The 115,343-nt window shown below is 64.0% G+C and carries 85 protein-coding genes and 7 pseudogenes (1 of these 92 only partly in view); 49 read left to right on the forward strand and 43 right to left on the reverse strand.

Translation table 11 applies throughout. The features are described 5' to 3' along the window. Positions 1-67: 67 nt before the first annotated feature. Positions 68-2,359, forward strand: a complete 2,292-nt coding sequence (locus JX552_RS33615; RefSeq protein ID WP_277396107.1) for a PE family protein — start codon at positions 68-70, stop codon at positions 2,357-2,359. Positions 2,360-2,680: 321 nt separating this feature from the next. Here JX552_RS33615 and JX552_RS30955 read toward each other — a convergent pair whose 3' ends face one another. Continuing rightward, the gene (locus JX552_RS30955) at positions 2,681-3,043 is read right to left on the reverse strand and encodes a hypothetical protein (protein WP_156452379.1); all 363 of its coding nucleotides are present in this window, start codon (positions 3,041-3,043) and stop codon (positions 2,681-2,683) included. Between the two features lie 253 nt (positions 3,044-3,296). On the opposite strand from JX552_RS30955, the gene JX552_RS30960 reads away from it, so the two are divergent. Both JX552_RS30960 and JX552_RS30965 read left to right on the forward strand, forming a co-directional pair. Next, entirely contained in the window at positions 3,297-5,144 is a 1,848-nt protein-coding gene (locus JX552_RS30960) for an AAA family ATPase (RefSeq protein WP_205878899.1), read from the forward strand. Next, positions 5,141-6,484 carry a 5-methylcytosine restriction system specificity protein McrC gene (locus tag JX552_RS30965; protein WP_205878900.1) on the forward strand — a complete coding sequence of 448 codons (1,344 nt, stop codon included), beginning with the start codon at positions 5,141-5,143 and terminating at the stop codon, positions 6,482-6,484. The genes JX552_RS30960 and JX552_RS30965 overlap by 4 nt, the downstream gene beginning before the upstream one ends. Positions 6,485-6,556: 72 nt before the next feature. On the opposite strand, the gene JX552_RS30970 is transcribed toward JX552_RS30965, so the two are convergent. Continuing rightward, on the reverse strand, positions 6,557-6,973 hold the full coding sequence (locus JX552_RS30970; RefSeq protein ID WP_205878901.1) for a hypothetical protein: 417 nt from the start codon (positions 6,971-6,973) through the stop codon (positions 6,557-6,559). A 491-nt stretch (positions 6,974-7,464) separates the two neighbouring features. Here JX552_RS30970 and JX552_RS30975 point away from each other — a divergent pair. Together JX552_RS30975 and JX552_RS30980 are read left to right on the forward strand one after the other, a co-directional pair. Beyond that, positions 7,465-8,609, forward strand: a protein-coding gene (locus JX552_RS30975; RefSeq protein WP_205878812.1) for an IS3 family transposase whose coding sequence is annotated in 2 segments (ribosomal slippage) — positions 7,465-7,732 and positions 7,732-8,609 — 1,146 coding nt in all. Because the reading frame shifts where the segments join, the coding sequence is not laid out codon by codon here. A 760-nt stretch (positions 8,610-9,369) separates the two neighbouring features. Further along, on the forward strand, positions 9,370-10,461 hold the full coding sequence (locus tag JX552_RS30980) for an ATP-binding protein (protein WP_241011303.1): 1,092 nt from the start codon (positions 9,370-9,372) through the stop codon (positions 10,459-10,461). Between the two features lie 152 nt (positions 10,462-10,613). On the opposite strand, the gene JX552_RS30985 is transcribed toward JX552_RS30980, so the two are convergent. Together JX552_RS30985 and JX552_RS30990 are read right to left on the reverse strand one after the other, a co-directional pair. Beyond that, positions 10,614-10,910, reverse strand: a complete 297-nt coding sequence (locus JX552_RS30985) for a DUF732 domain-containing protein (protein WP_205878903.1) — start codon at positions 10,908-10,910, stop codon at positions 10,614-10,616. Between the two features lie 1,164 nt (positions 10,911-12,074). Next, positions 12,075-12,422, reverse strand: a complete 348-nt coding sequence (locus tag JX552_RS30990; protein ID WP_156452378.1) for a hypothetical protein — start codon at positions 12,420-12,422, stop codon at positions 12,075-12,077. Between JX552_RS30990 and JX552_RS30995 the strand changes: the two genes are divergently transcribed. The 7 genes from JX552_RS30995 to JX552_RS31025 all read left to right on the forward strand — a co-directional run bounded on the left by JX552_RS30995 (position 12,409) and on the right by JX552_RS31025 (position 24,895). Beyond that, positions 12,409-12,840: a hypothetical protein gene (locus JX552_RS30995; protein WP_205878904.1), complete on the forward strand. Its 432-nt coding sequence runs from the start codon at positions 12,409-12,411 to the stop codon at positions 12,838-12,840. The genes JX552_RS30990 and JX552_RS30995 overlap by 14 nt on opposite strands. Before the next feature lie 361 nt (positions 12,841-13,201). Further along, on the forward strand, positions 13,202-13,846 hold the full coding sequence (locus JX552_RS31000) for a uracil-DNA glycosylase family protein (protein WP_241011304.1): 645 nt from the start codon (positions 13,202-13,204) through the stop codon (positions 13,844-13,846). Further along, positions 13,839-14,837, forward strand: coding sequence for a GmrSD restriction endonuclease domain-containing protein (locus tag JX552_RS31005; RefSeq protein WP_205878936.1), 999 nt, complete (start codon positions 13,839-13,841; stop codon positions 14,835-14,837). Before JX552_RS31000 ends, JX552_RS31005 begins: the two co-directional genes overlap by 8 nt. 521 nt (positions 14,838-15,358) lie before the next feature. Next, a complete protein-coding gene (locus JX552_RS34375) occupies positions 15,359-15,760 on the forward strand; it encodes a DUF732 domain-containing protein (RefSeq protein ID WP_205878905.1) in 402 nt (133 codons plus the stop codon). Positions 15,761-16,546: 786 nt separating this feature from the next. Next, positions 16,547-23,092: a PE family protein gene (locus JX552_RS31015; RefSeq protein ID WP_205878906.1), complete on the forward strand. Its 6,546-nt coding sequence runs from the start codon at positions 16,547-16,549 to the stop codon at positions 23,090-23,092. Between the two features lie 194 nt (positions 23,093-23,286). Next, the gene (locus JX552_RS34380) at positions 23,287-23,367 is read left to right on the forward strand and encodes an excalibur calcium-binding domain-containing protein (RefSeq protein ID WP_205878926.1); all 81 of its coding nucleotides are present in this window, start codon (positions 23,287-23,289) and stop codon (positions 23,365-23,367) included. Between the two features lie 403 nt (positions 23,368-23,770). After that, positions 23,771-24,895, forward strand: coding sequence for an IS110 family RNA-guided transposase (locus tag JX552_RS31025; protein ID WP_431196034.1), 1,125 nt, complete (start codon positions 23,771-23,773; stop codon positions 24,893-24,895). Between the two features lie 22 nt (positions 24,896-24,917). Here JX552_RS31025 and JX552_RS31030 read toward each other — a convergent pair whose 3' ends face one another. Then, on the reverse strand, positions 24,918-25,439 hold the full coding sequence (locus tag JX552_RS31030) for a hypothetical protein (protein WP_205878907.1): 522 nt from the start codon (positions 25,437-25,439) through the stop codon (positions 24,918-24,920). Positions 25,440-25,831: 392 nt separating this feature from the next. Between JX552_RS31030 and JX552_RS31035 the strand changes: the two genes are divergently transcribed. Both JX552_RS31035 and JX552_RS31040 read left to right on the forward strand, forming a co-directional pair. After that, positions 25,832-26,101: a hypothetical protein gene (locus JX552_RS31035; protein ID WP_205878908.1), complete on the forward strand. Its 270-nt coding sequence runs from the start codon at positions 25,832-25,834 to the stop codon at positions 26,099-26,101. A gap of 261 nt (positions 26,102-26,362) precedes the next feature. Beyond that, complete coding sequence (locus JX552_RS31040; RefSeq protein WP_205878909.1) at positions 26,363-28,162, forward strand: IS481 family transposase; 1,800 nt, start codon at positions 26,363-26,365, stop codon at positions 28,160-28,162. 330 nt (positions 28,163-28,492) lie between these two features. Here JX552_RS31040 and JX552_RS31045 read toward each other — a convergent pair. Both JX552_RS31045 and JX552_RS31050 read right to left on the reverse strand, forming a co-directional pair. Continuing rightward, positions 28,493-29,637 (reverse strand): IS3 family transposase gene (locus JX552_RS31045; protein ID WP_205878812.1). Its coding sequence is split into 2 segments (ribosomal slippage): positions 28,493-29,370 and positions 29,370-29,637, totalling 1,146 coding nucleotides; the frame shifts between segments, so codons are not numbered across the junction. A 572-nt stretch (positions 29,638-30,209) separates the two neighbouring features. After that, the gene (locus JX552_RS31050; RefSeq protein ID WP_205878910.1) at positions 30,210-33,260 is read right to left on the reverse strand and encodes a hypothetical protein; all 3,051 of its coding nucleotides are present in this window, start codon (positions 33,258-33,260) and stop codon (positions 30,210-30,212) included. Between the two features lie 347 nt (positions 33,261-33,607). Here JX552_RS31050 and JX552_RS31055 point away from each other — a divergent pair, with 347 nt between their 5' ends. Beyond that, entirely contained in the window at positions 33,608-34,684 is a 1,077-nt protein-coding gene (locus tag JX552_RS31055; RefSeq protein ID WP_241011306.1) for a Shedu immune nuclease family protein, read from the forward strand. Positions 34,685-35,229: 545 nt separating this feature from the next. Here the strand turns inward: JX552_RS31055 and JX552_RS31060 are convergent. The 3 genes from JX552_RS31060 to JX552_RS31070 form a co-directional block, all read right to left on the reverse strand. Beyond that, the gene (locus JX552_RS31060; RefSeq protein WP_205878912.1) at positions 35,230-36,063 is read right to left on the reverse strand and encodes a restriction endonuclease; all 834 of its coding nucleotides are present in this window, start codon (positions 36,061-36,063) and stop codon (positions 35,230-35,232) included. Between the two features lie 622 nt (positions 36,064-36,685). Continuing rightward, positions 36,686-37,051: a hypothetical protein gene (locus JX552_RS31065; RefSeq protein WP_205878913.1), complete on the reverse strand. Its 366-nt coding sequence runs from the start codon at positions 37,049-37,051 to the stop codon at positions 36,686-36,688. A gap of 328 nt (positions 37,052-37,379) precedes the next feature. After that, positions 37,380-37,868, reverse strand: coding sequence for a hypothetical protein (locus tag JX552_RS31070; RefSeq protein WP_205878914.1), 489 nt, complete (start codon positions 37,866-37,868; stop codon positions 37,380-37,382). Between the two features lie 322 nt (positions 37,869-38,190). Here JX552_RS31070 and JX552_RS33620 point away from each other — a divergent pair, with 322 nt between their 5' ends. Next, complete coding sequence (locus JX552_RS33620) at positions 38,191-38,325, forward strand: hypothetical protein (protein ID WP_277396108.1); 135 nt, start codon at positions 38,191-38,193, stop codon at positions 38,323-38,325. Continuing rightward, entirely contained in the window at positions 38,318-40,267 is a 1,950-nt protein-coding gene (locus JX552_RS31075) for a hypothetical protein (RefSeq protein WP_205878915.1), read from the forward strand. The genes JX552_RS33620 and JX552_RS31075 overlap by 8 nt, the downstream gene beginning before the upstream one ends. A gap of 646 nt (positions 40,268-40,913) precedes the next feature. Here the strand turns inward: JX552_RS31075 and JX552_RS31080 are convergent. After that, positions 40,914-41,552, reverse strand: a complete 639-nt coding sequence (locus JX552_RS31080; protein ID WP_205878916.1) for an HNH endonuclease — start codon at positions 41,550-41,552, stop codon at positions 40,914-40,916. Positions 41,553-41,629: 77 nt separating this feature from the next. On the opposite strand from JX552_RS31080, the gene JX552_RS31085 reads away from it, so the two are divergent. Both JX552_RS31085 and JX552_RS31090 read left to right on the forward strand, forming a co-directional pair. Then, positions 41,630-41,893: a hypothetical protein gene (locus tag JX552_RS31085; RefSeq protein WP_205878917.1), complete on the forward strand. Its 264-nt coding sequence runs from the start codon at positions 41,630-41,632 to the stop codon at positions 41,891-41,893. Positions 41,894-42,023: 130 nt separating this feature from the next. After that, positions 42,024-42,650 (forward strand): hypothetical protein, encoded by a 627-nt coding sequence (locus JX552_RS31090; protein ID WP_205878918.1) that lies wholly within the window; start codon positions 42,024-42,026, stop codon positions 42,648-42,650. 167 nt (positions 42,651-42,817) lie between these two features. Here the strand turns inward: JX552_RS31090 and JX552_RS31095 are convergent, their stop codons facing one another. Continuing rightward, positions 42,818-43,144 (reverse strand): hypothetical protein, encoded by a 327-nt coding sequence (locus JX552_RS31095; protein WP_205878919.1) that lies wholly within the window; start codon positions 43,142-43,144, stop codon positions 42,818-42,820. 398 nt (positions 43,145-43,542) lie between these two features. Here JX552_RS31095 and JX552_RS34385 point away from each other — a divergent pair, with 398 nt between their 5' ends. From JX552_RS34385 to JX552_RS31110, 3 genes are all read left to right on the forward strand, one after another. Beyond that, complete coding sequence (locus tag JX552_RS34385) at positions 43,543-44,709, forward strand: serine/threonine-protein kinase (RefSeq protein ID WP_431196035.1); 1,167 nt, start codon at positions 43,543-43,545, stop codon at positions 44,707-44,709. Between the two features lie 384 nt (positions 44,710-45,093). Continuing rightward, the gene (locus JX552_RS31105) at positions 45,094-45,933 is read left to right on the forward strand and encodes a type IV toxin-antitoxin system AbiEi family antitoxin domain-containing protein (RefSeq protein WP_205878920.1); all 840 of its coding nucleotides are present in this window, start codon (positions 45,094-45,096) and stop codon (positions 45,931-45,933) included. A gap of 92 nt (positions 45,934-46,025) precedes the next feature. Further along, complete coding sequence (locus JX552_RS31110) at positions 46,026-46,820, forward strand: nucleotidyl transferase AbiEii/AbiGii toxin family protein (RefSeq protein WP_205878921.1); 795 nt, start codon at positions 46,026-46,028, stop codon at positions 46,818-46,820. A 302-nt stretch (positions 46,821-47,122) separates the two neighbouring features. On the opposite strand, the gene JX552_RS31115 is transcribed toward JX552_RS31110, so the two are convergent. Next, complete coding sequence (locus JX552_RS31115) at positions 47,123-50,479, reverse strand: NACHT domain-containing protein (protein ID WP_205878922.1); 3,357 nt, start codon at positions 50,477-50,479, stop codon at positions 47,123-47,125. Positions 50,480-50,885: 406 nt separating this feature from the next. Here JX552_RS31115 and JX552_RS31120 point away from each other — a divergent pair, with 406 nt between their 5' ends. Both JX552_RS31120 and JX552_RS31125 read left to right on the forward strand, forming a co-directional pair. Then, positions 50,886-51,068 (forward strand): antitoxin VbhA family protein, encoded by a 183-nt coding sequence (locus JX552_RS31120; protein WP_205878789.1) that lies wholly within the window; start codon positions 50,886-50,888, stop codon positions 51,066-51,068. A 12-nt stretch (positions 51,069-51,080) separates the two neighbouring features. Further along, positions 51,081-51,691, forward strand: a pseudogene (locus JX552_RS31125) (Fic/DOC family protein); the annotation flags it as partial. A gap of 321 nt (positions 51,692-52,012) precedes the next feature. Here JX552_RS31125 and JX552_RS31130 read toward each other — a convergent pair. Beyond that, positions 52,013-52,594, reverse strand: coding sequence for a DUF2290 domain-containing protein (locus JX552_RS31130; RefSeq protein ID WP_241011308.1), 582 nt, complete (start codon positions 52,592-52,594; stop codon positions 52,013-52,015). A 73-nt stretch (positions 52,595-52,667) separates the two neighbouring features. Further along, positions 52,668-54,812 carry a DEAD/DEAH box helicase gene (locus tag JX552_RS31135; protein ID WP_205878791.1) on the reverse strand — a complete coding sequence of 715 codons (2,145 nt, stop codon included), beginning with the start codon at positions 54,810-54,812 and terminating at the stop codon, positions 52,668-52,670. A gap of 230 nt (positions 54,813-55,042) precedes the next feature. Between JX552_RS31135 and JX552_RS31140 the strand changes: the two genes are divergently transcribed. Both JX552_RS31140 and JX552_RS31145 read left to right on the forward strand, forming a co-directional pair. After that, on the forward strand, positions 55,043-56,089 hold the full coding sequence (locus tag JX552_RS31140) for a tyrosine-type recombinase/integrase (protein WP_205878792.1): 1,047 nt from the start codon (positions 55,043-55,045) through the stop codon (positions 56,087-56,089). A 69-nt stretch (positions 56,090-56,158) separates the two neighbouring features. Beyond that, entirely contained in the window at positions 56,159-56,713 is a 555-nt protein-coding gene (locus JX552_RS31145; RefSeq protein WP_205878793.1) for a MucR family transcriptional regulator, read from the forward strand. A 334-nt stretch (positions 56,714-57,047) separates the two neighbouring features. On the opposite strand, the pseudogene JX552_RS31150 reads toward JX552_RS31145, so the two are convergent. Continuing rightward, positions 57,048-57,420 (reverse strand): annotated as a pseudogene (locus JX552_RS31150) (transposase); the annotation flags it as partial. A gap of 693 nt (positions 57,421-58,113) precedes the next feature. Between JX552_RS31150 and JX552_RS31155 the strand changes: the two are divergent. Further along, a pseudogene (locus JX552_RS31155) lies at positions 58,114-58,950 on the forward strand (IS3 family transposase); the annotation flags it as partial. A 587-nt stretch (positions 58,951-59,537) separates the two neighbouring features. Here JX552_RS31155 and JX552_RS31160 read toward each other — a convergent pair. The 4 genes and pseudogenes from JX552_RS31160 to JX552_RS31175 all read right to left on the reverse strand — a co-directional run. Beyond that, on the reverse strand, positions 59,538-59,705 hold the full coding sequence (locus JX552_RS31160) for a hypothetical protein (protein WP_205878794.1): 168 nt from the start codon (positions 59,703-59,705) through the stop codon (positions 59,538-59,540). 894 nt (positions 59,706-60,599) lie between these two features. Then, positions 60,600-61,010, reverse strand: a complete 411-nt coding sequence (locus JX552_RS31165) for a DUF2510 domain-containing protein (RefSeq protein WP_205878795.1) — start codon at positions 61,008-61,010, stop codon at positions 60,600-60,602. Between the two features lie 322 nt (positions 61,011-61,332). Further along, on the reverse strand, positions 61,333-61,902 hold the full coding sequence (locus JX552_RS31170) for a hypothetical protein (protein ID WP_205878796.1): 570 nt from the start codon (positions 61,900-61,902) through the stop codon (positions 61,333-61,335). A 488-nt stretch (positions 61,903-62,390) separates the two neighbouring features. Continuing rightward, a pseudogene (locus JX552_RS31175) lies at positions 62,391-62,843 on the reverse strand (ATP-binding protein); the annotation flags it as partial. Between the two features lie 121 nt (positions 62,844-62,964). Between JX552_RS31175 and JX552_RS31180 the strand changes: the two are divergent. The 6 genes from JX552_RS31180 to JX552_RS31205 all read left to right on the forward strand — a co-directional run bounded on the left by JX552_RS31180 (position 62,965) and on the right by JX552_RS31205 (position 70,820). Then, entirely contained in the window at positions 62,965-64,122 is a 1,158-nt protein-coding gene (locus JX552_RS31180; RefSeq protein ID WP_205878797.1) for a tyrosine-type recombinase/integrase, read from the forward strand. 130 nt (positions 64,123-64,252) lie between these two features. Beyond that, positions 64,253-65,374: a tyrosine-type recombinase/integrase gene (locus JX552_RS31185; RefSeq protein ID WP_205878798.1), complete on the forward strand. Its 1,122-nt coding sequence runs from the start codon at positions 64,253-64,255 to the stop codon at positions 65,372-65,374. After that, positions 65,374-65,709 carry a helix-turn-helix domain-containing protein gene (locus JX552_RS31190; protein ID WP_205874833.1) on the forward strand — a complete coding sequence of 112 codons (336 nt, stop codon included), beginning with the start codon at positions 65,374-65,376 and terminating at the stop codon, positions 65,707-65,709. The genes JX552_RS31185 and JX552_RS31190 overlap by 1 nt, the downstream gene beginning before the upstream one ends. Continuing rightward, positions 65,706-68,108, forward strand: coding sequence for a hypothetical protein (locus JX552_RS31195; protein ID WP_241011292.1), 2,403 nt, complete (start codon positions 65,706-65,708; stop codon positions 68,106-68,108). The genes JX552_RS31190 and JX552_RS31195 overlap by 4 nt, the downstream gene beginning before the upstream one ends. A gap of 112 nt (positions 68,109-68,220) precedes the next feature. After that, positions 68,221-70,380, forward strand: coding sequence for a tyrosine-type recombinase/integrase (locus JX552_RS31200; RefSeq protein ID WP_205878799.1), 2,160 nt, complete (start codon positions 68,221-68,223; stop codon positions 70,378-70,380). Further along, entirely contained in the window at positions 70,377-70,820 is a 444-nt protein-coding gene (locus tag JX552_RS31205; RefSeq protein ID WP_205878800.1) for a DUF6262 family protein, read from the forward strand. Before JX552_RS31200 ends, JX552_RS31205 begins: the two co-directional genes overlap by 4 nt. A 45-nt stretch (positions 70,821-70,865) precedes the next feature. Here the strand turns inward: JX552_RS31205 and JX552_RS31210 are convergent. The 7 genes and pseudogenes from JX552_RS31210 to JX552_RS31240 form a co-directional block, all read right to left on the reverse strand. After that, positions 70,866-71,195 (reverse strand): annotated as a pseudogene (locus JX552_RS31210) (ATP-binding protein); the annotation flags it as partial. 2 nt (positions 71,196-71,197) lie between these two features. Further along, positions 71,198-72,439: an IS21 family transposase gene (istA, locus tag JX552_RS31215; protein ID WP_205873161.1), complete on the reverse strand. Its 1,242-nt coding sequence runs from the start codon at positions 72,437-72,439 to the stop codon at positions 71,198-71,200. Between the two features lie 588 nt (positions 72,440-73,027). After that, positions 73,028-73,741: a hypothetical protein gene (locus tag JX552_RS31220; RefSeq protein WP_205878801.1), complete on the reverse strand. Its 714-nt coding sequence runs from the start codon at positions 73,739-73,741 to the stop codon at positions 73,028-73,030. A 42-nt stretch (positions 73,742-73,783) separates the two neighbouring features. Then, positions 73,784-74,344, reverse strand: coding sequence for a hypothetical protein (locus tag JX552_RS31225; RefSeq protein WP_205878802.1), 561 nt, complete (start codon positions 74,342-74,344; stop codon positions 73,784-73,786). A gap of 845 nt (positions 74,345-75,189) precedes the next feature. Beyond that, entirely contained in the window at positions 75,190-75,603 is a 414-nt protein-coding gene (locus JX552_RS31230; protein WP_241011293.1) for a hypothetical protein, read from the reverse strand. 92 nt (positions 75,604-75,695) lie between these two features. Then, entirely contained in the window at positions 75,696-77,264 is a 1,569-nt protein-coding gene (locus tag JX552_RS31235; RefSeq protein ID WP_205878804.1) for a serine/threonine-protein kinase, read from the reverse strand. Positions 77,265-78,152: 888 nt separating this feature from the next. Further along, a complete protein-coding gene (locus JX552_RS31240; RefSeq protein WP_241011294.1) occupies positions 78,153-80,069 on the reverse strand; it encodes a serine/threonine-protein kinase in 1,917 nt (638 codons plus the stop codon). A 353-nt stretch (positions 80,070-80,422) separates the two neighbouring features. Between JX552_RS31240 and JX552_RS31245 the strand changes: the two genes are divergently transcribed. From JX552_RS31245 to JX552_RS31255, 3 genes and pseudogenes are all read left to right on the forward strand, one after another. Further along, on the forward strand, positions 80,423-80,824 hold the full coding sequence (locus JX552_RS31245; RefSeq protein ID WP_205878805.1) for a hypothetical protein: 402 nt from the start codon (positions 80,423-80,425) through the stop codon (positions 80,822-80,824). Positions 80,825-80,888: 64 nt separating this feature from the next. After that, positions 80,889-82,048 (forward strand): annotated as a pseudogene (locus JX552_RS31250) (IS3 family transposase). A gap of 121 nt (positions 82,049-82,169) precedes the next feature. After that, complete coding sequence (locus JX552_RS31255; protein WP_205878806.1) at positions 82,170-82,424, forward strand: site-specific integrase; 255 nt, start codon at positions 82,170-82,172, stop codon at positions 82,422-82,424. Positions 82,425-82,735: 311 nt separating this feature from the next. Here JX552_RS31255 and JX552_RS31260 read toward each other — a convergent pair whose 3' ends face one another. The 3 genes and pseudogenes from JX552_RS31260 to JX552_RS31270 form a co-directional block, all read right to left on the reverse strand. Further along, a complete protein-coding gene (locus JX552_RS31260) occupies positions 82,736-83,017 on the reverse strand; it encodes a hypothetical protein (RefSeq protein ID WP_205878934.1) in 282 nt (93 codons plus the stop codon). 210 nt (positions 83,018-83,227) lie between these two features. Further along, positions 83,228-83,388, reverse strand: a pseudogene (locus tag JX552_RS31265) (integrase core domain-containing protein); the annotation flags it as partial. Between the two features lie 565 nt (positions 83,389-83,953). Further along, positions 83,954-84,394: a DUF6308 family protein gene (locus JX552_RS31270; RefSeq protein ID WP_205878807.1), complete on the reverse strand. Its 441-nt coding sequence runs from the start codon at positions 84,392-84,394 to the stop codon at positions 83,954-83,956. A gap of 339 nt (positions 84,395-84,733) precedes the next feature. Here JX552_RS31270 and JX552_RS31275 point away from each other — a divergent pair, with 339 nt between their 5' ends. From JX552_RS31275 to JX552_RS31290, 4 genes are all read left to right on the forward strand, one after another. Then, a complete protein-coding gene (locus tag JX552_RS31275) occupies positions 84,734-85,522 on the forward strand; it encodes a hypothetical protein (RefSeq protein ID WP_205878808.1) in 789 nt (262 codons plus the stop codon). Between the two features lie 42 nt (positions 85,523-85,564). Next, on the forward strand, positions 85,565-85,870 hold the full coding sequence (locus JX552_RS31280; RefSeq protein WP_205878809.1) for a helix-turn-helix domain-containing protein: 306 nt from the start codon (positions 85,565-85,567) through the stop codon (positions 85,868-85,870). Between the two features lie 157 nt (positions 85,871-86,027). Then, positions 86,028-86,399, forward strand: a complete 372-nt coding sequence (locus JX552_RS31285; protein ID WP_205878810.1) for a site-specific integrase — start codon at positions 86,028-86,030, stop codon at positions 86,397-86,399. A gap of 720 nt (positions 86,400-87,119) precedes the next feature. Beyond that, positions 87,120-88,961: a serine/threonine-protein kinase PknD gene (locus tag JX552_RS31290; protein ID WP_205878811.1), complete on the forward strand. Its 1,842-nt coding sequence runs from the start codon at positions 87,120-87,122 to the stop codon at positions 88,959-88,961. 1,308 nt (positions 88,962-90,269) lie between these two features. Here the strand turns inward: JX552_RS31290 and JX552_RS31295 are convergent. Beyond that, a protein-coding gene (locus JX552_RS31295; RefSeq protein WP_205878812.1) for an IS3 family transposase occupies positions 90,270-91,414 on the reverse strand; the annotation gives its coding sequence in 2 pieces (ribosomal slippage) (positions 90,270-91,147 and positions 91,147-91,414; 1,146 coding nt in all). Positions 91,415-91,798: 384 nt separating this feature from the next. Here JX552_RS31295 and JX552_RS31300 point away from each other — a divergent pair. After that, positions 91,799-92,158: a hypothetical protein gene (locus tag JX552_RS31300; RefSeq protein ID WP_205878813.1), complete on the forward strand. Its 360-nt coding sequence runs from the start codon at positions 91,799-91,801 to the stop codon at positions 92,156-92,158. 46 nt (positions 92,159-92,204) lie between these two features. Here JX552_RS31300 and JX552_RS31305 read toward each other — a convergent pair whose 3' ends face one another. The 6 genes from JX552_RS31305 to JX552_RS31330 all read right to left on the reverse strand — a co-directional run bounded on the left by JX552_RS31305 (position 92,205) and on the right by JX552_RS31330 (position 98,606). Further along, positions 92,205-92,690, reverse strand: a complete 486-nt coding sequence (locus JX552_RS31305) for a hypothetical protein (protein WP_205878814.1) — start codon at positions 92,688-92,690, stop codon at positions 92,205-92,207. Between the two features lie 90 nt (positions 92,691-92,780). Next, a complete protein-coding gene (locus tag JX552_RS31310) occupies positions 92,781-93,866 on the reverse strand; it encodes an AAA family ATPase (protein WP_241011295.1) in 1,086 nt (361 codons plus the stop codon). Positions 93,867-93,937: 71 nt separating this feature from the next. Continuing rightward, positions 93,938-95,116, reverse strand: a complete 1,179-nt coding sequence (locus tag JX552_RS31315; RefSeq protein ID WP_205878816.1) for a DUF4878 domain-containing protein — start codon at positions 95,114-95,116, stop codon at positions 93,938-93,940. A gap of 25 nt (positions 95,117-95,141) precedes the next feature. Then, positions 95,142-95,873: a sensor domain-containing protein gene (locus tag JX552_RS31320; RefSeq protein WP_205878817.1), complete on the reverse strand. Its 732-nt coding sequence runs from the start codon at positions 95,871-95,873 to the stop codon at positions 95,142-95,144. After that, positions 95,874-96,569, reverse strand: a complete 696-nt coding sequence (locus JX552_RS31325; protein WP_205878818.1) for a sensor domain-containing protein — start codon at positions 96,567-96,569, stop codon at positions 95,874-95,876. It lies immediately after the preceding gene. Positions 96,570-96,755: 186 nt separating this feature from the next. Next, complete coding sequence (locus JX552_RS31330) at positions 96,756-98,606, reverse strand: PE domain-containing protein (protein ID WP_205878819.1); 1,851 nt, start codon at positions 98,604-98,606, stop codon at positions 96,756-96,758. Between the two features lie 525 nt (positions 98,607-99,131). Here JX552_RS31330 and JX552_RS31335 point away from each other — a divergent pair. Then, on the forward strand, positions 99,132-99,506 hold the full coding sequence (locus JX552_RS31335; protein ID WP_205878820.1) for a hypothetical protein: 375 nt from the start codon (positions 99,132-99,134) through the stop codon (positions 99,504-99,506). Continuing rightward, on the forward strand, positions 99,491-99,901 hold the full coding sequence (locus tag JX552_RS31340) for a helix-turn-helix domain-containing protein (protein ID WP_205878821.1): 411 nt from the start codon (positions 99,491-99,493) through the stop codon (positions 99,899-99,901). Before JX552_RS31335 ends, JX552_RS31340 begins: the two co-directional genes overlap by 16 nt. Before the next feature lie 796 nt (positions 99,902-100,697). Here the strand turns inward: JX552_RS31340 and JX552_RS31345 are convergent. After that, on the reverse strand, positions 100,698-101,423 hold the full coding sequence (locus JX552_RS31345; protein WP_065137472.1) for an ATP-binding protein: 726 nt from the start codon (positions 101,421-101,423) through the stop codon (positions 100,698-100,700). A gap of 47 nt (positions 101,424-101,470) precedes the next feature. Continuing rightward, a complete protein-coding gene (istA, locus tag JX552_RS31350) occupies positions 101,471-102,988 on the reverse strand; it encodes an IS21 family transposase (protein WP_065137463.1) in 1,518 nt (505 codons plus the stop codon). A 435-nt stretch (positions 102,989-103,423) separates the two neighbouring features. Here istA (JX552_RS31350) and JX552_RS31355 point away from each other — a divergent pair, with 435 nt between their 5' ends. Together JX552_RS31355 and JX552_RS31360 are read left to right on the forward strand one after the other, a co-directional pair. After that, positions 103,424-104,371: a hypothetical protein gene (locus JX552_RS31355; protein ID WP_205878822.1), complete on the forward strand. Its 948-nt coding sequence runs from the start codon at positions 103,424-103,426 to the stop codon at positions 104,369-104,371. Then, positions 104,368-107,193 (forward strand): hypothetical protein, encoded by a 2,826-nt coding sequence (locus JX552_RS31360; protein ID WP_205878823.1) that lies wholly within the window; start codon positions 104,368-104,370, stop codon positions 107,191-107,193. The genes JX552_RS31355 and JX552_RS31360 overlap by 4 nt, the downstream gene beginning before the upstream one ends. On the opposite strand, the gene JX552_RS31365 is transcribed toward JX552_RS31360, so the two are convergent. From JX552_RS31365 to JX552_RS31380, 4 genes are all read right to left on the reverse strand, one after another. After that, positions 107,190-107,558 carry a hypothetical protein gene (locus JX552_RS31365; protein WP_205878824.1) on the reverse strand — a complete coding sequence of 123 codons (369 nt, stop codon included), beginning with the start codon at positions 107,556-107,558 and terminating at the stop codon, positions 107,190-107,192. The two genes, JX552_RS31360 and JX552_RS31365, sit on opposite strands and share 4 nt — an antisense overlap. Positions 107,559-107,709: 151 nt before the next feature. Further along, entirely contained in the window at positions 107,710-108,873 is a 1,164-nt protein-coding gene (locus JX552_RS33065) for a hypothetical protein (RefSeq protein WP_241011296.1), read from the reverse strand. A 1,055-nt stretch (positions 108,874-109,928) separates the two neighbouring features. Further along, entirely contained in the window at positions 109,929-110,255 is a 327-nt protein-coding gene (locus JX552_RS31375) for a helix-turn-helix domain-containing protein (protein ID WP_205878826.1), read from the reverse strand. After that, positions 110,252-111,367, reverse strand: coding sequence for a tyrosine-type recombinase/integrase (locus JX552_RS31380; RefSeq protein WP_205878827.1), 1,116 nt, complete (start codon positions 111,365-111,367; stop codon positions 110,252-110,254). Before JX552_RS31380 ends, JX552_RS31375 begins: the two co-directional genes overlap by 4 nt. Positions 111,368-111,982: 615 nt before the next feature. On the opposite strand from JX552_RS31380, the gene JX552_RS31385 reads away from it, so the two are divergent. The 4 genes from JX552_RS31385 to JX552_RS31400 form a co-directional block, all read left to right on the forward strand. Continuing rightward, positions 111,983-113,635: a ParB/RepB/Spo0J family partition protein gene (locus JX552_RS31385; protein ID WP_205878828.1), complete on the forward strand. Its 1,653-nt coding sequence runs from the start codon at positions 111,983-111,985 to the stop codon at positions 113,633-113,635. Between the two features lie 546 nt (positions 113,636-114,181). Next, a complete protein-coding gene (nrdH, locus tag JX552_RS31390; RefSeq protein WP_205878829.1) occupies positions 114,182-114,409 on the forward strand; it encodes a glutaredoxin-like protein NrdH in 228 nt (75 codons plus the stop codon). A 37-nt stretch (positions 114,410-114,446) separates the two neighbouring features. After that, a complete protein-coding gene (locus JX552_RS31395) occupies positions 114,447-114,731 on the forward strand; it encodes a hypothetical protein (protein ID WP_205878830.1) in 285 nt (94 codons plus the stop codon). Then, positions 114,731-115,343, forward strand: the 5' end (the start) of a protein-coding gene (locus tag JX552_RS31400) for a toprim domain-containing protein (RefSeq protein WP_205878831.1). The gene runs 659 nt beyond the window's last position; the window shows 613 of its 1,272 coding nt (coding positions 1-613); its start codon is at positions 114,731-114,733; its stop codon lies off the right edge, out of view. Before JX552_RS31395 ends, JX552_RS31400 begins: the two co-directional genes overlap by 1 nt.

The raw sequence follows: 115,343 nt of genomic DNA on the forward strand, positions 1-115,343 counted from the left end.
GCGTACGCCGCAGGAAAAGGGACCGATTCGTGGTCTGACCCGACTCGGCCTAGTTCGGGGGAACTCAATGTCTTATGTTCACGCATTCCCAGATTCCTTTGCTGCCGCGGCAGCCAACGTATCGAGAATCGGCTCCTCGTTGAGCACCGCAAACCAAGCAGCCGCAAACACCACCGCCCAGGTGGTTTCCGCGGCAGCTGATGAAGTGTCTGAGGCGGTCGCCGCGCTTTTTTCTCGGCATGGCCAGGCATATCAGTCGTTGTCTAACGACGCGGCAGCGTTTCATGAACGTTTCCTGCAGACGCTGAACAGCAGCGCATCGGCGTACGCCGGTGCCGAGGCCGCTAGCGTCGAGCAGATCCTTCTCGACGTGATCAACGCGCCGACCAACGCACTGTTAGGCCGTCCGCTGATCGGCGACGGTGTCAACGGAGCACCCGGTTCGGGCGCCAACGGCGGCGCGGGTGGAATCCTGTGGGGCAATGGCGGCAATGGCGGGTCCGGGGCGCCTGGTCAGGCGGGAGGTCGCGGTGGCGATGCCGGCCTTTTCGGCAATGGTGGCAACGGGGGAGTGGGCGGCACGGGCGTGACGGGTGCGTCAGGTATGCGCGGCGGCGACGGCGGGACCGGGGGTGTCGGCGGCAAGGGCGGGTGGTTGCTCGGTAGCGGTGGGGCAGGGGGAGTTGGCGGGTCCGGTGGCATCGGGGGCGTGGGGGTGGCCGATGTCGGCGCGGGCGCCGGTTCTGGTGGAAACGGCGGCGACGGCGGTAGAGGGGGCAGCGGCGGGCTTGGTTCTCCGTTCGGTCAAGTGGGGGCCACCGGGGCCGGTGGCGCCGGTGGTGCCGGCGGAATGGGTGGGGCGAGCCCCATCGGTGTTGGTGGCACCGGAGGTACTGGCGGCAATGGTTACGCCGGCGGCAACGGGTTCACCAGCGGTGCCGGCGGTGTGGGCGGCGATGGAGGCATGGGGTTGACCGGCGGCACTGGAGGCGATGGAGGTGCGGCCCTCGAGGCTGGACCCGGCAACGCTGTCGCCGGCAATGGCGGTGCCGGCGGCAGAGGTGTGATCGGCGGCGTCGGAGGGGCTGGCGGCACGGCGGTGACCCAGGGCGGCGGGACAGCTTACGGAGGTGCCGGCGGAGCTGGCGGGCTTGGCAGCGGCCAGAGCATTCCCGGCTACGGCGGTATCGGGGGCGACGCCTACGCCTACGGAAGCGGAGACGCCCTTGGCGGTGCCGGAGGACTAGGGAAGACCGGTGGTATCGGCGGGGCTGGTTATACCTACGGAAGCGGGAACGCATCAGGTGGAACGGGAGGGTCGGGTAACGGCGAACTCGTCGGGGGTGCGAACTCGGGTGTCGGCGGCAAGGGCGGCGCCGCCTACGCCCATGGCAGTGGAAACGCAGGCGGCGGCCAGGGCGGTACCGGCGGAGGCACAGGTGGTATGGGCGGGACCGGCTCGACCTTTGGGCAGGGAACCGCGACTGGCGGGATCGGCGGTACCGGCAACAATTTCGCTAACGGCGACGGGGGGGATGCCATCGCATACGGCAGCGGAACTGCCCGCGGCGGCAACGCCACTGGCGGTGCGGACGGCGGAGATGCCTATAACTACGGAACCGGTAATGCCACGGGTGGCAATGGCGGTGACGGTGGCGGCAGGGGCGGCGGTGATGGCGGAAATGCGTTCGTCGCTAAAGACAGCTCAATGACCTCTGGTGGTCCGGGCAACGCCATCGGAGGAAGCGGCGGCAGCGGCTCCTTTAACGGCGGGAAGGGTGGCAGCGGGTACGCCGCCGGTGCTGGTGACGCGACCGGCGGCAACGGCGGCAACGCTAGAGTCGCGGGCGCCGGCGGTGAGGCACGCAACTTCGGAACGGGCAACGCCACCGGTGGGACCGGCGGTAACGGCACCACCGTTTTCAGCGCTGGCAATGGCGGCAACGGAGGGAATGCCTACGTCGCTACGGACGGATCATTCACCTCCGGCGGTCCCGGCAACGCCATCGGCGGTGCGGGCGGTACGGGCACCAATATCGGCGGCAACGGGGGTGACGCAATCACCGCAGGCACCGGCAACGCCCACGGGGGCGCAGGCGGCGCGGGTGTCGATGGCCTGACAGGCAGCAACGGAGGGTCCGGCGGTACGGGGACTGCCTTCGGAGGGGGAAAGGGTGTCGGTGGCGACGGCGGCAACGGCGGCAACGGCGCGACCGGCAGAGGCGGCGATGGTGGCGACGGCGGCAACGCCGCTGCCCTTGACCTGCTCAATGCCACTGCCGGTAAGGGCGGTACCCGCGGCATCGGCGCACCAGATGGGCTGCCCGGCGCTGACGGGACAGCATCGACAGTCCCCTGACGACTATCGGCACCCAGCCACGTGGCCGATCCAGCAAATCGGACGGGTGCCATCGCATATAGAAACGGCACCATGCGCACTCGCGCAACGCGATAGAGGGAGGGAACGGTGCTCGGCGAGCCGCCAGCGCCGAGGCCGACGACGTGCCGGCCGCCGAACGCATCACGAATGCCGAGGCTTCGTTTCCGGCGCGGGCGAAAGGTTTGCCCCCCGACCCTTCCCCTCGGACTCGTTGGTCAGCCGCCACCCAAGCCATCAAATCCAGACCAGTGTCGCGGAATGATGCGAACCCTCGCTCGTACAGAGAAGCGGTGGTTCGTGTCACGTCTTGGGCACGCGGATCGTCTTGTGCTGGTACCGCTTCAGGGAGGGCAATTCGTAGTTCAGGTCTGCGGCGCCTTTGGGAGTGAAGGGCTTAGTGCCATCAAGTCTTTGCGCGAGCTTCTCCGCCTGAGAACGACCTCCCGTGATTCCGCGCTCATGGCTGACTTCACGCAACACCGAGCCGTCTCGGCGTATCAGCCAGAAGCGACCCTCGTCGGAAGCAATCACCGCGACCTTCCGCGTGCCCTTCCAATCGTTGTTAGTGACTGCCCACAACCGCAGGGCGTCGAAATCATCGGACTCCGCGAATGCCGGGCATGTGGCAACTGCTCCGTGATCCTCGTATAACCGGTATGTCACCAACGCGTACTTTCCTTCGCATCGTCTGTGGTGTCTGTCAACTCGTGCCTACACGAGTCAATTTGTGGCAGCAAGCAATCCGACGAAAGGCGCCAGGATGACCAGAAGCCGGCCCCGGCGCACTGCGCTCGCGCGCGCCGACCCCAAGCCGCCGGTGCAGCTCATGTGCGGGCGCACGTAGCGCGTCGCAATGCCCAGCGCCAGGGCCGATCATCGGATCTCGGAGTCGGGCGGCGCGATTACACTTCAGGCTGTGGCGCGGTTTATCGGTTCGGGGTTCAGTCGCGTCAAAACCGATGCCCTGATCGATGAGTGGAAAAACGCGTGCCTCCTGGAATCGGGGTCGCTGATCTTTCCCGATCGCAGCGTTTGGACAATCGAGAACCTGCAGGACTTCCGGGAGCGCTTGATTGAGAACCCGCTGCAGGGTGCTGATCAGAGCTTCGGTCAGAAGTTGGCGCTGCAACTGGAAACCGCTGATGAAGAAATCCGTTGGCTGGTCGTTGAACTCGTCGCCATCTATTTGCTGTTCGTGCGCGAAGCCATCGGCACCCCGGCAAAGCGCGCCATGCTCAAGTCGATAGTTGCGCCGCTGGGTGAGGAGCTGCCGCCAGGGTGGCAGAAGATCTCGGAGGCGATGAGCGAGGGCATCGGCAATCCCGGACCGGGCTACAACCTCACCCGCGACCGCCAGATCGGCTACCTGATCGATTTCTGTCTGCGCTTCAAAGCCATCGGCGAACCGCACGAGCAGCAGCAGCTCCTGACAGACCCGTGGCGGATGCGTGACTTCGCTGACGCTGCGAGCGCGGGGATCGCAGTACGCGAAATGCGACACATCCTGCTGCACCTGTTGTTTCCCGACGAGTTCGAGCGAATATCCAGTCGCACCCATAAGCGCGTGATTGTCGATGCGTTCGCCAACGAATTCTTGACTGGTGACGCTGTCTCCGACGATGTTGATGAGCGGCTGTATGAGATTCGGCAGCGATTGGCGGCCACGGGTGCCCAGCCCAGTGGCGGCGATTCGATGTTCGACTTTTATCGGCCGCCGCTGCAATCGATCTGGGATCCCGGTTCGACTCAGTCTGAAGGTGCCAGCGACATTGACCTTCTGGCGTACAAGAAGCAGCTCGTCGTCTTCGGTGCTCCCGGCACGGGCAAGACACACCGGACACGTCAACTGGCTGAACAGATCATTCGGCGGGCAGCCTTGGAAAAGTGGGGTGCAGCAAGGTTTTTCACCGAACAAGCAGCACTTGACGGCTATATTGCGGCGAATGTGCACTGGCTACAACTGCATCCCGGTTACGGCTATGAGGAGTTCATCCGGGGGCTGCGTCTGACACCGGACGGCAGTACAACCTACGTTCCCGGCTACCTGCCGTTGTTGGTCAAGGCGATCAATGCTGTTCCTGCGAAGGACCGGTTGCCAGTGGTTCTTGTTCTCGATGAGATCAACCGCACCGACCTGAGCCGGATGTTCGGTGAAGCATTCAGCCTGCTGGAGAATCGCGACTCAGTTGCGATCCTTCCCGGTGTCAACAGCGACAACGGAGACGATCAGGTAGCGACGCTGGCGCTGCCGTCCAACCTGTTCGTGATCGGCACGATGAACCTGATCGACCAGTCCGTCGAGGAGCTCGACTTCGCGTTACGGCGTCGATTCTTCTGGCGCCCAGCAGAATTCGATGCATCAGCAATCATTGCGGTCAACGCGAACCGCTGGCGCAAACACTCACCCACAAAGTGGGGCTGGGATCGGGCAGTCGACGACATGACTCTCCTCGCTGAACGAGCGGGGTTGCTTAACCAGGCCATATCGGCCTCGCCGCACCTCGGATCGCAGTACGAGCTCGGCCACACGTACTACTTCGACGCATCATTTTTCGTCGGCAACTGGCTGCGCGGTCGCAAAACCCTCTCAGGAGGAGGGGTTTTATGGGCCACGAATGGAAAGCCGCGGCCCGGTCTGAACGATCTGTGGACCTACTCATTGGAACCGCTGTTGATGCAGTATCTCGGTGGACTCGAGGCGGATGTCGCTGCCAGTGAGCGTGCGCGGTTGAAAGCGGTGCTGTTCAGCGGAACCCTCCCGTGAGTGAACCGGTCATCTTCCAGGACCTCTCACTGCGGACCGCAGCGAATCCCTCCGAAGATGCATGGCTGGCACGTCTAGCCACTCGCCTACGCGAGCAGGATCACGTCCTGCGGCTCGCCGGGCGTGGGACGCGTGTCGATGACGAGGACGAGGCCGCACTCAGCCGCGGCTCTGACGGAAATTGGTGGGCGGGGCGCTATATCGGCGAGTTGCGATTCGAAGACCGAGAGATCCGCATCGAACCGCGCCTGGGCATCGAAGTGATCGGTGCTTGGCTCGCCCTGGCGCTCAATGTCACAGTGGTGCCCCGTTCAGCAACGTCCGGGACGCGGGCGCCGCTTATCGTGGAAGTGATCGACCGAGTGTGGTCAGCGGCAGTGGCCGACGCTGCTCGGCACGGCACACCCCGATTGCGTCGACTCACCCGCCACGACGAACTATTTGTGCGGGGCCGCCTCGATGTCGCTGGCACGTCAAAGCATCGCAGAGCGGGCAGTCCCCTCGTGACGACCGTGCGCCATGACCGCGATCTCGACAACCCGGTCGCACGGGTGATCGTTCTGGCAGATCGAGCGCTGCGGTCGTTGCAGCCGTTCAAACCGACCTGGCGGCCGGCCACGACGGGTAGCGTCTTGGCGCAGCTGCGCGGTGTGGTCGGCGCTCTACCTGACCTACCGACCTCCGCGGCGTTGCGCCGCGTGCGATATACCCCCATCAGCCGACGGTTCGAAGGCGTCGCGCACCTGTCGTACGAAATTGCAAAGCGGCGAGGATATTTGACGTCGGCGAGCGCCGCTGACCTATCCGGCGTCCTGATCGACGTGGCTGAACTCTGGGAGCTGTTCCTGCTACACGCTGCGCGACGTGCCTTTGGCGCTACCCGCGTGGCTCACGGCACGGCAGAACAACAAGGAATGCACTTGTTGCGGTCGCACGCCAAGCCCGAAATTCACATGGGGCGGCTCAAACCCGACATCGTGGTGCATGACTCTGGTGGGCGAGTATGTGCAGTCATCGACGCCAAGTACAAGCGGCTGCGCTCGTGGTCGGGTAACCCGAGCGGCGTCGACCGGGGCGATCTCTACCAGCTCGCTGCTTACCTCGCCGGACACGACGCCGAGCTTGGTGTGCTGGCCTACCCGGCCCACGACCAGGATGACGCCTTGGCCCACTCGGCTGGGCCCTGGGTGACGACCGCTGGGCAAACCGCACGGTTCGAGCGCATCCCTGTAGTCGCAGAACACGCTGCCCAAGCGCTATCAGCTGTCGCCGCCGGCCGCCTGTCGGCGCGCGACGACCAGACACCGGTGGGAGTACCAACACGTGTGGGTTCGTGGTAGACCTCAACGGAAGTGCGAGGGCCGTTCGGCTCGCTGGAAGTCAGGCACCCGCAACGTCCGGACTTGCGCCGATCAGCTGACGCAGTGACCGAGAGCTTTGTCGGCGGCGACGAGTTCCGGACCTGATTTGCCGAGGTTTGTTAGGAGAAAATAGTCGGGCTCCTGGTACCAAGCGCCGTCCTCGAATGACATCATTCGGGTCTTGCTGAAGACGCCCAATATTTCAGTTCGCACGATCGCGCGGCCATCCACGTCGATCCAGAGACCGGTCGCTGTTATCGGGCCGAGCCCTGTGGGCGTGCACTGGTCGGCATAATAGGCATAGTTGTATTGAGATATTCCGTTACGCAACGCTTTTGTGTAAAGGAGCCATTCGCCAGCGAAGTCGCGCGCGACGCGGCGATCCATCTTGCGCTGTTCTGCGGCGGTGGCAGCAGACAGTTTGTCTGCGGTGGTGGCGGGATTCGTCGATGGCGTTTGAGATGGCACATCGACTCGGCGGGGTGGCGGCGTAGAGCTAGGAGGCGATGGCGGCATCGTGACACTAGGGAACAACAATTGCTCATGTGCCGACGATTGTTCGGTGTCGGCTGAGAGGTCCCATTGGAATGTGAAATAGGTGACGCTGCAAAGCAGGACCGTGGCTGCGCATACACCGGCGGTCACTCGCCAGCGGCTGGTCCATCCATGGTGAGATTCTCCGACCAGAGTCAATCGGTCGACACAATTGGTCAAATGAACAGCGACGACTGCCGCTGCCCCTAACTGCAGGATCGCAGCGAAAACCAAGAGCCACAGACCCCACCCGGTGGTCGGGCCAATGCTGGCTCCAAAGATGCTGGCGCGGGGAGCGGTAAGGATCCGTATTACGAACGGTGTTGCGATAGCACCTGATGCGATTGGCGTGTTCCCCGTGAATGAGTCCAGCTTGTTTTAGAGTCCTGTGGCCCGAGGTCGGGCTGGAAGGGACGATGAAACACATGGCTGGTCGTAAGCGGCATTCCGCGGAGGACATCGTGCGCAAGTTGCGCCGCGCGGACGAGCTGGCTGCTGAAGGCAAGACCGGTGACGAGATCGCTGCCGAGTTGGGTGTCTCAGCCGCCACGCTGTACAACTGGCGCCGCGCCTACGGCGGCATGGACACCGACGCCGCCAAAGAGCTACGGGAGTTGCGCGAGCAGAACACGCGCTTGAAGAGGCTGCTGGCCGAGGCCGAACTGGAGAAGGACGCGCTGCGGGAGGTCGCGAAGGGAAAATTCTGAGCCCAGCTGCCAAGCGGCGCGCCGTGGACATGCTCAAGGACACGCTGAGTATGTCGGAACGACTGGCGTGCAAGGCCGTTGGGCTGGCCCGCTCCACCTACCGCCGCTTGCCCGCGGCGCAGACTCCGGATGATCCAGACGCCCAGATGCGAGCCTGGCTGCGCTCCTACGCCACCAAACACCCCTGCCACGGGTTCCGGCGCGCCTGGGCGGCCTTGCGCTACGACGTGGGTCGTGAGGTCAACCAGAAGAAAGTCCATCGGCTGTGGCGCGAGGAGGGCCTGCAGGTCAAGATCCGCTCGCCGCGTAAGCGGTCTGGGGTGTCCTCGGTCCCGCCGGTGGTAGCCGATGCACCGAACGTGGTGTGGGCGATCGATTTCCAGTTCGACTCCACCACCGACGGCAAGGCCATCAAGATCGCCTCGATGCTCGACGAGCACACCCGCGAGTCGCTGCTGAACATCGTGGAGCGCTCCATCACCGCCGAACGTCTCGTGACCGAACTCGAGACGGCGTTCGCGGTGGCCGGCGGACCGCCGAAGGTGCTGCGCATGGACAACGGCCCGGAGCTGGTTTCCCAAGCGCTGCAACGATTCTGCGAGAACAAAACCGGCCTGCTCTACATCCCACCAGGATGCCCGTGGATCAATGGGCATATCGAGTCGTTCAACAACCGGCTACGTAAGGAGTGCCTCAACCGCAACCACTGGAACACCCTGTTCGAGGCCCGCGTGGTGATCGGCGATTTCAAGCACGAACATAATCACCGACACCGCCATTCGGCGCTGGGCTATCGAACCCCCGCCGAGTACGCTGCGGCTTGCCGGCACACCCACACCCCGGTGGCCTGCGAGATCAACTGAATCCGGATCAAACAAACCCGACTCCAAAACGGGGTGGACTCAGTAACGGGGACTCGCCACGATCGCTAGTACAACGACCAACCAAGCCAACGGAACTGAGAAGCGGGGTTCGAGTGGTGTCCTGTCCCAGAGAAAGATGGTGATTAACGCTAGCGCCGATATCATGCTCATGGTGAGTGTCGCTACGCCCCACCATGAAGCATCGAGGCCATTGATAGTGAACACCATGACTTGCATCCACGGCCCGAGGCTGCCGATTATCCCGAGCAGACATGCTGCCATCGCGGTTAGCAACGTCGGGCGGTAGAAAGGTACTGCGCCTGGCGCCCATTCGATCGACGAGGTTGGTGATGACACAGTGATCCCCTCGGCGTAGCCCCCAAGTTCGTGCCACGATAGCTTCTTTCTTAGAAGCGGTAACCAGTACGGCCTGGAGCGAAACCTGGAACTGGACGTGGGGCCCGCCGGCTGCCAACAGCCGGCCCTGGGATTGACCGCCGGTTCCGCCGGTACCGCCTTGGGTGGTGCCCTACCCGCCGGCACCGCCGGACCTGCTAATCGGCAGTCACTCAAATTCAGAGGATTCGCCAAACGCTGATCGGCGGCCCGATATAAGGGCGTCTAATCCCGTATAACAGATTACCTTATACGGTCTGATAGAGTCTTAGAAATGGATCCGGTCACCAATCCTTTCAGACCTGGCGCCGGTCGGCGACCGCCGGCACTGGCCGGTCGCGATCCTCTACTTACAGGATTCGATGTGGCGGTGCGCCGGGCCGAGGAGCTGGGCGAGGGCGAGCGCAGCTGGATCCTGAACGGTCTACGGGGTGTGGGAAAGACCGTACTGCTAAACGAATTGCTCCGCAGGGCCGGGGACAGGGCATGGATCACCGCAAAAGTTGAAGCGGGCATCGGTGAGTCGTTGTCGGTGTCGTTGTCGCGATCGCTGGTGAGGGGGATGCGTACGGCCACGGGCCGCCACCCCGAGCCGCGGCTACGGCGGCTGGCGGGTGTACTCAAGGCGTTCAGCATCAAAGCCGACGCCGCCGGCTCGGTGTCGCTGGGAGTGGAGGTCGATCCGATCCGCGGGATAGCAGACTCGGGTCGTTTCGCCGACGACTTTGCAGCGCTGCTCGAAGTGATGGGGGAGACGGCACGCGACCTGGGCATCGGCGTGCTGATCCTCGTTGATGAGCTGCAAGAGGCGACTGCTGACGAACTATCGGCGGTCAACGCAGCGATGCACCACCTGGGCCAAGGCGAGACACCGTTGCCCGTCATGTTCGTAGGTGCCGGCCTGCCGTCACTGCCCGCGCAGCTGGCTGACGCCACCAGCTACGCCGAGCGGCTCTACGACTACCGGTCTGTGGGCCTGCTCGAGCAAGCGGCCGCCCTGGATGCGTTGAGAATTCCCACCCACACACTCAACGTGCAGTGGAACGCTGACGGCTTGTCGATGGCCGCCGATGTTGCCAAGGGCTACCCATACTTCCTACAAGCCATCGGAAAACACGTGTGGGATAACGCAATTGGCTCCCCGATCACGGCCGACGATGTACGCGTGGGACTTCGTGACGCGAGCCGCGAGGTCGACGACGGCCTCTACCGATCCCGCTGGGAACGCGCCACGCCCGCACAGCGGGAACTGCTGCGCTCACTGGCCGAGCTGGCCGGCAATGGACCAACAACCGTTTCCAGTTTGACGACGCACATGCGCAAATCTCGGGCCAGTGCTCTGTCGGTAGCACGCAACGAACTGATCAAAAAGGGTCTCGTGTACGCGCCCGAGCGAGGCATGCTCGCATTCACCGTCCCCGGTATGCACGAGTTCGTCTTAAGGCAGGAGCAATGAACATGTCTGGACCGGTCGCGATCGGTAAACGGAGTTACCTAGGGCGGGGTACACGGTGTAGTTGTTCCACTCGGTGAACTCGCGCACGATCACCGGCTCGCGGTTGCGGCGGGGTAAAACACCAGCCCGTGGAACAAGGACTGTTACTAATTCTACGAATCGCCGCCGCTGCCAGGCCAGCGATACATTGCGTCCGAGCAAAAATGCCATTCGGCGTGCGTCACCATCGTCATGGCCCGCTGAAATGTCATGCCGGGGGTCGCCGCCTCAACCTCATGGACCACATCTAGTACGCGCGTACCTTGAGCCCGCCGAACACAAACCTGTCTCGCCGTTTCGGTGATGCGCTCAGGAACGCCGGTCACTCCCGCCTCCCTTAGCTCTGCGAGGTAGGCAGACACGTTGTTATCGTCCTGGCTGCCGTAATAGCGGCTGCCATCGGGGGCCACCGTGACACCGGTCGGCGCGCGCCGTTACCAGCGACCCGCCGATCTGCGATCCAGCGGCAATGAGGGCAGCTACCACCATTGCCCTCGCCTTCATCTACTTTTCCTACCGCCAATCGAAGCCGAGCGGTAGCGGCGAAAAAGGTAGGCCCCGTTAGGCAGGGTATTGGCCGCGGCGATCACGCTATCTACGGCACTGTCGCCGGCAGCGGCGGTAACGGCGGCGCGGGAGACCTTAACGGCACCTCCGGTACTTCCGCCACCTCGGGCCAAGCCACCCCATAACCGCTTCGACCCAGTCCGCAACTAGAGCCCAGGGGAAAGGACTCCGGGGAAGCCATCCACCGTCCGCGCGCTTCCGAAACGGGGTGAAAACCCGGGGGCGCTACCAACGTCGATCGAAACCCGTGGCGCCGCGGACGTAGCACCGGGTGATATGGCGCCACCGGAGGCCACGCCGCCGGAGGCGCCGCCGGCGCCGGCGGCCTTGGAGGCGAAAACAGCAAAGGCGGCGAAGGCGGCAAAGGAATATGGGCCGGCGCCCACGGCACGAACTACATCGGCAGAGGCCCCGACGGCAACGACGGCCAACCCGGCTAAGCCCCAAATCCGCGCATCACCGCCTCGCCCGTCATGCGGGAGGCATACGACAGGATCGAATAATCGCGGGTCACCGGTGCCCGCCGTCGGAAGTGACCTTCGATCGGAAATTATCAGCGGGCAGCAGTTGGCCGTGACTGCGGCGATGGGAGCAGTTGCATTTTCTTCGCGTGTGGACGAATCAGTGCCTACCGTGGGACATTCCGCAACTCATCGACCATCCGCTGTGTCCCTGGAATCGGCGTACTCGACGGCCAACAAGATCCATGCGCTCAGTTGGGATCACCCACGGTAGGCGAGTGCCGAAGTCGTTGGGCTTCCACCCAAGGACGCGGCGCCGGTCGGCCCTGACATGATGCGGCATTCGAGCGGCGTCACCGTGCTGATTGCCCCTAGCGCCTAGCAGACCACGCAGCACTGGCAACGAATCAAGTGGACGCGGCCTACTGGAGAGGCTGCGTGTTGTAGTGCCTACGCCAGGCGGTGAACGCGGCGGCCCGCTTGGCGTTGGTGATGGCGAACGCGGAACACCTGGCGGGCGCCCATCTCAGTGCGCGCCTCTCGGCGCTACTCGGTGAAGGCGTTGCCAGTGTTGCTACACATCAACCGTGCAGCCGCGACACTAGCCGGTGTGCCGTCACTGTAAATGGACACGATCGCCGCCTTTTGCTTGATTTGCTCATCCCTGTCGAGGATGCACCGGCGTTTCAAGCCGTCGACGTTCTGGAAATCTTTTTGGCTGTAATCAGCGTCGGCGCCCGAACACATGCCCTTGCCAGGCACTCTGAGGTTGTAAACCTGCACGTAGTAGGGCCCGCCCTGGTAGGTGGTGAACCGGCAGTAATAGGTGTTAGCGGGGTCGGCCGAGGCGATACCGCCGCAACTCGTGAACATCAACGCCGTGAGGACTGACATCAGAAACCGCATAGGCGGCCGGTTACCCCAACAGTGCCCTTTTCAAAATCGGGGCGCTGAGAACGCTGATGCTGATCAACGCCGCAACCAATCCGTTGCTGAGGCACCCCTGATCGGCGGCGGCTTCAACGGAGCAGCAGGGACCGGAGCTAACCGCAGTGCCGGCGGAATCGTCTGGGGCAACACTGGTTCCGGCGCCCCGGGCCAAGCGGGCGGTCGCGGCAGGCACGGAATATTCGGCAATGGAGGCATGGGAGCAGCAGGCGGAACCGGAACCGGGGCGACCCCGCACTTGTCGGCGTTCGTTTGGGGCACTGCGGGGGCGGCGGCACCGGTGGGCTGCTATTCGGCAGCGGAGGGGGTAGGACGGGCGGTCGAGGAGACGTTGGCTGGGTCGGCATCACCAGCAATGGGGTGATGGTGGCACCAGTGGCGCGGGTGGATCCCGCAGCCAAATCGCGAAGATATGGATATTCGGTCGGTGCGCCGACAACGGTGGTCACGGGGGAGCTGGCGGCGATGGCGGATCTGGCTCATTCCACAGATCAGGAGGCAACTGTGGTCACGGTGGCAACGGCGGCGACGGCGCCGCTATAGGCAGCGGCGGCGCTGGCGGAGCGCGGCGCTGGGGCTCTCGTAGCAAAGTCTTTTCAACGCACAGACCTGTTTGGAGTTTCGCACTAGGGACATTGAGGCCCGCAGCTCCCATCCCGTGCGCCGCCTCAAATCAGCAGCGCTCACTCTGTCGGTAGCAAGGCGGATCTACCTACACTTCGTTTGTGAATCCCGATGTTACGCAGGATGACACATCAGCTGCCCGGCTCATGCGCAAGCTCGCCCTCGACGAGGACATCAGAAGTTGCCGGCGCTGCGAGGGCATGAATATCCCACGACTCACTGCATCCGCACCCGGCTACGGCAGTTTGAGCTCACCGGTGGCGCTGGTCGGACAGAGCCTGTGCGAGAAGTGCATGGAAAGCCAGATCCCGTTCACCGGCGGCAGCGGCGATTTGATTGATGAAGGCATTGAGCGCGCCGGCCAGCGCAAGAGCAACATTTTCATCAGCAACGCGGTGCACTGTCATCCGCCGAAAAATCGCGCCTCCCGTGAGTACGAGATCGTCAACTGCGCTCCGCACCTCCACCGGGAGCTCGAGATAGTGCGGCCACTGCTAGTGATCACCCTGGGCCGCGACGCGCAAAGGGTGTTGCTTTTCTTATATCCACGGGCGCGAATAGTGAATCTGCCCTTCGTGATTCCCTGTAGAGGAAGTCGAAATGGCGTACCGCACGTATTTCATGCGAAGCACCCGTCGTGGATCCGGCGGCAGCACAACAAAGAGCTCGAAGACGAATACATGTCTTCACTTGCAGCCGCCATCCGCTGGAGCTTCGACTGCGCAGGCACGACCGAACGTGACTGAAAGTGGCAGCACGGCCAAGGGATTGAAAACGCGCCGGTTGATACTAGTTTCAGCGAGCCTGATCGGTGTGGCGTTGTTGATCGGCTTGTGCAGCCATGACGATGGCACCCATGTGCCCCCTCCGGGGGCTGCTCTGGCGACGCTGCCCGCGCCAACGTCAATCGACCCGCCGCCACACATCCAGCCTGGCGACGCTTCCTCAGCTCTGGCGAAACTAGCCACACTGCCGATCAAGGGGCGCGCACCGAAGACGGGGTATGACCGCAGCTTATTCGGTCCTGCGTGGAGCGACGACGTGACTGTGGCCGGCGGGCACAATGGATGCGACACCCGTAACGACATCCTGCGGCGTGACCTCGAGGAGGTCGAGATCAAAGCAGGGTCAAACGGCTGCACCGTGCTCGCCGGCGTGTTACACGATCCCTACAGCGGCGCCACCACTGCGTTCCAACGCGGCCAGGACACGTCCTCGGAAATCCACGTCGACCACATCGTCGCGTTAGCGGACGCATGGCAGAAAGGGGCGCAACAATGGGACCCGATTCAACGCCGAAACTTCGCTAACGATCCAATCAATCTGCAGGCAACCACCGCGTCCATCAATGAGCAGAAGAGCGATGGAGACGCCGCAACATGGTTGCCGCCCAACAAGTCCTATCGGTGCACCTACGTTTCCCGCATCATCGACGTGAAGGCCACGTATGCGCTCTGGGTCACTCAGGCCGAGCACGACGCAATCGCCGGGATACTCATCACCTGCGGTCGGCCCGCCGCAGCCCCGAAGCCCCCACCGGCCCCGGCGACGCTGCCTTCATCCCCAACCAACCCGGAGCCTGTTCCTACGCCGGTGCCGGTGCCCACAAGCGGGTCGGCTGTGTACTACCCGGACTGCAAGGCGGCGAGAAACGCTGGTGCTGCACCGCTCTATGCCGGCCAACCCGGCTACCGCCCTGGGCTGGACCGCGACGGTGACGGCGTCGCCTGCGAATGAGCCCGCGATGATTTGGCAGGGATCGCGGCGGCGCAAATCTGTTGGATGTGAATTGTGGGTGTCTGTTGGCTGTAGTTTCGGGGGATTCGGCGGTGGTTCCGACATGTGTGCGGCGATCTGTCGCTCCAGACTGGAAGCCGGAAACGGTTGGCGGCCAATAAGGCACTCGAAGAAACCTCGCACTTTCAGCGGAGGGTCAGGTGCACTGTCACGTGACAGTTTTGACCTGCCCTTGCATTTGGGGTTCCAGCTTCGGTGGCTAACCGACAGCCCGTCCGAAAGGCTGACTGCCACGCCCTTATGCAGTTGAGTTCCGTGGCTGTATGGTCGCGCTCGTGCGTGCCGGCAAGCCGCAAAATCCAGACCGTCCATGATTTGGGCATTCACCCGGCCATGTTGTCGACGTGGCTTAAGCGAGATGACATCGACCCCGGCGTACGCGCGGTGTGGGGCCCCCATCGAGATGTGTCGTTCTTCATGATTGTGGGAAACCGCGAGTTGGAACACTGGAGGAGGCGATCATGGCGTCGCGAAAGAAGTCCAACTTCAGAGCCGTGGGTGCGGCTCTTCTCGCAGCCGTAGCTGTCGGTGGTGGCCCATGTCTGGCCAGCCCAGCCTGGGCCGATCCGGATTTCTGTGGTGCCCGTGAAGATCCGTTCGTCTGCACGGCCCGCCTCCAAAATGGTCCTCCAAATGCCGGGGAGTCGACATTTGTAAACCTGGTGCGCGGACATGTTCCAGGCAACGACCAGCGGCTGTTAAATGCGGGCAGGACCATTTGCAATCAGGTCAGCGGTGGCCTCAGTGGTCGTTATGTGGTCAGCGAGACGTCCGACTACCTTGGGACGAGCATGGCGAGCGCTGGTCAGGTGCTAGACGCGGCGCTGGAGTACATCTGTCCCGGAGTGCAGGTCGCTGGGTGAGCGGCTGGCGACCAGTGCGCCATGGAAGAACCCTGAAATTCACTTGCGTGCCGATGTAGTGGCGCTGATTACCGCTACCAGCCTTTATCCCCCCTAGGAGCGGATGTCATCTATCTCCGCTGACAAATCGCCATCGATCTGTCCTTCAGGTGTGACGGGATGAGTACGAATTCCTCTGGTGAGGAGTGGTTTCGGGGTTCAGTAGCAAAAACAAGCTCTTAAACCCGGCGAAGTCGGTGGTGCGTACCCGTCAACACCGTCGTCTTCGAGATGCGTTTCCTCGAAGACCCGCCATCGTCGGATGAATTCTTCAAAGTCGTTGCGGCAGAGGATCATCAGGGCGTTTCGGTGCAGTCAGCAGCTCAGGCCAACGACGACGGGTGGGCGGTGCGCCTGCGGGAGAGGCAAATCGCAGCGGCTTGAGCGACTTCGCCGAAACGCAGACATTGCTCGGAGGGCGACGTTACGATCCGATGGGCCAGGGGGATGGCTGATCACATCCGATCTGTTGGGGGCACACGTGTCTTATGTCTTAGGCGATCAGCTTGATGCGCCGGCGCCCGCGCGGCACCGGGGTCCGGCGACTTCAAGCAATTACGAATACCGTGACCGCAAGGTCAATTTTGCGATCCCGGTCCGTGGCGTCGCCGCGTTTTCATCAACGCCGTGAGGCGTGCGCAAATCGTCAAACCCCAGATCCTCTCGCCGACGCGGGGCTAAGCTGCAGCTGGTCGGATAGATCTGAGACGTGTCGTTGACGATAGCTGCAGAGCGGGTGACCCCGAGATGTCGTATGTGCTTGCAACTCCGGCTTTTATCGACGCAGTAGCCGCTGATTTGGCGAGCATCGGTTCGGCGGTCAGCGCAGCAAACAACGCGGCGGTGGCGACGACAACGCAGGTGGCGGCTGCCGCTGGCGATGAGGTGTCGGCAGCTGTCGCGGCGTTGTTTGGCGCCTATGGCGAGCAGTATCGGCAGCTCAGTGTTCAAGCTGAGAGCTTTCATGAGCAATTTCAGCGGACCATAGCAAGCAGCGCTGAGGCTTACGCGTCCGCCGAAGCGCTCAGTGTCGATCAACTCGTACTCGGCGTCATTAACGCGCCCACTCAAGCGCTTTTGGGACGTCCACTGATCGGCAATGGCACCAACGGTGCGCCAGGCACCGGAGCAAATGGTGGGGCCGGCGGAATTTTGTGGGGCAATGGGGGCAACGGCGGATCGGGGGCACCCGGACAGTCCGGAGGCAGGGGCGGCGACGCGGGTTTGTTCGGTAACGGGGGAGTGGGCGGGGCCGGCGGAGCCGGGGTTACTGGTACGGATGGCCCGACGGGTATCCAGGGCGGTGCGGGTGGCTTAGGAGGCAACGGCGGAGCGGGTGGAGCGGGCGGACTTCTGTCCGGGAACGGCGGTGCGGGAGGCGGAGGAGGGCTTGGCGGAGGTGGTGGCGCGGGCGGCAACGGCGGCGCCGGTACGCCGGGCGCGTCCGGCGTCAACGGCGGGACAGGTGGAGCCGGCGGCGCGGGCGGTGCGGGCGGGTCGGGTGGACGGGGCGGCGAGGGCGGCGCAGGCGGGCAGGCCGCCGGGCTCTTCGGCGGCGCCGCCGGCGCTCACGGCGCCTCGGGAAGCGGCGGTTCCGGCGGTTCCGGCGGTACCGGCGGCACCGGCGGGGTTGGCGCTGCCGACTCCGGTGCCGGAGCGGGCATGGGCGGCCAAGGCGGCGCGGGTGGTGCGGCCGGTCTGGGCGGTAGTGGTGGCCCCGGCGCCAGCGATGGCGCCGGGGGCACTGGCGGCCAGGGCGGCACCGGCGGCGACGGCGGTGCTGGAATGCACGGCGCGTCGGGCGGCGGAGTTGCGGGTGCTGGCGGCCAAGGCACCCAAGGCGGCGCGGGCGGGGCAGGAGGTGCCGGCGGAGCTGGTATCGGCGGCGCCAACGGTGCCGGCGGCACCGGCGGCAACGGCGGCCGGGGCGGTCAAGGCGGCACAGGGCTAATTGACTCAGGCTCGGGTGCGGGCAGCGGTGGCACCGGGGGCAACGGTGGTTCCGCCGGTCTCGGCGGTGGCGCCGGTACCGGAGGATCCGGTGGCACAGCGGGTGCGGCGGGCATCGGCGGGGATGGCGGGACCGGGGGACAGGGCGGGCAGGGCGCGGCGGGGGTGAACGCGACCGGCGCCGGGGCGGCGGGGACGGCCGGGACGGCCGGCGGGAGTGGGGGGCAGGGCGGCCAGGGCGGCAGCGCCGCCGGTGCGGGTGGTCACGCCGGCAACGGCGGTGTCGGCGGGACCGGGGGCAGCGGTGGCCTGGGCGGTAACGGAGCCACCGGCACGGCGGACACCGGCACCGGCGCCGGAACTGGCGGTGCGGGCGGCAATGGGGGCAACGCCGGAGCGGGCGGCAGCGGCGGGGCTGCGGGTACGGCCACCGGCGGAGCCACGACCGGCAAGGCGGGCGTTGCGGGTGCGGCGGGCATCGGCGGGGATGGCGGGACCGGGGGACAGGGCGGGCAGGGCGCGGCGGGGGTGAACGCGACCGGCGCCGGGGCGGCGGGGACGGCCGGGACGGCCGGCGGGAGTGGGGGGCAGGGCGGCCAGGGCGGCAGCGCCGCCGGTGCGGGTGGTCACGCCGGCAACGGCGGTGTCGGCGGGACCGGGGGCAGCGGTGGCCTGGGCGGTAACGGAGCCACCGGCACGGCGGACACCGGCACCGGCGCCGGAACTGGCGGTGCGGGCGGCAATGGGGGCAACGCCGGAGCGGGCGGCAGCGGCGGGGCTGCGGGTACGGCCACCGGCGGAGCCACGACCGGCAAGGCGGGCGTTGCGGGTGCGGCGGGCACCGGCGGGGATGGCGGGACCGGGGGACAGGGCGGGCAGGGCGCGGCGGGGGTGAACGCGACCGGCGCCGGGGCGGCGGGGACGGCCGGGACGGCCGGCGGGAGTGGGGGGCAGGGCGGCCAGGGCGGCAGCGCCGCCGGTGCGGGTGGTCACGCCGGCAACGGCGGTGTCGGCGGGACCGGGGGCAGCGGTGGCCTGGGCGGTAACGGAGCCACCGGCACGGCGGACACCGGCACCGGCGCCGGAACTGGCGGTGCGGGCGGCAATGGGGGCAACGCCGGAGCGGGCGGCAGCGGCGGGGCTGCGGGTACGGCCACCGGCGGAGCCACGACCGGCAAGGCGGGCGTTGCGGGTGCGGCGGGCATCGGCGGGGATGGCGGGACCGGGGGACAGGGCGGGCAGGGCGCGGCGGGGGTGAACGCGACCGGCGCCGGGGCGGCGGGGACGGCCGGGACGGCCGGCGGGAGTGGGGGGCAGGGCGGCCAGGGCGGCAGCGCCGCCGGTGCGGGTGGTCACGCCGGCAACGGCGGTGTCGGCGGGACCGGGGGCAGCGGTGGCCTGGGCGGTAACGGAGCCACCGGCACGGCGGACACCGGCACCGGCGCCGGAACTGGCGGTGCGGGCGGCAATGGGGGCAACGCCGGAGCGGGCGGCAGCGGCGGGGCTGCGGGTACGGCCACCGGCGGAGCCACGACCGGCAAGGCGGGCGTTGCGGGTGCGGCGGGCATCGGCGGGGATGGCGGGACCGGGGGACAGGGCGGGCAGGGCGCGGCGGGGGTGAACGCGACCGGCGCCGGGGCGGCGGGGACGGCCGGGACGGCCGGCGGGAGTGGGGGGCAGGGCGGCCAGGGCGGCAGCGCCGCCGGTGCGGGTGGTCACGCCGGCAACGGCGGTGTCGGCGGGACCGGGGGCAGCGGTGGCCTGGGCGGTAACGGAGCCACCGGCACGGCGGACACCGGCACCGGCGCCGGAACTGGCGGTGCGGGCGGCAATGGGGGCAACGCCGGAGCGGGCGGCAGCGGCGGGGCTGCGGGTACGGCCACCGGCGGAGCCACGACCGGCAAGGCGGGCGTTGCGGGTGCGGCGGGCATCGGCGGGGATGGCGGGACCGGGGGACAGGGCGGGCAGGGCGCGGCGGGGGTGAACGCGACCGGCGCCGGGGCGGCGGGGACGGCCGGGACGGCCGGCGGGAGTGGGGGGCAGGGCGGCCAGGGCGGCAGCGCCGCCGGTGCGGGTGGTCACGCCGGCAACGGCGGTGTCGGCGGGACCGGGGGCAGCGGTGGCCTGGGCGGTAACGGAGCCACCGGCACGGCGGACACCGGCACCGGCGCCGGAACTGGCGGTGCGGGCGGCAATGGGGGCAACGCCGGAGCGGGCGGCAGCGGCGGGGCTGCGGGTACGGCCACCGGCGGAGCCACGACCGGCAAGGCGGGCGTTGCGGGTGCGGCGGGCATCGGCGGGGATGGCGGGACCGGGGGACAGGGCGGGCAGGGCGCGGCGGGGGTGAACGCGACCGGCGCCGGGGCGGCGGGGACGGCCGGGACGGCCGGCGGGAGTGGGGGGCAGGGCGGCCAGGGCGGCAGCGCCGCCGGTGCGGGTGGTCACGCCGGCAACGGCGGTGTCGGCGGGACCGGGGGCAGCGGTGGCCTGGGCGGTAACGGAGCCACCGGCACGGCGGACACCGGCACCGGCGCCGGAACTGGCGGTGCGGGCGGCAATGGGGGCAACGCCGGAGCGGGCGGCAGCGGCGGGGCTGCGGGTACGGCCACCGGCGGAGCCACGACCGGCAAGGCGGGCGTTGCGGGTGCGGCGGGCATCGGCGGGGATGGCGGGACCGGGGGACAGGGCGGGCAGGGCGCGGCGGGGGTGAACGCGACCGGCGCCGGGGCGGCGGGGACGGCCGGGACGGCCGGCGGGAGTGGGGGGCAGGGCGGCCAGGGCGGCAGCGCCGCCGGTGCGGGTGGTCACGCCGGCAACGGCGGTGTCGGCGGGACCGGGGGCAGCGGTGGCCTGGGCGGTAACGGAGCCACCGGCACGGCGGACACCGGCACCGGCGCCGGAACTGGCGGTGCGGGCGGCAATGGGGGCAACGCCGGAGCGGGCGGCAGCGGCGGGGCTGCGGGTACGGCCACCGGCGGAGCCACGACCGGCAAGGCGGGCGTTGCGGGTGCGGCGGGCACCGGCGGGGATGGCGGGACCGGGGGACAGGGCGGCCGGGGTGCGGACGGTATTACCCCGGTCGGTAGCACCGGGGCGGCGGGGACGGCCGGGACGGCCGGCGGGAGTGGGGGGCAGGGCGGCCAGGGCGGCAGCGCCGCCGGTGCGGGTGGTCACGCCGGCAACGGCGGTGTCGGCGGGACCGGGGGCAGCGGTGGCCTGGGCGGTAACGGAGCCACCGGCACGGCGGACACCGGCACCGGCGCCGGAACTGGCGGTGCGGGCGGCAATGGGGGCAACGCCGGAGCGGGCGGCAGCGGCGGGGCTGCGGGTACGGCCACCGGCGGAGCCACGACCGGCAAGGCGGGCGTTGCGGGTGCGGCGGGCATCGGCGGGGATGGCGGGACCGGGGGACAGGGCGGGCAGGGCGCGGCGGGGGTGAACGCGACCGGCGCCGGGGCGGCGGGGACGGCCGGGACGGCCGGCGGGAGTGGGGGGCAGGGCGGCCAGGGCGGCAGCGCCGCCGGTGCGGGTGGTCACGCCGGCAACGGCGGTGTCGGCGGGACCGGGGGCAGCGGTGGCCTGGGCGGTAACGGAGCCACCGGCACGGCGGACACCGGCACCGGCGCCGGAACTGGCGGTGCGGGCGGCAATGGGGGCAACGCCGGAGCGGGCGGCAGCGGCGGGGCTGCGGGTACGGCCACCGGCGGAGCCACGACCGGCAAGGCGGGCGTTGCGGGTGCGGCGGGCACCGGCGGCAACGGCGGGACCGGAGGCGACGGCGGAGCCGGTATGCAAGGCGCCCCAGGCAAGAGCACCGGCCCGGGCACAGGCCCGGCGGGTATAGGCGACAAGGGAAGCGACGGCGGCAACGGCGGTGAAGGCGGGGCTGGCGGCAGCGCTGGCAGCGGGGGCACAAATGGCAACGGCGGCACCGGCGGCACCGGCGGCACCGGCGGCACCGGCGGCATCGGCGGCACCGACGACGGATACAACCCCGCCAACGGCGGCAACGGCGGCACCGGCGGCACCGGCGGCAACGGCGGGACCGCCGGCGGCGGCTTGGGCACAGCCGGCCAAGCGGGCGGTGCCGGCACCGGCGGCGCGGGCGGCATTGGCGGCCAAGGAGGTAGCACCTCGTTTGCTGGTCACATCGGCGGAACTGGCGGTCAAGGCGGTCAAGGCGGTCAAGGCGGTCAAGGCGGTCAAGGCGGAACCAATCTGGCCAACGGCGCCGGCGGAGACGGGGGCCTCGGCGGTAAAGGTGGCCTCGGTGGCGCCGGGGGCGTCGCTACCACGAAAGCAATTAACGGCACCGGCGGCCAAGGCGGTACTGGCGGCCAAGGCGGTGCCGGCGGTGCCGGCGGTGACGCGACCGGCGCGGACCGTAGCGGAGGTACCGGCGGCAAGGGCGGTGGCGGCGGGGCGGCGGGTTCCGGCGGCGCGGTGGGCACCGGCGGTGTAGGCGGTAACCCGGGTGCCGGCGGAAATGGCGGTGCCGCCGGCGCCGGTGGATCTGGCGGCAACGGTATCGGCAAAGGCAATGGAGGAGCAGGCGGCAGAGGCGGAATCGGCGGAAGCGGCGCCGACGCTCTCACCGGTGACAACGCGCTTGCGGGCACAGGAGGCGATGGCGGAGACGGCGGGCAAGGCGGCGCCGGCGGTACGACGGGTAACGGCGGCGCAGGCGGTGCCGGCGGCTCCGGCGGCCGAGGCGGCAACGCTGACGGGGACCTTCAAGCCAAAGGCGGTGGCGGTGGCGGTGGTGGAGCTGGCGGGGACGGCGGCGCTGCAGGGGCTGGTGGAGGCATCGGCGGTACCGGGGGTAACGGCGGCGCGGGTGGACTAGGTGGATCTGCCTCATCCACATCCACGCTCGGCACCCAAGGCTCGGTCGGAACCGGCGGGACCGGCAGCGCCAACTCTGGCGCAGTTGGCGGCACCGGCGGCGCAGGAGGAGGCGGAGGAGGGGGCGGCTACGCCAACGGGCAGTCCGGCGCAGCGGCTGGTGGTGGTGGTGGTGGCGGCGGCGGTGCCGGTTCTACCACAGCCCTTGGCGGCCGCGGCGGCCAAGGAGGCTCCGCCAATAGCTCCTCTTACGGCACATACACAGGTGGTCTCGATGACGGCCCGCTACCGCAATTAGGTAGAGGCCTCGGTGGTGGCGGCGGCGGCAGCTCCACCAGCTTCTATCAGGGCAATGGCTGGACTGGGCTCAATTCCACCGGCGGCAACGGCGGGGATCTAAATCCTTCAAACAACGGTGGCAACGGCGGTAACGTCGGTATTGGCGGCAGCGGCGGCAATAGCATGGGCTTTGCTGGCCGCGCCGGTCGCTCTAGTTAAAACTCCGCACACCGATAACCACAGTCGTCCCGGCCCAGGGATTGGCATGGTGGTTGGTGATCCGGTGATCCGGTGATCCGGTGATCCGGTGATCCGGTGATCCGGTGGCTGGTGCTGACCATCGCCCGGCACCTCTAAGAGGCGTCATTCGTCCGTTCTTGGCCCCCGGACTGTCAAGGCGGTGAGAAACAGCGGTGCCCGTTCCGCTATATGCCGGGCAACCCGGCTACCGCCCAGGGCTCGACCGCAACGCTGACGGCGGCGCCTGCGAATGATCTGCGGGGCCCCTCGGCATCTGCGCGTCAGCTGACTGTTTCCGCGAAAAATGTGGGCGGTGGTCTATCGCCACGAGGCTTAGGATGAAGTGGTCCGCGCACCGTTCGCCTGGCTATCCGAACCAATGCACTGGTCCAGCTCAACGCCGTGTTGCCGGCGCTCGGTGTCAAGGACGAGCCGACTGGCTTCGAATTCGACGTCATCGGCCCGTCGGTCATTCGGTCGCACGCCATGGCCGTGGATCGACGCCCCAAGACCTGGGGTCTGGCTTAGAGGAGTGGTGCCGCCGCTTGGCTGGCTTCAACGAAGTAGTGCTGTCGCGTTTGCCGGTCCCAGGTTTGTCGGAATAGCGGCAACGCGTCCGACCTGTCGGTCGGTATGCGGGGAGCTTGTGAGGCGCTCATGGTTGTTATCGGGGTCGACACGCACAAGAAGACTCATACATTGGTGGGTGTCGATCCCGGTGGCCGAAAACTTGGCGAACTGACGGTGCCCGCGACGACGGCCGGACACCGCAAGGCGTTCGGCTGGGCCCGAGAGAGTTTCGAGATCGAGCTGACCTGGGGTATCGAGGATTGCCGAAATCTGTCGCGGCGGCTTGAACAGGATCTGCTGGACGCCGGCCAACGGGTAGTTCGAGTTCCGCCGCACCTGATGGCTCGCACTCGCGCCTCAGCGCGGACCCGCGGAAAGTCAGATCCCATCGATGCGCTGGCCGTGGCACGCGCGGTACTGCGAGAACCTGATCTACCGATGGCAACCCATGATGAGGTTTCCCGCGAGCTAAAACTACTGGTGGACCGTCGCGAGGACCTGGTCTCACAGCGGTCCGCTACGACCAACCGATTCTTATGGCGGGTACATGAACTCGACCCTTCTCACGCGCCCAAATCCCGCTCGTTGGATCGGACGAAAACAGTGAAGGCGCTTCACGGATGGCTGACTACACAGCCTGGGCTGGTCGCCGAACTGGCCCGCCAAGAGCTAAGTGACATCACACGCCTCACGCTCGAGATTGAAGCTCTCGAAAGTCGCATCGGCATTCGGGTGCGAACGCACGCACCCTCACTACTAGGGATCTACGGCTGCGCAGAACTGACCGCGGCAAAGATCGTCGGCGAGACCGCCGATGTCTCCCGGTTCCGAAGCGAGGCCGCATTCGCCTCCTACGCCGGATTGGCGCCGACTCCGCGGTGGTCAGGGCAGGCGCGGATCTACATGGTGGGCTCCCGGTCGGGAAATCGGCAGCTGAACACCGCTTTGTATCGGATAGCCCTGGTGCAAATCAGTCATCCCAGCGCCGGCCGCTCGTACTACGAGAAGCGTTGCGATGCACATCAGGACTCACCTACTGAGGCCATCCGCCGCCTGAAACGGCGGATAGCCCGAACGGTGTTCGCCCGTTTGCGCGCTGATCGTGAGAACCGACCGACGACGCGTCGTCCCCTGACATCTTTTCCTGAGCTCGAGCAGGTCAACGCGCAGTGGGCCGATGCCCTGGCAGGCTTTGGAGTGCACGCGCCTTGATAGCGCGCACGGATCCAGAGCATCAGCCGTCACGGCGCCGTAACCGATGTTTGGCCGCGTCTTCGGACAGCCCTACTTGATCTATGCCGTCTGGCTGCTGTTGCTTGTACTGGTCGTCGAACGCCGGCACCGAATCGGTGGTCGCAGGTTGTACATCCTCGACCGCAGGAAGGACCTGTGTGCAGTCCAGATCAACCGGTCGTGTCGCTCCTTGGGTAGCGGATTGAGCTTGGGCGGGCGGGCGATCAGCGGGGCTGTTGGCTCCCGAGGGTGCAGAGCCCGCGCTGGGCAGGTGCTCGCCCATCTGCCGGAGCTGACGCAGAGTCGATTCAACACGGCGTACCGCGAGGTCTCGGGCCTCATCGATCACTCGGGCCTCGGCGTCGCGGCGGGCCGCATAGTCCATATCGACGCGGCGAACGGCTCGAAGATCGTCGTTTGCCGAGCTTGCGATTCGCTGCAGATCAACCTTGAGGTACCTCGCGAGCGTCGCAGTCTCAGGTTTGCCATTCGACAATTCCTCAGGCCACAAACCGCCGATCACCCAGGGAGTGCAATCGATCGGAGCGCTGAAAGTAGGCACCGACAGCGATTCCTGGGTCGCTCGACGAAGCCGCTGACGTGCCGAAATCCGACGGAACATCCCCACCGGGTAAGAGTAGCGGTATCGGCCCCCGCGCCTCGGCGGTGCACATTTCCAGCCGAGGTTTCCTGTTTTGAGGAGCGCTCGTTCTGGCGCATCTTTAGGGTCAGCCCGATTGACCACTTAGAGAGTGATCATTGTCCGCCGGGCGACTGAATACCGGTAACCCTGCTTTCGATTCCCGCAAATTCCTCCGCTGGCGCGAGGGGTTACGCGAGTCACGACGTCCAGGGGATGCGTATGCCGAGGAGGGAGAACAACTCATTTACCTGTGCGGGGAACCCTGTCGTTTCGTGGCTGTACTGGATGCGCGACAAAATCATTTGGTCGTTGAGAACTCGGAGCTCCCGCCGCCGTCGCTGTTCGGTACCTGGTTCAAGGATGCCAAGGGCGGATTCCAAACCGGTCTCGACGATTACGACTTTGGCTTTGATTGCGCGGTCGGCGAGGTCTCGCTGAATTCGCGCTTTTACCCCGGTCTGATCGCCGTCCGCGACGACGACGAATTTTGGGACCGTGTCGGATTGCGCCCACAGCGCTTCGGCGATCGGCCCGAAGTTTGACGGCCCTCCCACGGGACTTGCGGATGGGAAGCCTAGATTAAGCATCGGTCCATGCAGGCGGTTGCTAGGGGTGCCTACATCGTCGGACCAACGGATTCACATCAATCCGTGGTGTAAAACACTTGAACTCGCGGCGATGCGAAACAGGCTGCAGCACAACGCCTGTCAATGTGAAGGTTCAAGACATGTTGGACGGCAAGGGTTCTGGACATCCTTGACGGGTTCAGCAGATGGTTGACGGTCTGGTTTGATGCTCGTTCTGTGAGTGATGAGACGGCCAGCGGTTCCGCTGATTGGGTGACCGAGCACAGGTATCGCGCGGTCCTTCAGGTACGAGATGGGGTTTCAAAGAGCCAGGTGGCACGGGAATGTGGTGCGTCGCGGCAGTCCGTGCATTCATGGGTCGTCCGCTATGAGACCCTAGGCTTGCCGGGCTTGGCCGATCGATCGCGTCGGCCGTTGACGTCGCCGAATGAGCTGCCGGCGACGGTGGTGGCGATGGTCTGCGAATTGCGCCGAACCTATCCCCGTTGGGGCGCTCAACGCATCGTTCACGAGTTGGCAGTGCGCGGTGTGGAGGCGCCTCCGTCGCGGTCGAGCGTGTACCGAATCCTGGTGCGGCACGGGCTGGTGGCTGCGCAGGCGCAAAACCACAAACGCAAGTACCGACGCTGGCAGCGCGACGCCCCGATGCAGCTGTGGCAGATCGACATCATGGGCGGGGTGTTTCTGGCCGATGGCCGTGAGTGCAAGTTGGTCACTGGTATCGATGACCATGCCCGGTTCGTGGTGATGGCTACCGTCGTCGCTGAGCCCTCGGCACGCGCAGTCTGCGCAGCCTTCACCGCAGCAATGTCCGCTTACGGTGTGCCGTCAGAAGTGCTGACCGACAACGGGAAACAATTCACAGGACGGTTCACCAAGCCGTATCCAGCCGAGGTTTTGTTCGAGCGGATCTGTCGCGAGAACGGCATCACAACGCGCTTGACCAAACCCCGATCGCCGACGACGACTGGCAAGATCGAACGCTTTCATAAGACGCTGCGCCGCGAGCTCCTGGATGCCGCTGGCCCCTTTGTGAGCGTTGAAGCGGCCCAGGGGGCGATCGATGCCTGGGTGCACGGCTACAACTACAGTCGCCCGCACCAGTCTTTGGGGATGGCAACACCGGCGACGGTATTTCGACCGGCGCCCATCGAGGTGGTTCCGCCGATGCCGGTGGTGACCGGCCCACTGGTTCCCGACATCGTCGAGGTCATCGTTCCGCGGCGACCCAAGAAGCAACTCGCGCTCGCAGAGCAGTCCTTCAACAGCACCATCCACGCCGTCGAGTGGGAGACCGTCCTGACGCCGCGAGCGCGCCTTCTGCTCCCAGGTGATCAGCAGTTCAAGTTCACCACCGCGCTAGCCCGACGCGAGGTCACGGTATGGGCCAGCGACCGCAGCATCCACGTCGTGCTCGACGGTGCGGTGATACGCACGCGACCGTCACGGCTGTCCGAACACGATCTGCGCGATCTGCTGCGGCGCGGTGCACGGATAGCGGGACCAGAGCCAGCGCGCGGCGCGGTCACCGTTGACATGCTGACTAAAAGCGCGGTGATCGAAGTCGCGCGCACCGTCTCCCGCGACGGGTGCATCGGCCTGGGTGGTCACAAGGTGCTGCTGGAGTCGACATTGGTAGGCCAGCGCGTCACCGCACGCTTCGAGGGCACTCTGATGCACATCGTGGTCAACGGCAGACTGGTCAAGACGCTGCCCGCGCCGCTGCCGGCGGATCATCGCGCGGCCCTGCGCGGAGCACGGCCCACCTCGGACCCCTTGCCACCGCCGGCGCCCCCGCACCGGGCTATGCGACGTGTCGCGGCTAACGGCACGGTCACTGTCGCCGGCCAACGGCTACGCGTTGGACGCAGCTACCAAGGGCAAACGGTCGCAATAACCATTGAAGACACAGTCTTTCGCGTCTTCATCGACGGAAATGAGATCTGCACCCACGCGAGAAGAACTGACAGCGACATCACCATCTTCAAGGCTTACCCTCGCCGCCGTAGCATCTAGCCGCAGCCGACATACACGCAGACCGAATCCGTCAACAATGTCCTGAAGCAGGACCGTCAAGCATGTCCTGAAACCGCACACGGACAACGCCAACTGGTAACGGTGCGTGCCCAGCAGGTGCGAGTTGCCGCGGTGAGGGAGCGCCCTCCGTGTGGCGTTAGAGTCGAAGTGTTTGCGGAGCTGCTGCGAGGTGAGCGAGAAGAGCAAGTAGCTCACTAGACACAACACGCACGACAAGACGGCCTGAGAGGGCCGGCTTTGCTGGTCATGGTGGCGAGTCCCCGTTACTGAGTCCACCCCGTTTTGGAGTCGGGTTTGTTTGATCCGGATTCAGTTGATCTCGCAGGCCACCGGGGTGTGGGTGTGCCGGCAAGCCGCAGCGTACTCGGCGGGGGTTCGATAGCCCAGCGCCGAATGGCGGTGTCGGTGATTATGTTCGTGCTTGAAATCGCCGATCACCACGCGGGCCTCGAACAGGGTGTTCCAGTGGTTGCGGTTGAGGCACTCCTTACGTAGCCGGTTGTTGAACGACTCGATATGCCCATTGATCCACGGGCATCCTGGTGGGATGTAGAGCAGGCCGGTTTTGTTCTCGCAGAATCGTTGCAGCGCTTGGGAAACCAGCTCCGGGCCGTTGTCCATGCGCAGCACCTTCGGCGGTCCGCCGGCCACCGCGAACGCCGTCTCGAGTTCGGTCACGAGACGTTCGGCGGTGATGGAGCGCTCCACGATGTTCAGCAGCGACTCGCGGGTGTGCTCGTCGAGCATCGAGGCGATCTTGATGGCCTTGCCGTCGGTGGTGGAGTCGAACTGGAAATCGATCGCCCACACCACGTTCGGTGCATCGGCTACCACCGGCGGGACCGAGGACACCCCAGACCGCTTACGCGGCGAGCGGATCTTGACCTGCAGGCCCTCCTCGCGCCACAGCCGATGGACTTTCTTCTGGTTGACCTCACGACCCACGTCGTAGCGCAAGGCCGCCCAGGCGCGCCGGAACCCGTGGCAGGGGTGTTTGGTGGCGTAGGAGCGCAGCCAGGCTCGCATCTGGGCGTCTGGATCATCCGGAGTCTGCGCCGCGGGCAAGCGGCGGTAGGTGGAGCGGGCCAGCCCAACGGCCTTGCACGCCAGTCGTTCCGACATACTCAGCGTGTCCTTGAGCATGTCCACGGCGCGCCGCTTGGCAGCTGGGCTCAGAATTTTCCCTTCGCGACCTCCCGCAGCGCGTCCTTCTCCAGTTCGGCCTCGGCCAGCAGCCTCTTCAAGCGCGTGTTCTGCTCGCGCAACTCCCGTAGCTCTTTGGCGGCGTCGGTGTCCATGCCGCCGTAGGCGCGGCGCCAGTTGTACAGCGTGGCGGCTGAGACACCCAACTCGGCAGCGATCTCGTCACCGGTCTTGCCTTCAGCAGCCAGCTCGTCCGCGCGGCGCAACTTGCGCACGATGTCCTCCGCGGAATGCCGCTTACGACCAGCCATGTGTTTCATCGTCCCTTCCAGCCCGACCTCGGGCCACAGGACTCTAAAACAAGCTGGACTCATTCACGGGGAACACGCCAATGGCATGGCAGCAGGTTCGTTGGTAATATGGGCTACATGTCGTTAGCCAGATTGGTGCTTCACCGAAACTAGACGAGTCTTGTCGTCCCGTCACAGAGCGGCAGGGGCAGGACTCGCGAGGGAAGTGACCACACCTTCTCTCGTTTCATCATCGCGTGCGTATTGCTACCGCCTCATGCGGTTCGATGTTGATTTCGGGTTGAAAGCAGGCATCTGTGGTTGCCACCTCTGTAGTTCTTCTGTTCGTGCTGCTTCTTGTCGGCCTAGTCCTGGTGGGCTTCAAATATGGGCCTATCCAATCCTGGCGAATGAATGTGAAGGTTTGCTTCCTTCGTTTCGAAATGGATGTCCAATCCCACCACGAGCGTAAAGAGGCTGAAAACAATAGCCGCCGCCGAAGTTAGTGAATTCGCTTGTAGTGCAATACAACTCGGCGTAGTTAACTGGTAACGGTGCGCGTTCGATAGGTGTTAGTTACCACTACTACTTACCTAGTTCCGGTCGAATATCGGATCGTGTGCGACGTCGTCGGTCCAGTAGTTGAAACGGGCGCCGAGTACGCGGAAGAGGTCATCTGGGTCGATGTTGGCCACGTGCAGTTCAAGGTCGAACCGGTGGAGCGCAGCCACTGCGGCGACGAACAGGTGAAACCGGAGATTCTCGGCGTTAAACAGTTCGGGGCCCAGTTGTTGGTCAGTGGTGGTTTCCTCGGCGGTCGTCAGGTCCCAGAATCGTTCGCGATCCGCTTGATTCATATCGCTGGACATGTTGAGTCCGAGGTGGCGGGCGCGGTCGTTGACGACGATGTTGGCGATGGCGGTGAGCAGGTGCCAGTCTTTCCAGCCCTCGGATCTCAGAAGGGAAGCGAGCTGTCGGAATGATGCATCGTTGCTAAGCCGCGTGAGGGTAAGCCGCACGGGCGGGCGCAGGTTGGCGTAGGCGTCTTCGATCGCTTGGAGGGCGTTGGCCTGCCGGTAGCGCGTCGATACCCAGGGGTCTGCAGCCATGATTGCTTCCATATCCACGTCTTTGTCGCGATCGCCGACCGCCGCGAATGATGCAGCGGAGAACTGTTGATACATCTCTGCTGGGTAAATATCGGCCAGTTCGTCGTAGGGGCGCACGGCGTTGAGTTGGTGCCACAGTCCGCGCTGGAAGGACCTGTCAATGATTTCGGTGAAAGAGTCTCTGGGAAGCATGGATTGAGTGAAGAGCACACGCAACAGCGCGGTAGCGGTCTCTAGCTCAGCCCGCTCGGGGGTCAAGGCATGTAGGGGGGTCAGTGTGACAGCGAAGCGCCCCGATTCGGAGTCGGTGAGATCGGCGAAGCCGTCCTGGATGTCGGGGTCGGCGTTTTCGGCGACGTCGATGTCGACAGTGATGGGCCCCGGAAGAATGAGTAGCTCGCGTGCTGTCTGTTCGTCAGCCAGAAGGATCTGCGCGGCGGCGATGAATCGCTCCGCGGCCAGCACGGCGTAGCGCTCGTTCTTCGCGCGGATGCGCCAATGATTGTTCAGCGCAACCCATTCGTAGGTCCGTGTAGGGCCAGCGTCCGAGAACGGTCGCCCCATTCCGCCTCGTTGAGCGGCCTCGTCAACGTCGGCCTCGGTCGGCGTAGGGAGGTGCGTGGCGCTGGCGATCATCGGATCGAGGAATTGGTTCACGTTCGTGGACTCCACGATGGGCCGCAGGATCTCCATAGCAGCTGGTCGGATTGCTTCGGCTGTTCGCAGGATGAATGCCTGATCGATCAGCATGTTGTTGAAGTAGGGGTAACGGCTCAGACTCCATGGATCGTCGGCGTATTGGGCTTGTGCCCAGATCCCGACGCGGAAACAGTACGTCGCCGAGAGCCATTGGCCCGCCAAGTGATCGCACGTCGCTGCGACCATGATTCCGCGCGCCATGATGAGTTCAAGGGCGGGGTCACTGGACTGCTTAGCCAGTGTGGCGGCGGCGAGTGCGTATTGCTTGGCGGCCAACGGCAGTTTGAGGTCGTAGTACGTTTTCGATGCCAGCAGCATCATCAACGCGGCTCCCATCGAAGTGTCTCCGGTGAGCCAATTGATTTTTGCCTCGTGAATTTCGCTGAGTGCTGCTCGTGTGTCGCCTGCTCTGAGCAGCGCGACGGCTCGGGCCTGGGCTCGATCACCTTGGGCCGCTTGTCCTTCTACGCGTCCGGTCGCAGCATCGAGCGCGTCGCGCACATCGATGTAGTCGGCGTGTTTGCGCAGGATTGGTGCGTGCAGGTCGAAGCTGGTCGTCAGAAAATGTATGGGGACAAGCGGGGTTGTCGGAAGCAGGTCCACCAAATGCTTGAGCGCCGACATCCCCAGCTCCAGATCGACCAGCTCGCCGCTTTCGGGGACAGCAACAGGAAATGGTCCCGTCGCCGCGGTGTCCCGTACGCGCTCGATGAGGTCGATCATTGTTGGCTGCGTAGCTGGGTCCACGGTGACGTCGTGCGGCGCGGGGCTGTGCGCGAGGAACGCTTGGGCCACCAGCAATTGAGCCTGCTGGTTTGGGCCGGCAGCCTCGGTAAGCATCACGCTGATTTGGCTGGCCAACTGGTCGTGCCAGTCTTGGATGGTCACGAGGTGCAGTTCGGTGGCGCGTCGGCCGTGCATGGCGCTAACAAGGCGTAGTAGCAAGATTGCTTCCATCAGCACGGTCGGCTCCGGTGCGGTACCGAGTAGGCCGGTGAAGTACTCGATCACGAGCGCGTCAGCGGGTTTCAGCGTGTCTTGTCCGTATACGGTCGCGTGGATGATCTCGTAGTCGAGGCGCCTCTTTGTTTCGCTATCACTGATAGCACCTCGAAGCTGGTAGGCGATGCTGAGCCAGTCCGCGACGTCGGAATGGGTTTCACTGTGTGTGGAGGCGTAGCGCAGCGGCTCGCGCAGCGCGACGACTTCACCAGCGAATCCTGCGAATCTGGTTCGGCCATGCCATTCGGACAGCTCGTCGAAGTACCACTGCGGTCTGTCTGGTTCGGTGATGGGCGGCTCTGGGGCCAGTTCGGTAGGAAGGTGCAGATGGTCGACGGCCAGGTAGAACAGGTCGTGGTCGGCGAGGTGCTGGGCAATCGCTTGTGCGTCCCAGATGTCGAGTTCGATGCCGTGGGTGTCGCGTGCATCGTTTTGTAGCTGGTGGCGCTGCGCCACGGGGACAGCGGTGATGGTGAAGTAGATAACGCGGCGTACCTGATTACCGGACTCGGAGATGGCGGACAGATCGCGGCGGATCTTGGCGACCACGTCGCTCCTCTGGATCGTGCACGCGAGGGCGATAGGCTCGGTTGAGGCCAACAGCGAAAACCACGACGTCGCCCCTTCGTTGGGCAGATCCGTCCAGTACGACTCAGCGTCTCGTCCCTGGTCGCCGCCGGCGCTCACCGGCCCTGTGGCAGGCAGTAGATTGCTCACAATCCGCCGCCGAGCCAATCCTGCGCAGATGCGCTCGAATGTGTGGTGGTCGTTCGTCTCGGCCAGCGTCTCAAGGGCAAAGCGGATCTGCGCAGCTAACTGCGTCGGACTCGCCATGGTTGCACCTCATCTCAACGCTTCCAGTCTGACATCCGCCACCGACGAGGCGGCGATCAGCGCCGGCCCGTCATGTTTCCGGCGATCTGGTCCTTAACGGCCAGGTCGTTCCATGAAGTCCTCAAATTCACGCTAGGATTTCAGTGCTTTCGGTTGAGCAAAGAGCGAGAAATCACTTGTAACCTCTGTTGAACGGGGCGATGGTGAAGTTCGGATTTGAAGTGCCTCCTGAGCCTAATGAGGTGACATACGCTGCAGGCCGTTTGCCGACCCGAACGTATGCAACTCGGAGTTTCGAAGCGCAGTTCGGCCGCGACGCGGGACACCCTACTCGCTACCTCTACCGCGTGTTCGACGAAGTTCCATTGGATGACGAAGATCAATGGGAGTGGACAAGCGAAGTGGTCTATACAACGCCAGGTGGTCGAAAGCAACTGCAATTGCAGATCGCCCGCGAGCAAGGCGCAGTGCGAAAGTTGCGCATCCAGAAGGTGCCTACTAACGGCGATGCAACGAAGCTGGAACACATTCTCGAGCTCCATCGCGAGCAGGCCACCCGTCTCATCGATATGCTCCGTGCGATCGACGCGATTCCCGTGGAGGGTGAAAACTCGGTCTACGTCGATGATCAACTTCTCCGCGACGTCTTCGCAGACCCCGCTGCCGTGAACAACATTTACTCTCGCGATCCCGAACGGTTCCGGGCCCTCATCGAATCCGATGTCGAGGCGGACGACGTTATCGCGGTACAACGGCGCAAGAGTGTGGCTGAACGGATGCGTCGCTGGCTGACTGAAGATGATGAGTTCAACGCTGCCGCAACCGAAGCTGGAGGACCGGAGCGTGCATGGCAACATCTTCTCGAGGAGAATCCATGGGTGCTTGGCATCGGTCTGGGCGGGCAACTGTTCACGGCGTGGGATCAAGAGAAGCTAGAACAGACGGTGGTCGGCCGTAGCGTCGCAGGTGTAGGCAAGAGGGTCGACGCATTGTTGCGTACGGCAGGCGTCATACGATCTCTCGCTTTTGCCGAAATCAAGCACCATCGCACCGAGCTGATCGATGGTGAGTACCGCGCCGGCTGTTGGTCCCCGTCGAGGGAACTGTCTGGTGCGGTTGTGCAACTCCAGCAATCCGTTCATCTAGCGTGTCGCGACATCGGTGAGTACTTGCAGGACACATCGGATGACGGTGAGTTGCTGCCTTCGGGGACGTTCCTACTCCGCCCGCGATCATTTGTTGTGGTGGGTACGCTTGGGCAACTCACTGGTCAGACTGGAGGGGCAATCACCGACAAGTTCCGCAGTTTCGAGCTTTTCCGACGCAACCTCCATGAACCAGAAGTCATCACATTCGATGAACTTGTAGCTCGCGCAGAGTGGCACGCCGAGGTCGCCGCTCGATCGGCATCATTCATTAAGTGATTGAAACCTAGATTGCCCGGCACCTCGAAGAGGCGACATTTTTTCCGTTCGGGGCCTTCTCCAATCCCGAATTTTCGTCACAGTGACGTATCGACGAAAATGCCGACTTCATCCGACACTGGCGGGAAGTGATAGCGCGGAGGGTTCGTTACGTCGCGGCGCGACAATGCGCGACGCCCACCTCGTGGTCTGCTACACAATCCGAAAGCGGGCGGTTGCGCCGGCCCCTGCATGGCGGACACGCATCACATCATTCCGAGGTATAGAAACCCATGCATTCGCGGCGATGTGAAACATTCTGCAGCACATCACATTTGCCTCATAACGGATATTATGTCAACCTAACGCCGCCTTATTCTCTAACATGTTGCACCACAAAGTATTTCGACACTGACTCACGTGCCGATAACCTGCGGTCTGTATTGCGCTCGTATGGAGCGCTTTTGGCCCGCGGTCGATTGGAGCGAGTGCAAAGCGATTGATTCGTCAGATGAATCAGCCTAAGCGCTCTGGCGGCAAATGGGTGTGTCGCTCGCTTGGTCCACTCATTCAATTGCGCTACTCCCCCACCGGGGGACTGGGCCAGTAGGGTGCGCAACAGCGGTGGCCGGCGCGGTGCTTGTGGCGCGGCGCGCAAGCAGGTTCCTGAAGGACTGGCCCGGCAGCGGAGAGCCTTGTTCATCGGGAGCCGTTAGGCCGGCATCCCGAAGGATCCCTTTAGCCCGTGCGAGCCGGGCCTGTTCAACGTCGCTGAGCTTTTCGCCGGCGGCAAGCTTTTTCTCACACTCGTCTTTCAATGCGGCCATCCGTTGAAGCTGCAGCGGAGAGCCTTGTTCATCGCGAGCCGGGAAGCCGAGCAGGGCCTGTTCAATGTCGCTGAGCTTTGCGCCGGCCGCCAGCTTTTTGTCACACTCGTCTTTTAATGCGGCTCTCCGGGCCTGACGCTTGGCTTCGGCGGCTTCCAATCGCGCATTGTGTTCTGCTAATTCCTTCGCCTCAAGTTCGGCCAAATGCGCCCTATACCGTGCGGCGTGTTCCGTGGAGCGCTCAGGGTTCTCGGCCAACCACTGCAACTCATCGCCGGCTATAAGCCGCACTCCGTTGGCCTTGGCAAGCGTCACAGCGGCCGGGGTGAATGTGCTGTTGGTGACTACCCATGCCTCGGAGCAGCCGTAGACGGCGCGGCCAGCGACCACTTCTTGAACCGCGCTGGGGCCGACGACACTGCCATAGAACTTCGCCTGCACAGCGATTTCGCCGTTCAGCACCAGATCGACGCCGTAGTCGCCGGAATTCTTGGTTACCGTCGCGTGGTGGCCGTTCGCGGCAAACACCTGTGCGACGAACTTCTCAAACTCTGTCCCCGACTTCACGAACATTCGCCAATTGAAACATCGGCAGCAGACACCCGATGCGGCCTCCGCCGCACGAAGGAGGGTGACCTCCAGTGGCCGGCCGCGACTCGGGCCCGTCGGGGCGCGGCGTTGTCGGCCCAGCTAGCCGATCACGACGAATTCACGCGGCCTCTTCGGCGGTAGTTGACCGACCGCGGGGCTCGCATCGGCGACTGCGATAAAGAACGTCCGTTTCGGCGGTAGTTACTTGAGTCCATGCACCTCAGGGGCAATGGACTAGGGCGTCCTAGAACTTCGTACGATTTCCCTCCGGCTACGGCGGATCCTGCTGTCTAGCGAACGCAGTGGCTTCGTCGTACGTGTTGTGCCACAGTGTATTTCGGTATCACCGTCCATACCGATAACTTTCGCAGTTCGTGCTTTTCGACACAGCCGATTGGGGCGACTGCAGTGCGATTAATTCATCAGATGAATCAGCCTGAGCGCTCCGGCACCAAATCACGGTGTTCGCTTGCTAAGTATTCAATTGCACTACTCCCTCGCGGGGCGACCGGCCCTGCAGAGTGCGCAACGGCAGCGGGCTGGCGCCAGTGGTCCTCTGCGCAATCCACGAATTCTTAACTGCCACACGTGACCATCCGCCGGGTCAGCACTCGAGGTCAGGCGGATAGCGCCAGATGAGTTCGCCTTCGTCGGTGATCACGGTGTGCCCGTTGTCGCGGATGATCAGGTCGTCATCCTCGATGGTGCGGGTCCGGTAAATGAAGCCGGGCCGTTCGTCGATCCCATCAGGGGCGGTGATGTTGGGGTCGTATTCGACAACCCAATCGTGCTCACGCAGTTGAGCGTGGAACTCGTGCACCGCGGCGACGTCGTCGACGGGCATGTCCCGGCCTCCGGTCGCCATGTAGTCGCCGTGTAGGCGCATCAAGAGGTAGACGGGGTGGTCCTGCAGATTGACAGGGACGTCCCACGGAAAGTGCAGTCGGACGATCTCGCGGGGTGTGGGCACGGTGCGACGCCTTCCTCAATGCTCATCGGACCGGCCAGGCGGCCGATGGGGGCGATGTATTCGCTGGCTACACGATTATCAGACTGTTAGGCGCTGGCGGCATGGGCCATGTCGACGTTGATTCTTCCTTGCCCGCAGACCGGGCAACAGAGTCCCACAACGACTGGACCATTACAGCGGGCTCACCTCAGTTGGATGACGGTGCGATCTTGATTGACACTTACCAAACCGAAGCTGTTCTTCAGGGGGATGTTGGTCGCCTGGGTGCATACGCCCCGGGTAGTGACGGGAACCAGTGCGTCGCCTTCGGCCCCAAATTATCGAAACGCTACTTCGCGGCTACGCGGTTGACAATGCCTGCAATCAAGGTAAAGGCATTTCGAAGTGATTGGGCTATCTCGAAGCATGGGGGCTGAGTGGGATCCATTGCGAGACACATGGTGTTTGCATAATTCTGGTATGTAGCGCTGTACAGGACAGTTGCGGTTAATAAATCAGTTTTGGATTCGCTTTGCGGCAACGCTGTTACATCGTGCCGAAAATCCTCGAGTTTTGCATTTTGCAGGCCGATACATGCGCTGTAATTGCCGCCCGTAGGTTGCTGGGGGTCGCATGTGAGCGAGAGATACCCGCTGTAGTGGCTCTGAAGGTAGTCCCAGCTACCCGGCTGCAGCGCGATGGGCGCGGCCGTAGATGCGGTCACCGTGACCGTCTTCGTGTCGCTGCTCTCGGTTTGGTTGCTGTGGTCGACACACGCGGCCAGGCCGCAAACGACGGCAGGAACCACTAGGCCGCCTACAAGCACCTTCCAAGACACAACACAACGATAAGGGACGCCTCTGCGTGGAGGCTACAGGCTGAGTTGCCTGCGCGACGGTGGTTGTTTCATCCCCCTCGCGGGCTCGTTTTGCGCCGCTGCGGACCTGGCGCGCCCAATGTTTGGAACAATGCTAAGCAGGAGTCCACCCCACCAGGAGGGGCTGCAAGTTCCCGAACAAGGACACCGCTCGACCAGACACCGAGCCTGCGGGCGGACCGCTCAACAATCAGGCGTTACCACGTGTCCCGGTCGGACGTTCGGCCCGCCCGCGCACCCACTCAAAAGCCAAATGTCGGACGGCACTTCTACCCTGGATTGCATGCAGACCCGCAGAGACATCGACGCCGAGCTGACGTTGCCCGTCGCCCTGCGCCGATCAATCCGCGAACAGGACGCTCGACCCGCCTATTCGACGAGCTCCTCGAACGAGAGCGGTATTGCCACCGATGGGTAAAGGCGCCCGGATCCGGAAGGAGCGGGCCGAGAAGCGCGACCAAAAAGCCGCCCAATTGAAGTGTGGGAAGGCCAACCCAAAGGCGACGGCAAATCAGCCGCCATGGCCGCCGCCAGCAAACATGCCGCAGTTCGGCTTGTCTGGGGTTTCGCCGTCCGATGATCCGATCTCGAAGGTCATGTCGTTCCTGAATTCACAACCGCAGCTGATCGTCTGCGGCCTGTTCGGGCTGGACCCGCTGCCATACGAGGGGCGTCGCGAGCTGCTCGGCGGCGCCAGCCTGTACGACGCCCTCGAAACCGTCGCGCGGGTGCAGACGCAATGGGACGTGGCCTACTCGACCACCCGGGGCGTGCGTGACGTAGAGGGCGACTTCCTCGCCTTCGGTCGCGAGGGTGGCCTGTGCGAGAAGGTTCTCAACCGAATCATCACCTACGGCGACATGCTCATCTCGCCCCGTGCAATGGCACAGCTGCAGCGCGAGATCATCGAGTACGCGTCGGCGGATCACGCAGCGCCGGCGATCGATCGCGACACGCTGATACACCTGCTGCTGTCGATCACGACGGAGCAGAATCTCAACTCTGAGTTCGCGGGCGACGTGCCCACCGCGGATGAAATTGCGAAACTTCAGCACAAGCTGCCGAAGATGGGCCTCGAAGAGATGCACGAATACACGAAACCGCTCATCCAAGGCGAAATCGCCTCGGCACTCTTCAACTCGCCACTGAGGCTCGAGATCGTACTTTCAAACACTTACGACCTGTGGTTCACCGAGTGGGCACCGAGATCCAAGACCACAGGTCTGGGCGCGACGCCCGCCGAAGCCTTCAAGATCGCCACCGACGTCGAGCTGATCGACGTCATGCGGCTGGGGCACCGCATTATCGAGCGCAGTACCACGAATCAACAGGTTCGGTTCACCTGCGATGAACTGCTCGCCGACGGCGCCTCCGAGGCGGCGATCGACTATCTCCTCGCTAACATGGCGCTCAAGCTGGACGATTTCAAGGCCAAGCTGCAGGAGGATCGCAACTCCGGGGAAATCGGCCACCAGCGATACACCCTCACGCGGTACCCGTTCCTCGCCGTTGACGACAACACATTCGTCACAATCCGCCATCAGTGGGCCCTCGACCGCCTCTGCGGCGGCCAGCTCTACTTCGAAGCGTGGGCCAGCCTCTCGGGATCGGCCCGAAATCGGTTCAAGTCCGCGATGAACGACGCCTTCGAACAGTTCGTCGGCGTGATACTCCACCGCATCGTCGACAAGTGCCCTCATCTACTCGCGATTGCCGACGAGCCCGACCTGCAGACCGCATGGACGCAGAAGAAGGGCGAAAAGCCGTCGGTTTGCGACTGGATTATTCTCGGCAAGGATCACTGCGTAGTGATCGACGCGACTAACCACGCGGTGAAAGAGGATGCAGCACAAGGGCTGGCGAGTTGGGAAGCCTACAGCGCCGACGTCGAGAAGATATTCATGGACACCGACCAAGGCAAGTACAGTCAGCTGCTGTCCACCATCGACCTCGTCCAGAAGCACGGCGGCTGGAAAGGCCAAAAGGTCGACAACAAAACGATGTACGCCCCACTGGTGATCGTGCCCGATGCCGGCGTTACCAACGGACTGTTGGCTCAGTTCGACATCAATATCCGAAGTATCAAGGCGTTCAAGCATCTTCAGCCGCAGGTGTACGCCGCCGGCATCGTTCCGCTGTCAGACCTCCAACTGCTGGAGGGTATGGCCGACATCGGGGCGAAGGGCGGTAAGAACCCCGACATGATGGATTTGATCGCGAAATGGCGCACCGGAGCTTCGAAATACGGCATGGCGTCTTTGCAGCTCTACCTACTCAGCTATGGCGCGCCGATACTGCCGTTGAGCGACCACATCGTGAAGAACAGCCGAATGGTGATGAACCTGCTCAGCGGCATCTAGGCCAGGGGCAGACCGTGGCAACGGGGAGCACGAACTCGCCCCTATGGTCGCCGGCAGGCTCTCGGCGTGCCACGGCGGTAGATCACTGCGCCGCAAGGGGTGATGTTGGCAACCGCTGGCGAGGCCATATCAAACCTATTGACGGTAGCGCGACGAGTAACAGCACCCCGGTGTAGTGGGAGTCGTCGCTCGAATCGACCGAACCGAGGGAACGCTGATGCACCACGCCCATTGCACGCTTCAGCAAAATTAACCTGCCTTGAAACCTCTGCAGGGACTTTCCGGTTAATCCGGCTGCAGCACTCCGGCAATCAGTGCGTCTCCCCCGCCGCGCCTTGAGTGATGCACTGCGGTGCATGGAAGGAATCCGACGGAATCGAATATGGCGGGTTACCGGCAAACGCCGCTGTGCCGGGTTGCCGGGTCGAGCGGTTCGACGGTGCTCCTACTCCCCCGCCGGGGGATAAACGAACCCGCACGTGTGCTTCACACTTCGAGCTTGGCGGAACCTGTCAACCTGATGAGGCATGACATGCGCGGCGGAACCGCTGCTGAAACGTGGCGTGGTCCGAGTAGTGAGCGGGCGGGGTCTTGGTGGCTACGACGCGGTCGGTCACCGTGTCGTGCGCCCTCCATACCTCGCCCATCAGTTTTCGGCTTCCGTCGACAAGGCTATCTGCCTGCGCTCTGCTAGCACCGCTTTCGTCGCAGCCAGCCATCGGCGGATGTAATCGTTGGCACCGATTTCCGGGTTGCGGTCGACGTAGCGGACGAACCATCCGGTTAGGCCGTCCCATTCGGTGCAGTCGCCACAAGGTTTCCGCAGCGTCCAGTTCAGCTCCTCTAAGGTCCAATGCGCCTTTGCGGAGTTCCGCAGCATCGACGTCGTCACCCAGTTCGTGTCGTTATCGACGCCACGTCGCGAGACCGGGACAACGTGGTCAATCGAGGGAAAGAGCTCCCAGAAGGCAATATGGGTTTGAGACATCGCCCAGTTCGGATGGGCAGGAAAATCGTCTGGCAGAGCGAGCGAAAGCGCCCGAAGTGCACCCGGGTGAACCAGCCGGGCGCCGGAATAGCGGTCGGTGAAGCCGTCTCGGAAAAATATCCGAAGGCACTGCCGCTCGCTATATCGACGATTCACTTTGTCGACAGCAACGAATCGATACTCTGCCCGAAGAATTTCGCGACCCGCTGCGAGAGAGTCGCCTTCTAGGGCCGCGCAAACGCGCTCGAGAATTGTGGCCTTGTCCACTGTTCCCCCGTCGTACACCTTGATGGTCACCCTGCAACATACCGCCGCGCCGGCAAGGCTGTGGCTCACCACAAGTAAACAAGGATCACGCCTGCCATTCTCAGCGAATGGATTATCTCCAGCTGGCGATAGCCCGCGCGCGCATCGAGATCCCGCCCAACGTCGTGGGTTGGGCCCTCGATTCAGTTACTCCAATGCTCCGAGCATGGACGGCACTGCTGACCCGACGCGAGGTGACCGACGCGCAGGCCTGGACGCTGCTATGGCGGGACGGCAGGCTGGAGAGATCCGTCGAGAAAGTGCCTCAGGGAGAGGCGGGCTATTACGTCTGCAACGCATCATCGGACAGGCTGGCCGGGCATGTCGCTTAGTACTTGGCGCGACCCGACGTCCCACCAGGCGCTATCGCACAGATACGTGAACACTTCGACGGGACCGTCCTTGCCCGACTGGATCTCTTACGCGCCGTGACACGCCGCGATGGCAGCGACACCGTCTCCCATGAGTTGGCAGCAGAACCACCTGTCAACTCTTCCCGCGGCCACCAACTGGGCCCACGTGAGCTTGCGCTCGTCGAACGGTATCGAAACGATGTCGCGCACCGAGGCCCGCGAGAGAGCCCAAAGCATCGCGGCGCAGACATCGGCAATTCTCTCGGAAGACGACCTAATTGGTCGCGTGGAATATGCACGCCGCGATGGTGTGCGGGGCTTCGAGGGCCTCGAAGCGTGTCTCTTCGGCCGCGGAACGATAGCCCCGCTGCCCGAGTCCGCCGATGCGGCCAGCGCCAAATGGCTCGAGGAAATCGCGGCCAGCGAGCTGGTCTACTCGACCGACTCCTTCCGCCTCGGCCCAAGCTTGTCTGCACTTCGCCCCATTGTCCGTATGCATCGAGATCCCTCCGACCGGTCTGCCCAAAGGTGGGGGCCCCGCCGGATCCGAGACTTCGGTCCAGCCGGGACTGTCCCTCTGACGTTCTCTCTCCCGTCCGAGGAAGGAGAGTTCGTCATCCGCGAACTCGGCAATGACGTACGCCGCTACGAGAAACTCGTCGACCTAATTGAGGAACGGCCGAACGTCCCTTTAGTTCGCCTATGCCAGACCACAGGAGGCAGAGCACCAGCTTGAAGACCTCATGGCTCAGCAGCGCAAGGTGAAGGTGAAAATAACGAGTGGGCGGGCCAGTCCTATCGCATGAAAGACACCCAACACCGAAAGGAGACCACCCTGAGGGGGACCCGGTTGGTGGTCCCCCGGAATCGACCGCCTTGCTGTACTCGCTGCTGTACGACGGTCTACGTGTTGCGGATCTGCAGCTTGTTCCGGTACCGGCAACCCAACGACGCCGATTCAGCTGAGTCCAACGTTCTGGGAAACTGCGCCCCATTAGCGTGGCCAGCAAAGTCGTGGAGCCCAGCACCAGGTGCGCCCGGGGCGCCTTTCTCGCCGTCGGGTGCCGCGTCGTAGTCAGCCAGGACCTCCCGCTTGTACTTCGCGGTGAGCGTCCGTCGCCGAGCGCGTTCGGGCACCTCCGGATCAGGACGTCGCGTTGCATCGTCAGCCACCCGAACAGGATCTTCCATCCCGGCCGCGCAGACCATCGTCGTCACCTTGCTTGTCATTTTGGGGAGTCTCTCCCATCCCCGCCCACAGGTCACTAATTGTCGGGGGCGAGTGCCTCAACCCAGGTTGGCAGAGAGGGCCGCGTACTTACCCGCTGGGGGATTCAATCCGGAGGCGCCCCGGAACCCACAGGATTCCGCTGTGACCGCTCTTCGTGGCGCATGGCCGGGGCCAGGTCAATGTCCGTGGCGATGACGAGGCCGGACCCAAGTGGCGAGCCCCGGGCGGTGACGGTGCCAGCCCCCATCGGTGCTAGTTTTTGAACCGCATAACGGCCTACCGTCGAGGAGTCGAAAGATTCTTTTTAGGGCTGCCAGGGGGCGCTTCAGTGCATACGGAGTCTGAGGGGACACCGTTCGGTCGCTACCGCTTACTGAGCATGCTCGGCCGGGGTGGCATGGGAGAGGTATGGCGCGCCTTCGACACCGACACCCAGCGTGTCGTTGCGATCAAAGTACTGCCAACCCATCTCGCCGACGACCCACAATTCGCCCAGCGGTTTCGCCGTGAAGCGTTCGCCGCGGCCGGGCTAGCTAATCCGCACGTAGTACCCATTCACCACTATGGGGAAATCAACAACAGGCTTTACGTCGATATGCGCCTGATTGAGGGTCGCGATCTACACCAGATCGTCGCCGAAGGCCCGCTAAACCTCAATCGGGCCACGTCGATCGTCGAGCAAATCGCTTCAGCGCTGCATGCCGCGCACAAGATTGGTTTGGTGCATCGTGACGTCAAACCCTCCAACATCTTAATCGACGATGAAGACTTCGCCTACCTGATCGATTTCGGGATCGCCCGCGCGGTCGGTCAAACAAGCCTGACCGGAACGAGCGGAGTGATCGGCACTTGGGCGTATATGGCCCCCGAGCGATTCTCCAGGGACCAGAACGATTCCCGCGCTGATGTATACGCCCTGGCCTGCGTGTTACATGAGTGTTTAACCGGCAAGCAACCGTTTCCCGCGAGCAGCGTAGAGCGACAAATCGCCGCACATGTTTCCGAGCCGCCACCACGGCCTTCCATGTTGCAACCGACGGTGCCCGCATCAATGGACGCAGTAGTGGCCCGGGGCATGGCCAAAGATCCAGACGAGCGGTTCCAAACAGCGAAGGACCTCGCAAACGCCGCACGCGCAGCCGCTTCGACCTACTCGGGGTCTGCGCCGACGCAGGCAGCAAAGCCGCCCGTAACACCGAAAAAACAACCACGTCGACAGTCATCATTGAGAGCTACGGCTGCCGCCGCGGCTAACAGCAAGGCAGCCAAAGCCGGTGCCGCGGACGGCGCACCCGAGGGCATGCAGCGCCCATCCGGCAGCCCGAAGCAGCCTGCCGCAGCGACTGTCGCAAAGCCACCCGCTGCAGCACCTGTCGGCAAACGACCCGCCATAGCGCCAGTCGGCAAACGACCGGCCTCAGCGCGCGTCGCGAAGCGGCAGCTGGTGAACGCTCAGCCAGAGCACAAACCGGGTGTAGTCACCATTATCGGCGTCGTTTTTGTGCTTGTGCTGATCGTGGTCGCCTTAGTTGTCGGCCTGGCGTTGATTGGCGGCGTTCTCTAGTCGAGCACGGTTCGCCAGGGATCTGCACCGATTGCTTAGACGGGATCGAATGGCGAATCCGCGCGCGTGGTGGAAGTTGGACTTTCGGTCAGGTTTACCCAACTAGCGGCGTCTGACCCTGACATGCATAACTGATATTATGCATGAAATATGACGATGATCTCTACGCCGCCTCTCTCCTTCAGAATTCTGATAAAAACATCGCCGCCGGCGAGAAACTATTTGACGCGCTCGCTGCCTGGTTCGATGAAGGCGCGACGCCGACGAGCGCGAATGAGCACGCGCCGAGAGGTTCGCGACCTGGTTGCACCCAGCTAGTCCCGACACTGCACAATACTGACATCATTTCATCCAATACATGGCATCAGTATGTAGTATCGTGTCATGGCGGCAACGGAACGGTACCTTCAGCTCGCGGATATTGCCGCTGGGCAGTGGGGTCTGGTCACCGCCGCCCAAGCCCGTCATGTCGGGCTTACCCATCAACAGCTGACCCGGATGGCCCGCAGCGGCATCCTGCACCGCCTTCACCACGGCGTCTACCGCCTCGCCGGCGTGCCCCCCGACCCCTTCACCGAGCTCAAAGTGAGCTGGCTGGCCCTCGACCCGGCGGCCACCGCCGCCGAACGTCTCGAACGATCTGACCCGGTCGGAGTGGTATCTCACCGTTCGGCAGCGCGTGTGCATCAGCTCGGAGATCTCGATGCCGACCTCAACGAATTCACGTTGACCGCCGGCAAGCGCACGCGTGATCCTGACACCCGTATCTACAAGCGGGCCCTCGACCGGTCGGACTGGCAGGTGATTGGTGGCCTGCCGACCACCACTGTCGGCGTCACTCTGGCTGATCTGGCGGCGGCCACCACCGACGGAGGGCACCTCGGCAGTGTGTTGCGGGATGCGATCCTGCACGCCAAGATCACCTACCTCGATGCTGCAGCGGTGCTGCGGCCCTACGCCCATGAATACGGCGCCCCGCTTGGCAACGGTCGCACGCTGGTTAAGACATTGCTCGCTCAGACCGGCCTGTCCAAAACCATTGCTGCAGCGGCACAATTCGACGACCCCGACGACACCTGGCTGACAGATCAACTCAACACCGCGGCATCGCGGTACCTCGGCGGCACCGCTTTCCGGCGAGCCGCCGACCAGGTTCTCGTCGACCAGGAACTCATGGGCGCGACCGACTTCTACGGGCTCCGTCGACAGCCGGGCACAGCGTGACTCCGCGATACGCGACGCCGGCAGCGTTTCACGCGGCCGTTGAAACACGACTCAAGGCGGCAGCCAACGCATCGGGCCGGCCCGTCAACGAGTTGCGCCGCCACTACCTGACTCAGCGCTTCCTGGCCCGCATCTACACCGCTCCGAACCCCGCATGGGTACTTCTAGGCGGCTCAGCACTGCTGGCTCGTATCCCGGGTGCGCGCCACTCCCGCGATGTCGACTTCGCCTACTCGCACACCCTGTCTGCCGTAGCCAGCGAGCTCGCGGAGCTCGTCAGTGCCGTCCCCGCGCCGGACCCGTTCGCTTTCGACGTCGCCGCAACGCCATCCCGCGACGACGACCACCTCACACTGAAAATCACTGCACGACTGGGTGTTACCGTCATTGATACCTTCCCCGTCGACATCACGCGAAGGCCCAGGTTCGCGACCGTCGATATCGTGCGGCCCGATCCGGTCATCACTGTCGACGACGTTGGCGACCTCCCGGCGTTTCTCGCCATCCCGCTCGCCCACCAGGTCGCCGACAAGATCTGCGCAATGTATGAAACCCACGGCGCCGGAAAGCTACCGTCCACACGCTTCCATGACTTGGTCGACCTGATGATCATCGTCGACGAACGTATCGGCGCTGAACTGGCCGCGGACACCGTGACAGCAGCGCTCACCGTAGAACAGATCCGCCGCGGCATCACCATTCCCGCCGACCTGCCCGCCCCCGGCCCGCAATGGGTCAGCGGTTACAACCGTCTCGCCACACCACTACGCCCCCGAAGCCTGAGCCGCCTCGATGAGGCGATGGCACTCCTACGAGCCTTCACCACTCCCATCCTGGCAGCAACTGCCAACGGCAGCTGGCATCCAGCCATCCGCCACTGGAAGTAACCACCGCCCTTCGCACGGTCACGGAAATGACACCGTCACTGAAAACGACCGGCACCGAGGCTATTTCAGTGAACGTGGCACCATCGCAGGTCGCGAACGACAACATGACTGAGACGACACCCGTATTGCGTCGAGCAATTCTCCCGAATGACCCTTGCCCACCCGTGCCAGGCTGCGTTGATTGAAAGCGCCTCGCCGCCAACGGTTGTGACGGATTTCGGAGCTGCTGGGCTTCTGCGACCACGTCGAAGACTAGGTGTACTGACCACGGACGTTAGGTACGGCGTGGGTTGCTATCTCGATCAGCGGTAGGCAGCCGCCGTGTCGACCTTGAGCCACCCTTCTGAGCGGGCGACGCTGAGCAGCGAAGGCGCAGTCGTCTGACTACCCGTGCTTGAACTCTCCCCTGTCCTGGTCTGTGGTGCCAGCACGCGGAGGCGATTGAGTGCGGCCAATTCGGCGTCGGTGGTGTCGCCGGTGACCGGGCGCTTCGTCAGCCAGCCGAAGTGCGCAATCTGCTCCGCGGCGCGCATGGTCGTCCGCCGCCGCGAGTTCGGGAGCTGTGCAAGAACGTCCGTGAGCTCGGGCAGAAGCTCGGATACGACCGATCCGGACGCGACGCACCACAGCGCCAAAGCCCACTCCGCTCGGCCGAGGTCATCGTCGAGGGTGTCCAGCTGCTCGCGCCACCAGCTGGCATTGCCGCTATTGGCTCGTGTCTGAGCAAGGAGTTCGGACGGGTGACCAGTGGACCCGAATGCTGTTGCGCCCGCGCGCTTGCTGTACGCGAGCCCAAACGGCGAGCCTGCGCCGATGATCGCGATCTCCGAGGCAATCCAGCAGCGTCCGACCTGCTCATGGACTGCCGCTGCGGTGTCCGCCCACGGGAACGTACTGCTCTTGTAGCCGGACTTGAACGCGCGCTTCTTGGCGACCTTTTCCCACGGCGAACGGGCGCTCCTGAGCTGGTTTATCGCATCAGAACGCCGACGCTTCGCTCGATCGTCGCCGGAGATGAACCCTGTTGTCGAACTGGTCAGGAACTCCCCGGGCGCGAGACCCGCAGCGACTTGCGCGGGCATGGAGCAGATCGAGGTGACGCGCGGGCACTCGCCGTTCAGCACCGCACTGAGCAGCGCCGCTTCGAACGAACTCCCTGGTTCTGGGCAGAGCCCCGTGCTGAGGACGAGTTCAGCGGCGCCATCGGACAGGTCAATGTTCTCGAAGGCCGCGGTGATCCCGGCACCGGCTTCGCAGAAAGCTCCGATCGCGAGCCACGCGTTCTGCTGCTCCGTGCCGATCGCTCTGGTGAGCTGGTCGTACCACCATGCCGAGAACTCGCTGCGCTGGTTGAGCAGTTCTCGAAGCACTCGCACACGCCGCGGGTTGGCGCTGTCACACGGGTCTTTTGCAATCGTCGTCGTCAGGCGGGTCCAGGTCGGATCGGCACCGCCGTCAGTGGGGTTGGGGAGCTCGGGCAGGGCCACGATGTCGCGTCGGTCGAACGCAGACAACAGGATCGCGGTCCCCACGTCGGAGCAGAGTGCCGTCAGCACCTTGCGCGCCTCGTGCGGCCGACGTTGGAAAACGCCGTCGGCGAGGAGCGCCCACGCGGCGAGGTAAGACGCGGATGCCGATGTCTCTGCCAGTTCCCGCTCGATCCCGGCGGCCAGGACATAGACATCGCTGCCCTTCGCGTTGCCGCCGTAGAACCTGGCGGTGTTCAGCCAGTACGGGCGGCGGAGGAGCTCCCGAAGCACGGTGGTGTTGTCGAAGTGCGGGTTGTCTTCACCGGCGTTGCGGTACAGAAATCGCGCGGCGAAGTACTCACGGAGTGAGAGAACCTCGAACTCGTAGGTTCCATCCACCTGGCTGGTCAGGGCCCACAGCCGGTCGCTGATGCCCACGAAAAGCTCGTCCACGATCGACTCTTGGTTGCCGTAGGTGCGCTGGAAGTGGCGCATCGCCGCCTTCAAGTTGCCGATGCTCATGCGGCCGTCGATCTGCGACTCCTCGGTGTGCGCATGTAGGTACCAGCCGAGGAACGGGATGATCTCGAGGAGTTCCTCCTTGTGATTACGAACGGCTTCGGGGTGCTTGTTCGCCTCGCGCGCGAGGAGGAGGTCGACGTAGGTGTCGTAGAGGTCGGTCCGCTGCGCGGGTGTGGCTGCTCCCTGCCGATGGAGGAGGTCGAGCAGAATCGTCAGCTGCATTGGGTTGCCAGCGAGTTCGTGGATGTATGGCTCGCGACTCTTGTCGTTGAAGCTTCTCCTCAGCGCGCGGCCGTCCTTGCTCCGGATCCCCCGGACGGCGCACCACTTGCGCAAGTAGTCGGCCCGCTGCTCGCCGGTCAGCTGGTTGAGCGCGATGATCTCGAACTTGTCCGCCGCCGGCTCCGGAAGCTCACCCGCACTGGGGCGCGTGGTGACGACCACCTTGAGCGGTTCGGTGTACGTCTTCCCCCGGCCGGCAAATGCGTTGATCTCGTTGACGACCCGACGCCGGATGCTGGCGCTTCCGACCTCATCCAGTCCGTCGAGCACGACGAAACTGGGAACCCGATCGAAAATGCTCTGTACGGTGTCGGCAGTAGCGGTGATGCCACCGCTCTCGTGCGTCATCAGGTCGGCGAGGAAGCACTCGATGGTTGCCTTCTCGCCCTTGCGCGCCTTCTCTTTCCGCGGCTGGCGGTTGTCAGAGTGGTCCCACACGTCGTTGCCGGTAAGCCACAACGCGTAGTCACTCAAGTCCAACCTGATCGGGAACCGCGGTTTCGCCAGCACGGGTAGCGTTTTGGGCCGCTCCGACGCGGGCATGAACGCGCCGCGGTGCACCTGGCAGATGTACTGGCTGAGGGTGGACTTGCCTTGCCCAGGAGCACCCCGCACCAGGGTGAAGGGCGCCGGCGTTTGCAGCAGGTGATGCGCAGCGCCACCAAGGTCGCTCGAGGAAAGCGATCGCACTTGGGTTCTCTCTGTGGAGTGAACCAGCTCCGCGGTGACGTCGACGAAGAGGTCCACCATCCGCTTCCGGTCCACGTCAGCCTGGCTGAACTTGACCCGCTGGTCGTCATCCCATTGCGACGCGGCGACCTGTCGGATCAGCTTGCGGTCTGCCTGGTTCTTGGTCGCTCCGACTTGCTCGGCCACCAGGAATCGGATGAGATCCCAGCCGGCGAGCATGTCGGCGTAGGCCCACTTGATCGAGTCCTCGGAGTTGTCGAGCCACGAGTTCAGCGCCTCGCGCCACAAGCACGTCATCTCCTCGAAGCCGAGTTCCTTGGCGTACGCGTGGAGCTTCTTGTTCAGCTGGGCGAAGGTGCCAGTTCTGGGCTTGGCTGTGCTCGGCACGTTCGTCACCAGGACGTAGTGGCGTACACCTTCCTTCGCCAGCCGCCGGAGGTTGTCCAGCTCCTTCTTCACGACGGCGTCCAGCCAACTGACGGGGTTCTTTTCCCAGCCGGCCACAGACCATTTGACTTGGTAGATCAACAATGTCGATGGATCGATCTTGCGCTGGCCATCAATGCCGCCGTCTGCCTGGCGCAGCGCCATGGGGGTGAAGTTGGGGAACTGGGCGGCAAGTAGGGCGTTAACGAGCTGCTGGAAGTCGTGGTCGCCCAGGCGCTCGTAAAGGTAACGGTGTCGACTCTCGGGCACGGGCCTGACTCCTCTGCTCCAACCCGATCGCACCAGGTACTGCCGTCGGGAACTTCGAGTGCTGAGTGTCTATTCAACCCGGAGATGCCGACGCGATTGGCGTTAGCGCGCGTTAATGTCGCACAGGCGGATCGGTGACGCTGCCGGCCGTCAGGAAGCCGATAGCCGCCGACTATGTCAGGCCCGACGAGTAGTCTCGGACGCGAGGGAGATCTTGAGTGTCGGCTTCGGTCGAATCGTCGGCAGTTTCTTTCGGAGAAAGCAGTCAAGAACCTCGGCGCATCAGCGCACGACTCCGTCGATGGCTTGGCGAGGAGGGCCAACTACAGGCCACGTATTCGCGCTTCCGCTCAACGTCAGCCCCGTCGATTATCCTGGTAGAACCTAAGCGAAGGTGGTGTTCCGGGTGACCGAGCTGCAGAAGGCCAAGCGCCGTATCAAAGCCGTGCGCGCTATCCGCCGCAGCACTGAACTAGAGGGTTTCCGCAGCACCAACGCAACGCGCGCCGACCAGGTGGCCTATGCCCGCGGAACCATCACCGCCGCCGAGCTGCGCGACCGCGTCCGGCGCCGATACAACCTGCAGTAACTGGGCCTGGAAGTGCCGCACCCCTGGGAGACCGAAGATCTTGAACGGAACTGGCAGGGCTACTTCATCCCCGGCACGAGCATTTTGCGGAACCGGGTGGGCGCCCGAACGGCGGAAGCGCTTCGCGACGCTGAGAACGATCTTGTTGAGGCACGTGTCATCGAGCTTCGTGAGGCCCCCGAACTTGCGGGTGAGCGCACTTACGATCTCACGCATTTGCGAGCGATCCACCGCCACCTTTTTCAGGACGTGTATGTGTGGGCCGGTGATGTGCGGACCGTCGGCATCGAAAAAGGTGGCGAATCCTTTTGTCCGCCAGGCAGCATCAGCCAGCCGATGACCCATATCGCCGCCGAGATCCCCACCGGCTAAACCAACTCAAAGCTGAGGCTGACCTCGCACCCACCGTCGCCTACCTGTACGACTACGTGAACTTCGCCCATCCCTTCCGCGAGGGAAATGGCCGCTGCACCCGTGAGTTCTTCGATCTGCTCTTGTCCGAAAGGGGCGCCGGACTCGACTGGCAGAAGACAGACCTCACCGAGTTGCACAGTGCATGCCACATAGCGCGCGCCGAATCCGACCTCGGAGGGCTAACGGCGATGTTCGCGGCAATCCTCGACGATGACCTTCTCGATGCTCACTCGCTCCTCGAAACTCGCCCCCTTCCGAGATGGGAACGTCGCACAGCGGACATGCTCCTGCGCCATCAGGGTAAGCGCAGACACCGACAAGACTGCGGAGACGACACGGGGCATGCGAATCATTCGCCGGTCCCACCGCCGTCGGTTCCAAGACCAGCCACGCCCACGCCCTATCGCGCGTGTGTTGTCACACCCAAGCGAGTTAACGCCGATACGTACACGACGCCGGTCACCCTTGGACAACCACTCCCCCTGCAGGGATCTGGACTCGAGTGTCGTTACGGACTGTCGATCGCCCGATCATCCACGCCGGCGCCACGCCACGTGCGGCTCATAACGCTCATCCTCGGTAACGGTGCTATCACGGTCGCTTTTCGGAAGGGCCTCGAAGAAGTCGACGTTGGCCGCGTACTGATCCTTATAGAAGTTGCGAAACACGAACCGCACGAAGTCTTCTGCGGCCATGGGTGCCTCGCACGCGATGCGGCACGTCGAGACGTTGAGGGTCAGGTGTGACGTCGGGTGGCCAACTGCTGCCGAGCCGGGATCGAAGTCGAGGCGGATCGCACTCTGCATGGTGATGTCGTCCTGCGGTTCGGCGGCGTGCAGGTCGAGAACGTCACCGATCGCTTCGGTGAGCAGGAAGTCCTGGTCGACGCGATAGGGACACGGCACATAGGCGAGGCGATGCCCTGCGATCTCGCCGTGAGCCACGTCGTAGGTCAGTTGCAGCAGTGCAGCATCGGGCAAAAGCGCGGAGTACTCGCCGGCCTGCGCCCACCGCCGGTAGGTACGGATAGTCGGGTAATCCACGAAGTCCACGAACTTCCCCGCCGGCGCCGGCGACCGCCACGTCACCCTCGCACCGTCGACGACGATCACCGCGTTGGGTAGCAGAATCAAGTTCCTGGCGAGGAGTCCGTTGAGGAGGTCCTTGATACCGCGACTGAGGGCATTAGCGGTTGTCATCGAATCCGGGAAGCTGGTTGAGGTAGTTCGACAGTTGTCGAAGCAACTTGGGCGGCAGTTGATCCGGCGACACCTCGCCTCGTTCGAAGGCTTCCGCCAACTGCTCCAGCGCGACGATCTGCGAAGCGGGCGCGTTGCGGTTCAGGTCTGCGTTCACTCGGCGCATCTCAGCGAGCTGCTCGGCAGTGGGAATGGTGAATTTAAGTCTGAAGTCCGCGGCCCGCACCGCTTCCACTTCGTCCGCGATGCCGGCCATCGTGGTCCCGAAACCACACACCCGAACCCAGGCCTTGCTGCGGGTGATGGCGGTGAAGATCGTGTTGCGTCGGCTGACCTCGTTGAAGGCTGCACCGGCGTACTGAGCATCGAGCACGTACACCATCGGGGCCTCGTTCCCCTTGGCGCGGTAGATGTGGGCCACGGCGACCGAACCGCGGACGAAGACGATGTCCTGGCTGCTGTTGACGCCGACCAGATGGCTCGGGATCCCGTGATCCTCGAGGATGCTCGCGAGCCTGGCGTAGCGCCGCTTCGACGTGTACGCGCTCGGGATGACGATGAGGATGTCATCGTGCTCGAGTTCGGCAGGCCCAACGTCGTTGAGGATCTGCTGCGCAACCCACCGATCCTGAGACGGCTCGTCGGCGAAATCGCTTCGGAACATCACCGCGTCCTCGCTGCGCAGCAGTTCCACGAAGTAGGCGGGAGAACTCAGACCGGAGCGGGAGAGTTCGACGTAGGAACCCAACTGAAGGCTGCCGGCGTCTCGCTGATACCCAATCTCCTCCCACAGCTGCGGATCTTCGAAGTGTTGAACAAGACCGTCGGGCCGGTAGATCCCGAAGCCGATCGAATGTGCGGTCGCCAGTGCCCAGGGGGTGTTGCGATAGCAGATCGGCAGCACGACATCGCGGCGAGGTTCGCCCTCTCGGTTGGTGATGTTGACCACCGGATCACCGGTTGCCGTGGTACCGAACAGCTCACCGAGGCTGGCCATCTCGCGCTCGTCGAGTTTCTGAAGTTCGTCGTAGGCCCACACGACGCGCTTGGGATCCTTCGTGAACAGGTAGAGCAGACGAAAGAAGCTCGGCGGCAGGTCCTGGGCCTCGTCGATGAGGATCGCGTCGAATAAGGGCTCGATGTCACTTGTCTCGGCGACCGCGAGCAGTTCCTGGCACACCCCTTCGAAAGCCCGGTCGCGACCGTACTTCCGTTCGGCCATGCCGAAATTGACGGGCTGCACGCCCAGAGCGTCAGCCAAGCGCGTATAGAGACCTTCACGGGAACGCGTACCCCACGCATGGAGGATCGCCAGCCGCTCGGGATCGGGCAGATCGTCCATATGGGCGAAGGAGAACCGCTTGATGAGGTCTTCGAACTGCTGATACAACGACTGCGACCAGAAAGTCACCGCGATCTTCCACGACTCGTTCTGCGCGTGCAGCAGAGCGGCCTTGAGTGCCAGAACGATGGTCTTGCCAGAGCCTGCCAGGCCTCGGATGCGTTGGGGCCCAGCGGGAGTCTCGATCGCCGCCTTCTTCTGCCAGAAGTCCAGGTTCGCAATGCCCCGCTCGATGACCTTCATCGCGGCACCGCGACTGTCGGCGCTCTTGACCTCCGCTCGGCGTTTCGCGGGCCTGATGGTGCTGACCCGCTGCAGGGCCGCCTGCAGACTGCGATATAGGTCCGCGTCGAGCCCCTGCTGCTCGCCGATGAACGCGGGAAGCTCCTCGAAGCTGCGGAAGGCCGCTTCAGTCGGAACCGGCGGGTTGCCCACGGGTGCCGCGAAGACGGTGACCGTGACAATGCCGATGGCGAACTTGCGGCCCCGTCTTAGGGTGTCGTAGCGCGACAGATGGCTTTCGAGGGCGTTGAAGATCCGGTCCTGCTCGGCGCCGAGGCGCATCCAGTCGTCATCGGTGGTCGGTATGCTATCGGCGAATCTGTACGCGATGAGCCCCCGCTCCTCGGACACCAGGAGAGCGTCGATCTCGACTCGATCATCGGCTGTCGCCAGCACGGGGTATCCGAGGTAGATCGTGCCTTCATCGAGTTCCCGGTCGAGAAGGTCGGCGAGTTCGTGTGCCGCTTCGATGTTGCCGGATGGCCCGTGTACGACCTCAAGCGCCATCTGACCTCCCAAATCACACGCCAATCCGCCGCCGCCAAGACCGTGACCGACGGAGCCCGCCGCGATGCATGTTACTGACACCCATAACGGGTGTTCTTCGCCGACAGGTGCAGGGGTGCACCAATGACGTCAGGGAGCTTCCTCGGATCACAGTGCTGGCTCGTTTTGAGCGGCTGTAGCCTTGCCGCCGCGGCGCACAGTACATGGATAACCGCTATTATGCATGAGTTATGTCACCCGCTGACGCACGCTCGCCAAGTGCGCCACCCCGCACCGACGCCGAGCGGCCCGAATGGTTTCGCGCGTTTCTGGCCGACCGAAGCACCCGCAAACCCTCCCCGCACACCGTGGACGCGTATCGGTGTGACTTTGACGCGATCGCCGTCGTGCTGGCCGGCTGCCCCCAACAGCTGGCTGCGCTGGACTGCGTCGCGATCACCAAGGACACGATGCGCCAGGCCTTCGCGGTGTTCGCCGCCTCCCGCGAACCAGCATCCATCCGGCGCTGCTGGTCGACGTGGAACACGTTGTGCAGCTATCTGTTTACCGCTGAGCTGCTCGAGGCCAACCCGATGCAATTCGTGGGCAGACCGAAGGTCGCCAAGAGCCTTCCGAAGGCACTTCCCGCCGCGGCCGCTAAGGCCCTCGTCGACGCCGTCACAGACCACAGCGATGCGAAACTGCGCAACCAATGGCCCGAACGCGACCGCGCCATTATTCTGACCATCTTGCTCGCTGGCCTGCGCGCCGGCGAATTGCGCGCCGCCAACGTCGGGGATGTCCGCCTCACCGAGGCCGGTGGGGTGATCCACGTGCGCGGCAAGGGCAATAAGGACCGCGCCATCCCGATCGAGGCGGCCCTGATTGACGTTCTGAGTGACTACCTGGCCAGTCGCGGCACTCGCTTCCCCGCGGCCAGCCGGCGCCGGCAGGGCAGCGACGTTCCGGTGCTGCGCCGCTGGCCCACCACAGCGCCGCTGTTCGTCGGTGTCGACGGGCAGCGCATCACCCGCGGGGCATTGCAATACCGAATCCTGCGTGCGTTCAAACTGGCCGGGCCGGACGCTCACCGCAATCCGGGGGCCCTGGTGCACGCGCTGCGACACACCTACGCCACCGAGCTAGCGAACACCAACATCAGCGTCTACACCCTCATGAAACTCCTTGGCCACGAATCCATGGCGACCTCCCAGCGGTACGTCAACGCTGCCGGGGCCGAAACCCGTTCCGCCGCGGCGCAAAACCCGCTCTACCGCCTCACCAAAGACCGCCACTAGTGCCGCTCTGACGGCTGCGGTAGCCAAGTGATCAACCTCGCGGTTCGCGCCTGGCTACAGTAATCAGACATGCGGGTCGGAGATCGTGATGGCCACGGCGCCTACGGCCAGCTCAGCACCGACGACAACGGCCATCTCGTCTGCCACGAATGTGGCCGCGCGTTTCTGCATCTGGCGACTCACGCGATGCGCACCCATGGCCTGTCCGGTGCCCAGTATCGCGAACGCCACGGTTTGGAGCTGACCGCGGTTCTGGTTGCCGGCGAGATCCGTCAGAAGATGTCGCAGGCGTGGGAGCTGCACCGCGACAAGCACGTCGCGAACCTGGACCGGTCACGCAATCCGGATCGCGCGCGCGCACAGATGCGGCCGAGGTCGCAGTGGCCGGCCGCGACTCGGGTCCGTCGGAGCGCGGCGTTGTCGGCGAAGCGAGGGCGGCTGCTGACCGATGATGAGATGCGACAGCTAGGTGATGATCTGCCGCTGCAACAGTGGTGCGACCAGGTGCGCGCCCTGCTGGCCGCCGACCCGACGATCACCGCCATGTCAATCAGCCGCAGCTTCGAGCGCTCAGAGTCTTGGATCTATCAGCGGCTGTACAGATACCCCGGACACGGCGAATGAGCCGCCACGGTCGATCGCTTGGCTGCCATCCAGCCTTAGCGGGCGGGACCGGCAGACCGCTGGAGATTCAGTTGTTCGAATGGGCATCGCAGACTGCGATGGACGGCTACATGAGCGATCCGCGTCGGACGACGCTGGCGGGCGATCGTGATCGCGCGATCGCCCGGACCGAAATCGTCCCGGTGCAATTCACCTGACGTTCGCCGGCCCAGGAGTCGCCGTGGGTTACATGTGCACCACGCAAGTGGGCTGGCGCTATGGACTTCTACATGACGAACACGATCTGAACTGCCTATACAAAACATTCCATCGATCGGGTTACAGATAAGCGGTCCCACGTGACGATCGCGATACGCAGTTGCTCGCGGGTGCCCCGGCGGCGGCGGTCCAGGACATTTTTCGGGAGCAGGCTGAAGAAGCTCTCGATGGCCGCGTTGTCACCGGCTGCCGCGACGCGGCCCATGGAGCCAACCATCTCGTAGCGGCCCAGGGCGAGGACAAATTTCTGGCTACGAAATTGGGCCCACGGTCGCTGTGAACCACACAGCCGGCGGCTTGACCACGGCGGGCCACGGCACTGGCCAACGCTGTGGTGGCCGCTGTAACTTCATCCGGGAATCAATGGAGTATCCGACGATCCGGTTCGAGAACGCGTCCTTGATCGCGCACAGATAGAGCTTGCCTTCACCAGTGCGGTGTTCGGTGACGAAGTGTCGTCAACAGATTTTAGGCAACGTTCTAATACGTTGCTGCACAGATCGATTCGAAGCCAGTGGAGCCTAGCGGCAATTCTTCGTGACGACCGACTCACTTTCGCATGCCCAACAATTCCGACCAGGCAGCGATCAGAACCGCCGGCAAGTCAAAGCCCTACTTCGGCGGGCTGGCCGTGGTTGATACTCGGAGTTAATGGCTCGCCGGCGACGAGCCCAATCGGCACCCCAGAGCTGGCCGCCTCCTAGTGCTAAAACTGATCTGGGCCGATCGCCGGGGAGGGCGGACGGGTCATTTCAGCGTTTAAAGAGTTGCAGGAGGCCGGGCACCTAGGTGAAAGATGTCTGGCCATCGTCGAAGAGCTTTTACGGGAGGAACTGCGCCGGTTCCTCCCATTGGCGCACTTGGAGTTCGAGGAGCCGGAGCCCAAGAAACCCCGGGTGCGCCCGGGACTAACGGAACACCGAGTCGCTGTTTCGGGCCCCAAAAGCACTCGCCGCGGATGCGGGAGGTGAACGATTCGACGTAGCCGGCGTTCAAATATTCGCTGTCCCCGAACCTTTTGGTCTCCGCCAGTCGCATGCCGCGTCCGCGGCGTGGTCATTGTGTCGTTGCGAGCGCAGTAGGCCACGCTGGCGGGTCTAGGCGCTCACCGTGACCGCCGTCGCACGGGCCGTGCGGACCCCCGCGCAGCCACAGTGCTGCGCGAGCGGTTCGGGGTCTCCCAGCGTCGCGCCTGCACGGTCGTGGGCATCCACCGGTCCACGATGCGACTGTAGCCGCCGCCGATCACCACCGAGGAGGCCCGAGTTGCGGGCCTGGCTGCGCCGGTTCTCCACCGACCGGCCCCGCTGGGGATGGCGACGGGCCGCGAAGTTGGCCCGCCGCGCGGGTTGGGCGGTCAACAACAAGCGCATCCGCCGGCTGTGGCGTGAGGAGGGCCTGCGAGTCCCGCAGCGCCGCAGGAAGAAGCGGTTGACCGGCATCGGTCTCGCCGTCGGCACGATGTCACCGATTCGACCGAACGTAATCTGGGCGATGGACTTCCAATTCGACACCACCGCTGATGGCCGCACCCTCAAGATGCTCAACGTGATCGACGAGTTCACCCGCGAGGCAATCGCGATCGAGGTTGATCGCGCGATTGACGCCGACGGCGTGGTCAATGTCTTGGATCGCCTGGCCCTGCAGCGAGGAGCGCCGCATTATGTGCGCTTCGATAACGGCCCGGAGTTCGTGGCACACGCCGTCAGTGATTGGTGCCGATTCAACAGTGCCGGTTCGCTTTTCATCGACCCCGGCTCGCCGTGGCAGAACGCCTGGATCGAATCATTTAACGGCCGGCTACGCGATGAACTGCTCAACTCCTGGCGCTTCGACTCGCTGCTGGAAGCCCAGGTCATCATCGAAGACTGGCGCGCCGCGACTACAACGCCAACAGGCCCCATTCCGCCCACGGCGCGCTCACCCTATCCGAGTTCGCTCTACAGTGGACCACGACCCACCAACCCCGAGTCGCATAGCGACTGGACCACCAAACGGGTCCCCCTCACGCCCACCGCGGCCCCCGCCTCTCCCCTGGCGACTGGCCCGTAGCTACCGTCAGGCAGGAATACGGCGGGAACAAGTATGGCGGGTTACCAGTAAACCTCGCCGTATTCTCTACCATGTAGCACCGCAACGTATTTCGACACTAACTTCTGTGCCGATAACCTGCGCAGTCTGTATTGCGCTCGTATGGAGCGCTTTTGGCCGCAATCGATTGGAGCGAGTACAAAGCGATTGATTCATCAGATGAATCAGCCTGAGCGCTCTGGCGCCAAATGACGGTGCTCGCTTTGCTCAGCATTCAATTGCGCTACTCCCCCGCCGGGGGACCGGGTCTGTGGAGTGCGCAAGGGCAGCTGGCGGGCGCCAGTGGTCCTTCGGGTAATCCACGAATTCTTAACTGGCCGGGCGGCCATCCCGCACGGCGGAATCGGCTCACGCACGTGATCGGTCGCCCATTGTTCGAGGTCGGTCAAGGCGTGAACGGGGCGGCGCCTTGCGTTGACGAACCCGCGGTAGCTCGTCGACGGCCGAACCGGGTCCTGGCCGCGCGGAGGCATCGCTATTCGCATCCGGTCGCGAGCGCGCCGCCGTCGAGGCCGGTCATGATGGAGACGCGCGTCTCGTCGCCGTAGGCACCCTTATAGACGGCGATCGAGAGCCCGTTGTCCTGCGACCCCCACAGCCACCGCGTTTCGTTTGGCTTGGTGATCGTCTTGCACCAAGCCATACCTTCGTAGGATCGTGAGATTGGCAGCTGAGGCTCCAGATACGACTGCACGCCCGACTCTGACTGAGACAACCTCCACATTTCCCAGCCGTGTCCGCTGTCACCGGCAAGGAGTTCTGCGCCTGCTGGCAGTGTCAGTTGCTTGACGACTTGCGAGCGCGGACCTTGGGGCGCTGTGGCCGCTGGCGCCTCATTGCCCGACGAGTTAAGAGACGGGGACGTTTGCGCACTACAGCTTGCTAGCAGAAATGTGGCTGTAAGAGCAGTGGCGGATACCGAGCGTCTCACGAGAAACACGGTAGCCGTACAAAGAAGGCTTTTCGATCGCTCTTCCGGCAACACACCTGGTGATGCACTGACCCGGGCGCAGCCCCTAGAAGCTGGCGGAGGTCCTGGCCGACAACGACGTCGCAGGCGTTCGATGGTGCTGCTATCTAGATGAACCGGTAGCTACTTCGACGCCGTAGTCGCCGAGGCGTCGGCGATCGGGTTGGCCAGCCAGCGATAGTAGGGCTGGCGGGCGAGCTTGAGGACCCGGTACCTGCAACTGTTGGTTGATCGGACCATTGCCATATCCAGTCGAGGTGCACTTTTCAGGACCCGCGGCTTCGACGGACCCGAGTTGCCCCCGGGAATTCGCTTGTACACACCACTCATCGTCGCCTGCCCGACATCACCGCCGCCACCGTTTCTTGAGTATGACGGTGGTCCAGTAGCGGAGAAGTACGACGGTGTGCCGTCGCTACGTTCGAATGCTCTCAGGCCATATTGCTTCTGATCATTTCTGATCCCTACCGTGCAGCGAGGCTCGCAGCCAGTCGCTGCCAAAGGGATTGATCCAGTCATAAGGTGTTGTCGTTCAACATAATTCGCGCACCACGGCTATCTTGGCACTCAATTGCGGCGCGCCTTGAGCGTGTGATTGATTGCGAACGCAGCCCAGATCAGAGTCCACATTCCGCCCCAGAGCAGCCAACCAAATCCGAACAACGACAGGACACCTGACGCGGCATTCGAGGCGTCGATGTCCGATTGAGTTGCGTTGGGGTCAGTAGGGACGCTCGCGGCAGAGCCAAACCAGAAGAAGCAAGGGATGGCGGTGCCGAGGAATGCGAAGACTGCGAGCAGGACAAACCCGTAGTGAATGGTGACACGACCCGGTTCCGCTGGCGGCGTAGCGGCAAAATGCGCGGGGGGTGGCTGAAAGCGGTTGGTCCATTCAGTGCCGTCAAACCAACGAGTGTTCGGGCTGCCGTCAGGGTCGGGATACCAACCGGCCGGCGTCGGAGGCGGTGCAGCACTCATAACGACGCCAATCCGACGCGGCACGACGCGAAAAATCTCACCATGATCCCCCCGAAATCATTTCCACCCCTCAACGAGAAGGTAGTTGCGAGGCCTGTCAAGGGACAACCCCAGCCATTCACACCACGAATAAGTTAACGCACCACCGCCCATGAACCCAGCGTGTTCGCGCTGATTGAGTCCAACCAGTTCTGGAATCCCGTGGCCCGGGGGCGAGACAGAAGGGCCGCTGAAACGCATGGCTGAAGCCGGAAACGGCACTCCGCGAAGGGCATCGGAGGAACAAATTATGACTGGCGAGTTCGCCAAGCAGTCGTCGGGGCTAGGCGAAGGGCGCGAAGCGATACCCGCAGCGCTTGCATTTCCTTTCGTCGACCGGCATGGGTTGCGAGCAACCCGCGCACGCTTTGGTCTGTGCCTGATCCGAGGCGGCGCCCGCGACCACCTCCGAGCGATTCCGCCTAGTCAGGCGCAGCAGTACCGAGCCAATGAGGGCCGTGACCACCCCGATTCCCGCCACATGCAGAGCCATGCCGAGACGGGCCTGCGTGACACCCGGCTCGCCGCTATTCACTGGTCCGCCGGTACCTGGTGGAACCAACAGGTGGTCCCCCGCGGCGGAAGTTGCGACTCCAACCGAAACCAGGAGACATAGGACAAGCGAAATGCGCCAGGACTGATCTTGGCGTCGGTAGGCCTGGATGCCGCCCACCGCGATGAAAACCGCGCCGAGTAGATACTTCCAGCCACCCTGTTCCATCCACATGTTGTTTACAACCGTCTGGGATGCGTCCAGCGGCTCGAGAAATGGCAGAAACGTTGCGATTGCCAGGGTGGAGGCGCCGATGATGACCAGCGCCAGAGCGAGCAGATTTCCGATCCGCCTGTTCATATCGATCGACATTAGTCCAGGTCGCTATCCCGTACTGCAAAACGTCAAGTGGCTACGACCTTCAGCGTCACCCCGACACAGATGGCGTTGTTCTCTCTGTCGGCGGCCCATTGGTCCTGGTAGATGCGGGTACCGACTTTGTCGACGACGCGGGTGTAGATCCGTGTCCTGTTGCGCCAATACGCCTTGGCTGCAACGGCTTTACCATCTCTTCGCCGGCACACCGGTGTCCCCTAACGCCAGCTACGTTGCGGCGCGAAGCGCACATTGCCGTTCGGCCTAGCCAGTGATGTCTCACTTCGAAGGCCGAGTGGAGGAAGCAGGCCGAGTGGAGGAAGCAGTACGTGAACATTCCCCGAGTGACGGCTTTAGATCCGTTTCCTGCTCGACATTGAGCCTTGCGGCCGGCGGGCAGTGAAACACTCTGTTGACGACGGTCGAAAACTAGGCCACAGACGACGGTGAAAAGTAGGCCACGTGGTCGGTGGTTATTGTGCCGTGTTGTCGGCTCTGGCGGAGGGCAGGGTGTCGATTCCGGTGTCTTTGAGCCGGTAGCTGGAGCCTTTGAGGGTCAGGACGTCGGCGTGGTGGACGATGCGGTCGATCATCGCCGCGGCGACGACTTGATCTCCGAACACGTCGCCCCAGCGGGCGAAGGGCAGGTTCGAGGTCAGAATCAGCGAGGCGTGTTCGTAGCGGCTGGAGACCAGTTGGAAGAACAAGTTCGCGGCGTCCTGTTCGAAGGGGATGTATCCGACCTCGTCGACGACGAGAAGGCCGATGCGGCGCAACTTGGCCAACTCGACGGGCAGTCGCCCCGCGGTGTGGGCGGCCTTGAGGCGAGCGACCCAGTCCACCGCGGTGGCGAACGCGATGCGATGCCCGGTCTGGGCGGCTTTGATGGCCAATCCGATGGCGAGGTGAGTCTTGCCGGTTCCCGGTGTTATCAGCGGGTAGCAACACGCTCGAATCTATGTATGCGACAAGGGGGTTGATACTGAACAAGTCATCGTTGTTGCCGATTTATCGGCGGGTGTTCTTCGACGTGAAGGAACGGCAACGATGGCGTATCCGGTGGCTGTGTCTCCCTCGGGTGGGCAGCGGACCTGGACCGTGCTGGGTGAGGACTATGCAACGGTCGGTCCCGTCGAGGAGTGGATAGAAGCCCACCGGCACCTGTGGTCGCCGAACACGGTGCGCGGGTATGCGACCTCGTTGGCGCAGTGGTGGACCTTCCTGGAGCAGCGCGGGCAGACCGGCGCCTGGTGTGATGTCGGTGTCCCGGCTTTCACGGCGTTCCTGTCCTGGCAACGCAACGGGCGCACTATTGAGCACCGGCTGGCTGAGTCTGACCAGGCACCGAGTGCGGCAACGCTGGAAGTCCGCTTTGCAGCGTTGATTTCGTTCTACCGCTGGCATGACGCGGTGTCCGGTGTGGTGGTGGCGGGACGGCTGCTTGGAGGAACACCGCGGCGTCGTCCGGCCCGGGGCTTGTTGGCGCATCTGGATGCGCGGTCGGCCCCGGCGGCGTCATCGCTGGTGCGGGTGCGCCGCGACCGCCGACGCCGCGATAGACCACCGTTGCTGCTGCCCGAGCAGATCCAGGCGATCCTGGATGGCTGCGCGGTCTTCGATGCCGAGTCCGGGTCGTGGCGAGGAAATCTGCGGGACCGGTTCGTGTTCGCCCTGCTTGCCGAAACCGGCATGCGACTCGGGGAGGCCCTGGGCCTGCGGATCGGCGAGTTCGTGCTTGGCCGCGGCGAGACCGCGTATGTGCAGATCGTGCCGCGGGCCGATAATCCCAACGGGGCGCGGGTGAAGATGATGCGACCGCGACGAATCTATGTCGGTGCTGACCTCGAGCGGCTGTTCGCCGACTATCTCACCGATATCGCCTGCCGGGCAGCCGAATCGGGCATCGCTGTGGCAGATACGTCGCCGCTCCTGGTGAACGTGTCCCGACCACCGTTATTGGCCGCCTTGCGGGAGACGACGGTCCGGGAGAAAGTGGTCACGCTGCGACGGCGCTGTATCGGGCCGCCGGGGTGGACGCCGCATTGGTTCCGCCACACCCATGCCACCGCCTTGTTGCTCGCCGGAACACCGGAATGGGTGGTCTCCCGGCGTCTTGGTCACGCTCATGTGCAGACCACTCTGGATCTCTACGGCAAAGCTCGGGAATTGCATCAGATGGGCGCGTTTGCGCAGGTCGCCAGCTGAGCGGGGTGCGGGAATGGTTCCGCGTCGCGAGTTCGACACGCCGCATCACCTGCATTGCTTGAGTCGCTAACCCGTTTGATGCACGATCCGTGCGTCAAAGGGTCGCATCGATTCTGGGTTGGAGGCAGGTGTGGGACGAGCGGATCTGGCCGGTGCGGCGCATCTGGAGCTGGTCTCCGGGGTGGTACAACTGCGCCCGGAGGACGCCATGGTGGAGGCGATGTTGCGTGGCTGGCGGGCCCAGCAGACCGCGCGCGGGCTGCAGGAAGAGACCGTCACGCCACGCGAGCGGCTGGTGCGCCGGTTCGTCGAATTCACCAACGAGTATCCGTGGCACTGGCTGCCCGGCCACGTCGACGAGTGGACCCAATCGTTGACAGCTGAGGCGCATCTGGCGCCGTCGACGATCCGCGGCTACCAGACCGAACTGCGGTTGTTCACAGAGTATCTCTGCGACGCCCGTTACGGGTGGGTTGCCTTGTGCGAGAAACAGTTCGGGCCGGGGAAACATCCTGTGCCGATCTGCCACGAGTGGAATACGATCGCGCACCTCAACGATTATGAGGGCCGCCCGGAGGCCCGGGCGTTCACGCGTGCGGAGATCCAGCGGTTCCTCGACTACGCCGACGATCAGGTCGAGCGCGCTGTGCGGGTGAAACGCAAAGGGGCCCTTGCTGCCTATCGCGACGCGACAATCTTCAAAGTCATCTACGGCTGGGGTTTGCGGCGCACGGAAACTGCGAAGCTTGACCTGGTTGATTTCGGTCGGAATCCCAGGGCTCCGCAGTTCGGGCGCTACGGGATGCTCAACGTCCGTTACGGCAAGGCCAAGAGGGGCCAGCCACCGCGGCGTCGGAATGTGTTGTCGGTGATGGATTGGGCGGTGGAGGCGGTCGCGGACTACGTCGAGAATGCCCGGCCGAAGTTCGGCTGTGAGGACCACCCGGCCCTGTGGGTGACCGAGCGGGGTGGGCGGATCAAGTCCGTGGAGATCAACGCTCGGTTCGTGGCCTACCGTGACGCGTTGAAGTTGCCGAAAGCGCTTGTGCTGCATTCAATTCGCCACTCGTACGTCACACATCTCACCGAGGATGGTGTCGACCGGCGATTTATTCAATCCCAGGTTGGGCACGAATGCGACAGCTCGACGGCGATCTACACCCACGTCAGCACCGACTACATGAACACGATGCTGCAACGAGCGCTCGCGCCCGCGCTCGATGCGGGCGTCCCGGCAGACAAGGACAGCTGATGTCGGCCAAGCTCGATTATCAATGGCACTTGCGCAAGGTCATGGCTGAGCGCGGAATGTTCGCCACCACCGACCTGATCGTCCCGCTGCACGAGCGTGGCATCGTTTTGTCCTCGAGCCAGGTCTACCGGCTGGTCGTCGATCGTCCCGAACGGCTGAGCCTGAAGGTTCTGATGGCGCTGCTCGATATCCTGGACTGCGCCTTGGATGACCTGATCGAGCCGGTTGCGCCCGCTACGGCCGGAACATCGCGGAAGAAAGCCGCGGGAGCTGAAGTCGGCATCGGGAGTTTGCGGCCCAAGCGGGCACGCGTTCGCGGCGCCGAGCTGCCGTGACCCACATCGATCACGGCCGCGCGGTGACCGATCCGGTCGAGTTCATCACCGAGCTGGTGGTGGCGGTCGATGATCGGCTTGCTCCCGAAGAGATCCGCGCCATCGTCTCCACGATCGCCGGCGGTCGGGCAAAGTCGCGGCGTCTGGCAGCTTTTCTCGCCGACCATCCGGCGGTGTTGCGCGACGGGAGGTCTCCGGCACCCAGGGTGATCGGTGATCTATTGATCGCGCTGCGCTCTGCTGGTGCGTCGGTGTCGGCGCCGGTCTGTGCGGACTGCGACAAGCAGTTGCGGGCTCTGCAGCGGATGGGCCAGGACTGGTATTGCGGGTCGTGCAGCCTGCGCACGGTTGCATGTGCGGCCTGCGGGCAACGCCAACGCGTGGCCACCCGTGATCGCGCCGGAGGGCCGCGATGCGCGCAATGTCCCGATCGCGATGAACGCGATCCGATCTCGGTCATCTACGACGTGATCGCCCAACTGGATCCGGCCGCCGACCGCGACGTGATCGCAACAGCGGTCCGCACGCTGGCATCCCGGCCGGCACACCAACGAAAGATCGGCTGGTCGTTAGAAGCGCAACCCGAATTACTCACCGGAGCTGGCTATCTCGCTCCCGTGCGCGCGATCGTTCCGCTGATCGATGCGCTTCGCGCCGCGGGTATCGGTGGCATCGTGGCACCGGCGTGTCCGCGGTGTCATCGCGTCGTCAAGGTCGACAAACCCCTCGATGGGCAGCGGGTCTGCCGCACCTGCATCGCCCACAGCCGCATCCAGGAATGCGCACGCTGTGGGGCGCACCGCGAACCAGCCACTCGCGACCGCAACGGTCGGCCGTTGTGTTCGAACTGCTTGATCACCGACCCCGACAACCTCGAAATCTGCCTCAACTGCGGTCGACGACGCCCGGTCAGCCTCCGAACGCCGGACGGGCCGATCTGCGGATGCTGCCCGCCCCTGCCGATCACGACTTGCTCGATCTGCGGTGAAGAAAGACCTTGCGGCACATCCCGAATCACCGGGCGGCCGTGGTGCCCAGACTGCCAGCACCACACAGCACGATGCTGTTCTTGCCGACAGACCGCACCCATCATCTCGGGCACCCGCACCCAGCCACGCTGCCAGGACTGCACCACCGGCGAAGTCTGGCACGACTGCCCAACCTGCAACGACCCCTCCTACCCCCATCCCGGCCAATGCGGCCGTTGCCTGATCAACAGCTCACTCAACGAGATCCTCGGCCCGCCGTCGGCATCGCTTCATCCCGGTCTGCAAGCGCTACGGCACAACATCGCCACCGCCGAACACCCCATCACCGCCATACGATGGCTAAAGAAGAAACCCGTCGCTGTGGTCCTGGCCGACCTCGCCGCCGGTCGCCGCGATGTGACACACGACGCGCTCGACGAACTGCCCCAAAGCCAGCCGCTGGCGCACCTGCGCGAGGTCCTCATCGGCGTCGGCGCCCTGCCCGCCCGCGATGAACAAATGATCCGGATCGAACGATTCGTCAGCCAGACACTAGCTGCCCATGCCGACCCCGAACTGCGGAAAGTGTTGCACCACTACACAACTTGGCACCTTGTTCGTCGACTGCGGCAACGCAACAACGGCCGCCCGACCACCATCCAGCAGTTCGCGTGCATCCGTCAGCGCACCTACGGAGCTGTCGCTTTCCTGGACTGGCTCACCGTCAACGGGCTCACCCTCAGCAGTTGCGGGCAAGCCGACCTCGATCGCTGGCTGACCGACCACACCACGACATATCGCGATCCAGCCGGGCACTTCATCCGTTGGGCCCACAACAGCAAGCTGACCAGCGTCCGAGCCCGGACGCACCGATGGACAGGCCCCACCCAATCCCTCGATGAACAGCACCGCTGGAACACCGCGCGACGCCTCCTGCACGACACCAACCTCAAACCCGAAGACCGCCTCGCTGGCCTACTCGTCCTTCTCTACGCCCAGAACCCGGCCAGCATCTGCCGAATGGTCGTCACCAACATCGACACCACCAGCGACCCGGTCAGCCTGCACCTAGGCCGCGCACCCATCCATCTCCCCGAGCCCGTCGCCGAGATCGCCCGATCCGTCGTCGCCAACCGCAAGGGCCACGCCACAATCGGCGCTCTATCGCCTTCGCCCTGGCTTCTTCCCGGCGGCCAACCCGGACGACCGATCAGCACCGGCCAGCTGACCCATCGACTCAACCGACTCGGAATCCGCCCCGGCCCCGCTCGCAGCACCGCCCTGTTCCAACTCGCCACCGAGATCCCCGCCGCGATCTTGGCACGCACCCTGGGCATCCACACCGACGTCGCCGTGGCCTGGCAACGCCTGTCCGCAGGAGACTGGACCACCTACGCCGCCGAGGTCAGCCAGCGCCCGACCAGAGCGTAGGGGCATTCGGACAGTTCCAATACCCGACGTCACCATTTTGGGTCCGCGACGACGAAGCCCTGCGAGCAGCCGCAAACTGGGCGTCCTACGCCAGCAGCTGGCGGATGGCTGAATGATCGACGAGCATGGCCACCTGCGGCTGCACAGTGCCGAACACCTCGATCCGATCTGGCGCCTCTGGGACGAGCTGCCGGCACAGTGGCGCGGCCCCGTCGTCGGGCCAGGCATCCCCAACTGGGCCTCGATCACCGAGAACGATTGGCCGCATCTGGATCTGAGCGGGCTGCCCGACCCGTTCGCGGCGGAACTGGCGTGGATGGCGCACTGGCAGGCCAGCGACGGCACCCGCGTCTCGGTGTTGGCAATGGCCCAGCTGGCCAACATGATTCGGCGGGCCGTCAGCGCGGGCCGCGATATTCCGTCATCGATCCGGGCGATGGATTACGACGCCGCCGCGATGTTGCAGAGCTGGTTCTATCTCAGCAGGGGCAAGCGACTGCCCTCACCCCGAGGCCGGGCCCGGGTGCACGCACTGTTCGGTTTCGCCCGCCACGCCCTGATCGCCGCCAGCCACGACGGCCCGTGGTGGCAGCTGGACTTCTGGCACCCGCGCTGCGATCCGCGGATCCCACTGACCGATCGTGAACCAGTCGCTAACTACGGCTGCTCGCCCGGAGACGTCCAACTGCCGTGGCTGCGGGCCGCGGTGAAGTGGCACCTGGGCACGATGCTCGAATCCGGGGCGCTGCGCTGGACCAGCGTCAGCCAGGAACGCATGCGCAGCTTCCGCCGGTTCGATAACTGGCTGACCGGCAGCTTCGATGATCCCACCGAGATCCTGGGCGACCCGACGACCGCGGTCGAACAGGCGGCGGCATTCGCACGGTGGACCGCCGTGGCCGCCAACCGCGTCACCCGCCCATCCGATACCCGCCACCTCGGAAGAACCGTGCCCATCCGAGGAATCAACGACGACCTGCGAGCGGTGGCCGGCCTCCTGGACTTCATTGCCGCCAACCCCGCCGAGGCTCGCCGCATTCTCGGCATCGAGCCCTGGCACAGGGGCACTACCGCTCACGCGGCCAGCTGGTTCGGCCGGGTCACCCGGATACCGCATCAACGCGGCTTCAACGACGCGAACTACATCGACGACCACGCACTCGCGCAGATCACCGCCGCGCTGCCGCTGATCGGATTGCCTCGCACCGAGCAGATGACCATCACCCGCGGCGACGGAACCACCATCACCGCCAACGGACTCGACGACCCGCAAGCAATGCGGATGATCCTGCTGCAGATCCTCACCGGACGACGAGCCAGCGAAATCCGCACCTGCGACTTCGACTGCCTTTCGGCGGCCCCCACCACCACCACAGCCGCGGGTGAAGACCAAACACTGACCCGGTTCCGCTACGCACAAAGCAAGATCGACGTCGCACCCGACACCATCCTCGTTGACTACGAGGTCACCGAAGTCATTGCCGAACAACACCGTTGGCTGCACGCCCAGTACCCCGACAGCACCAGGCGATATCTGTTTGCCCGGCGTCTGGGCAACCGCCGCGGCGACAAACCCTATCCATCGGGCACCTACAACTGGGTGCTGCGCACCCTCAGCGACCTTGTTCACATCACCGACGCCAAAGGCCAGGTCGTCCGATTGAGCCACACCCACCGATTCCGCCACACCCGACTCACCCGGCTGGCCGAACTCGGGCTACCGATCCACGTCCTACAGCGCTACGCCGGGCACGCCACCCCCACCATGACAATGCACTACATCGCCGCCCGCGACGAACACGCCGAGCAGGCATTCCTGGCCACCGCCAAGCTGCGATCCGACGGCACCCGCATCCAACTCAGCAGCGACGACCACGACAGTCTGCACCTGTTCCGCCGCGCAGACCGGTTCCTGCCCAACGGATGGTGCATGCTGCCACCGCTGCAATCCTGCGACAAAGGCAACGCCTGCCTGACCTGCTCGGTATTCGTCACCGACCACACCCACCGAGACGTCCTGCAGCGCCAACTCCGCGAAACCACCAACCTGATCGACCGGGCCACAACAGAATTCGAACAACGACACGGCCACCCCATGCCCGACGACAACGTCTGGCTCATCCGCCGCCGCGCCGAACACTCCGCGCTCACCAAGCTCCTGGCCGCTCTGGACGACAAGCCCGGCGGCGCGACAGCGCAGTGTCATCGAACCAGCACCGGACCCATCCCGCTGACGCTCGACCTGACCGCCCACCGCAGGAGAAGCCCATGACCGACTCCCGGCAACGCCGCATCACCGCCCTGACCGAAGCAGCGAAAGTCAAGTCGCAGAACAAAACACGAGACGCCGAACAGGCCATCCGCCGACTCATCAAACGCGGCGACCCGATCACGTTCCAAGCCGTGCAACGCGAAGCAGGCGTCTCCCACGCCTTCCTCTACAACCACCCCGAACTGCGCACACGCATCGAGCACCTGCGCGGCACCCACCGCCAAGCATCTGCCGACCAGCCCGTCAACACCGACAGCACCCTCGTCATCACCCTGACCCGCCAGATCGCCGAACTCAAGAAACAGCACCGCCAGCAACTGCGAGCCCTCCGCGACGCCCTCGAACGAGCACACGGCGAGAACCTCGACCTACGACGCGAACTGGCCCGCCGCGGAATCCACCCCTCACTAAACGTCGCATCGATCGCAACAACGTCCTGAACAGGCAGAACGCAGACATCTGGCTCTCGAACCTTTGATAACACCCGGGCCGAGCAGCACCACGTTGCGGGACCTGGCCAGGAACGCACCCGTGCCTAGGTGGGCGACCATGTCCCGGTTCAAGGCCGGTTGGTGATCGAAGTTGAAGTCTTCCAACGACTTGCGCGTCGGAAACCCCGCCGAGCGGATGCGGGTCGCCGCACCGGAGGCTTCCCGGGCCGCGACCTCCCGGGAAAGCACCGCCGCCAGATACTCCTCATGAGTCCAGTTGGCGTCACGGGCTTGCTCGGCGAGCCGGGCGGCGGCGTCGCGGATGCGCGGCGCCTTAAGGGCCTGGGCGTAATGCAGGACGGATTTGATCGGATCCTCGGCCATGATCACGCCACCTCCCCGTCGGAAGTGACTGTTGCCGTGGTGAAGTCGACACCGAACGCGCGGTCGTAGTCGGCCAGATCACGGACCAGGTAATCACCGACCACCGGTGGTGGGCCGGTTTGGAACTGTCGACGCAATGCTGCGGCAGTCGCGACGTGGGTGGGATCGGTCAGCGTTTGTCGTACCGCCCAGCAGCGGTCATGAGCCGCCAGCTGGCGCCCCGCTCGGGTCACCACCACCTGATTCAAGGTGGTCCTCACCTCGACGAGCTGTCCGATCGCATGCGGGTCCACGGAGTAGTCGTTGCCGGCCACCCGCACGTAGTAGTCGCGCCCCAGCCGCACCGAGGTCACCGCCTCGGTGACCGGCGCCACGGGCGGCAACGCCAGCATCTGGGCTCGATCGCCGTCGAGGAAGTCGACCGGACGACCATCGAGGACCCGCACCCGACGGGCGTTGGCGGTCGGAAGCCATTGGCCCAGTTGAGTGTTGAAGTCCGCTGGCGAAGTGAAGCTGCGCCCCGGCAGGAACGAGGTCTCCAAATAGCGGTTGGCTCGCTCCACGATCCCCTTGGATTCGGGGTCATAGGGTTTGAGTTGCACCAGCCGCGACCCGAGCGTGCCCATCAACGCGGTGACCGGATCGGTCAACCGACCGCGGCGTCCGATCCCGGCCTCGTTGTCCCACCACAACTCATGGGGTGCCGCGGTGAAGCTGCCCGAGAGTAGCTGCCACATCCCGGCCACCAGGTCCATCGTCTGACGCGAGGGCAGCATCATTGCGGCGATGAACCGGGAGAACGCCGCGACCATCACCAGCACCGGCAGCATCGCCTCCTGGCCGAACCCGACCGCGATCCTGGGTGCCGGGAACCACAGGTCGCACTGAACCGCTCGCCCCGGAGGATGGTCGAGGCGGTCAACCGGATCGGCGAGCAGGTGCTCCGGGCGGATCGCTCGGACCCGCTCGCGGAACCAGGAGATCGAACCCGTCCACCCGACCCGCTCGGCGAGCACCGTCGCCGGCATCTGCGGATAGGCCGACAGCAACGCCCGGATCCGCGGCTCCACCTCGCTGATCGCCGACGGCGCCGAAGCTCGCTCGTACTTCGGTGGACCATCGCCGGCCAGCGCCCCGGCCACCGTGTCACGCGCGATGCCGAGCTGGCGTGCAATGGCCCGCTGCGACAAACCCTCGCTGCGATGAAGATGCCGGATCAACGCCCAGTCTTCCAAGGAGATCACCCATCCAATCTGATTGGGTGGCCTACTTTTCAACCGTTGCGAGTGGCCGGACTTTCAACCGTCGCCAACAACACTCAAAGCCGCAGCACTAAACCCGCTGTGCGGGCTCATCGAGGGAATCGCAGAACGGCGCCCCGGAGACTCCTCATAGGCTCAGCCGGGCAGACGTCAGATCCCCGCAACCGGCAACCCGAAAGAGGCGCAACAACCGATAACACCGACAGCCCTCCCACGTCCTTCGGGGACTACAGTCAGGCGTGGCTCGAACAGCGCCCGATCAGTAGCCGCACCCGCGCCCATTACCGGGGGCTGCTGAACAAACACTCTGCCGGCCTTCGCCACGACGACTCTGCGCGACATCAGTCCCGACGCCGTGGCGAACTGGTATGCCGTCACCGCCACCAGGACGACGACCACCCGAGTCCGTGCCTACGCGCTGCCTAGGCCGCGAGCTCCCCAATAATGTCGGCTCGCTGATCCAAATGGCCCTCTCCCACGCTGGGGATCGCTAGATCGATAAATTCCTGCCGGCACCCGGTGAAGCCCTATCCGCTTGCGAGGACATCCGTGCTTGTCTAGGCGACGTTGTCAGCGGGCGACTTCGATGACCTCGCCTTTGATGGCCCAGCCCGAACCTACTGGATCTGCGGCAAGTAATTCGCCAGCCACGCACCAGTGGTCTGCGGGGTCCCATTTGACCCCTCCCCGATACTTGGACACGAGCCGCGGCACGACGCCGAGCACCGCGCGGCGTTGATCGAGCAGGTGGTGCTCGATCTCCTCGGGATCTGCCGGAAGGATTGCTGCGATCCGTGCTGCGACCTCAGTCAGGTTTGCCGTGTCGGCATGGGCTTGGAACGCGGAAATTACTCCGTCGAAAATGCCTTTCACTAGGTTGCCCAGCACGGGCTGACGCCCGCTCGGTGGTCGGACATGGATTGTGACGGCGAAAGGTGTCTTGGGGGAGCACGCCACCTCGGCTACCGAGACCTGGCCGCGCGCTAGCGCCAGCCACACCTGTGAAAGCTTCTTCTCGCCCGCGAACTTGCCCAGGTCGGTCCAGTCGAACGAGGCGAGCGTCCGTGCTCGCCGCCAGTGGTCGAACGGGTCTGTGCACGGCGAGAGCGCATACCGGTAACAGAACGGATATTTGGAACCACCAGGTGCTGGCGGTACACCCTCGCCGTGCTCGAAACGGATGCCGTTGCAACCGGCGACTCTGAACGGGTCGATGTAGTAGAGCGCCAGGTTTTCGATGTCGGCGTTGGGAAGCTTTGGGCCGAAGAAGGTCGCATGCAGCACCTGTTCAGCCGACGGTACAAGCTGGCCGCAACGTCTCCGGATTTAGTTACGCAGTTGCTCTTGCCAGGCGGGTCGGTGCTCGAAGCGAATGTAGTCGTCCGCCCATGCCTCGACCGTAGGCTTGCCCGTCTCCGGTCCGCGGATTGAGGGGGGTCGTTCGAGCATCGGCACTGCGACGAGCGAGACCATCTTTGGGCTCTCGCCAGCACTGCGAGTGGCCGGCGGGCCAATGGCGGCGGGACGATCATCATCCGTTGTGTAGGCCGGGGAGTCGGCCGCGTGTTTGCTGTGCTGCTTTGAAATCGGTTCTACGCCGGCGCTTATCGGGCGGCAAGTCCCGCACGGGGAGATCGGCCGGCCCGCCATCTCGATCGCCCACTGCTTGAGGTCGGCCACATGCTCCGCGCACACTTTCACATACGGCCCCGTCCACGTGCTCCCGCCGGGGCTTTGACCAGAAATCGTCTGGCAGCCCGCATGATGCATGCGCGCCTGGGTCGCGTTGTGGCTGCGTGCGATGTTGATGACGTAACCCTCGGGGTGGGCCGCGAGCCAGGCCAGATAGCCGGCGTCGTCATCCCGGAACTCGGTCAATTTTTTCACGGCATACCATTGTGCCTTCGACGACCGACACAATCATGGTCGCCTCGGAATCCCCCAGCGCCGCAGCTCCGCACGGCGGAATCGGCTCACGCACTCGATCGGTCGCCCATTGTTCGACTCGGTCAACTGGATGGCGCAAACTTTCAAATATCGTCCGGTCCACGGTCCGTGGTGTGTGTTTGACCGCTGATCGTCCGGCAACCTGTACAGTGCACGCGCGCTGTTGTAGCGCTGTGGTCGCGTCGGATGTTGATCACGTAACCATCTGGGAAGGCGGCGACCCATCCCAGATAATGGGTGTCGTCGTCACGGAACTCATGCAGGCCGGTCCGCAGCCGAACTTGGTCTGGGTCGTCGTTCTTGTTCCATGACGCCAGCCGAGGCTCGACCCTCAGCTGCAGGGGGTTTTCAGGTCGGGCCTACCAACGCACTGCCCCAAGCTAACGCGTCACACCGACAAGTCCGCTTGTAACCTGTCGGCGCAGCGTGCTTATAAGTCGACGAGCGCGGGCTCGGACTGTTCGTCAACAACGCCCTGGCAACTCACTTTCCGCAGCAGACTCAAGCGCTTTTGGCCGCAGTCGATTCAAGCGAGTGCAAAGCGATTGATTCATCAGATGAATCAGCCTGAGCACTCTGGCACCAAATGACGGTGTCCGCATGCTCACTATTCAATTGCACTACTCCCCCGCCGGGGGACCGGGTCTGCGGAGTGCGCGAAAGCACCAAAACTCGTGCTGCAGCGACCAGTATCGCTGCAATCGTTGCGATGACCATCGCGGGACGTGTGCGCATTCGTGGCGCACTAGGCGATGACAAAGCAAGCTGTCTCAGCCGCAACCCGTTCACGCCGGATTGAAAGTATCGATCAACCATTTCCCACCTATGTTGGTAAGGCTCGTTCGAACAGCGCTCGATGTCGTCGTGGGTTCCGGTTTTTCGTTGCTGGTCGTTGTCTGATTGATGAAGAGAAGAATGGTGGCTTTGTCGTGTTTAAGTGACTCGACACCGGCTCGGACAACCGTAGCGCTAGTAGTTACCCCTCTTTCTCTCGCGGCTGGGGCGACAATTTGTTCGCTGAATTGTCTGTAGTACGAAAGGAAGTCCCCGGTGAGTGACGCCTCTGCGGCCTTGAAGTCTCGATCGAGGGTGTCGGGTGAATAAGTCAGGATCCTGACAGTTCCGGTCTTGGCTGCCTGGGTCGCGGCCAGCATATCGGCGGGGTGTTCTGCTGGTGCCGGTTGACTCTTAAGCTGCATCTGCCAGCCTCCGAGCGCAGCAGCAACGACGGTAAGGGCGGCAAGTGTGAGAGGTATCAGCCACCATACAGCGTGGCGCGAGTGCGGTCTGATCAAGGCACGAACTCCACTTTTTCTGCCTTATAGGCATCCCCGAGCTTCGCCACGGCGATCACTAACCGATAGTTGCGCGGATCATTTTTCGCTCCCGAGGCGTTTGTGACTTCGGCCGTCGCGGCGACCAATACCGTGGCTGTCGTGCCGTTAATTGAGTCGAGTGCGGCGCCTTGAACTGTTCCATTTGTGGTGACCCGTGACTCACTAACGGTTTTTTTGAAATCTGGGATTTTCGCTGCGAAGTCGTCGCGAAATTGCCCCGTCGATCCGTCCAGTATGCGCTGGATACCGATGTCCGGATTCTTGTAACTGAGACTTGTCAATGTCACAGTAAAACTCTTGGCGTAGTCGACGTAGGGCTGCCAGGTCGGCGGTGAAGTCGAAAGCTGCGGATTGGGGCGCAAGAACTGCGTGACCGCGAAGATGACAGCGCTAAGCAACAGCACGGACAGTAGCGCCGTGATGGGTATTGCCGCTTTCGCCAATGATCGCCCGGTGGAGGGCTGCAACTCGGCGGACCCGGGAGGAAACGCCGGCTGCGTGACAAAGGCTTCGTGCTGGATGTCGCTTCGCCCGAGCGAGTCTGGCGTATCGACTCGGCCGATTGAGGCCGCCAGCGTGTCGGACGGTCCCGCTAGGTGGTCTGTGATGGAAAAAGCTGGTGCGAAGGTCCCTGGCAACTCGGCGCTCGCTGCCGGTGTTGCTTTCGCGCCGGTCTCTCCGGGAGGCACAGCGGAAGGGGGCGAGGCGATATGAGTCGACAGCGCGGTACGCGCAGCAGTCGCTAAGTCTTCGGCAGTGAGGTAGCGCTGAGTTTGGTCCTTGGCCATCCCTGTAGCGATGACTTCGTCCATACGCACGGCAAGGCCGGAGGGTTGTGTTGAGAGTTTCGGAGGAGGCGCGGTCATGTGGGCGAAAGCGATCTGTTCGAGCGCCGTGGCGGGAAAAGGGAGTTCGCCCGTCAGGCATTGGTAGAGCACACATGTCAGCGCGTAAATGTCCGAGCTCGCCTCGGCTTGTCCGGTACTGAAACGCTCGGGTGCCATGTACGACCAGGTGCCGATTGTTGCCCCGGTTGACGTCAAGCCGGTCTCCCCGGCCGCGCGGGCGATACCGAAGTCGATTAGGTACGCGAAGTCGTTCTCGGAGACCAAGATGTTGGACGGCTTGATATCACGGTGCACCAGCCCAACTCGGTGGGCGGCGCCCAACGCTGCGGCGATCTGTTCAAGTATTGCCACGGCGCGAGCAGGTGCCAGCGGGCCGGCTTCAAGCAACGTTTGCAGATCCTGGCCCGAGATGAGCCGCATAGCTACGTATAAGCGGCCTTCAAGCTCGCCGATGTCGTAGATGGGGACCAGGTGCGGGTCTTCTAATCGCGCGGCAAGGCGCGCTTCGCGGCGGAAACGCTGCTTGAACTTCTCATCCTGGGCGAAGTGCGGCAACAACGTCTTGAGCGCTACGGTTCGATCAATCACTGTGTCCTGAGCGCGCCAGACTTCGCCCATGCCACCCCGACCGAGCAACTCAACAAGCCGGTATCGCCCAAATGGCGTGTCCTCCAACCCAGTCCTCCCAGCTGTATGCCTTTGCAGGAAACGATAGGTGCTGCAGTCGCTGGGAACCAAGGCTCGGACATAGCAATAGCTCAGGGGGTCGGCCCGTCGCTGGGCCCATCCCGCAGGCCAGCCATCGCGACAACGCCATCGACAACGCCGCACCAGGTGCCGCCGCCGGCCGAGTTTGAGGTTCCAGAGATAGGCGACGTACCGGACGGCGAGGTTAGTCTCGATTGCGAAAGAATGATGCCCAGAAAGGCCCTCGCCGTCATGGAGAACACGACCAACCCCGGCAATTCGCGACGCTGGCGCCCAGGGGCGCGACTGGGACACTATCGATTACGGCGATTATTGGGCCGGGGCGGGTTTGGTCAAGTCTGTGAAGCTGACGACACCAGGAGCTTCATCAGCGTGTAGACGCTGACCTGAGAGCCGGCCAATTCGGTGGCGTAGGTGGTCAACCAACGTCAGGACCGCCCCCCGGTTGGTATGCCGACCCGACGGGCGAGTCAGGGGTCCGTTTGGTGGGACGGTCAGGAATGGACTTCTACCGTCGGTTAGCTGACTGCCGCAGTTTGCACGACAACGGTCGCCGGCCAACCGCCACGGTTTCTGAAATCGCGGTAGGTAGCTGATTCAGACGGAGTCAAGAAGTGACCGTCAATGCGTTAGAGCGTCACGGACTGCTCTGGCTGAACGTCGATGCCGCACTGAACCAATAGATGAGCAAGCCGTTCGCGTCGATGAGTTCAATCCGCGCCTTGATCCGCTTGGCTTGTTCCCGGACACCGCTGGTGAAGCGCGAAGGTAGTGATGAACACGCCCCTGCCGCCCTGCTTGGCGACGACAAACCACTCGACAAACCGTTGATACATGATTTCGCGGGGTGCCCTCCTAGCGCGGCCGCTGCCGCGGCAGCTCGACCACGCGGCTTCGGTCAACGGCGGGGGAGTCCACCACGAACACGTCGCCGGAGAGGTCTACGGCGACTGCCGTCGGGTACTTCAAGCCGGTCAACGGCAGCTCGGTGGGAACTGGCGCGCCCGTGTCGAGCCGCAGCACCCGGTTGCGCAGGGTGTCGGCGACATAGATTCTGCCGGCGTCGTCGACCGCCAATCCCTGAGGTGAACTCAAGACCGGGAAGGGCAGCTGGATTTGGACGCCGTCGCTGCGGAGCTCCACAACGTGACCTGCGATCTTATCGACCACGTAGACGTCGTCGCTGGCGTCGACCGCGACGTTGACGGGTTCCTGGAGCCCGGTGAAAGGCAGCACGCTCGACTTAGCTGCAACGTGGGAGAGTTTCAGCACCTGGCTGGGTTCATGGGCGACCGCGTAGATCGCCCGTCCGGTTTGATCGATCGCCACTGCGTGCACGAAGCCGAGCCCGTCGAACGGCAGTGCTGAAGCGTTGGCGGCTCCCGACTGCAGGCTCAATACACGATGGTTGAGGGTGTCGGCCACATACACTTCACCGCCAGGGTCGACCGCCAGCCCCTCAGGGTAGGAGAGGCCCACGAACGGCAGTGCGATCGGTGCGCCGCCATCGTCGGCTAGCTTGTACACCGCGTCGTGCGAGGTGCTGGTGACGTAGACGCTGCCACGGATGTCCACCGCGACGCCGGTCGGATACGCCAGCCGCGAAGACGCCAATTCCTGCTGTTGCCCGTATTCGGCGGACAGGGAGCGTGGGGACGCCGGCGCGGCCGAACCCGGGGCGACCGGGCGCCGATCAGGGTGGGGTGACCACAGGTCTCGCGTGAAGAACGCTGCGGCACCCGCGAGCACCAGAGCGGCTGCGGCTGCCAGCACGCGACGCGTAGTCGTCTTTTTCGGGACAGTGGTCGGATACGACACGATCGGCAACGCGGCTCCCGGTGCACCCTGCGTCGCGTCCAAGGGGTCCCCGACCACCGGGGGACGGGGTCGGTGTCCGCGGACCGACGGCACCGCAGGCGGCTGATCCCCGCCGGAGCCGGCGTCCCGTAACGCAGCGGGGGTTAGTGCCGCGGCGGCGGCTTCGGCGAGCGCGGTGGCGGATTGGTAGCGGAGGTCGGGATCCTTGGCCATGCCGGTGCAGATGACCTCATCGAATCGGGCGGACAGGTCCGGGCGGAGCAGCGACGGGCGGGGCGGTGGTGTGGTGAGGTGCGCGGCGATCAGGTGGGCGCTCGTGCTACCAGCGAAGGGGGGTTGACCGGTGAGGGATTGATACAGCACGCAGGTCAGCGAATAGATGTCGGCACGCGCATCCTCGTGAGCTGAAGGGTTCAACCGCTCGGGTGCGATGTAGGCGAAGGTGCCGATGACGTTGCCGGACTGCGTCATTCGCGTCTCGTCGGTCAGACGGGCGATCCCGAAATCGATCAGATACGCGAAGTCGTCGTGATCGAGTAGGACATTTGACGGTTTGACGTCCCGGTGCAGTAGGCCGGCGTCGTGAGCGGCGCCCAACGCCTTGGCGACCTGCTCAGCCACGCGCACGGCGCTGGCGGGTTGCAGCGGCCCCTCCGCGAGCACGGTGCCCAGGTCGCGGCCCTCGACGAGTCGCATGTCGACGTAGAGGTGGCCGTCGATCTCGCCGTAGTGATGAATCGGTATGACGTGCGGGCTGTTCAGCAGCGCCGCGGCGTGCGCTTCACGCCGGAAACGGAGTTGGAACTCCGGGTCCGCGGACAGGTGTGCGTGCAGCAGCTTGATAGCAACGACCCTGTCGGTGTCGGTGTCGTGCGCACGCCACACCTCGCCCATGCCGCCGCGGCCCAGCAACGTCAACAACCGGTAGCGCCCGAACAGCCGCCCGCCTTGCACGCATCCTCCCGAACCCGTTTCATGGACACCTTAATCAGGGTTCAACGCTCTTGGACACACGTAGCGCCCAGGCTGACTCACCCCGCGGATCAGAACAACGTCTGAGGATCTACAACCACAGTGAGCCATCAAAGATTGACGCCATACCCGGCGTTCCTAGGTTGCTGACCATAGCCTTCAGGCAGCAATCTGTCACGGTAACAGAAAGCCCTAGGCAACAGTAGCTTTCGTCAAATATCGCGCATCGATGTGCACTGGGCGAAAAGTGTTTGCGGACCAGGCTTTTGCGTTACCGTGACGCATGCGGATTGTTGCACGCCCGCCTCAGTCGAGGTAGGACGCGAGCAGACGTGATGATCCGGCCGTCGCGGTCGCCAACCAACCGCAACCGGAGACCCGAAAGAGACGAAAGAATCGACATCACCGGCGACCCTCCCACGGCATTCGGGGACTACAGCCAGGCGTGGCTCGAACAGCGCCCGATCTGTGGCCGCACCCGCGCCCATTATTGGGGACTGCTGAAGAAGCACATTCTGCTGGCCTTCGCCACGACGACTCTGCGCGACATTAGCCCCGACGCCGTCGCGAACTGGTATGCCGTCACCGCCACCAGTACGCCCACCACCCGAGTACATGCCTACTCGGTGCTGCGGACAATCATGCAAGATGCGTTGGCTTGCAATATGATCGATACCAGTCCATGCCAGGACACAGGGGTCGGGTCTGCTGCACGAATAGGTGACACCTTGACCTGACCTACCGTTCGGGTTCCAGGTTCGGTGACTAAGTGATGACGGCCTGTACGAAAGGCTGACCGTCATGCCCCGCCCCTATCCGGCAGAGTTCCGCGCCCGCGCGATCGCGCTCGTGCGCGCCGGCAAGCCGCAGAAGCAGACCGCCGACGATCTCGGCATCCACCCGGTCACGTTGTCGACGTGGATCAAACAGGACGACATCGACCGCGGGATGCGTCCCGGTGTCCCGACGAGCGAATCAACCGAGCTGCGCGCTGCCCGGCGAAGAATCCGCGAGCTGGAAACCGAGTTGGCCATCGTGCGTCAGGCTGCCACGTTCCTCGGGGGGGACAAGCCCCTCCCAAAAGGCTCTACCCGGTGATCGACCGACTCGTCGGCGCCGGGGCACCTGTGGACCGCTGCTGCGTCATTCTTGGTGTGACACGCCAGAACTACTACAAACACAAGCGAAAACCGACCACAGCCACCCAGCTACGCAGGCAATGGCTGACCGGACTGATCCGCGAGATCCACGTCGCCTCACGCGGTACCTATGGCTATCGCCGCGTCCACGCTGAACTCACCCTCGGTATGGGAATCACCGTCTGCCCGCGCACCGTGTCGGTCCTGATGACCCTGGCCGGCATCTACGGCCTGCCCGGACCGGTACGGGTCAAGCGACTACGTGGCGTGGCCACCGCCGACGATCTGGTCAATCGCAAGTTCCACCGACTGACCCCAAATGAGTTGTGGGTCACTGACATAACGCAACACCGCACACGAGAAGGATGGCTGTACTGCTGCGCTGTCCTGGATGCGTTCAGCCGCCGGATCGTGGGCTGGTCGATGGACTCGAAGGCGGATGCAACGTTGGTGGTCAATGCGTTGGATATGGCCATCCGCAACCGCCAGCCCACTTCCGGCGGCATCGTCCACGCCGACCACGGAACTCAATTCACCTCATGGGTTTTCGGCGAGAAGATCCGCTCCGCAGGACTAGTTCCGTCGTTCGGGACGATTGGTGACGGCCTGGACAACGCCATGATGGAAAGCTTCTGGTCCTCCATGCAGATCGAGCTACTCGACCGCCAGAAGTGGAAGACCCGCGTCGAGCTGGCCAACGCGATCTTCGACTACATCGAGATCTTCCACAACCGCCAACGCCGCCACTCGGCCTTGAACTACCGCACCCCGATCGAGTACGAACTATCCTTCACCAACGACACCCTCACCGCCGTCAGTTAGCCACCACGACTGGAACCCAACAGGTAGGGCAGGTCAAACTGTCACCTATTCGTGCAGCAGACCCGTCAAGACCTCGCGGCGCGGCGATGCCGTACGCCCCGCAACAGCCGGGGAACTCGAAGTGATCGCCGCGGCGATGCCGGCACGCTACCAAGCCCCCATCCGCATGGCCGCCTGGTTAGCGATGCCGTTCAGCGCGTTAGGAGAGCTGCGGCGCAAAGACGTAGACCTCCACGCCCAAGTCGTGCGCGTGCGCCGCGCGGTCGCCTTGATCAACCGCCACTTTCAGGTCACGACACCGAAAAGCACCCTTGGAATCCGAGATATCCCAATCCCGCACAAGCTGGCTCCGATAATCACCGCCCACCTTCGCTAGCACGTCGAGCCTCATCGCGAGGCTCTGCTGTTTCCTTCATTTCTCGATAACTGCCGCTCTGTCTCCGTCGGTCCTGTACCCGATGTTTGATCAAGCGCGTGCCACTGCCGGGCGCCCAGATCTCCGCGTGCCCGATTTGCGGCGCTCTTGCGACCTTCTCCTCTGAGCAACATCGCGCAGTCGACCGCTAACGAAGAATGTTCGCCGTCGTAAGGGATATCTTCTCCGCAGCTAGGACAGCGCATTCTCTTATTCTCTTCCCAAAGAAGCGCAGCTGGACTCGGAGTGTGGCTGCGACGGATGCCGCTGAGTTACAGCGGGGTGAAGGTGAGGGTCCACGGCCCCTGTGTGTTGTATACGTGGAACGTGGTGCGCCCGCTCGCGCGGAACGTCGTCGTGCCGGTAACGCGTTGGGAAGTGCTCTGTCCGATGGCGTTGATGGCGGGAGGACCGTCAGTGCCGTCGGCCTGCACCGGCGCCACGATCATCGTCCAGCTGGATGCCTGGTACTTGATGGTGTAGCCGTGAGCCACCAGCTCGGCAGTCTCGACCGACTCGCCGGTGCCATTGATAGAGACTGGGTAAGCGGGCACTGCCGGTGCAGAAACCGTGCTACTGGGCGCATCGGAGCCACCCACTGTTCCGTGATAGTGCTTGTCAGCACTAGGTGTGTACGTGCAGGCGCTCAGTGCAACAACCGCGGCCGCAGTAATGCACACGGTCCGCAGTCCAGTCGTCGTGATCTTGCGCACTCGTACCTCCTTGTACCGAGCTAACATTAGGGCAGCCGCTATGCGACCCGCGGGTTGGTGGGTCGTGGTCCACTTTAGAGCGAAATCAGCTGGGTAAGTTCACAGTGGGTGGAGTGGGGTCGGTTCGCGTTGTAATGGCGGCGCCAGGCTTCGATGATCACACAGGCTTCCAGCAACGAGTCGACGCGCCATTAGTTGAGAAGTTCATCGCGTAGCCAAGAGCGACGCGAACATTTGCAATCTGGGCTGTGGTCTCTGATAAGCGGCGTTGCCGCGCTGTTTTTCGCTGAGCAGGAATGTGAACGTCGCACCTGCGGCCGCGTCATGCGTAACCGACGAGGTCTTGGAACTTGTCGTCGATGTTCTGGTGACTAGCAGCATTCCCGGCGCCCGAATGATGCTGGTAACTGCTGTGCCCTGCAGAGGATCGTGTTCGGTTGTCGTGGAGCAGGTTTGGGCATCGACGGTAAGGAGAGCCGGATCATAGGAGAAGCGGCGGCCGACCGTGGCGAGCAGGACGGTTGTGTCGAAGGAGACGTAAGCGGCGATGTCCGGGTATAGCCGAGTGTGTCCAGGCGCAGCTCGCAACGGCGGATTCCGTCGCCGGTGTACAGGTAGGGAATGCTGTCGTCCCACGCGGCGCCGGGCTGCAGCTTCCGTTCAACGAGGTCGACGAATGCGCCGAGCTGAGAGGAGCTCTGCACACATCAGCGCCGTTGGGCCGTCGCGCATTTCGCCGGTTACCGGGTTGATGAAAATGATGACGCGTTTGCGCATTTACTGCCAAGTCAGCATGTCGAGGAGTCTCAGATCGGTGATGTGGTGCAGGTTCGCGCCTAGTGTGCCCTCGTTGCCGAGTACCGCGCGTAGCCGCGTGAGCGCTTCGGACTCAGTATTGGTGATCAAGTCGTCACGAATGGCGGGCCAGTAGGCGGCTCTCTGGTATTTCAGACGCGGGTAGCGGTCGGCGGCTTGCTCAGCGAGCTGGCGGTACACATCGGTCACCTTGGAATCAAGGATGGGGATAGCCGCGGGGCGCTTGATGTGAAGTACCTTGCTGATTTTCGATCGAGCCACGTTGGTTGGCGCGTCCTGTTCAAAGTGCCGGTAGAACGATTCGAGTTGGTCGTAGAGACCATTTCGGATATTCGGCTCAGCGCGTAGAAGATCAGCGTCGGCTGGCGGCCACGGCGCGCTGGTTGCACGTTCGACAACCATACGAGTTGCTCTTCCGATATACGTGAATAGATGACCCATGTACGGGCTACTTCCGCACGAGTAAGCACTTCCGGGTCGCCGGGACCAGGCAAGTCGTAGTCGACGATGGTCCGGCCCGGATACTGCCGCAGCTGGGCCACACACTCTTCGATCGACCGCTCCCTGCCGGCGATCACAATGACTTCTGAAGTAGACACCCTGTCACTCTCACATGTCCAAGAATGCGAGCGCAAAGTCGCGATCGCGGTTACGATCCCCAATCCAACCGTCACAAGTAGTGGTCTTTGCCCAGACTAGCTGCGAGTCCCATACATCGCGGCGCCCGACGTATCGTCGAAATTGGTTGAGACGGACTTCGCATATGAACAGCTCAGCGCCGAATGGCTCTGCGGAGCCTTGGCTGAATCGGTTATCGGTGTGGGCATGGAGGTCTACGGCCGCGGACCCCTGCTGGATACCGCAGAAAATCTCGACCTGGCTCGCATGTTGGCGCACCGGGGACTGGACGCCTCGACCCCTGACATCTTCCGCATCGCTCAGACCGTGGCGTGGTGCCGCTGGACGGACATCGCGTCCGGCCTCGGCGCCGACCCCGAGGAGCTACGCGAGGTGCTCAACCTGTCCATGTCGCGATTGAGCGAGTTCCTTGATGCCGCATGCCGATACGTGTGCGCCCCCACGCAGGCCGACTGGCGCCACGCCGACATTGAGCACCAAAGGAACCTCAAGCGTCGCGCGCTGATCGAGTCCCTGCTCTATGGCACCGCTACCGACACCGACACCGCCGTCGTGGCTGGTCTTTTGGGCTACCGCCTGGACCTGCCGCACACCGCGGCTGTCATCTGGTCTGATCGAGGCGACGACGATGCAGCCGCTCTGGTGGACGCCGCTAGAGCGTTGATCGAAGCCTGCGCCGGCCAGTCGCTTTCAGTGACGTCCGGCGCCCAATCCCAATGGGTGTGGGCACACCAGGTGGAATGTGTTGATCCTGGTCAGATCGAGGCGGCCATCGCGCCGCAGGTGTACATGGCGCTCGGTGGCCCCGGCTACGGCATTACAGGCTTCGTCCGCAGCCACCGCGACGCTTTGGCCACCCAGCGCATAATGGCCCAGTTGAAGTGCCCCTAGCGGGTCCTGCACAGTTCGACGCAACTGCAGCTCATCGGGCTGGTGGCGAAAAATCGTGCAGAAGCAATTGATTTCATTGAGAAGACACTGGGGGATTTCGCATTCGCCTCCCCGTCCATACACGCCTCAGTACTGGCCTACATCGAAGCCGGCTGCAACGTCACGCACGCAGCGAAAACTTTGTTCACCCACCGCAACACCATGTTGAATCGACTTGACACGGCGCAACGCCTGCTGCCACGACCTCTAAAGGAGAACCTGATCGACGTCGCCGTCGCACTGGTGACGTTGCGGTGGATGTCAGGACCCGACGCAGGAGCCACGCCGACTGTCCCACAACAACCATGAACCGCAGCGGGCCGCCCATAATGGGCGTACGTGATCGCAGGCGCTCGCGCCACACTGGCGCCAAGACGTTACCGGCTAAGCGAAGGGAGACCGGCCATCGACATCAGCTGCGGCCCAATGTCGTGCGCCTCCTATGGCCAGGCATGGGTTTAGCGAGTTGGCAGAGCTGCGGCGCAAAGACATCGACCTCATGGCCGGCAGTGTGCGCGTGCGCCGGGCGGTGAAGCTGGCCCACCGACGCTTCGAGGTCACCACACCAAAAAGCACGCTCGGAATTCGAGACATCCCTATCCCGGCGACCCTGGCGCCACGCATCAACGCCCACCTGCGCTACCACGTTCACCGCAATGGCGAGGCACTTCTTTTTCCTTCCGTTCTCGATCCCGGCCGCCACCTCTCACCGTCGGTCCTGTACCCAATGTTTCATCACGCGCGCGCCGCTGGCGGGCGCCCAGACTTGCGAGTCCCCGACTTGCGGCGCTGTCACCATTTCCTCATGGCGAAGGAAGGGCCCGCAGCCAACGCCTAGCAGTTGCGCACTCGGCAGGTCAAGCTGCCGCGGCAGCGGCCGCGCTGGGAGGGCACCCCGCGAAATCATGTATTAACGGTTTGTCGAGTGGTTTGTCGTCGCCAAGCAGGGCGGCAGGGGCGTGTTCATCACTACCTTCGCGCTTCACCAGCGGTGTCCGGGAACAAGCCAAGCGGATCAAGGCGTGGATTGAACTCATCGACGCGAACGGCTTGCTCATCTATTGGTTCAGTGCGGCATCGACGTTCAGCCAGGGCAGTCCGTGACGCTGTCGTGCAAACTGCGGCCGTCAGCTAACCGACGGTAGAAGTCCATTCCTGACCGTCCCACCAAACGGACCCCTGACTCGCCCGTCGGGTCGGCATACCAACCGGGGGGCGGTCCTGACGTTGGTTGACCACCTACGCCACCGAATTTGCCGGCTCCCAGGTCAGCGTCTACACGCTGATGAAGCTCCTGGGCCACGAATCCATGGCCACCTCGCAGTGACCAGCGCTACGTCACCGCCGCGGCGGCGAAACGCGCATCGCCGCAGCACGCAAACCGCTGTACGGGCTCATCGCCGGACGAAACACGGAAGACGGTGGCAGCGACTCCCCATAGGCTCAGCCTGGAACCGCATTTGAGTCCCGCACCTTCGGCGAGTACACGCCCCCGCCGGTGCATGATGCGAGGTGAACGAAGCGGCTAGTCGGTACACGTTTGCTAGGGAGGGATGACTTGCAGGGAAGACCGTTTGGCCGATACCGGCTGATCGAGCTATTGGGTCGCGGCGGCATGGGCGAGGTGTGGCGTGCCTATGACACTGTCATCGACCGGACCGTGGCGATTAAGATGCTGCTGCCGCACTTCGCTCAGGACAGAACCTTTGAGCAGCGGTTCCGTCGGGAAGCCCGCGCCGCTGCCCGCTTGGACGAACCTCACGCGGTTCCGATCTATGACGTCGGTGAGATTGACGGACGTCTCTATGTGGCCATGCGCCTCGTCAAAGGCCAAGAGCTGCAAACGCTGCTCAGCCACGGGCCACTACAGCCGGACCGGGCCGTTGAGATCATCGGGCAGATCGCCTCGGCGCTCGATACAGCCCACAACGCTGCGCTGGTCCACCGCGATGTCAAGCCGTCCAACATTCTGGTCACCAAAGACAACTTCGCGTACCTGATCGACTTCGGTATCGCGAGCGCTGCGGGAGACACCGGCATGACGACCACTGGCAGCCTCATTGGCACATGGGCATACATGGCTCCGGAACGATTTAGCACCGGCGCGGACCACCGTGCCGACATCTACGCTTTGGCATGCGTTTTGCATGAATGCCTAACCGCAACCAGACCATTTCCGGGGAACAGTCTCGAACAGCAGTACGCGGCACACCTGTCGGCCCCGCCACCGCGCCCATCCGTCACGGTGACAGGACTCGCACCCTCGATGGACGAAGTGATTGCCAGGGGAATGGCGAAAAGTCCCGAGCTTCGGTTCCAAAGCGCCACAGATCTGGCCAGGGCGGCCCGAGTTGCCCTCAGTCGTGGCGCTGCCCAACCGCATCCCCGCTCTGCGGAACGGTTCCCCACCGCACCGAATGCGCGCCAGCACGGGTCGCAAGCCGTCGACAAAGAGACACCTCCGAGCCCGAAGAAACCTCTCCGTGCATCGCCTTCTACTGAGACCGATCAGACAGGGAATGACGCGACTCCAGCACTACGGAACCAGCGACGCCGCATCGTTGTGAGTTTGATCGGTTCGAGCGCGGCGATCGTGGCAGTTATAACGGTTGTGAGCCTCTTCGTAGTCAGCGGCAAGCACGCATCGTCGTGGTCTCAGACCGTCGCTTTCCATTTGTCCGACAGCTTCGGGGTAGCGGTCGACCGCAGCGGTGCTGTGTACGCCACGGGCATCAACCGTTCGGGTCCAGCTGAGGTCACCATCCTCGCTGCCGGATCGAACACACCCACTACCCTGCCACTGACGAATGTTGAACCCCGTGGTGTTGCCGTCGACAGCACCGGAGCGGTTTACGTGGCCGATGCCGCAGGCAATCAAGTGGTCAAACTTCATGCCGGACAACAGACAACGCTGCCTTTCGTCGGGCTCAATAGGCCCCTCGGGGTCGCGACTGACAACTCAAACGCGGTCTACGTCGCTGACACCCGCAACAACCGTGTCCTCAAACTGGCCGCTGGATCCACACAACAAGCCGAACTGCCCTTCACCGGCCTCAACAACCCTCACGCTCTTGCCATTGACAACGCTGGCGACGTGTATGTCACTGACGGCATCAATAGCCGAGTACTTAAGCTCGTCGCCAAAATGAAATACCAGCTGCCGCTGCCCCTTCGAGGCTTCGCAGACGCCTATGGCCTTGCTGCCGACACGAAAGGAGCGGTCTACGTTGTCGACCACGACCACGACGGTCGAGTCGTCAAGTTAGCCCCCGATTCCAACCAACAGGCTGTGCTGCCGTTTAAAGGCCTTCAATTTCCGCATGGTGTGGCAATTGACAGCAACGGCTCCATCTACGTCGCAGATGGGAACAACCAGGTAATTAAGCTGGAAGAGCGCTAGCACGCACGAACGCAAAGCGCGAAGAGGGCAATAGCCTTGTCCGCCTCCCCGTCGACCGAAGAAGAGTTACCAAGCCGCCTTTCGTCTAGGGCGTCGAGGTCGGGTGTCCCGGTGGCTGTGGGTGCGCTTGCGCTGGCGCCGCCTACGACGATCACGGAAACCTCGCCTACTGCGGAGCCGCAAGTTTAAGGCTGATCACAGCGTGGTGAAGGTGAGGGTCCACGGCCCCCGTGTGTTGTACACGTGGAACGTGGTGCGCGCGCTCGCGCGGGATGTCGTCGTGCCGGTAACGCGTTGGGAAATGTTCTATCCGGTGGTCACCTCGACAAGCCAGCAGAGCAGGGCTGTCCCGTCGGTGCAAGAAAGTGTCGTCGGGACCGTTACAAGGAGGGGATGAGGTTGTCACGTCGAGTGGTTGCCGGGCGGTACGCCGAGATTGCCAACACGCGGCCCGTCAAGTGATGGCCGTGCAAGTTGTCTGATCGCCCACACCGAGGGCCATCCACAAGTTCTGATCACTGCTTGCCTTGACCGCGCCGTCGCGGTCAAGGCCCTTCCATCCGCGCATCCGATGGAGGCGCCGGGTCGCCCGGCGGGACTGAGGTTCGGTGACCTGGCCGAGCAACCACGTGCCGTACGCCTCTTTGGCCGACCGCCGCTCACCCGCGGGGCTACCCGCTCGAGGAACCGGCCCCAGAGCGACGGACCCTTCTCGCGGCTGCGCGTGGTCGACATGGTGGCGACAGCCTAATTCTTAGTTTGCCGGATAGGTCGCATTTCGTCGGGGTGGCCGGGCACTGGCGGCTCATCGCGCGGCACGCTCGCGGCCTATCTCACAGTCACGTTCTAAGGTGGTCGGGTGCGTCTGGTAAGCGCCTTCGACGAAGCGGTGTGCCTTAGACGCGTTGACGATTCCGTCGAAAACGTCGTATTGCATGGCGGGCAACGGCACACCGCTTTCTTATCCGGGTGGGCTGGTCCCGGGTCCGCTCACCAAAGTGCAATGACCTCAAGTGCGTTTTCGAGCCCGGCGAAGTCGATAATGTTTCGGATGGCTAGGGCTGCGTTGTTAGCGACTGCCACAGCCGCGATCATCACGTCTACGCGCCGCCGACCGCCAGGTGTACGTCCAGCCGTGACCACAGTGGCGCACAGTTCCCGGTAGACGTCGGCCTCACGTTGGGCAAAGGGCAGGCCATCTCCGTAGGCGTTGCGCAATTTGATCAGTAAAAATGTTGTCCAACAGTCTTGGCGAGTCCCCGTTACTGAGTCCACCCCGTTTTGGAGTCGGGTTTGTTTGATCCGGATTCAGTTGATCTCGCAGGCCACCGGGGTGTGGGTGTGCCGGCAAGCCGCAGCGTACTCGGCGGGGGTTCGATAGCCCAGCGCCGAATGGCGGTGTCGGTGATTATGTTCGTGCTTGAAATCGCCGATCACCACGCGGGCCTCGAACAGGGTGTTCCAGTGGTTGCGGTTGAGGCACTCCTTACGTAGCCGGTTGTTGAACGACTCGATATGCCCATTGATCCACGGGCATCCTGGTGGGATGTAGAGCAGGCCGGTTTTGTTCTCGCAGAATCGTTGCAGCGCTTGGGAAACCAGCTCCGGGCCGTTGTCCATGCGCAGCACCTTCGGCGGTCCGCCGGCCACCGCGAACGCCGTCTCGAGTTCGGTCACGAGACGTTCGGCGGTGATGGAGCGCTCCACGATGTTCAGCAGCGACTCGCGGGTGTGCTCGTCGAGCATCGAGGCGATCTTGATGGCCTTGCCGTCGGTGGTGGAGTCGAACTGGAAATCGATCGCCCACACCACGTTCGGTGCATCGGCTACCACCGGCGGGACCGAGGACACCCCAGACCGCTTACGCGGCGAGCGGATCTTGACCTGCAGGCCCTCCTCGCGCCACAGCCGATGGACTTTCTTCTGGTTGACCTCACGACCCACGTCGTAGCGCAAGGCCGCCCAGGCGCGCCGGAACCCGTGGCAGGGGTGTTTGGTGGCGTAGGAGCGCAGCCAGGCTCGCATCTGGGCGTCTGGATCATCCGGAGTCTGCGCCGCGGGCAAGCGGCGGTAGGTGGAGCGGGCCAGCCCAACGGCCTTGCACGCCAGTCGTTCCGACATACTCAGCGTGTCCTTGAGCATGTCCACGGCGCGCCGCTTGGCAGCTGGGCTCAGAATTTTCCCTTCGCGACCTCCCGCAGCGCGTCCTTCTCCAGTTCGGCCTCGGCCAGCAGCCTCTTCAAGCGCGTGTTCTGCTCGCGCAACTCCCGTAGCTCTTTGGCGGCGTCGGTGTCCATGCCGCCGTAGGCGCGGCGCCAGTTGTACAGCGTGGCGGCTGAGACACCCAACTCGGCAGCGATCTCGTCACCGGTCTTGCCTTCAGCAGCCAGCTCGTCCGCGCGGCGCAACTTGCGCACGATGTCCTCCGCGGAATGCCGCTTACGACCAGCCATGTGTTTCATCGTCCCTTCCAGCCCGACCTCGGGCCACAGGACTCTAAAACAAGCTGGACTCATTCACGGGGAACACGCCAGTCTGGCCTGTTCATTGGTGGATGGCTAGGCGGCCAACCGTAGCCCACCGGTTGACACGCAGCCGCTGCAACTCCGAGACCGGATCACATCGGTCTGCCATCACGGCGTGCTTGTCAGCGAGCAGACGGAAGAGGGTTATTGCGTTACCAGAACACGATGGTCGTCCGGCGCGATCGCCGCTCTCACTTGAAACGATCGGGCTCCGCGCAGGCCTTCGTGGATCCCGGCTCCAAGAGCCGGTCGAAAAGCTTGCAGACGTAGCGTCGTGAGGACCTCTAAGCTCACAATGGGAGGATCACGCTGATGAAGTTCACCAAGATTGGCTGCTTGCACCTACACGAGCGAATTCGGCCGGGGCTGTTCGTGATCGTTGCAGCAACGACGAGCATGGCCTTCGCCACCCCGCCACAGGCACGTGCTGAGACCCCCTTGGCCGCTTTCTGTGGTGACAACGCGGCCCAACTTCAGAGAACCTCACACGAGGCCGGCCTTGACCCAGCCGAATGGGCCGGTGACCCGAAAAACCTTGCGAGGTTCGGTTTTCAAGGACCCGGTGACATCGACACCCTCTACCACATGGTCATTGACAGCGGCGCGCCGAACATCACGTCGCATTGGTCAAACGAGAATGGTCGCATCGAATGGCGTTGCTCGGGCCAGTGACCGTGTAGGGATCCTGGCGCATCCCCACACTCAGCGCGGTGCAGCGTTAGGACATGTGCGGCAGGCTGCCCCAGTTGACGCCCCAGGTGGCGATCTTGGTGTCTACGGACTTGGGGTGTTCGAAGCCTTCGAGTGTCGACGTGGCTGTGCCGCTGGCCATGTAGGACCCGGGTTTGAGGGCGATGAGTTGATCGTCGTTGGGGAATTGCACGGAGTAGGAGCCGCCGTCGTGGACGTCGATCACTGCGCTGTAGTCGCGGCGGAAAACGTCTGTCGCTCCGCTGTTTTGGTCTCCGTAGCCGACCTGCATGTGGAACTCGAGGGTGACTGGTGCGCTGGGCAGGTTGGTCTGGCAGTTGGAGGCGTTCATCCGGCTGCCGGCGTATTTGGCGCCGCCGAGGTCGTAGGCGAACGGTTGGTCGACGGAGAACTGGCAGCGGATGAAGATCACGTCAGTGTGTGCTGTCGGGGTGGCCGCGGCTGCGGCCAGTGCCGCCGCCGCGGCGGCGGCTATACGGGCGGTGGTGAACACGGTGTGTTGTTCCTCTCGGGGTGGCGCAACCGCGCAGGGGCGCGGGTGGGTTGGGTCAGGGGCAGTTGACGGTGACCTGGAACGGCACGGTCAAGTCTTGCCCGGAGTTCTTGACTCCCCAGGCTTTGCCGGTGAGGCAGCGCATACCGGCCGCCGTCGAGCAACCCACGGGTGGGGCCGGGGAAATGCCGCTTGGCGGCGTGCAGGAGCTGACCCATGACAGTCCTCGGGCAGACGCACCGCGGCCAGCACCGAGTCGATGACCGTGTGGGCGGTGATGCCGGCACTGGCAGCTTCAAAGCCCAGGACCAGTCGGTGCGCCAACACCCGGTGTGCGACATGGGCGATGTCTTCGGGTCGCACGTGTTTACGGCCACGCAGCAGCGCCAGCGCGCGCGCGGCGTGGCACAGCGCCAAACTGGCCCGCGGGGAGGCGCCGTATTCGATGACCGCGGCCAGCGGCGGTGGCAGGTATTGCCCTGGGGTGCGGGTGACCGCGACCAGTTGGCTGGCGTAGCTCATCAGCGCCGGGTCCAAATGGGTGCTGGCGGTCACGGTCTGCAGCCGGCGCACTACCTCGAGCCCGATCACCGCCGGGGTTGGGCGGTCTTTGCGGTAGACGCCGTTGTCGCGGCGCATCATGACTTCGACCTCTTCGGCCACGCTCGGGTACCGCAGAACGTCTTTGAGCATGAACCGGTCGGCCTGGGATTCTGAGAGCGGATAGGTGCCCTCTTGATCGACCGGGTTCTGGGTGGCGATCACCATGAACGGCTCCGGGATCGGATACAGCGTGCCCGCGATCGTGGTCTGCCGTTCTTCCATCGCCTCCAGCATCGCGCTCTGGGTTTTGGCGCTAGAGCGGTTGATCTCATCGAGCAGCACGATGTTGGCGTGCACTGGACCTAGGCGTGTGACAAAGGAATTGGTGGCCGAGTCGAAGATCTGGGTGCCGATGATGTCGCTGGGCAGCAGATCCGGGGTGCACTGGATGCGGGCGAAGCGGCCCTCGATCGACTCGGCGATCACCCGCGCCGCGGTCGTCTTGGCCAGCCCGGGCACACCTTCCAGTAGCACATGCCCGCCGGCCAGCAGCCCGATGAGCAGCGTTTCCCGCAGCGTGCTCTGGCCGACCACTTTGGCCGAAAACGCCGCCACCAACGCGGCAATGCTCATCTGAGCCCCCTCAATTTCGTGAGGGGACACACACGTGTTGTCCACGGTCATGACCGGGTCTCCTTGCCGGGTTAGTCGAAGGTCAACGCGGGCGGTGTTTTCGCCATATCCGCGGAGCCGTAGAGGAATTGGCTGGCGGTGGCCGTTTCGGTGCCACCCTTGCGGGTGGCGGCGGTGATCGGCACCGTCACCTTGCCCGAGAAGTGCACCGACAGCTGGTAGGGACTGAAGCGGGAGAAATCCATGGCGCTGGTGTCGGGCGGGCCCCAGCTGACCGTGCCATCGACCAGAGTGCGGGTATCGTAGGAATCCAGTTTCATCGGACACCCCGGCGGCGCCAGCAGATTCGAGTGCTCGCAGGCGGCCATCGCGGCGTTGAACGAATCGGCGACTGCCGCCTTTCCTGTGTCAGACAGGGCGATCTCCGGGCTCATCCACGCCCCCCCGCTCAGCGAGAGCTGATCAAGTAGAAGCGGTTTGGCGCTGACCGCCAGATACGGGTTGGTGGAGCCGATGTCGATCCAGCCGGGGAACACATACACCGTCGCGTCGGCCACCGGCTTGCCGAAGAACGTGATTGTCTTGGCGGCGGCGTTGCCTGAGGTGGAAAAGTGTTGACCGTCGAGCTTGATCGCGGCCGCATCCAGCTTCCAGCCGCCGTGGTCCTTCTTCACATACAGGGTGGTGTCGGAGTTCTTGTCGCCGAAGTTGGCGACCACGTGCACCCGGCCCATCCCCAGTCCACCGGAGTCGTCGCTGAGGATCCGGATATTCGAGATCGGCCACTGGGTGATCTGCTTTCTCAGGACCTCGTTGGTCAGGAACTGTTTACTGGCCGGCTGATCCACCCCGTAGGACAACGCCGCCTCGGCATCACCACGCGCCAGCGCCGCCAGATATCCCTTGACCGCATCCCCGGCAGTGGCGGCCCCACCATTACCGGATCCTCCCCCCGCCAGAGTAAGGAACAGCACGACCGCCACCGTCACCACGACCACAGCCCCCACCGCCAGGGTGACCCACAATGCCTTGCGCCGTTTGGGATCCGGTGGCCCCACCAGTGCGCCCGGGCTCGGGGAGTACAGCGGCCCAAGCGGCTGCAGGCCCGCCGTATCCGGCCCGGTGGCATGCGGGCCCACCGGATGCGCTGCCCAGGTGTGCCGTCCCCCGGGCGGTTTCACCGGTGCGTGCGGATTCAGCCCCGCCCCCGGCAGCTGCGGGCCGCCCGGCGGTGGTGTCCAATTGTTCACGACACGATCTCCATTTCTCTGTCTGTCAGTGCGGCATGTTCTCGGCGATCGCCGTCACGATCGCGACCGGTTGCGCGGCAGTGACTTTCGGGCCGAAGATGTACACGTCGATCACGACATTGGCGCGCGAGGCGATCGCGTGCGCGCACACCTTGCCCTGCCCGCCCTCCAGCACGTTGACTACCGTGGCGACATCACCGGTGGCTGAAGGGAAACCCAGCGTGTAGAACAGGGTCACCGGGTCCGGGGGCGGCTCAGTGGTCGACAGGTGGACATCGGCGCACCGCTGCCAGGCCATCGAGGTGCGCACCACAAACCGCGTCGCGACGTCGGCGCTGGGAAAGGCCACCACCGCCTCATCGATGTCGTGGGTAGGGTGCGGGCCAGGCTCGTGCAATGTGCGCCCGGCCACCGCGGTGTACCCACTGCCCGCATAGCTGGTGTACATCGTGTTGTACAGCGACGACGCACACGAAGGATCGGAGAACGACTCCCCCTGAGGCTGCGTAATCACCGAGTAGCGCCGCGAGATCACGAAGCCCTCGGCGGCCCGCGCACCGCCTCCCACGATCTCGCCGATCTGGTTCTCCGACAACAATAAACGGTCCACACCGTCCGCGGCCACCACCGGTGCACCCGCGTCCCGGGCACGCTGGGGACGGGCCGCCCCCGACACGATGGTCGAACACCCGCTGCCCACCGCGACACACACCACCCCCACCGCGCACGCGCGCAGCATCGCCATGACCCACCGCATCTAGGACACCGGCACTTTCGCCACGACCGCCCGCGTCACCGACTCCGCCTGCCCGCTCAGCCGCTCCCCGCACACCTGCACATCGACGATGACGTTGTTGCGCGCACTCAGCGCGTGCTCGCACATCCAGGTCGGTTCGTCGGCCTCGGTGGAGGTTTGGGTCAGGATGCCGTCATGATCCCCGGCCGACCCGACGTTAAACAGTTGATCCGCTGATGCCGGCTCATCCAGGTAACGCATTGCGATGCGGCGCCCGTCGCACGTGCGCCAGGCGGCCACCTGCCGGGAATAGAACGCCGTGGCGTCCACCGCGAACGGGAACACCACAATGCCCTGCCACACCCGGTGCTCCTTGTCGGGGGTTGCGACGAACTGCGTGCGCATCGCCACCCAGCCCAAGCCGGTGTACATCGGAACCCACGCCACATTCCAGGTTTCTGCGCAGTCATCGGAGGCAGTGGCGCCGCTATATCCGTATGACAGCGACTGCTTCGCACTCATCCCCTGCACCCCCAACACCGCGTCCAGCTGCTCTGGGGAGGGCAACAACCCCGCCATCGCCTCCACGGCTACCGGCAGAGCGACATGCCCCAAATCAGCGGCGGCAAGAGCGGTTCCGCCCACGCGGGTGGTGCACCCCGCGCTCAAGATCGCCACGCCGAGGACGCCGATTGCCGCGCCGGCCCGGGTCAGCATGGCAAGCCCCGACGCAACAGAAGGATCCTCGTACGCGATGACACGGCGGGCCTGGCCTCCGCGCAGATCTCACGGCAGACGCTTACGGCAATGACCGCGAGGTCGGCGCAGGCATCTACCCAGCTCGGCAGGCGGCCTGTCAGGTCCTGCATTAAGGCGCAATCCATCGTCGGCGTCATCCGCTTATCAAGCGAGGGCGAGCGCCAGCGAGCCGAAACCGAGCAGGCTTTCGCCGCGCAGGTAGGTTCCGATGTTGCCGTCGCCGACGTTGGACCAACCGAAGTTGCGATTACCGACGTTGCTGAACCCAAAGTTGTTGCCGCCGTAGTTGTTGGAGCCGACGTTAAAGCTGCCGATGTTGCCGGCTCCGAGGTTGAAGTTGCCGAAGTTGGCGTTGCCGAACACATTTACGCTGCCGCGGTTGTAGCTGCCGAAGTTGAAACTGCCGGTGTTGCCGTCCCCGAAGTTCAGGACGCCGTTGTTGCCGTTGCCGAAGTTGAAGAATCCTTGATTGTTGTTGCCGAAGTTCAACAGGCCCAGATTGCCTGTCCCGCCGTCGAGGAAATTCAATCCGGCGGCGTTGAGCAGAGATGCTTGTGCCTGTACGGCAAGCTGATGAATCTGTTGGGCGACACTGGCGTTGAAGCTGTTCATCGAGTCGGTCAGCGCCCTCTGGATCGAGGGTCCGATCGAGTTGATGTCCTGAACGACCCCCACCGAGCCGTCGACGCCACCTCGTGCGATGTCGATTATGGTGCCGTTGGAGCCGCCAGCGTATCCGTTGGCTCCGGGTGCGCCCGGCGCGCCGGGTTGGCTCAACAACCCTCCCGGGCCACCCTGCCCACCGAGCCCGGGCGTGCCGGGTTGCCCACCGTTACCGCCAAAACCGCCGAATCCGGCCGCGCCGCCGGTACCTCCATTACCCGCGGCGCCGCCCATACCCCCATTGCCGCCGGGACCGAACAGGCTGCCGTGGCCTCCTGCACCACCGAGCCCGCCCGCGCCGCCGGTAACGCCCATGCCGCCCGAGCCCCCGATCGAGTAGCCGGCGCCTCCGTGGCCTCCGGTGCCTCCGGCCCCTCCGGCGCCTCCGCTGCCGCCGGCGCCGAACAGCATCCCCGCGTCTCCGCCAAGGCCGCCGCCGCCGCCGTTGCCGGCTGCTCCACCGTTGCCGCCCCCGCCGCCAACGAACTGCAGGGTGCCGCCGCTGCCGCCGTTGCCGCCAGCCCCGCCGGCCCCGCCGGCCCCGCCGCTTCCGCCCAATATGCCGCCGTGTCCACCGGTGCCTCCTGCGCCACCGAGTCCGCCGGCGCCGCCGGAGAAGTACAACGAGTTTGTCCCGGCCGCACCGGCACCCCCCGCTCCGCCGGCCCCACCGTCACCGAAAAGTCCAGCTGCACCACCGGCGCCGCCCACACCGCCGACCGTTGCGGGGCTAGCAGCGATGCCGCCCGTGCCGCCGACACCACCGGTGCCGTACAGAAGCCCGCCAGTACCGCCCGCTCCCCCGGCGCTGCCGACGGCTCCAGTGCCACCGGCACCACCGTTGCCGAAGAGACCGGCTGCACCCCCAGCGCCGCCTGCGCCGTTGTAGCCGTTGCCCCCGTTGCCCCACAACAGGCCTCCGGCCCCGCCATTTGGGTTGGCCGCGGAGCCGGCAACTCCGTCACCGATCAACGGCCGACCCAACAGCGCGTTCGTCGGCGCATTGATCGCCCCCAACACCTCACGCTCCACGCTTTGCAGCGGATTGACGTTGACTGCCTCAGCCGAGGCATACGACGCGGCCCCGGCCGTCATCAACTGAACGAACTGACCGTGAAACGCCGACATTTGCGCGCTCACCGCCTGATAAGCGATGCCATGGGAGCTGAACAGCGCCGCAATGGCCGCCGATACCTCGTCGGCCCCCGCTGCCAACACGGTGGTGGTCGGCGCGACCGCGGCCGCGCCAGCCTCCTCCAGCGCAGAACCGATCCCGGCCAGGTCTTTTGCCGCGGACGCGATCAACTCAGGTGCGATAGTGACGAATGACAATTTCAGAATCCCGTCCTTCGTGAAAATTGCTTCTGTTCAACAGGAGTCGGCGCAGCCGCGCCATCCCCGTCGGGGCCGCCGCGGCGGCAACACCGGACATTCGCCACTGCTACCCGTCCTTGCTCATGGCGCGGTTAACCGCCGCCTCCCAAGGTGCGCAACCGCCCGCACCCTTACGTCGTGCGCTGGCAGAGCGTGTCGGCCCGCCCTGCCCGTAGCACCCGCTTCTGTTCCTTGGCGCTCCGCGGCTCAACCGCGGCGCAAACATAAAAGCATCAGATGCACTAACGCACAGGATACATTACTGCATCAGTGCCTGGCTAGATGCGTGCCTCGCAAGCTGCATCGCACGCTGTGGGCTGCGGGCTAAGAGGTCGCCGGGCCCGGACCCCCCCGACGCGAGAGGCGCCCGGTTTCTCAACAAAATTTGCCGGCAACTTTTTCACGTCGGCTGTCGAATAGCGGCTGTACGGGCCATACCGTTGCCATACCACCACATCCAACTGGCTGCGAAGGAAAATTGCGGTGTCCGACCCCACCGATCACATCCAAACTCTCGAAGGAGCAATAGTGTTGGCGTGCGCGATGCTTAATTCTCCTGCCGCGCAGCACCATGCCGGCCCTTCGCGCGATATGGATGTGTGGAAGGCGGTGAGCGAGCCGGTGCTGGCCGCACTGCTCTACACCGCATCCCCATGCCAACGCGGCGGCGGAATGACCTGGGTCAACAGCGCTGTCTCCGTGCTGGCAGCAGACATCGGTGATCCCGGTGATGTGGTTGGGATGAGCCACCCGCTGGGGCGCCGTTTCATGGGAAGCCTCGCATCGATGAATGGACCGCAACGGGACTCCGTCTTGCTCACCATCCGCGATGCAGTGCTGCCGTGGATGGCCGCATGACAAGCCACTGCGCGGCGCTCGCCAACCTCAGTGCGCGCGAATGGGCCATCAGCGCCGGTGAACTCTCACCGACCGAGAGGTTGCTGCTGATCCTGTTGTCGGACAAAGTCGATCGCAACTTCACCTGCGAGCCCACCCTGCGCACGCTGGCGGCCGAATCGGGTGCGGGCCGAAGCACCGTCTTGCGCAGGCTCAGGGAGCTCGAACAGCGCGGCCTGATCCGCCGCGAACCGCAGTTTGATGAGGACGGCGCCAGGCTCCCCACCCGCTATTTCCTCAACCACCCGCTCGCGCCGGTTCGCTGCGGTGTATGCGGAGCACCGCGCCAGTCGACACCGTGCTCGCGCGCCGCACACCGAAAGCCGCCTCGCTCTCTCCGCCCCAGCTTCCCCTAGCAGTAACTAGCGACCGCAGGTTTGGGATGTGCGACCGTGCACCTCCTGAACCTTCCCCGCCGAGCTCAATCAGCACCAGCTGCGTCTGGGCCGGCGCGCCGCTCGTCTAGTGATCCGGCCCGCATCTGCCGTCCAAACTCTGCAACGTACACGACACCTCCAGCAGCGGTGAGTAATTCGTGTGCTCACAGCTTGCTGGCGGAGTGCATGTATTCCACATGTGCGCTATTCCTATGCCTCGTTGTGCCGCTGGACCCGTGCAGCACACCGGAGCATCGGACATTCCCCCGCCTCACCCGACTCACGCCCGACGGCACACTCGTGATCGGACGCTGTGGACCGCGCGGGGAGCGCCGATGCGATCTGCTCGATGATCGACACCGCACGGCGGGGCTCCGGCGGGCCGGCCGGTCAGCAGGGTCTGCACATCGCGGACGTTGATTGACCGTAATCGCCACATGCAGCCGCCGCTGGATTTCCCCGAAGTCCAAGACGTACACGACATGAGGTTCGTCGAGGCCGTTGCAACAGAAACTCCGGCTGGTGAATATGTTCGCGTTACTCCGTTTCTGGGGCGCGAGACGATTATTTGCGTTACGTCGTGGGGGCCTTGTGGTAGGAGACTGAGCATGATCAATGTGACGGCAGCATGGTTGGGCGACGGTTGTCAATGGACAGCTGAAACTGCCCGTGGGTGGACATGAGAACTGCCCGTAGGTGGCCAGTAAGAACTGCCCAGTGGCGGACACGAATCTGCCCATGAGGGTGTGTCCGCCGCCGGTGGTTGTGGCCGTTGTTAGCTCAAGGGTTTGACTCCCTTCCCGTGCAGGGCTTGGGCCAGCCGCACGGAGTCTCCGCTGGTCTGGCACAGGTGCGCGTGATGCAGCAGCCGGTCCACGGTGGCTGTCGCCAACGTCTTGGGCATCAGCTCATCGAAGCCACTGGGGTGCAGGTTTGATGAGATCGCCACCGAGCGCCGTTCATAGGCGGCTTCGACGATGCGGTAGAGCCCTTCAGCGGCATCGGCGCCGACTGGCAACAGTCCAACGTCGTCAATCACCACGAGCTCGGCACGTACGATCTTGGCCACGGCCTTGCCCAACGAATCGTCAGCGCGGTGCGCCCGAACTAGGATCCCGATCTGCTCGAGGGTGAACCACGCCACCGGCATCCCGGCCTCGATGACCTTCTGCCCCAACGCTTCGAGGAAGAATGTCTTGCCGGTGCCAGCGGGCCCGCAGACCACCAGGTTCTCCCTACGACGCACCCACTCCAGGGTCTGCAGCGCCTGTTGGGTCGGTAACGGGATCGACGACGCATTCGGGTCCCACACGTCAAATGTCTTTCCGGTCGGGAAGCCGGCGGCTTTGCGGCGGGCGGCCAGCATGGATCGGGCCCGGCCGGCGGCTTCCTCGGTCAGCAGCGCTTTGATGACCTCGGTGGGGTCCCAGCGTTGAGCTCGGGCGGTGGCCAGCACGTCGGCGGCGATCGCGCGGGCGTGCGGCAACCGCAGCCCACGCATCAGCGCTTCGACGTCGGCGGGTAGCGGCTTGGTGGTCGTGGTGGTGGTCACGCGATGCCTGCCTCGTCAGCGTCGATAACGGTGCGCCCGAACAAGTTCCACCCGCTGGTGCCTTGCGCCAGGGAGGTGTCTTCGTCGGCGCCGCGGCGGGTGGGGTCCATGCCCTTGCTGGCGAGGATGGAATCGAGGTCGCCGGTGGCAAAGCGGCCGTGCACGGCGGCATGACCGAGCGCCCAGTCGACATCGGCGCGGCCGGCCAGCGCGGATAGTTCGACCGCGTGGGCCATCTTCTGCAGGATTCGTTCGGTGCCGACGGCGGCGGCTTCTTTGAGCCACACCGCCGCACCCGGCCCCAGCGCCAGGAACGTCTGCTCACTGACGGTGCGGGCCCGCACCCGGTAATCACCGGGCACCCTGTCCCGATGCTCAGGGAAGTGGTCATCGTTGATGGCGGGGCTACCGGGGGTGGCGCGGCGGTGCCGGGCCACCTCCACTGGGCCGCCGTCATCAAGGGCGCAGATCACCACCTCATCGGTGCTGTCGTGGTCGCGGATCCACACTGTCTGGCCCAGAAGGATTGCGGGCAGCGAGTATTGGCAGTGGTCGAAGGTGACCATCGGGGTGTTGTCGGGAACCCGGCGGGTCACCCCCAACGCGGCGGTGTGGGGCAGGTCAGGGACCGCGTGCAGGGCCGGGCGTTCCTGAGTGAGCATCTCGGCCGGCCGGCGTCCCGTGATTCGGTGCACGCGGGCGTTGATCTCGGTGGTGAACCCGGCGCATGCGGCTTCGACGTCGGCGAACGAGTCGTACTGCGGCAGCAGGTTGGTCTGGGTAGGGACGATGTCGGCTTTGGCGAGTTTCACCGCGTTCTCCACTCCACCCTTGGTGGCTGGGTCGGCGGGTTCACACGTCAGCACCGAAATGCCGTAGTAGCGGCCGAAGGTGACCGCGGCGCGGTTGCGGACCGGAACTCCAGCGATGTGTCCAGTTGTGACGGTCTTCTCGTTGTCGGTGAGCAGGTAGGTCGGAGCACCGCCGATGACGCGGAAGATCCGGTCCAGGCCGGCGAACACACTGGGCGCAGTGCGGTCGCGCAACGCGATCACCACCCGATAGCGGCTCCAGGCCAGCCAGGCCACGAGAAGCACGATCTTGCGGCCGGCGACAAGGGGGCCGTCGGCGAAGTCGTACTGTAGCCATAGTCCGGGTTCGGTAATCCAGGGCCGGTGCACGCGTGTATTGCCCAGTCGCCATTGCGCTTTGATCTCCGCCAGCGCGCGGCGGGTAGTGCGGTCGGTACCGGTGTAGCCCAACGCCACCAACTTGTCGTGGGCTTTGTCGCCGCGGATCTTGCCCTTCGAATCAGCCACCCAGGTTTCCAGCAGGTCGCGCCAGTCGTCGATCATTCGGGCCCGCCGCGTGGCCGGCGGCAGGCCGGCGTCGCGGTCTTCGACCGCTTTCTTCACGGTGTGGTGCGAGCACCCGCACAGCTCGGCCGCGGCGCGGTAGGAGCCGGTCAGGTCGTAGGCATTGAGTATTTCCATGAGTTCTCCGTCAGACTTCAAGTAGGTCTCTCCTGGGGTTGTCGGGTCGACTAGGCATCGACATCGAAACCGCAGGAGAGGCCGCAACGGCGCTGACGCGCCGAACGGCATCAAGTAGGTCTGGGCAGATTCATGGCCGCCTGCGGGCACTTTCGTGTCCGCCGGTGGGCAGTTCTTATTGGCCGCGAATGGGCACTTTCATGTCCGCCAGTGGGCAGTTTTTCATGTCCGCCGACAGACGGTGCCATCGTCGATATCTCCGATAGCGATTACCACCTCTTGGCTTCTGCATGTATGGAGGTCGGTCAATCGGTCGAAAGTGACGACTTTGTGTCAGTAACGGGCTACACCGAGCATGCATTTGACTACCTGGGCGTATGGATGGGGGACAACCGGCCAGACGCGGCGTGGCGGAGCGCGAGGTCGCTGGAGGCTGGGGCTCGGTTAAAGGACCAGTTGGGTGCACCCACGGCCAGCGAACTACTCTTGGCGACCAAGATCGGCGACCGTGACACCCCGACCGTCCGCTGGAAACTCAGCCGCGACGCGCTGCTGATGTTCGACGCCGCGATCCGCGAAGTCCTCGATGACCACGGTGCCTACGATCCCCCCTTTTGGGAACTGCCCTTACGAACTGGCGCCGACGAAGACGACTTCCGCGCCCTGCACCAGCAGATCAGAGACATTCTGGCGGCCGTCGAATTGGTTGCTCAGCAGGCTGGTCCTGGGCCCTCCGTTGTGTCGGTGACGACTCCGGGTCCGTACACAATTACGGTGCCCGCCGGTACGACGGGGATCGCTTACGCGCTGATGGGCGGCGGCGGAGGCGGCGGCGCCTACGTCGCCAACGGCGAGCTCAGGATGGTCCCGCGAGGATCGCGCGGCGAACCCACAACCGCATGGCTGAACGGTGTCGAGCACGCCGCTGCGGGCGGGCATGGCGGGATCAGCACTGAATATGCCCATCAGCCCGATGCCAACTGGGCAGCGGGTCAGTCCACGCCGAGCTTCCTTCCGGAGTCGTTTCCGGCGGGTTTTGTTATCCCCGGTGGTGTCGGCGGAGTCGCCGGGAATCATTCGCCGGGCGGCGATGGTGGCGCACCCGGTGCAGGTGGCGGACCCGGGGCAGCCCGGTTGGACCGGTTCCCCTCCGGCAGCTATGGCGGGTCAGGCGGGTTTTCCGGCGAGCACCGGCAGGGCCTCACGTGGCTGCCGGACGACTCCACCGAGTCCGGTGCCATGCAGATCACCGGCGCCGTCGGTGCCGGCGGCGCAGGCGACCCGGGCACTAGCGATGGCGCCTTCGCCGGCGGCAATGGTGGCGGCGGCGCTGCGTACTTCGCATTCCTCGACCGCCCCGCACACATTGGGGGCGAACTGGCTCGTGAGGGAGATCGAGAATGATTTATGTAGCGGCAGCCGAGTTGGGCGACGGTGCCATCGTCGATTTGTCCCTCGCGAGCGAGAGTCTTCTTCGGCGGGTGTGTCGGTGGGTCTTCGAAGCGGTCGGCAGTGACCAGGTCTTGGCGCGGACGGGGTATCCACCGCATGCGTATGAATACCTGTACGTATGGCTGTTGGAACACCGGTCAATGAACTTCCTCGCCCGGCGTCTTGTCAGGGAGCGGGAAGCCGTGGCTGCTTTGGAACGGCGGCTGGGTTCGTCTGCCACGGCAAGCGAATTGCTGTTGGCAACCAGAATCGGCGATAGCGGCATGCACGTCCTCCGCGTGAAATTCAACCGCGAAGCGCTTGTCATGTTCGACGCCGCGTTTCGTGAAGTCCTCGGCTACTTCACGTCCACCATCGGCCGCGAGCAAGAATTCCCACTACGGAGCCGCACCAAGGAAGAAGACCTCCACACCATCCGACAGCAAATCAAAGACATCCTGGCCGCGGCCGACCCGGCTGCCCAGCAGGTTACTTCCCGTCCTTCCGCTGCTTCGGCCACGACTCCGGGTCCGGTCCGTAGCGACGACGAATCCGCGGCGGGCAGCACTGACATGGTCAACGTCGAATTGACCGGCGACGAACAGTTGCTATTGAGGCATGGTCTCATGCAGTGGGGCCAAAGAGGTCGGTGTACGGATGCGATGGCCATCGCAATGGGCTTTGACACCGTCCGCAATCTGTTCACGGAGTGTCGCCAGCTGGACCGCCAGGTGGAGCGCAGGGAACCGATGTCTATGGCCGACTGGACCCGCACGCTTCTGGCGACCGAGATCTGCTTCGCCAGCGACGTCGTCGGCGCAGGTCTCGATTGGGATGCCACCGCCGGCGACAATGCCTTCACCTTCGAGGTTCTTCGCGGCCTGCAACGCAAACTGTCGGCGGCAGGAGTGCGGGCGTGGCAGCGGATCGAAGGTTCTCCGGTTGAGTTCGGCCCCAAAGATGCTCCTTTGGTGACTCCCCCGAGCATGGACGGTCGCGACTATAGGGACTATAGGTACGAGACGAACATTGATGAGCTGGTCGCAATCGAGTTGACCGCCGACGAACATCTATTACTCAGGAGTGGTCTTGGGCATTGGAGCGATCCAGGCCGGTGCACGGATGCGATGGCCATCGCGATGGGCTTTGGCAGCGTCGGCAATCTGTTCGCGGAGTCTCGCCGTCTGGACGGCTTGCTGCAACGCGGGGAACCGCTGTCAATTTACGATTGGACTCGCACGCTTCTGGGCACCGAAGTCTGCTTCGCCAGCGGCGTCCTCGGCGCAGGTCTTGATTGGGATCATCCCGCCGATGGCGATGATGTCTTCACCATCGAGGTTCTTCGCGGCCTGCAACAAAAACTGTCGGCGGCAGGTGCGCGCGTACGACGGGTTGTCTCAACGCCTCCTAGATCGCCAAAAACAACGAAACTCACAATGGCCTATCAAACCGCAACACGGTTGGGCGACGGCGTCATTATCGATATCTCCCCGGAGGATCACCAGCTTCTCAGTGCTCTGTGTCAGGCGGTCGGTGAAGCAGTCGGAAGTGCCCAAGTATTGATCCGGACGGGCTATACCAAGCGTGCCTATGACTACCTGCTGTTATGGATGGCAGAAAATCAGCCAGATGCCGCCCGGCATCTCGCAGACAGGCAGGGCATGCATGCTGATTTGAAGGGCCAGTTAGGTTCGCCCACGGACGATGAATTGTCGTTGGCAACCAAAATCGGGGACAGCGATGTTCCTACCGTGCGCTGGCGACTCAGCGTTGACGCACTGAAGATGTTCGATGCCGGGATTCGCGAAGTCCTTCGCTACTTTGCGTCCAGCCCCGGCCTTCTGCTGGAACTGCCCCTCCGCACCGGTTATGACGGGGAAGACTTCCGCACCGTGCAGCAGCACATCAAAGGCATCCTGGCGGACGTCGAATCAGCTGCTGAGCAAGCTGGTTGTGGGCCTTCCGTTGTGTCGGTGACGACTCCGGGTCCGTACGCCATCTCCGTGCCCGCCGGCACGACGGGGATCGTTTTCGAACTGATCGGCGGCGGGGGAGGCGGCGGCGCCTACGTCGCCAATGGTGACCTCACGAGTGTCCCGCGAGGATCGCGCGGAGAATCCACCACCGCAGTGGTGCAAGGCATCGGGGACTACGTCGGCTCGGCTCCGGGCGGGTATGGCGGGATCAGTACCGATTATCCCCATCCGCGGGATGCCAGCTGGGCCGTGGGGCAGTCGCCGTGCGCCTTCACTCCCGCACTGTTCCCGAAGGGGTTTGTCATCCCCGGCGGTATCGGCGGAGCCGCAGGAAATAACTCGCCGGGCGGTGATGGTGGCGCGCCAGGTGCAGGTGGCGGACCCGGGGTAGCCCAGCGTGACCAGTCCCCATCGGGCAGCTATGGCGGTTCGGGTGGATTTTCCGGCGAGCACCGTTCAGGCCTCGTGTGGCTTCCCGACGATCCCACCGAGTCCGCGGCCATCCAGATCACCGGCGTCGTCGGCGCCGGAGGCGCAGGCGACCCAGGCGCCGACGACGGCGCCGTCGCCGGCGGCAAGGGTGGCGGCGGGGCTGCGTACTTCACCTTCCGAGAAGACGCCCCGCCACCGGACGCACTAGCCCACGCGAACGAACAAAAGCGGCGATACGTCGAACGCCAACGCTCGTTGCCAATCGGGCCTGCGTATGTCGAGTGGGAGCCCCTGTTCATTCGTCGCGCCGAGTTTAAGCTCCCGCGCATGCGGAGCTGGCCAGATGACGATTGGGATGAGGACACCGGTGCCGATCCCAGCAGCTAGCTCGGCAGCGACGAGTTATCCGCGATCGCCCGGTAGACGACCGACAGCGGCAGGCCGCTGGCGTCGGTGAGCACCCCCACCGTTGGACTTGACCCACCGGGCTGGCCGGCCCCGACCAGGCATGAGCCGCCCATGTAGCCGAAAGTGATTGCCGGACTCCGGGTTTGACGAAGCTCGGCAAGCGCCGCCTGACGGTGCGGTAGGCCGCCGACACTACGCCGGTCTCCTAGATCGAGCACCCGCAGTGCGTCGACCTTGCTGGTCGGTTCGACGATGCGTGCGCCGACCCCATCGCCGATCACCTCATACCGGCCGGTTGCGGCGTCAAACCCAGCGCTCGGCAGGCCGCACACAACGCGTCCCATAGCTGCGCCGGCGCGCGGCCACGATCGCCAGCGGCACCCCCCGGTGAGCCGGGACGTAGCCCAAGGCAACTGGAAGAGGTGCCGGGCGGCTGATTGTTGCCCAAGTCCCGGGAGTAGCGACGCGCATACCGCCGGTCGTTGCCGCAGCCCGTCACTGAGGAGTCTGCTGCCCAGAATCGGCCTGACGTACTGCGAGAAAGTCGTTCCAGTCGCGTTTGGCATACCCCGCCCAACGCGTGGCGGTAACGCTATCAATGGCGAGGAGGTCGGCTAGTACGGCAGCCGGTAGGTCTGCTGCCATCCCGATCAGGCCCGTGTTGCGCCCGCCTCGGATCGTGAGGCCGCTGTCTCTAAGTCGCTTGCCGAACCCGCCCGAGTCGACTGGGCGACCGGGGGTTCGGCCGGGGAACAAGAGTCGGTCTGATGTCTTGGGTTCGGGCAGGGTGGAGCGTCGGGTTGGACGCGGTAGTTGTGCGAGTAGTTCGGCGAGTTTGGGAGGCAACACCATGTAGTGATCGCGCAGGGTGAGGTAGGAGTGGCCGTCCTTGGCGTGTATTTGGTTCTGTCGCAGTCTAAGTACCCGGCTGGTGGTGATCCCGTACAGCAGGATGAGCGCACCGCCGGCCCGAAGGTCGATGTCTATGGTGTCGTCGTTGAGGCATCGGTGGAGTTGCTCAAGGTGTGCGGCTTCCTCGATGAATACTGCGGGCGGGCTGGGGTGGCCAGCCGGGGCGGAGGCGCCGTGGGTGATGCGGCGTTGGGTGGTCCAGTGCAGGAAGGGCCGGATCTCTCGGTGTCGCCAGGTGCCGTCTGCCAACCAGGTGTCGATGTCAGCCTGGTTGATGGTTGCGAGGGTGCGTCGGCGGGTGTCGAGCCAGGTAAGGAACTCCGATGCGACACATACCTGGCGGCGAATGCGTGCCGCGCCGGAATTACTTAGTGGTTGTTTGGCTCGGCGGGCTCGGTGCAGGAGGTACCAGATGGCGTAGCTGCGGACAAGTTGTGCGGGTTCGGTGGCGTGGTTGGCGAGGTATCGATCGAGCCATGGCTCGATCCGTTCGAGGTATTCATTGCGTGGCGGCAATATTTCTGTGCGAACCAGGATTTCACGTACGTAGTTGACGTGACGGCCGGGTCTGAGCTGGTCGAGTGCATCGTGAGTGATGGTCGTTCCGGTCGACGCCAGGTTCGTGAGAAGCTCGGCGGCGGCGCTCTTGCCGAGCCAAATCGCTACGCTGCGTGGATCATTAGCGTTGGCGAGGGCGTCCGCCAATGGTTTCAGTTGCGCCGGGATGGCACCATCGGGCCCGGCCATTGCGTTGTGCAGCAGTTCGGCCGTGTGGCAGCGGCTGCATTGGTTATGCGCGCGGATACCCGGCTGGCCACAAGTGGTGCAGCGGTAGTCAAGCTTGCAGCCACAACACGGACCGCAGACCCGGCGCCCGTTGGGGTCAAATCCGATTAGAACCGCCTGCCGGCCGCAGGACGCGCACTGTGACGGGTACATTTTCGCTCTGTGGACGCACGGCGTGCAGACGGGTCCAGCCGGCCAATGGCGTCCTACTTTGCGTCGTTGTTGGCAGAACGCGCAGGTCGACTTCGAATGTGATGAGCGTATCCCGGTATAGGTTGCCGTCGTGATAGCGCGGCAGGTGCTGCACAAGTGCGGGCCCAGGACACTGCCGCTCTGTCGCCGCCGGGCGACCCCACATAATCCGCATACCCATACCGTGTTGGCTCTGGCGTAGCAGGTAGTGCAGATGCGTCCTTCCGATGTCACGTACGGGGCGCGGCGACGCTGTCCGCATCTGCAGCAGGTGTCAATGCGCGGCGGCGCGCAGGTGGGACAGAGCACCCCGCCGTCAGCGAGTCGGCGTGCTCGCCGACCGAGCCGTCCGCACTTGCTGCAGTGTTTGCGTGACAACGGGTCTCGGCTGTAACAATTCGTGCACACGAGCCCGTCGGGAAGCTTGATCCGCCTGCTGACAAAGGTTTTCGCGCATCGCGCGCACGTGAACGGCTCACTGCGATCTCGGCAGCGGCTGCAAATGCGACCGGTGGGACCGTTCGCGGTCAATGGTGCACGCTGTTGACAGTTTGTGCAGGCGGGTGGCATTACCGAGGTGTGGCCATCCGCCAGCAGCACACGCGTCAGGCGTATGAGCCCACGTGGGCAGGAAGCGTCGGGGTGGAGCACCGAATCACCATGAGTGGCCAGATATGCGTCGACCTGGTTCAGCGTTTTGGGGCGGTGTATTCGAGCAGCGTTGAGGAAGCGGTTGGCATCTGCAACCGATAGCTCGGGAAGGGCGTGGACCAGGTGAGTGCGTACCCGGTGCCACGCGTCGGGATTGAAGTTCGCGGACCCTTTCATGAGTTGTGATCCGGGCGACGCACAGTGGTGCGTCGCACCTTCGGCACCACTCGCGGTTGGCCACCGGAAACCTTCTTGACCGGTTGATTGACGGTCTCGATTTCGATCAGGTCATTGGGCGAGCATTCAAAGATGTCGCACAGCGCCGCGAAAACGTCCATGGAGAGCCGTTGAGGAGGCGAAGTGACCAGGCGAAATACCTGCTCCCTCGACAGCACCACACCACGTTCGGCCAACAGCGGAACTAGGTCGGTTGTTTGGTAGAGCTCACGCTGCGCCATCAGCGCCCGCAGCCGCCACTGATAACCCATTTTCTTGATCACTGCCGTTCCTGCCTGACGGCAATGCCGCGTTTTGTGAACGCGTCACGAAGCAAACGGTTGCGGTACTCATCGGAGACGTGACTGTAAATCGCCGTAGTGCTGGCGTAGGAATGACCGACCTGGTCCTGCACGAAGCGTTCTGGGTAATCGAACTCGGTCAGATGGGTGACGTAGGAATGGCGCAGCGAATGCAGGTCGAGGTCCCCGGGCAGACCCGCGGCATCGCGCGCCGCCGTAAAGGCCTCATTGGCGGCGCGCTTCGACAGTCGCCCGCAGCGTTCGGTCACCCATAACGCGGGATGGCGACCTGGTCGAAAACATGGACGAACTTCATCCAGGTAGCAGGCCAGGACTGTCACAATCCAATCCATTTCTGGCACCGTCAGCACGACACGCCGCTTCGGCGAACTACCTCGCGTCGCCTTGCCGAATCGTACAAACACGCCGCCAAAGCGACCGTAGGACGGTACCTTCGGATTCGACCTGAGATCCACGAGGTCTAGTCCCACCGCTTCTTGTCGACGTAGCCCATAGGCGTAAACAGCCTTCAACAACGTTGAGTCCCGCAACGCCGATAATGCTCCCTTACGATGGTGACGTCGCGCCCGATCGACCAACCCGTCAGCGGCATCGAAGAGCTCTTGAACCTCGTCATAGCTCAGCGGGCGCCGTCCCGACCGTCCCTCGAACTCGTTGACGTGGCTCACCGTGTTCCAGTCATGCAGAATTTGCGCGGGAGTCTGCCCGAATCGCTCCGCGCACAACGATGTCCACCCATATCGCTGATCAGTGAGGAAGCCACAGAACAGCCGCAACGCGTTTTGATATCCCCGCACCGTCGAATCAGACTTCGGTGCGGTGCCCGACAGCAGATAAGAGAAAAACGCGTCGGCGTCGTCGGCTTGCCACTGCCAGGGATATGTTCCGGTGAACTCCGCGAAGCGTCGCACCACACTCGCCCGTGCTTGAATGGTCGCCGTCCTGCACAGGCGAGCGCGCTGCTGATCAGCCCAACCTGACAACATCGCACGGAACACCGTAGCTTCTGAGTCCAACAGGAGGACCTCGGAGTTCAACGACGGAGCCGCTGACCCCGGCAACTTACCGTCCATATCTCTGTTGTAACAGATACAACAATGATGCGCCAGGTATAAGTGGCCTGGTAGCGGCTCGGCGATAAGCAACCGAGGCAATGTTGGAGCGCAACTCACCAACAATTATGCTGACCTTGATTCGCGCAATTATGTTGCGGTGGATGCAATTCCGCTCGTTCACGGCAAAAGTGGGAACGGTGCATGCGTCCGCAGCTGGAATGAGCAACACCAACGAGCACCTGGTACGCGCCGAGCTTCGCGCCACACGCGGGGCGGTGCGGCAGACGGGCTTCTTCCCAGCCGCGCCGGGTCGGGCGAAGCGTCACGTGCGAGATGCTACCCGCCACGACCAGAAGGAAAGCGCCTGCGGCGCTTGCAGCTGTTTGTTGAACTTCTGCCTTTCTGGCCTCCGATTTTGCCGGCGGCGGCCCGCTGCGCGCAAGGCCACGGCCTCCGCTTCGCTACGGGCACAAGGCTCACAAAGTGCCCGCTGCGCTCGCAGGCTCGCGGCGATCACTTTGCGCCCGGACCTTGCACTTCGCTGGGCTCGCGCCGGCCGAAATCTTCGCTGCCAGCACGGCAAAAGATCGGGCGGCCCCGACAAGGACGCCCCCACCTTTGGAAGGTAGCGACATGACCGACATCATCGACCCACAGACCGAGCACGCAGTTGCGGAGGACACCAGCGCGGGCACCCTGGTGCACGTCGACCCCCATGCATTGATCCTGGAAACCAACGTGCGCGACGACGCGGCGCTCGACAAGCAGTTCGTGGCCAGCATCCAGGAGCACGGCGTGCTGATCCCCATTGCCGCTGTGCAAGACAACGACGGCAAACTGTGGGTCCGGGCCGGTCAGCGCCGCACCCTGGCCGCCCGCGAAGCCGGTCTGGCCACTGTTCCAGTCTATGTGCGTGCCGCCGGTGTTGGCGACGACAAGACGCTGTTGGTCGAACGGGTCGCGGAGCAGATAGTGGAAAATGACCAGCGCCGCCAACTCACCGATGCCCAGCGGGCGCGCGGGATCCAGCAGATGATCGATGCTGGAGCGTCCATCACCAAAGTCTCCAAGAAGCTCTCACTTGGCAAGGACACTGTCAAAGCTGCTGCGGCTGTGGGCAAGTCGGACACCGCGATGCGCAGCCTGGCAGAGGGTCAGCTGAGCTTAGAAGAAGCCGCTGCGCTCACCGAGTTCGAGGAGATTCCCGGTGCCGTCAGCCGCCTGATGCAGGCAGCCGGAAGTCGGCGCTTCGAACACGTCGTGTCCCAGCTGCGTCAGGAGAAGATCACCGCTGAGGCAGAAGCCAAAGCGGCCCAGCAATACCTCGCGGCGGGCTTCACCGTGCTGGACGAACAGCCCCCACTGGACCCCGAATGCGTTCCGCTGTACCGGCTGCGCACCGCCGAGGACGCCCAGGCCGACGAGAGCGCAGTCACCGACCCCTCGCATTGGGCGGTGGTGCTCTTCGAATCCGAGGGCCTGGCCGATGTCGAGACGGGCGCGGTCGTGAACGAGGACGAGGTGGACTGGGATACCCAGGACGACCCCAAGGCCACACCCGCCGCAGGGTTGCGCCATGCATCCACCGTCACCGAAACGATCGTGTTCACCCCGCAGTACTTCTGCCTGGATTACCGCGCAGCGGCCCTGACCCCCGATGAGCGGTTCGCCCGCCAGACGGGGCTGGTCGGGTATGACAACCCAGCGGGATGCCCGGTCGATCTTGACGACGAAGCACGCCAGGCCGAACGGGAACGGATCGCAGCAGAGCGCGCCGAAGCCGAAAAGCGTGAACGGCGAATGGTGTTGGCGCTGAACAAGCTCGGGGTAGCCGCCCAGGGAGTACGCCGGGAGTTCGTCAAGAAGATGCTGGCCCGCAAGACCGCTCCCAAGGGTGCCGCCATCTTCGTCGCCGACTGCCTGGCCCGCGACGGCTACCTGCTGACCGGTCACAACGCCGCCGAAACAACCGCTGAGCTACTCGGGCTCGACAGCGCCCAATCGGTCAGCAAGGTCGCTGCCACACTCGCGGCCACCGCCGATGCGCGCGCACAGGTCATCACCTTGGGCCTGGTGCTCGGCGCGTTGGAGTCGCGCACCCTCAAAGACTCCTGGCGCAACGCGGCGACAACCAACCACTGGTCACACCACGTGACGGGTGGCGACTACCTCAAATGGCTGGCTGCCAACGGCTACACGCTGGCCCCCGTAGAAGAAGTCATCGCCGGTGACAAGACCGCCGACGAGGTCTACGACCTGCACCGTGCCGAGGTCGACCAGAAGTAACCCGCCCGTGGTGGGGCCAGGCGCACGGAGTCCTGGCCCCACCACCATCACATATCAGTTGCCTGCACGTCCGACAAATGGCGTAAGGGGCCGGTGGCTGAGCTATTTCTTCACCCCCCAGGAAGATGACTGTGCGCGAGCAGCTAAAGGACTTGCAGATGATTGGCATTTGTGAAATAGAGAACCTCTTGACGACATTTTCGGCGGGAGCGACACCGTATACGGGCGGTGCAAGGCTAGCTCTGAAATAGCAACGGAACGGGAAGGGCTGTATCTCGTTCACGACCTGGGCCCCGCCGTGTTCGGATTTTCTGAAAGCTCGCGGTGTCGGCATCGATTACGCCGATCGATCACGCTACGGGCAGGGCCCCCACTGCCCGCGCCACAGACCGCGAAACAAAAGCCCAGAATCGGCAGTGATAAACAGCACACGACGCGCCGAAAACTCTTAATAACTTTCTACAAACCGACGTCGCATAGCCAAAAGCAGCCCATTACAATTTCTGGTAACGACGCAAAAGAAACCTGCAAGAGGAGTTCCGCACCATGTCGCCAATAACCGTCTACACAAAGCCATCATGCGTCCAATGCAAGGCGACATTCCTTGCTCTGGATAAAGCCGGGCGCAATTACGTGGCGATTGATATCACCCAGGACAGCGAGGCCCGTGACTACATCATGAGCCTGGGATACCTCGCCGCGCCGGTGGTTTACGTCTCCGACGACGAGCACTGGTCAGGCTTTCGCCGCGACCGACTGGCCCGCGTGGCCTGAACACCCTGCCCCCCTCCGCACCGAATGGACAGTTCCCATGACCCTGCCCACCACCGCCGACCTCGACGACGTCGAACGCGAACACATCCGGCGCAGCGCTGATCTGCGCACCAACCTGCTTGCCCACGTCGCCAACAGCATCGGCATCACACAACACGCCCTGAGCACCTTGCGGCGGTTGCGCGACAACGACGTCTACGACACCGAGTTCATCGACGGCCGCGACGGTGACGACATCGGCGCCTTCCTCAACGACTCGATCCGCTACCTGCGCGCGGCCTACGCGGTCGTGCACGCCGTCATCGACAAGGAGGTCCCTTAATGTCTGAGCACACCGGCGGCACCGGTGCCTCGTTGGCGACAGTGCGCGATGCCCTGCACAGCGCAGGGCAATTCGTGCGGCCACGCGGCGCGGATGCATTCATGGCCAGCTGCCCGCTGCACATCGATCACAGTCCCTCGTTGTCTGTCACCTGGCGGGCGGCCACCACCACAGGTCGCGGCGGGGCGGTGCTGCTGCACTGCTTTTCCTGCAGCGCCGCCGTCGCCGACATCGCCGGGGCCCTCGGACTGCGGGTCACTGACCTGTTCGATTCCCCCCTACCCGCACCGACGCCGGACAAGTCCAGGTCCCGGCCGGCGGCGCGGCGGCCAGCCCGTGCCGGCAGCGCACTGCGGCCGCTACCACCGCGCATCACCGCCGAACCCCCAAGCGACAACCACCACTGGCGGCGCGTGCGGGTCTACACCTACACCGACCAGCGTGGTCGTCCCGTCCAGCAAGTGATCCGGCAGGAGTGCTGCTGCACCGGGCAACAGCACAAGCGGTTCCAGCAGCGTTACCGCGTTGGCCGCCAATGGGTTTACCGCAAACCGCCGGAATTCACCCCCGTGCTGTACCGGGCGGCGGCGATCGCCACGGCCCAGCAGACCG

It is taken from the genome of Mycobacterium gordonae, assembly GCF_017086405.1.
GTDB classification, from domain to species: domain Bacteria; phylum Actinomycetota; class Actinomycetes; order Mycobacteriales; family Mycobacteriaceae; genus Mycobacterium; species Mycobacterium gordonae_D.

Excerpts from the sequence above, each read along its gene's own strand:
- JX552_RS34385 (WP_431196035.1), top strand. The coding sequence starts at position 43,543 with ATGGGAGAGGTATGGCGCGCCTTCGACACCGACACCCAGCGTGTCGTT.
- JX552_RS31140 (WP_205878792.1), top strand. The coding sequence starts at position 55,043 with ATGTCACCCGCTGACGCACGCTCGCCAAGTGCGCCACCCCGCACCGAC.
- nrdH (WP_205878829.1), top strand. The coding sequence starts at position 114,182 with ATGTCGCCAATAACCGTCTACACAAAGCCATCATGCGTCCAATGCAAG.
- JX552_RS31200 (WP_205878799.1), top strand. The coding sequence starts at position 68,221 with ATGATCGACGAGCATGGCCACCTGCGGCTGCACAGTGCCGAACACCTC.
- JX552_RS33615 (WP_277396107.1), top strand. The coding sequence starts at position 68 with ATGTCTTATGTTCACGCATTCCCAGATTCCTTTGCTGCCGCGGCAGCC.
- JX552_RS31160 (WP_205878794.1), bottom strand. The coding sequence starts at position 59,705 with ATGGCTTGGTGCAAGACGATCACCAAGCCAAACGAAACGCGGTGGCTG.
- JX552_RS31270 (WP_205878807.1), bottom strand. The coding sequence starts at position 84,394 with ATGGTTGTCGAACGTGCAACCAGCGCGCCGTGGCCGCCAGCCGACGCT.
- JX552_RS31170 (WP_205878796.1), bottom strand. The coding sequence starts at position 61,902 with ATGAACAGGCGGATCGGAAATCTGCTCGCTCTGGCGCTGGTCATCATC.
- JX552_RS31395 (WP_205878830.1), top strand. The coding sequence starts at position 114,447 with ATGACCCTGCCCACCACCGCCGACCTCGACGACGTCGAACGCGAACAC.
- JX552_RS31325 (WP_205878818.1), bottom strand. The coding sequence starts at position 96,569 with ATGCTGACCCGGGCCGGCGCGGCAATCGGCGTCCTCGGCGTGGCGATC.
- JX552_RS31025 (WP_431196034.1), top strand. The coding sequence starts at position 23,771 with ATGGTTGTTATCGGGGTCGACACGCACAAGAAGACTCATACATTGGTG.
- JX552_RS31050 (WP_205878910.1), bottom strand. The coding sequence starts at position 33,260 with ATGGCGAGTCCGACGCAGTTAGCTGCGCAGATCCGCTTTGCCCTTGAG.
- JX552_RS33620 (WP_277396108.1), top strand. The coding sequence starts at position 38,191 with ATGCAGACCCGCAGAGACATCGACGCCGAGCTGACGTTGCCCGTCGCC.
- JX552_RS31320 (WP_205878817.1), bottom strand. The coding sequence starts at position 95,873 with ATGCGGTGGGTCATGGCGATGCTGCGCGCGTGCGCGGTGGGGGTGGTG.
- JX552_RS31075 (WP_205878915.1), top strand. The coding sequence starts at position 38,318 with ATGGGTAAAGGCGCCCGGATCCGGAAGGAGCGGGCCGAGAAGCGCGAC.
- JX552_RS31085 (WP_205878917.1), top strand. The coding sequence starts at position 41,630 with ATGGATTATCTCCAGCTGGCGATAGCCCGCGCGCGCATCGAGATCCCG.
- JX552_RS33065 (WP_241011296.1), bottom strand. The coding sequence starts at position 108,873 with ATGGCCGGGCCCGATGGTGCCATCCCGGCGCAACTGAAACCATTGGCG.
- JX552_RS31300 (WP_205878813.1), top strand. The coding sequence starts at position 91,799 with ATGAAGTTCACCAAGATTGGCTGCTTGCACCTACACGAGCGAATTCGG.
- JX552_RS31145 (WP_205878793.1), top strand. The coding sequence starts at position 56,159 with ATGCGGGTCGGAGATCGTGATGGCCACGGCGCCTACGGCCAGCTCAGC.
- JX552_RS31165 (WP_205878795.1), bottom strand. The coding sequence starts at position 61,010 with ATGAGTGCTGCACCGCCTCCGACGCCGGCCGGTTGGTATCCCGACCCT.
- JX552_RS31090 (WP_205878918.1), top strand. The coding sequence starts at position 42,024 with ATGAGTTGGCAGCAGAACCACCTGTCAACTCTTCCCGCGGCCACCAAC.
- JX552_RS31135 (WP_205878791.1), bottom strand. The coding sequence starts at position 54,812 with ATGGCGCTTGAGGTCGTACACGGGCCATCCGGCAACATCGAAGCGGCA.
- JX552_RS31245 (WP_205878805.1), top strand. The coding sequence starts at position 80,423 with ATGATCCGGCCGTCGCGGTCGCCAACCAACCGCAACCGGAGACCCGAA.
- JX552_RS31385 (WP_205878828.1), top strand. The coding sequence starts at position 111,983 with ATGACCGACATCATCGACCCACAGACCGAGCACGCAGTTGCGGAGGAC.
- JX552_RS31180 (WP_205878797.1), top strand. The coding sequence starts at position 62,965 with ATGGCGTATCCGGTGGCTGTGTCTCCCTCGGGTGGGCAGCGGACCTGG.
- JX552_RS31365 (WP_205878824.1), bottom strand. The coding sequence starts at position 107,558 with ATGGGACGCGTTGTGTGCGGCCTGCCGAGCGCTGGGTTTGACGCCGCA.
- JX552_RS31095 (WP_205878919.1), bottom strand. The coding sequence starts at position 43,144 with ATGACAAGCAAGGTGACGACGATGGTCTGCGCGGCCGGGATGGAAGAT.
- JX552_RS31230 (WP_241011293.1), bottom strand. The coding sequence starts at position 75,603 with ATGCAGCTTAAGAGTCAACCGGCACCAGCAGAACACCCCGCCGATATG.
- JX552_RS30990 (WP_156452378.1), bottom strand. The coding sequence starts at position 12,422 with ATGTCAGTCCTCACGGCGTTGATGTTCACGAGTTGCGGCGGTATCGCC.
- JX552_RS31105 (WP_205878920.1), top strand. The coding sequence starts at position 45,094 with ATGGCGGCAACGGAACGGTACCTTCAGCTCGCGGATATTGCCGCTGGG.
- JX552_RS31190 (WP_205874833.1), top strand. The coding sequence starts at position 65,374 with ATGTCGGCCAAGCTCGATTATCAATGGCACTTGCGCAAGGTCATGGCT.
- JX552_RS31345 (WP_065137472.1), bottom strand. The coding sequence starts at position 101,423 with ATGCGTGGGCTGCGGTTGCCGCACGCCCGCGCGATCGCCGCCGACGTG.
- JX552_RS31310 (WP_241011295.1), bottom strand. The coding sequence starts at position 93,866 with ATGAGCATTGCCGCGTTGGTGGCGGCGTTTTCGGCCAAAGTGGTCGGC.
- JX552_RS31060 (WP_205878912.1), bottom strand. The coding sequence starts at position 36,063 with ATGTTCGTGAAGTCGGGGACAGAGTTTGAGAAGTTCGTCGCACAGGTG.
- JX552_RS31015 (WP_205878906.1), top strand. The coding sequence starts at position 16,547 with ATGTCGTATGTGCTTGCAACTCCGGCTTTTATCGACGCAGTAGCCGCT.
- JX552_RS31380 (WP_205878827.1), bottom strand. The coding sequence starts at position 111,367 with ATGGACGGTAAGTTGCCGGGGTCAGCGGCTCCGTCGTTGAACTCCGAG.
- JX552_RS34375 (WP_205878905.1), top strand. The coding sequence starts at position 15,359 with ATGGCGTCGCGAAAGAAGTCCAACTTCAGAGCCGTGGGTGCGGCTCTT.
- JX552_RS31205 (WP_205878800.1), top strand. The coding sequence starts at position 70,377 with ATGACCGACTCCCGGCAACGCCGCATCACCGCCCTGACCGAAGCAGCG.
- JX552_RS31360 (WP_205878823.1), top strand. The coding sequence starts at position 104,368 with ATGATTTATGTAGCGGCAGCCGAGTTGGGCGACGGTGCCATCGTCGAT.